Below are 111,019 nucleotides of genomic sequence, written 5' to 3'. Positions count from 1 at the left end.
GCCCGATGCTGCACCTGCTCGCGGCTGCGCCGCTCCAGCACCATCGACTCCACCCCCGCGGCCTGCAGGATGTTGGCCAGCACCAGACCCGCCGGGCCGGCGCCAAGGATGAGCACTGTGGAAGTTTGGTGGTTCGCACTATCGAGCACGTGCAGAATCTAGATCACCGCAACGCGATAACGGATGCAATCGCCCGAATGCGAGTTAGCGTGTCAATTGCTAGACGGGAGATTCAACGGTCGGCGCGAAGCCGAGGACTGTTCCATCGAGGCGGATCCGGACGATCCGGACCATCCACGCGCGTCTCCGCCCAGCAACGCACGTAAGCGCACGCTGACCATCGACGAAAACCGTGGGCACCAGCCAGTTTCCGATGCCCCGATGACACCGACCGCCGGTTGCCACGGGTTTTGTGGAGTTAATTCGATGGGCAACGTTGCGGGCGGGCTCCCGAGGATGCGAGTCGGGAGCCCTGTCCGTCACACCAACTCTTCGATGGTTCTAGCAAACTCCTGGGAACCATGACCGTCGGCCACTTGGCGGTCGATGAGGTTCTTGATGGGAGCGACGAAATCGACGGTGACGCCCGCGTCGCGAGTTGCTCGATTGATGGCGTCGAGGGCAGCCTTGTGGAAGGCGAGGGATTGGATGGGCTTGGTGTAGTCGCCACCATCGATGATCCGCCCGTAGGCGGGGAGCATCTGGGCCATGGCGGTCACCCACGGCACGGCCCGCTCGGCGAAGGCGCTGGCCGAGACGCCTACCGAACGCATCATGGCCGCGCCGTGCATGAAGCCGGTGAACATGGTGTACATGTTGGCGAGTAGCGCGAAGTCGTAGGCCGAGGCCAGTCCGGCGTTGTCGCCGAAATATTCTGCGGCAGCAAGCAATTCGAGGGCCTCACGGTGCTCGTCATAGACCTGCCGAGCGCCGCTGTACAGGATGGACGCACCGGGCCGCCCGATCATCGGCGGGACGGCCATGATGCCGCCGTCGAGGTAGTCGATGCCGTGCCGGGCCGCCCAGGTGGCGAGTTCGCGGGCCTCGTCGGGGGCGGTACTCGTCAGGTTGACGACCTGCCTGCCGGACAGTTCGCCGACGACCGGGTCGAGAACGGTGTGCACGGAGGTGTGGTCGAACAGGACGACGATGATCGGTCCGCCTGCCTGGACCGCGTCGACGACCGACAAAGCGCCGACGGCCCCGGCGGCGACGAGATCGGTGTCCTTGCCTGGGGTGCGATTCCACACCGTCGTCGGGTGGCCGCCCTTCAACAGGGTCGCGGCCAGCGCCTGGCCCATCGCTCCGAGGCCGAGGATGGTCACGGGGGTATTCGTGGTTTCCGCCATTGCGGGGTCAACTCCTTGGAAGTGAACGGGGTGGTCAGCGCGCTGAAAACAAGGTTGCTCTTTGCTCCCGAAAGCGACAAGTACCTACTATTTAGTCCAGTACTTACCAATAAGTGTGTGAACAGGTAGCGAGGTCGGGCGATGGGTGAAAAGAGATCCGGACCATATTTCTGCGGCATCGACGCGGCGATGGACGTGGTCGGCGGCAAGTGGAAGGCGCTGATCCTGTGGGAGCTGGAGGCGCACGGCATCCGCCGGTTCGGTGAGCTCCGCCGCGGCCTGCCGGGCGTCTCGGAGAAGATGCTGATCCAGCAGCTGCGCGAGCTGGAGGAAGACGGGATCGTGTCGCGCGAGGTCTATCGCGAGGTGCCGCCGCGCGTCGAATACCAGCTCACCGAGTTGGGCACCGCGCTCAATCGCGCGCTGGAGCCGCTCGGCGCCTGGGGTCGCGACCGGGTCGATCGGATCGGCGCGGACCGCGTCCACCCGATTACCGCGTAACGCCTATTCGCGACCTGGCGTGGGCTGATCGATTGGCGCAGAAGGCCTTCCGTCGACAGTGGTCGTCGGCGGCGTCGAGATGAAGGGCAACGTCCGCACCTGCTGGTTGGTCGCGGGCATCGGGGGTTCATTCGTAGGCATCAGGAACAGGGCGAGGATCACGAGCAGTAGGGCTGCCAACCCGCCGAGGATCGGTCGGCAGTAAACGCGCACATGCGAATGATCGGCGCCCGTGTTCGATCCGTTACCTGGAACCCCGAATACGACCGCGACCGACCAGGTGGCTCCGAGCCGCCATCACCGCGGCAGCGCGCACATCCAAACCACCTGGGGTCATCCCGCCGAGTCCGCCCATGACCCCACACATCCATCTGCGACCCGCATCACATCTGCCTATTGAATGTGCCCCCCGCTTGGTGCTAAACATTGTGGCACGCAACGCAATACACGTTGCATTATATGCAACGCGCGATGAATGGGAACCGAAAATCTGATGCTGCACCGTGAATTCCGGCCAGGCGGGGCCGTGCGACGCGCACTCACGCTCGGAGCCGCACTGTTCCTGCTCGCCGGGTGCGCGCCGGTGCAGTCCGGTCCGGCCGGATCGGGTGCCGATGAGAAGACCGGCACCGTCCGGGTCTGGCTGTTCGACGAGGCGACGCGCGCACCGAAGGAAGCGGTGATCAACGAGGCGATCGCGGAGTTCAAGGCGACCCGGCCGAATGTCGACGTCGACGTGCAGTGGGTGCCGGTCGCCGGACGAGCGGAGAAGTTCGCAGGCGCCTTCAACGATCCGGCCAGCGCCCCCGATCTCGCCGAGTTCGGCAACACCGACCTCGCGGGTTACGCCGTCACCGGCGCGTTCGCCGACCTGGGCGCCGACCTCACGTCCTGGCCGGAGGGCAAGGACATCGACCCGTCGGTCCTGGAGACCGCGAAGTCCGGCGGCAAGATCTACGGGCTGCCCTGGTACACGGGCATCCGCGCGCTGTACTACCGCACCGACGTCTTCACCGAACTCGGCCTGCGGCCGCCGACCACGCTGGCCGAACTCACCGACACCGCCCGCCGCATCCGCGCGAAAAAGCCCGATCTGTACGGGATTTCGGTCGGTGGCAAGTACACCTACGCGATGCTGCCGTACCTCTGGGCCCATGGCGGCGAGATAGCCGAAAACGACGGCACGATGTGGAACGCCACGGTCAACTCCGACCGGGCAAAGACGGGGATCACCCGCTACGCGGAGCTGATCCACGACGACATCTGCCCACCCGCGCAGTGCGCCGACTTCACCGGAACCCAGAGCGTGCAAGCCTTCGCGGGCGGCAAGGCCGCGATGACCATCGGTGGCGACTTCAGCCGCAAGGCCATGGATCAGGGTGCGTCCAAGGACAAATACGCGGTGATCCCGCTGCCCGGCACCGAAACAGGCTCGGTCGCACCGGCCTTCGCGGGCGGCAACCTGCTCGGCGTCTTCCGCGCCGGCCAGCATCGCAGCCTCGCCGTCGACTTCGTCGAATTGCTCGGCAGCGCAAAGTATCAGGAGAAGATGTACCAGGCGATGGGGAACCTGCCGACATTGACCAGCGTGCAGCACAAGCTCGCCGCGAACGACCCGTTCCTCGCCCCGTTCGTCCAATCACTGAAGGCCGGTACGAAGTTCGTGCCGAGCACACCGGCCTGGTCGAAGATCGACAGCCAGAACCTGCTGCCGACCGCGGTGCAGCAGATCGCCACCGGAGCCAAGGACCCCTCGGCGGCGTTGAACGCGGCGGCCGCCGCGATGAACAAGGCATTCAGGTAGGCGCACATGGCAATTCAAGAACTATCGAGAACAACTCCGCGCAGCTCGCCGAAGCCTCGTCGCCTCAGCCGGGACACGGTCACCGCGGGGCTCTACCTCGCGCCGGCGGGCATCCTGCTCGCCGCCGTGCTGATCTATCCGATCTATCAGATCGTAGTGATCTCGTTCTACGACTACGGCCAGGCCCAAGCCACCGGTGCCGCGCCGTTGGAGTTCATCGGCCTGGGCAACTACCGAGAACTACTGTCGGACAGCCAGTTCTGGATCGTGCTCGCCAACACCTTCGTGTTCGGCGCGGTCTGTGTGGTCGGCGGTCTGGTGGTCGGCACGGCGCTGGCGGTCCTCGCGACACGGGTCCGCGCGGCACCGCGGATGCTGCTGTTCCTCGCCGCGCTCGGCGCGTGGGCGACCCCCGCGATGGCCGGGTCGTACGTCTGGCTGTTCCTGTTCGACGCCGACTTCGGCATAGTCAACGAGGCGCTGTCCGGCCTCGGACTCCGTTCGATGGACGGGCACTCCTGGACCTTCGGCACGCTCAGCGCGTTCGGAGTGGTTGCCGCCGAGGTGATCTGGTGCTCGTTCCCATTCGTCATGGTGACCATGTATGCGGGCATCAAGGCGATCCCCGAGGAGGTGCTGGAGGCCGCGGCGCTGGACGGCGCGTCGACGTGGCGTTCGGCCCGCTCGGTGATCCTGCCGATGCTGCGTCCGCTGCTGCTGATCGCGACGATCCAGTCGATCATCTGGGACTTCAAGATATTCACCCAGATCTACGTGATGACCAATGGCGGCGGTGTCGCCGGGCGCAACCTGGTCCTCAATGTCTACGCCTACCAAAAGGCCTTCGCCGGGCAGGAATACGGGCTCGGCTCCGCGATCGGAGTCCTGATGACGCTGTTGCTGTTGTCGATCACCGGACTCTACGTCCGGTCCCAGCGCAGGAGCACGCCATGGCAGTGAAACCCTTGCTGCGCACCCCGCGTAAGCCCGGACGCCTTGTCGCCGAGGCGGTTACCGTGGTGATCGCCGGATTCGTCGCCTTCCCGCTCTACTGGATGGTGCTCTCGGCGCTCAAGCCGCCGGGCGAGATCCAGTCGGCCGACCCGAAACCGTGGACCTTGGCGCCAAGCCTGGACAGTTTCACCCGGGTCCTCTCGATGGACGGCTTCGGCCGGTTCTTCCTCAACAGCTTGCTCATCGCCGCTGTGGTCGTGGTTCTTTCGCTGTTGCTGTCGTTCCTGTCCGCCGTGGCACTCACCCGCTTCCGGTTCCGTGGTAGGACTGTGCTGCTGGTGATGATCCTGGTGGCGCAGATGGTTCCCGTTGAGGCGCTGACGATTCCGCTGTTCTTCCTGATGCGGTCGATCGGCGGCACAGTTCCGGCGTTGGGACTCAATGAGCTCGGCTCGATCATGCTGGTGGATCTGGTGTTCAGCTTGCCGCTGGCGATCTGGCTGCTGCGTGGGTTCGTCGCGGCGGTGCCGGTCGAGCTGGAGGAGGCGGCGAAACTCGATGGCGCGAGCCGTCTTCGGTTCGCCTGGCAGATCCTGCTGCCGCTGGTGGCGCCCGGGCTGGTGTCGGTCAGCGTGCTGTCGTTCATCCACGCGTGGAACGACTTCCTGTTCGCGAAGACGTTCATCATCTCCAAGACCGAGAATCAGACGCTGCCGCAGGCGATCCTGGTGTTCTTCAAACCGGAGGACACCGACTGGGGCGCGGTGATGGCGGCCTCGACCTTGATGACCATTCCGGCGCTCGTACTGTTCGTGCTCGTGCAGCGCAAGCTCGTCTCCGGCCTCGGCGGGGCGGTGAAAGGCTGACATGCCAGGTTTCGACACACTGCTCCCCCGACCTGTCTCGGTGACCCCACAGCCGGGCGTTTGCGCGTGGCCCGTGGAGGTCGACACACATATCGACCCGGACCTGCGGCCCGAGGGATACCGGCTGGAGATCACCCCCGCGGGTGTCACGCTCACGGCCGCGGATCAGGCCGGGCAGACCCATGCCCACCAGACGCTGCGCCAGCTCGCTGGACCGGATGCGTTCCGCGCCGCCGCGATTGGCACCCGGGAACTCACCATCCCGTGCGGCGTTGTCGAAGACCATCCACGATTCCATTGGCGCGGTTGCCTACTCGACGTGGCACGCAACTTCCGCACCAAGGCGGAGATACTGAGATTCATCGATCTCCTGTCAGCGCACAAACTCAACGTGCTGCACCTACACCTGACCGACGACCAGGGCTGGCGCATCGAGGTACCCGCCTTCCCGAAGCTGACCGAAATCTCCTCGTGGCGAACAGGATCGATGGTCGGCCGCCATGACGGCCCCGAACGCGACGGCCGCCCCCACGGCGGCTTCTACACCACCGACGACCTCCGCGAGATCGTCGCGTACGCGGCCGACCGATCCATCACCGTGGTGCCGGAGATCGATGTCCCCGGCCATGCCCGCGCCGCCATCGCCGCCTACCCCGAACTCGGCCCCGAACCCGAAAGCTCCTGGGAGGTATGGACTTCCTGGGGCATCAGCACCTCACTGCTCAACCCCACCGCGGACACGCTGAACTTCCTCCGCCAGGTCGTCGACCACGTGCTGACCATATTCCCGTCACCGGTCATCGGCATCGGCGGCGACGAAGTCCCTGGCGCGACACCAGCGCACGGCCGCCTAGTCGCCGACCTCGCAACATATCTGGCCACCCAGGGCCGCCGAGCCTTCGGCTGGGACGAGGTCCTCGACACCGGCGCCCTACCACCCATGGTGATCGGCGCATGGCGTGACGCGTCCGCAGCCACCCGCGCGGCAACGGCAGGCCACGACGTCGTGCTGTGCCCAGAGGATCACTTCTACTTGGACCACCGCCAATCCGACCACCCCGACGAACCGATCCCTGTCGGCTACCTACGCACCCTCGAAGACGTCTACCACTACCAGCCCACCCTCGACGACCCACACGTCATCGGCCTCCAAGCCCAATTGTGGAGCGAACACCTAGATTCCGTACGCCGAGTCGACTACGCCGCCTTCCCCCGCCTATGCGCGATCGCCGAACTCGCCTGGAGCCCACCGAATCACGACTACACCGAGTTCCTCCCCCGCCTACGCGACCACCACCTCCCCCGCCTAGCCGCACTAGGCGTCGAATACCGCCCACTGGACGGCCCCCACCCCTGGCAAACCCGCCCCGACGTCCCCGCAACCGCCCACCGCCCGAACCAACTGCCGGTGGGCTGATCTAGCAGTCCGCCAGCACGCGCTCCAGCGCCAGCCGACCCGCACGTCCCCAGGTCGGCTGGCCACCGGGCAGCCCCCGTTCCCACGCCTGGCCAATGCTGATGAGCGAAGCCGCGTGCAACACGGCCCACCCTCGCGCCCGCCGGACCATTGCCGCGTCCCCGATCTCATAGGTGTCGAGGAATCGCGCGGCACCGCCGGTGGGCAGCAGTAGCCACGCGGCGGCGAGATCGTTCGCCGGATCGCCCGCACAGAGCTCACCGAAGTCGATAACGCCCGCGATCGTCCCGCCCGAAACGACGACGTTCGCCGGATGTAGGTCACCATGCAACCACACCGGCGGCCCCGCCCATTCGGGAGCGGAAACGGCTGCCTCCCATACGTGTTGGACGTCGGCGACAATGCCGTCCGGGACAAAGGCTTGGAGCTTCGGACCGGCATCGTGCGCGAACGTCGCGAGCGCAACGCCGCGGCCCGGATTGACCGGAGCCTCGGCGGGCGCCTCCTGATGGAGCGCCCTGAGGAAGCCCGCCAAAGCATCGGCCGCGTGCTCGACGCGGCTGATCGTCGCGCGGTCGGCCGGCTCACCCGGAACCCAGCGCGCAATCGTCCACGGCCGCCGGAAAATTGCCGACGCTTCACCGAATCGAATGGGCGTCGGGACCGGGAGCGGAAGACGAGCGGCCAACCTGGGCAGCCACTGCCGCTCCTTGGCCAACAGTGCCGGGGCACGCGGGGTGCGCGGCATCCGGACCGCCAACTCCTCGCCGAGACGCCACATTTGATTGTCCCAACCGGCAGCAACGCGCTGCAGGCCCAGCCCGGAAAGGTCTGGGTGCTGCTCACTCAGGAGCGATCGCACCAAGGCTTCATCGATCTCGACATTGTCCACCTTCGCGACTCAATCCCCCGGCATCCAGCCGATGGACTGGGCCCACGCCTCCGCTCGCGCGGTGATCTCGATGATCAACGGGCCCTTGGCATCTGCGTAGGCGTTCATATCGAACCAGTCTCGCTGCGCGAGTTGCTGTTTCAACTGCCCGTAGGCCGCGCGGTCTCGCGCATCGTGCCGAAGCCAGTCGCGAAACAGTAGATGGCGGCGTTCCCATTCGCTGCCGACAGTGCAGATGTGTACGTGCACATCACGTTCCGGGGTTCGCACCATCCGATGCCCCGGCTCACGCACCCGAAGTCGATAGCCGGCAGCGAGCAGCGGTTCGAGGAAAGCGTCCTCATCCGCTACATCGGGCACACTAAGGTCGATATCGATGATCGGCTTGGCCGCAAGCCCCGGCACCGAGGTCGAGCCGATGTGGTCGATCCGGCGCGCGACAGTGCCGAGCGCGGCGGCGATCCGGCCGCGCTCCTCGGCGAAGCGGTCCGGCCAGGCGGGGCGGTAGTCGACGAGGCGGATCTCCCGCTTCTCGATGCCGCCGATCAGCTCCATTCGATCATGCATACCACCCATCCTCGCGCGTCGACCGTTCACCACGCCACTCGAACAGACTGCGACGACCGCTATCCGAAGATACTCTGCGGATAGCGGTCGAATTCGCATCGGCGTGGTAACCGTCTACCGATCACCGTGCCGATTCAGGAAATGACGCCGTCAGGCGTGTTTCACTAAGGGCACTGCTTCCAGGCGAAGTGATAGGTGGTGGTAATGCTTCCATCGGTGGAATCCATCGTGATGAAGCTGGTGGTCTTCTTCGGATCCGATGTGCCGGCGTCGACGCGAAGCTGAGTATTGATATTGAAATTACGGAATTCACCGCAGGGCTGGTAGACGATCGCGCCGACCTCGGTGGAGTCGGTATTCTGCCAGTCGTCACCGTACGGACCCTTGAGCGTGTGGTCGACGAAGTCGGTCGGCGAATTGCCCTGGAAGTAATACCTGGCCCGCTCCAGGGAGGTCGCGCCCTTCGCCAACGACGCGAAACCACGGTAATCCGCCGAGGCGATACCGTAAGTGAAGCCTTGCGGGACATGTACTTTCAGGTTGATCTGGCAGTTCATCCGGAAGTCGGTCGGGCCTGCGCCGATACCCACCTTCGCGGTGTACTGACTGTAGGTCACCGTGAAGGCCTCGTTGTCGGGCGAGACCGCGACGGCCGCGGTTCCGGCCGGGCAACCGGTGCCATTGACGGTCGCGACGTCGATGACAATCTTGTCCGGCGGAATGGGGCCGTTCCAATCGGGCAGCGCGGACGCCTGCGAGCCGGCCATCGGAATAGCAAGCGCGAATACGGCAGCGCCGAGAGTGACTGATTTCTTGTACATGGGATGCCTCACAATGGGCGGGGATCGGACAGATCTCACTGTAAGACGTCTATACCCACTCGAAGCTCCCCAACAGAAGTGGGGAAAACCCGGAAATTACTCGGCCCCTACATAATTGGCGGTCGGTTTCTCGGATACATACTTAACCGTTGAATGTTGGAGTTTTATAGTGTCTGTCCGATTCAGGGCCGGAGCAGGCGGAACGCGTCCATCCGCTGCCGATGGTACGCGAGGTCGCCCTCGTCGTGCTGCATGCCGCGGCCGACGGCGAGGCCGAAATACACTGCCTCCCTGCGCAATCGGTGCCGCATCAGCTGGGTGAGCGCAACATCGTCGAGATGCCCCGCCGTGCCGCCCGCAGCATGATAAACGTCGACGAACCGGCGCGCGCCGGCCAGATCACTCCCCAGTACATCGGCGAATTCCGATGCGGCGGAGGCCAGTTCGACCTCCGGCGGCCCCACCAGCGCCTCGTCCCAGTCGAACACCGCGACGACATGCCCGTCGCGAGCCAAGAGATTCCCCTCGTAATAGTCACCGTGCAGCGGTTGCACCCGAGCCGTCCTGCTGAACTCGGCAAGCCAACGATCCAATTCGGGATCGGGCAACTCAGCGGACGGCGCACCGTCGAGCCCGATCTCCAGGAACGACCGCTTGGGCCGCGGCGTCGGCCGATGGTCGGCGAGGGCACGGTGCAGGCGCGCCAGCAGCCCGGCCGCCTGCACCGGATCCTCGCTACTGGCCCACTGCCCTTCGATCAGCGGCCACACCGTAATCGGGCGCCCCGCCACCACCTCGACCATCGTCCCATTCGCGCGCGGCAACGGTGCCACCACCTCGGGCACAGTGCGAGCAGCCGCAACCGCAATACCGTTGCACCACTCGACCTCGACGGGATCGCGATCCACCGCCCCGATCCGCACCACGACCTCGCCGACGCGGTACGCAGCGGACTCCTCGCCGCCATACAACCGCACACCATCGCCCTTGTATCCCCACTCGGCCGCCACAGCGGCGCGAATATCCTCGGTCAGCGGGACGTCGACATAGATCACGCACCCACTTCTACCAGCGCGGCCATTCGGCACGCAGCAGGATTTCCCGGCTCCCCCGGCGCACCCCCCGACTCGGGGGCGCACCCGCACACGCTCCGCCGGTAGACAGTAACCAGGAGAAACCGCAGGCAGCGTCGCAGCAGCGGATTCCCGATCGCCCGCCGTCACGCGGCGGTCGCGTCCAACAGTGGGACAAGTCTGATGTCACAGATCGCACAACGAATGTCGCGAGCATGAACGCGTATGCGCCGATCCTCGTCCTCGGGGCGATCGCGCTCGGCTTCACCAGCCTGTCGGTCACGATGGCGTCGTTCATCGGCCCGAAGCGCTACAACCGAGCCAAGCTGGCCGCCTACGAATGCGGCATCGACCCGACCCCGCAGCCGCTCGGCGGTGGCCGCTTCCCGGTGAAGTACTACCTGATCGCGATGATGTTCATCATCTTCGACATCGAGATCGTGTTCCTGTATCCGTGGGCCGTCGGCTTCGACTCGTTCGGTCTCTTCGCCCTCGTCGAGATGTTCCTGTTCATGCTCACCGTCTTCGTCGCCTACGCCTATGTGTGGCGTCGCGGCGGCCTGAGCTGGGAGTGAGGGCCGGATGGGACTGGAGGAGAAGCTGCCGAGCGGTTTTCTGTTGAGCACGGTCGAGGATCTGGCCGGGTATCTCAGGAAGGGCTCGGTGTGGCCCGCGGCGTTCGGCCTCGCGTGCTGCGCCATCGAGATGATGTCCACCGCGTCCGGGCGCTTCGATATCGCCAGGTTCGGCATGGAGGCGTTCCGCGGCTCGCCACGGCAGGCGGATCTGATGATTGTCGCCGGTCGGGTCAGTCAGAAGATGGCACCGGTGTTGCGTCAGGTCTATGACCAGATGGCCGAGCCGAAATGGGTGCTGGCGATGGGGGTTTGCGCGTCGTCGGGTGGCATGTTCAACAACTACGCGATCGTGCAGGGCGTCGATCACATCGTCCCGGTCGACATCTATCTGCCGGGTTGTCCACCGCGCCCCGAGATGCTGCTGCACGCGATTCTGGCGCTGCACACAAAGATTCAGCAGATGCCGCTCGGCGTCAACCGGATCGAAGCGGTGCGGGCGGCGGAAATAGCCGCACTTGGCTCGAAACCGATACTCCCGCTGGGCCGTCCAGCACCGGAGGTGCTGCCACGATGACCGGCGAGCAAGGCGACGCTCCGAACACCGTGCGGCGGGGCATGTTCGGCGTCCACGGCAGCGGCGACACCTCAGGTTACGGAAGGCTCGTCCACCGGGCTCAGCCCACCCGAACAGCCCGCCCCTACGGCGGATACTTCGACGACATCCTCGACAGGATGCTGGCAGCACTGACTTTCGCGGGCATCCGCCGCTCCGAAGCTATCGAACGAGTCGTCGTATTCCGCGATGAGCTCACCGTGCATGTACACCGCGACCACCTCCGCGACGTCGCCCGAATCCTGCGCAACGACCCCGCCCTGCGTTTCGAGCTCTGCCTCGGCGTCAGCGGCGTGCACTACCCGCAGGACAGCGAGCTGCACGCCGTCTATCCCTTCCTATCGATCACCCACAGCCGCCGCCTCCGACTCGAGGTCAGCGCCCCCGACACTGACCCCCACCTCCCCTCGCTCTACGACCTGTACCCCACCAACGACTGGCACGAGCGCGAGACCTACGACTTCTTCGGCATCGTCTTCGACGGACACCCCTCGCTGACCCGCATCACCATGCCCGACGACTGGCACGGCCACCCGCAACGCAAGGACTACCCCTTCGGCGGCATCCCCGTCGAATACGACGGCGCACAGATCCCGCCACCCGACGAGCGCAGGGCGTACAGCTGATGACCACCCGTGAAAAGGTCTATGTGGCAGGCGGTCAGGACTGGGGGGAGATCGTCGACGCCGTCCAGCGCGCCGACGACGAACGCATCGTGGTCAATATGGGCCCGCAGCATCCATCCACGCACGGCGTGCTGCGCCTCATCCTGGAACTCGACGGCGAAACCGTCACCGAGGCGCGCTGCGGAATCGGCTACCTGCACACCGGCATCGAGAAGAGTCTCGAGTACCGCAACTGGATCCAAGGTGTCACCTTCGTGACCCGAATGGACTACCTCGCGCCATTCTTCAACGAGACCGCCTATTGCCTCGGCGTAGAACGCCTCCTCGACGTCACCGACCGGATTCCACAGCGCGCCACCGTCATCCGAGTCATGCTCATGGAACTGAACCGCATCTCCTCGCACCTGGTCGCACTGGCCACCGGCGGCATGGAACTCGGCGCGGTCAACGTGATGTTCTTCGGATTCCGTGAACGCGAACGAATTCTGGACACGTTCGAGGCGATCACCGGCCTCCGCATGAACCACGCCTACATCCGGCCCGGCGGGCTCGCCCAGGACCTCCCCGACGACGCCGTACCCCAGGTCCACGAACTCGTGCGCACCCTCCCGAAGGGACTCCGCGATCTCGAGCTGCTGCTCACCGAGAACCCGATCTGGAAGGCGCGCACCAAAGGTATCGGCTACCTCGACCTGAGCGCGTGCATGGCGCTCGGCATCACCGGCCCGATGCTGCGCGCTACCGGGCTGCCGCACGACCTACGCAAGTCCCAACCCTATTGCGGCTACGAAGATTACGAGTTCGCTGTCGCCACCGACACCGGCGCGGACTGTTATGGCCGCTATCTGATCCGAGTCGCCGAGATGCGCGAGTCGTTGAAGATCGTCGAGCAGTGTCTGGACGGATTGCGGCCAGGTCCGGTCATGATCGAGGACCGCAAACTGGCCTGGCCCGCCCAACTCGCCCTCGGCCCAGACGGATTGGGCACCTCGCCGGAGCACGTCCGCAAGATTATGGCCACCTCGATGGAGGGATTGATCCACCACTTCAAGTTGGTGACCGAGGGGCTTCATGTGCCGCCCGGCCAGGTGTATGTCTCGGTGGAATCGCCGCGCGGCGAGCTCGGCGTACACATGGTCAGCGACGGCGGCACCCGTCCGTTCCGGGTGCACTTCCGTGACCCGTCGTTCACCAATCTGCAAGCGGTGGCCGCGATGTGCGAGGGCGGCATGATCGCCGACGTCATCGCCTCGGTCGCCAGCATCGATCCCGTCATGGGCGGGGTAGACCGATGAGCAACGGCGCGCAACGCGTATTCATCCAGCTCGGCCCGCATCCGGACGAGGACGGTCAACTCGTCCGACCTGGTGCGCGACAGACCTATCCGGCCGAGATCCAGGCCACGCTCGAAGCCGACGCCGCCACCATCATCGGCCGCTACCCGGTGGCGCGATCAGCACTGCTCCCTCTACTGCATCTTGTTCAGGCCGAGGACGGTTACCTCACACCAGCTGGAATCGACTTCTGTGCAGCACAACTCGGCCTCACCGGCACCGAAGTCCTTGCCGTGGCGACCTTCTACTCGATGTACCGCCGAAACCCCACCGGTGACTACCACGTCGGTGTCTGTACCAACACGCTGTGCGCGGTCCTCGGCGGCGACGCAATATTCGCCGCACTCGAACAACACCTAGACGTGCACCACGGTGCCACGACCGCCGACGGCACCATCACCCTCGAACACATCGAATGTAACGCCGCGTGCGACTTCGCCCCTGTGCTGATGGTGAATTGGGAGTTCTTCGACAACCAAACACCGGACTCGGCATGTGCCATCGTCGACGCCCTGCGCGCGGGTGAGCAGGTCACGCCGACCCGTGGCGCGCCGCTGTGCACCTTCCGGCACACCGCGCGCATCCTGGCAGGGTTCCCCGACAAGCGAAGCGGGGCGAACGACACCGCCGTCGGTCATGCCGGCGTCGTCGGGCTCGAACTGGCCCGCCTCCAGATCATCGCCGAATTGTCTTCTGCTGAGGCCTTTTCCGTCGACCGAACCGACAGAGGCTGACATGCTCTTAACCCCCGTACTGAGTCGCTACTGGGACGAGCCACGCTCCTGGACCCTCGACACCTACCGACGGCATGCCGGTTACTCGGCCTTGAGGACAGCGCTGCGCATGTCCCCCGCCGAAATCATCGAACTGGTCACCGATTCCGGCCTGCGCGGCCGCGGCGGCGCGGGCTTCTCGACCGGCACGAAGTGGTCCTTCGTCCCCCACGATGACGGCAAGCCGCACTACTTGGTCGTCAATGCCGACGAGTCGGAACCGGGTACCTGCAAAGACATCCCGCTCATGCTGGCAACGCCGCACGCACTGATCGAGGGCGCGATCATCGCCGCGTACGCGATCGGAGCGAGTCACGCGTTCATTTATTTACGCGGCGAGGTGATTCCAGTGCTGCGCCGACTGCACGCCGCTGCGGCAGAGGCATACGCCGCCGGATACCTGGGACACAACATCCTCGGCTCCGGCTACAACCTCGAACTCATCGTGCACGCCGGTGCGGGCGCCTACATCTGCGGCGAAGAAACCGCACTGCTCGACTCGCTCGAAGGCCGCCGCGGCCAACCACGATTACGTCCGCCGTTCCCCGCCGTCGCCGGCCTCTACGCCTGCCCGACCGTGGTCAACAACGTCGAGACGATCGCCAGCGTGCCACCGATCATCGAACACGGCGTCGACTGGTTCCGCACCATGGGCAGCAAGAAGTCCCCCGGCTTCACCCTCTACTCGCTGACCGGGCACGTGACCCACCCCGGCCAATACGAGGCACCTCTCGGCGTCACCCTGCGCGAGTTGCTCGACTGCGCGGGCGGCATCCGCGCCGGGCATCACCTCAAGTTCTGGACACCCGGCGGCTCATCGACCCCCATCCTCACCGACGCCCACCTCGATGTCCCGCTCGACTACGAGGGCGTCGCCGCGGCCGGATCCATGTTGGGCACCAAGGCCTTACAGATATTCGACGACACCACCTGCGTCGTACGTGCCGTCCTACGCTGGACCGAGTTCTACGCCCACGAATCCTGCGGCAAATGCACCCCGTGCCGCGAGGGCACCTACTGGCTGGTGCGGGTCTTCGAACGACTGGAGGCAGGTCGCGGCACCGCGGCGGACCTGGCGAAGGTCCTCGACATCGCCGACAGCATGCTCGGCAAGTCGTTCTGCGCCCTCGGCGACGGCGCGGCCAGCCCGATCATCTCGTCACTACAGTACTTCCGCGACGAGTACATCGCTCACTTCGAGCGCGGTGGTTGTCCATTCGATCCGTACCAATCCACCGTCATGGCAACGCAATTCGTGGCACCACCGGTCGAGGTCTACGCGCGATGACCAGGACAGTCAACGAGACGACCAACCTGGTGTGGCTCACCATCGATGGCGTCGAACTCAATGTCCCGAAGGGCACCCTCGTCATCCGCGCAGCCGAGCTTGTCGGCGTGCAGATCCCCCGCTTCTGCGACCACCCACTGCTGGCCCCGGTCGGCGCCTGCCGCCAATGTTTGGTCGAGGTCGAGGGGCAGCGAAAGCCGATGGCGTCGTGCACCATCCCGGTCTCCGAGGGCATGGTGGTGCACACCCAGCTCACCTCACCCGCCGCCGACAAGGCACAGCACAGCGTGATGGAGCTGTTGCTGATCAATCATCCGCTGGACTGCCCGATCTGCGACAAGGGCGGCGAGTGCCCGCTACAGAATCAGGCAATGTCCAACGGGCGGGCCGAAACTCGGTTCGACGAGGGCAAGCGCACCTTCCCGAAGCCGATCAACCTGTCGGCCCAGGTGCTGCTGGATCGCGAACGCTGCGTGCTGTGCGCGCGGTGCACCAGGTTCTCGCAGCAGATCGCCGGTGACCCGTTCATCGAACTGCTGGAGCGTGGCGCGCTGCAACAGGTCGGTATTTACGCCAAAGAGCCCTTCGAGTCCTACTTTTCGGGCAATGCCGTGCAGATCTGCCCGGTCGGCGCACTCACCGGTGCGTCATATCGGTTCCGCGCCAGGCCTTTCGACCTGGTCTCCAGTCCGAGCGTGTGTGAGCACTGCGCGAGCGGATGTGCCCAGCGCACCGACCATCGCGGCGGCACCGTGCTGCGCCGGCTCGCGGGCGACGACCCGCACGTCAACGAGGAGTGGAACTGCGACAAGGGACGATGGGCCTTCAGCTATGCGACACAGTCGGATCGGATCACCACACCACTGGTCCGCGACGACAACGGGCAGCTGATACCCGCATCCTGGCCCGAGGCGCTCGCTACGGCGGCGGCCGGTCTGCTGGCGGCGCACGGCAACGCCGGCGTGCTCGTCGGCGGCCGCGCGACGATGGAGGACGCGTACGCCTACGCCAAGTTCGCGCGAATTGCGTTGGGCAGCAACGATATCGACTTCCGGATCCGTCCGCATTCGGCGGAGGAGGCCGAGTTCCTCGCGGCCCGCGTCGCCGGACGGTTCCTCGAAACCACCTATGACGACCTGGAACACGCCCCGGTCGTGCTGCTGGCCGGATTCGAGCCGGAGGAGGAATCGCCGATCGTCTATCTGAGGCTACGTAAGGCGGTGCGCAAGAATGGCCTCGCGGTCTACTCCATCGCCCCGTACACCACGAACGGCCTGACCAAGATGTCGGGTCGACTGCTGCAAACCGCTCCCGGTGGTGAGGCCACGGTGCTCGACAGCGTGCACGCACGGGACCTGCTGGCCCGGCCGGGGTCGGTCCTCATGGTCGGTGAGCGCCTCGCGATAGTGCCCGGTGCGTTGTCGGCGGCGGCACGGCTGGCCGATCGTACCGGTGCGCATCTCGCCTGGGTGCCGCGCAGGGCGGGCGAGCGGGGCGCGTTGGAAGCCGGGGCACTACCTGGTCTGTTGCCGGGCGGGCGGCCGGTCGCGGATGCGTGGGCGCGACGCCGGGTTTCGGTGGTCTGGGATGTGCCGGGTCTACCTGCGGTGCCGGGGCGTGACACCGACGGCATCCTGCACGCGGCGCTGGGAGCGCTGCTCATCGGCGGCGTCGAGCCGGACGATCTGCCCGATCCGGCCGCCGCGCTGGCCGCGATCGACCGGGCACCCTGCGTGGTGAGCCTCGAATTGCGGCACAGTGCCGTCACCGACCGGGCCGACGTCGTGTTCCCGGTCGCGGCGGTGGCGGGCAAGTCCGGCACGTTCCTCGATTGGGAGGGCCGTACGCGCAGCTTCGACGCAGCTCTCGGCAAGGCGGAGGCGATGCCCGACGCACGAGTGCTCGACGCCCTCGCGAACGCGATGAATCTCCCACTGGCCCTCCCGAATGCGGCGGCGATCCGGGACGAAATCGCCACCCTCGGTGGGTGGACCGGATACCGGGGCCAGGGACCGGAAGTCGCGGCGGCACCGCCGCATCGACCGATTCGCGGCACCGCAGTGCTGGCAAGCTGGCGGATGCTGCTCGATGACGGCCGGCTACAAGACGGCGAACCGCAGCTGGCCGCCACCGCTCGCACCCCGGTGGCGCGTCTATCGATGCGGACCGCCGCCGAAATCGGTGCTGCCGAGGGCGAACCGGTCACCGTATCGACGGACCGCGGCAGCATCACCCTCCCCCTCGTGGTCACCGACCTACCCGATCGTGTTGTCTGGCTGCCGCTGAACTCCCCCGGCTCGGCGGTGCACCGCAGCCTCGCCGCGACCGCGGGCAGCATCGTCCGGATCAATGTCGGTAGTGCCCAATGACCGATCTGAGCCTGTTCGGCCATGACCCGTGGTGGTTGGTTCTCGCCAAGTCGCTGGCCATCTTCGTGTTCCTGATGATGACTCTCGTCTTCGCGGTGCTGGCCGAGCGAAAGATCGTGGCGCGCATGGCGATGCGGGTCGGGCCGAATCGGGTGGGGCCGAAAGGCGCACTGCAAAGCGTCGCTGACGGCGTCAAGATGGCGCTGAAGGAAGACATCGTGCCCACCGGCGTCGACCGGCCGGTGTACGTCCTGGCGCCGATCCTTGCGGCGACGCCTGCGCTGATGGCGTTCGCGGTCATTCCGATGGGACCGGCGGTCTCGATCCTCGGTCATCGAACGGCACTGCAGCTCACCGACTTTCCGGTGGCGGTGCTGTATGTGCTCGCGTTGGCATCCATCGGCGTCTACGGAATCGTGCTGGCCGGGTGGGCGTCTCGCTCGACCTACCCGCTGCTCGGTGGGCTGCGCTCGACCGCGCAGGTGATCTCCTACGAGATCCCGATGGCACTGTCCTTCGCCGCCGTCTTCCTTGTCGCGGGCACGATGTCGACCTCGGGCATCGTCGCCGCGCAAGACGGGCACTGGTACATCTTCGTGCTGCTGCCGTCGTTCGTGATCTATCTGGTGTCGATGGTCGGCGAAACCAACCGTGCGCCTTTCGATTTGCCCGAGGCCGAGGGCGAGCTGGTCGGCGGATTCCACACCGAGTACTCGTCGTTGAAGTTCGCCATGTTCATGCTCGCCGAGTACGTCAACATGGTGACCGTCTCGGCGTTGGCGACCACCCTGTTCCTCGGCGGGTGGCACGCACCGTGGCCGTTGAGCATCTGGGCGGGCGCGAATTCCGGTTGGCTGCCGCTGCTCTGGTTCGTGGCGAAGGTCTGGGGCTTCCTGTTCGTCTTCATCTGGCTGCGTGGCACCTTGCCACGGCTGCGCTACGACCAGTTCATGAATCTGGGGTGGAAGATCCTGATACCGGCGTCGTTGGTGTGGGTGATGATCGTCGCCGCGGTCCGCGCGGCTCGCAACGCGGGGTACGGCATCGGGTGGATCGCGCTGGTGATCGGCGGGGCCGTCGTCGGCCTCGCACTGCTGGCTCTTCTCGTAAAGACACTGCGCCCCACCGAATCTCCGGAACCCGACGCCCCATTCGATCCGATGGCAGGCGGGTTCCCGGTCCCACCCCTGCCTTGGCAAAAGGAGCACAGCGATGCCTGAATTCCTCGGCCCCATCGCGGGTTTCGGCGTGACCTTCTCGACGATGTTCAAAAAGCCCAACACCGAGTACTACCCCGAGCAGAAGGCACCGACCGCACCCCGCTATCACGGACGACATCAGCTGAACCGTTACCCGGACGGGCTGGAGAAGTGCATCGGCTGCGAGCTGTGCGCGTGGGCCTGCCCCGCCGACGCCATCTACGTGGAGGGCGCGGACAACACCGACGACGAGCGCTACTCGCCGGGCGAACGCTACGGCAGCGTCTACCAGATCAACTACCTGCGCTGCATCGGCTGCGGGCTGTGCATCGAGGCCTGTCCGACCCGGGCGTTGACCATGACCAACGAGTACGAGATGGCCGACGACAATCGCGCCGACCTGACCTACGGCAAGGAGCGGCTGCTGGCACCGTTGGAGCCCGGCATGGTCGAGGCGCCGCATCCGATGGTTCCCGGCGCGACGGCCGTCGACTACTACTGCGGCACCATTCCTGTTGTCGCAGACGGTGAGTCCGATCGATGAAGGCCACCCTGTTGCTCGCCGAACCAGCCGTCCGCGCGTCCATGGGCGAGAGTGTGTTGTTCTGGGTTCTCGGCGCGTTGGCGGTGGTCTGCGCGCTGGGGGTGGTGTGCGCGAGCAGGGCGGTGTATTCGGCGATCTTTCTCGCGGCCTCGATGATCATCTTGGCGGTGTTCTATGTGGCGCAGGGTGCGGTATTCCTCGGTGTCGTCCAGGTGGTTGTCTACACCGGCGCGGTGATGATGCTGTTCCTGTTCGTGCTGATGCTCGTCGGCGTCGACTCGGCCGATTCGCTGGTCGAAACCCTTCGCGGACAGCGCATTGCCGCCGTCGCGGTCGCCGGTGGATTCGGGCTGCTGCTGATCGTCAGTATCGGACATGTGCGTTCGAGTCGGCCCGCCGACTATGAATCCGCCAGCAACGTAACCGGTTTGGCCCAGCTTCTGTTCGTCCGCTACGTCTGGGCGTTCGAGCTCACCAGCGCGTTGCTGATCACCGCGGCCCTCGGGGCAATGGTGCTGGCACACCGCGAACGCATCACCGCGCGCCGCGGTCAGCGCGAAATGTCCACCGACCGCGTACGCAGCGGTGATCGCATCACACCGCTGCCCAGCCCCGGTGTCTACGCGCGACACAACGCGGTGGACATGGGCGCTCGCCTACCCGACGGGACGGACTCGGAGCTGTCGGTCAGCCGGACGATGCGGCAGCGCACCGTAGCCGAGGCGGAGGCTTCGCGATGAACCCGGAGAACTACCTCTATCTGGCCGTGTTCCTGTTCACGATCGGCGCGGCAGGAGTGCTGTTGCGGCGCAACGCCATTGTCGTGTTCATGTGCATCGAGCTGATGCTCAACGCCGCCAACCTGGCGTTCGTGACATTCGCGCGAATGCACGCCGACCTCAACGGCCAGGTCTTCGCGTTCTTCACCATGGTGGTCGCCGCCGCGGAAGTCGTTGTGGGCCTGGCGATCATCATGACCATCTTCCGTGCCCGCCGCTCGGTCTCGGTGGACGACGCGAACCTGCTGCGGCACTGATGAGCTCGACGATTCCGGCACCGACCTTCGAGTACGCCCAGCTGTCCCCCATGCTGATCGTCTTCGGTGTCGCGATCCTCGGGGTGCTTGTCGAAACGTTCCTGCCACGCGGCAGCAGATACGTGAGCCAAGTCGTGCTCGGCCTCAGCGGACTGGTCGCGGCATTCGTCGCGGTCGTTGTGCTTGCCGGGCAATCGGATTCGCCCCACGGTGCGGTGGTGATGGGTTCGGTCATGGTCGACGGGCCGACGCTGTTCCTACAGGGGACGATCCTGGTGTTATCGATTCCGGCGGTCATGCTGATGGCCGAGCGCCGGGTCGATCCCGGCGGCGTCGCCTTCACTCCACAAGCCTCCGCTATCCCTGGCAGTGTGGCCGAGTTGGAAGCGACCAAGGCGGGCATGGTCACCACCGAAGTATTTCCGCTGGCCATGTTCGCCATCGGCGGGATGTTGCTATTCCCGTCTTCGAACGACCTGCTCACCATGTTCGTCGCACTCGAGGTGCTCTCACTACCGCTGTACGTACTGTGCGGGCTGGCCCGCCACCGACGCCTACTGTCACAAGAGGCCGCGCTGAAATACTTTCTGCTCGGCGCATTCTCATCCGCCTTCTTCCTATTCGGCGTCGCCCTGCTGTACGGCTACGCGGGCACAGTGGAACTGGCAGGCATCGCAAATGCGATCGCCACGCATCCCGACGACCGCGGCCTCGCCGTCATCGGCGCGGGCATGCTATCGATCGGACTGCTGTTCAAGGTCGGCGCGGTCCCGTTCCACTCCTGGATCCCGGACGTGTATCAAGGCGCGCCGACAGCGATCACCGCATTCATGGCGGCCGCGACAAAGGTGGCAGCGTTCGGCGCACTGTTGCGCGTCTTCACTGTCGGACTGCCTGGCCTACAAACGGATTGGCGCCCACTGCTCTGGGCAATCGCCATCCTCACCATGCTCGTCGGCGCACTCACCGCAGTCACCCAAACCGACATAAAACGCATGCTCGCCTACTCCTCGATCGCCCACGTCGGCTTCATCCTCATCGGCGTAATCGTCGCAACCCCCACCGGTTCCTCAGCCACCCTCTTCTACCTACTCACCTACGGCCTCAGCACAATCGGCACTTTCGCAATCGTCACGCTGGTCCGCGACCCCACCGGCGAAGTCACCGAAATCACCCGATGGGCAGGCCTGGGCAAACGCTCCCCCTTACTCGCCACCACCTTCGCCCTGTTCCTACTAGCCCTCGCCGGCATCCCCCTAACCAGCGGCTTCATCGGCAAATTCGCCATCTTCCTAGCCGCAATCCAAACCGGCGCCACCCCACTGGCCCTCGTCGGCATACTCAGCAGCGCAATAGCCGCCTACATCTACATCCGCATCATCATGATCATGTTCTTCGCCGACCCCCCACCAACCGCCCCCGAAGTCACCATCGCCCCATCCAGCGCATTAACCACCGCCGCAATAACATTCGGCGCCATCACCACAGTCGTCCTCGGCATCATCCCACAACCAGTCTTGAACCTGACCACCGAAGCCGCAACATTCCTACGCTGACTTCGTCTCCGCCAAGCCTTTCAGAGTCTGATGTCCTGGAGGAGCCCCCATCCGAATCTCAACCGGCACCACTGATCACGATCGGTATCGCGGGCATTATAGGTGGCGTAGCTCCCCCAGACTTCTGTACGTGTTATCTGATCGAAGTTTTCTACCAAATCTCTTTCGGTAAAATTCCACGCCCTTACACCACTTTCGGAATAGTGGCCAGTAAATCTTACAAATTGAGCATTCGACAGCACTCTTACCAAAGGGTCGAAGGTCAACACCACGTCGAATTCCGGCCACAGAGGAAAATTGTACGCGTAAGTCTGATGACCCGCGCCGGTCGGGGCACTCACGCAAACGTCGCTCAACATCGTTACGATCTCTCCCGCCGAACCACCCCGCCAAAGCTGGGTCGCGCTTTGAATGTTTTCGAGGCTGACCTCCATGTCGTCGATCGAACACCCTAGCTCAGCCAACGCAGCAGTCAGCAAAGCTTCAGGCGGGTCCATTGTCTTCAACAAATATAGTTGAAAATCTACTATTCCAAGACCATCCGAGGACACAGAAAATCCTTTCACCGTGAAATCAATACTCGCTTTTGAGGATCAGTTGGGAATTCTGGTGCCGAACTGTCGGGGCACCACCCTCGGCTTCTCGTGGATGTAGGAATATACGATATCCAGCGCACATTACCAGTCCGTCACCACGCTCGGACTCGAGCTTGTAGCAGCGATAACCCGTGTTCGAAGGTTCTCGCAGGCCACAGAATTTCGCCATTTCCTCGTTCAGCGCTGGCTCCGCGATATCTATGGTCAGCGGCTCATAATGCGGGACCAGTTTCATTCCGGCGACAGCCTCGAAGGTGACTTCGATGTAGTCCGGGGTGGAGTGTGGCGTACTGCGTAGGACGAGTTGCGAGTGGCCGATGTGGTATCGCACCACCACAAATCTGCGGTCGAAGGTGATGGGCAGACTCGCCGATGGCTGCGGTGAACCCTCATAGTTACTGGAAGGGGTTGTCAGCTCCATGCTCTCTCCGTCTTCGTCGCGAGCCGTTGGGTTCGTTGACGGGGCAGAATTAGCGCTCGTTGCGCTGATCTAGGGGGTGCCTGCTAGTAGATGGTGCAGCAGGATCATCTGTACGACGGCGAGGGGGGTGCTGTGGGCGTCGGGGGTGACTCGGCCGAGGCTGGGTGGGGGTGGGGTGGTTGGGTCGCCGAGGGATTGCCAGATCAATTTTTCTACGGCTGCACCGTCTTCGGTCGTTGCGTAGCCGTGGATGTGGACGCTGTCGACGGGTTTGCCGTCGGTGTCGCGGGCGAGCCGGAGGTGGATCGCGTGGGTCAGGTCGGGTTGCAGGATGGCGGTCAGGTCCGGTTGTTGGATTGTTGGGCGGAGTAGGAGTTCGGCGGACAAGTTGGGGCGGCCCTCGATGGTGGCGAAGCGGACGACGATGTCGGCGTGTGCGCGTTGTGGGCGGATGAATTCGGTGGATTCGGGTTCGCTGCGGGACAGTACGGAGAGGACTTGTTCGGCAGTGTAGCCACGAGTGGCGGTGTCGCGCTTGACCTTCCAGCCGCGGCGGATCTCCTCCGACGGGTCGAGGTAGACCGTCAGGTCGAAGCAGGCTCGGGCGAGGCTGTTGTGCATCGGCAGCAAGCCCTCGACGATCACGAACTCGTTGGGCTCAACGAGTTCCGGGCGGGTGAGTCTGCCGGTGTCGTGGTTGTACACGGGCTTGAGAATCGGCTGGCCCGTAGCGAGCAACTGCAGATGCTGGCCGAGGATGTCGATGTAGTGGCAGTCCGGGTGCAGCGGCGTGAACGGTTTGTCTTGCCGCTCAACGCGATCGAATCGGTGGTAGTCGTCGGTGGACAGCCATACGCAGCGGTGCGCGCCCAACGCCTCGACCAAACCCGCGGTCACCGTGGTCTTTCCCGCGGCACTGTCCCCGGCGATGGCCAGCATGATGGGTCGTCGCCGGGTGTTTCGGCTCGCGCGGAAGATCCGTAGCGTCTTGTCAGCCACGAGTCTTCGCCTGCTCGACCGGAATTCGGCAGCGGGCACTATGGGCGGGCATATCCATCCCGAACTCCTCATGGGTCATCCTCAATGCTAGGCGTCGACTGACCGGCCGGGTCACCCCGGAGCGGGGGGTTGACGAGGGGATGGACATGGCCGAAAACCGCCGTATCGTGGGGTTATGGTGACGTCCGCCACGGGGCCGGTACGAGTTGTCCTGGTCGACGACCATGAGATGGTGATCGAGGGCCTGAAGGCGATGCTCGCGTCGTTCCACCAGCGCGTCGTGGTCGTCGGGCAATCCGTCGGCGCGGAGGACGCGTTGCGGGTCATCACCGACCTCGAACCCGACATCGTCCTCTGCGATATCCGCATGCAAGGCATCAGCGGGCTGGATCTGTGCCGGTCGATGCGCGGGCTCGCCCCGGAACGCAAGGTGGTGCTGCTATCGGTCTACGACGACGAGCAGTATCTGTTCCAAGCGCTACGGGTCGGCGCCTCCGGCTACCTGCTGAAGAGCATCAGCAGCGACGAACTGGTGCGGCAGCTGGAACTCGTGCACGGCGGATCCACCGCGATCGACCCGGACATGGCCGTACGCGCGGTGGACACCGCGGCCCGCATGCAGCGCGACGAGTTCTGGCCGGGCGCACGGCAGGGCCTGACCCAGCGGGAGAGCGAGATCATGTCGTTCATGGTCACCGGTCTGTCCAATCGCGGCATCGCGACACGACTGATCATCAGCGACGAAACGGTCAAGAGCCACCTGCGATCGATCTACCGCAAGCTGGGCGTCAGCGACCGGACGACCGCGGTCGCGACTGCCCTCCGCGAGGGCATATTCCAGTGACGACACCGGGCCCGCAGCCCGAATTGTCCACGGCGAGTGCATCTTCGGTGCGCGGCCGCATCGATCCCGAACGAGAGACCCTCCTGGACATCGTGCAGGCGATGTCCAGCGGCCCGGCGATCGAGCCGCTGGCCGCCGCGGTCGCCCGGATGATCGTCGCGTCGACGGCGGCGGATGTTTGTCTCGTGCACGTCCTCGACGACTCGGACCGCTCCCTCACCCTGGCCGGTGCGACCCCGCCATTCGATCGCCACATCGGCCGGGTTCGGCTCGCACTCGGCTCCGGGATCACCGGCTGGGTGGCCAGCCGTCGCCAAGCGGCGGTGATCAGCGACAACAAGGAGGCCGATCCCCGGTACCAGCCGATCGCCGCACTGGGCGGCGCGACTTTTACCTCGATGGTGTCGATTCCGATGGAGACCGATCCCGGCGGACTGGTCGGCGTCCTCGATGTGCATACCGTCGAGCGACGCGAATTCAGCGGCCACGACATGGAATTGCTGCTACTGCTCGGCAGGCTGGTGGCAGGTGCGCTGCAGCAGGCCAGGCAGCATCGTCAGCTCGCGGCGCGGGAGCGGGCGCACGAGGACTTCGCGGAGCAGATGATCGCGGCGCAGGAGCTCGAACGCCGCCGACTGGCCAGCGATATTCACGACGGCATCTCGCAGCGGCTGGTCACCCTTGCCTATCGCCTGGACGCGGCAGCTCGTGCGGTCGTCGATGACCAGGTCGAGGCCGCCGAACAACTCGACAAGGCAAGGGAATTGGTGGATCTGACGCTGCAGGAGGCGCGGGCGGCGATCAGCGGGCTCCGGCCGCCGGTGCTGGACGACCTCGGCCTGGCCGGCGGACTCGCCAGCCTCGCCAGATCGATACCGCAGATCGATCTGGAACTCGAACTCGCCGACCACCGACTGCCCGAACACATCGAACTCGCGCTGTACCGCATCGCGCAGGAATGCCTGCAGAACGTTGTCAAACATGCCGAGGCCAGGGTTGCCACGCTCAGCTTCGCGGTGCACGCCGATACCGCCCGTCTCGAAATCGCAGACGACGGTATAGGTTTCGACACGTCCGAACGACCGTTGGGTGCCAATGAAATGGGCGGCTACGGCTTGCTGTCGATGGCCGAGCGCGCCGAGCTCGTCGGTGGCCGGTTGAGCATCCGATCACGCCCCGGTTCGGGGACGACGGTGACGGTCAAGATCCCCCTGGAGTCACCGAAACACCCTGCTGACGAGCAGGTCTGACGCCTCGATCGTGGTGAGCGCAGCCAACCCGACCTCGGCGTCCTCAGTGACCAGTCGGCGCGCGTGCCGCAGCCGTGCGCGTTCCACCGCGTTGCGGACACTGCGCGCATTGGCGAACCACGGCTGCCCGATCCGATGCCCCAGGTACTGACGCAATGCCACCCGCGCCTCGTCGGAGAACGCATAGCCGAGCTCACCGGTCATCAGGCAGGCGATCTCCTCCAACTCCCCCACCGTGTAATCCGGGAACGAAATGTGGTGGGCGATACGGCTTTGCATGCCGGGATTCGCGGAGAAGAACCCATCCATCTTGTCCGCGTAACCGGCCAGGATCACCACCAGGTCGTCGCGATTGTTCTCCATCACCTGCAGCAGGATCTCGATCGACTCGCCACCGTAGTCGCGCTCGTTCTCCGCTTTGTACAGGTAGTAGGCCTCATCGATGAACAGCACGCCACCCATCGCCCGCTTGATCACCTCCCTGGTCTTCGGCGCGGTGTGGCCGACGTACTCACCGACCAGGTCGTCGCGGGTGACGCTGACCAGGTGCCCGCGGCGCAGATAACCGAGCCGGTGCAGCAAGTCGGCCATCCGCAGCGCGACCGTCGTCTTGCCCGTGCCCGGGTTACCCGTGAAGCACATGTGCAGCGTGGGTTTCGGTGCGAGCACCCCGAACTGGGCGCGCATCCGATCGATCAGCAGCAGCGCGGCGATCTCGGCGATGCGGGTCTTCACCGGCGCCAATCCGACCAGCTGCGTGTCGAGTTCGCCGAGCACGTCGCCGATACCGGACTGCCGACGGGCCGCAGCGAGGTCGACCACGGCATCGGCAGGCAGGAAGTCGGGCGCGGGCTCATCCGGATCCGACTGTGGCCCAGCGGTATTGCCGGGCCAGGACCCGAACGGTGTCCGGGTTCCAGCAGGCACGTCCATCTCAGGTGCGCGCGTGTCGGCCGCCGACCGGCCGCTCGGTCACGTAGGCGAAGGTGCTGTAGGAGATCCGCCGGTCCGAACCCTCGGTCCGGTCCAGGCGGAAGCCTGGCTCGTCGGCGGGCCGCTGCACGATGAACGAGAACGCCGTCGTCTGCCTGCACGGCCGGGCATCGTAGGCGTTGAGCCGGACATACATTTCGGGATGTGTTGTCCGGCAGGCGTTCACCTCCAAGAGAACCCCGGCGGCATCGGCCAGATCGAACATCGGCAACCCCCACATCTCCCAGTAGATGTTGCGCGGGTGTGGGTCGTCGGTGAATTCCACCGACAGCGGCCACTTGTTGTCCAGCGCGTACTGGATCTGCGCGGTGATCTCCTCGTCGGTGAAGTCGGGCAGGTAGGAGAAGGTGCCCTGGGTGATGCGCATTGTCGCTGTCCTTCCGTCAGACCGTGGTCGGTGTCGCGACAACGTCTGGGGTGTCGGTGGATTCGTAGTTGAAGGTGATGTCGCCCCAGGTCGCCAGCGCCGCGTCCAGCGCGCGATTGCGCGATGCCGCCTTGCGCAGGATCTCGGGGCCCTCCTTGAAGTAGTCGCGACCCTCGTTGCGCGCCTTGACCATCGTCTCCAACGCGACCCGATTCGCTTCCGCGCCTGCGGCAATGCCCATTGGATGGCCGATCGTGCCGCCACCGAACTGGAGCACCACGTCCTCACCGAGGTAGTGCAGCAGCTGATGCATCTGGCCCGCATGGATGCCGCCCGACGCGACCGGCATGACACCGGGCATCGAGGCCCATTCCTGGTCGAAATACAGGCCTTTCGCCGGGTCGGCCTTGACGCTGTCCAGTCGCAGGGTGTCGTAGTAGCCCGCGATGACGTGCGGGTCGCCCTCCAACTTGCCGACGACCGTGCCGGCATGCACGTGGTCGACACCGGCCAGCCGCATCCATTTCGCGATGACCCGGAAGCTCACACCGTGCGACTTCTGCCGCGTGTAGGTGCCGTGACCGGCCCGGTGCAGGTGCAGCAGCACGCCGTTGGCGCGCGACCAGTTGGCCATCGACTGGATCGCGGTGTAGCCGACCGTCAGGTCGATCATCACCACGATGGAGCCGAGTTCCTTTGCCAGCGTGGCCCGTTCGTACATCTGCTCCATGGTGGCGGCGGTGACGTTGAGGTAGTGGCCTTTGATCTCGCCGGTCGCGGCCTGGGCGCGATTGACGGCTTCCATGCAGAACAGATACCGATCGCGCCAGCGCATGAACGGCTGAGAGTTGATGTTCTCGTCGTCCTTGGTGAAGTCGAGCCCGCCGCGCAGCGCCTCATAGACGACCCGCCCGTAATTGCGCGCGGACAGACCGAGTTTCGGCTTGGTGGTCGCGCCGAGCAGCGGACGGCCGAACTTGTTGAGGTGTTCGCGCTCCATCACCACCCCGTGTGCCGGGCCCTGGAACGTCTTCACGTAGTGGGTCGGGATGCGCATGTCCTCGAGCCGCAGCGCCTTGAGTGGCTTGAAGCCGAAGACGTTTCCGATGATCGAGCTGGTGAGGTTGGCGATGGAGCCTTCCTCGAACAAGTCGACGTCGTAGGCGATCAAGGCGATGAACTGCCCCGGCGCGTTCGGGACGGGCTGCACGCTGTAGCACTTGGCTTGGTAGTGCTCGAAACTGGTGAGCCGGTCGGTCCAGACCACCGTCCACGTCGCGGTGCTCGACTCCCCCGCGACCGCCGCCCCCGCCTCCTCCGGCGGCACCCCCGGTTGCGGGGTAATCCGGAAGGCGCACAAGATATCCGAGTCCTTGGGCTCGTAATCCGGCTGCCAGTAACCCATTTCGGCGTACGGGATAACCCCGGCGTTCCAGCGGTCTGTCATGGTTCGAATACTCCTCGCGGACAATGAACCTGTCCATGGAGAGTTTTCCGCGAACACTTCAGTGATTACTTCATCATTCGAGCCCTCACCCGTCCGGGTGATGTGTAATCGGCTGCGTGCTCGTAGATTCGAGTTCTGTCGAATCGATCGAGAGGACCTGCAGATGCACACATGCCGGGAAATCGCGACCCAATTGATGGCGCCCGGCAAGGGGATACTCGCCGCCGACGAAAGCATCGGCACCATGTCGACACGGCTGGAAAACGCCGGTGTCGAAGGGACAGCGGAGAATCGGCGCGTTTATCGCGAACTGTTGGCGACCACACCCGATCTCGCGGACGGCGTCTCCGGCATCATTCTGTGCGACGAAACGCTCAATCAGCATTGCGGCGGCGCCCCATTCGCGCAAGCACTGCACACTCTCGGCATCCTGCCGGGCATAAAGGTCGATACCGGCGCGAAAGCATGTCCCGGCCTGCCCGGGGAAACGGTGACCGAGGGCCTCGACGGACTTGCCGCCAGACTCACGCGCTACGCCGAACTCGGTGCGAGGTTCGCGAAGTGGCGTGCCGTCTACGCGATTACCGACAGCACGCCGACCGCCGGTGCCATCGCCGTCAACGCCTCCGCCCTCGCCCGCTACGCCGCCGCCTGCCAGGAAGCCGGGCTGGTGCCGATCGTCGAGCCGGAGGTGGTGATGACCGGCAACCACTCACAAATCCGGTGCGCGGAGGTCACCGCCGCCATCCACGCGGAGGTTCGCACGGCCCTCGAGCTGCTCAACGTCGACCTGGCAGGGATGGTGCTCAAGCCGAACATGATCGTCGAAGGCGCGGACAACCCCGATCGGACCGCTCCGGCCGACGTCGCCGCAGTGACCGGAAAGGTGTTGCAGGCGTGGCCCGACGACCTCGCGGGCATCGCCTTCCTCTCCGGCGGGCAGCCACCCGACCGCGCCACCGCGAATCTCGCGGCACTCCAACATCTGCGCACCCCATGGCCGTTGACCTTTTCGTTCGGCCGCGCCCTGGTCACGCCCGCACTCCTGGCCTGGCGCGGCGACACCACCAGATACGCCGCAGGCCAGACCGCACTCGCCGAGCGGGTGCGCGCCAACGCCGCGGCAGTGCGGCTGCGCACCGAACTCCAGCGCACCTGACCGATGACGACCAACGCTCGACTACGCGCGCTCATCGAACTGGATGCCGCAGGCTCGGTGCGCGGCGCGGCCCAGCGGTTGGTGGTCACCGAATCGGCGGTGTCCTCGGCGGTGAGCGCGCTGAGCGCCGAGGTCGGCACCGCGCTGGTCGATCGGCACGGCCGCGGGGTCCGGCTGACCCCGGCCGGGTTGACCTACGTCGATTTCGCGCGCCGCATTCTCGGATTGCACGACGAGGCGGTGCTCGCGGCGCGTGGGCGGGCCGATCCCGAGCAGGGTTCGATTCGGCTGGCGGCGGTGGTCACCGCGGGTGAGCTGTTGATACCCGCGCTGCTCGCGTCGTTTCGGGCGAAGCATCCCGGCGTGGTGCTGCGGCTCGAAGTCGCTCCTGGACGGCGCATTTGGCCGCTGTTGACGCAGCACGCGGTCGATCTCGTCGTCGCGGGGCGTCCGCCGGCCGACCTGCGGAACGCGTGGGTGCGGGCGGTTTCGATCAATACCCTGGTTGTCGTCGGGCCGCCGGATATCGCGGCGGAATTCGAGCTCGCGCGCACGACTTGGTTATTGCGTGAGGCGGGTTCCGGTACTCGGGAGACCACCACGACATTGTTGCGCGAACTCGAAGTGGCGCCACCACAATTGATGCTGGGGTCGCACGGGTCAGTTGTCGCCGCGGCCGTTGCCGGACTGGGCGTCACGCTTGTTTCTCGCCAATCTGTTCGGCGCGAATTGGATTCCGGCGCACTCGTCGAACTCGACGTGCCAGGTACCCCGCTGCACCGCCCATGGCATGTCGTCAGCCAAACGGCGGCAACGGCATCCACCGAACTTCTGGTCGAGCATCTGACCGAGCACCGCGAATTGGGTTGGCACCCCCCGGCCGCCACCCCGCAGGGGGATGGAATGGCGTGCGCGAAAGGGGATGCTCGACAGTTATGAAGACTCCGACAATGCGGCAACGAATTGCCTACAACCTCGGCCGCGAACTGCCCTCGTACCTACACGATTGGGTCTTGCACGACTTGACCGGACCGTACGCCATGGAACGGTATCTGGTCCGATTCATCGTGCCGTTCATTCCGCTGTACGGGTTCGTCCTGCTTTTCCCCGGTCCGATGCACATCAAGTGGCAGATGATCGTCATCATGGCCGTCCCGATGTTCGTCTTCACGGTGGCGCACAGCTACGTGTGGCGGCGGTTCCGGCTCACCCAGCACGGACTCGATCCGGGGATCGTCGACCGCGGCAAGAGCACCGCCTACGAGAAGGAGCGGTATCGGATGCGGTACGGGCACTAGCGATTTCGGAACTCTTCCAGGAGGTGCGAGCCATGCTCGCCGATCACACCACGCTCGTGCAGTTCCTCATCGAGGAGCGGCGGCGATATCCCAGCGCCAGCGGCGATTTGAACGCGCTGATCCTCGAGGTCGCGCTGGCCTGCAAGGCCATCGCGAATCGGGTCGCCAACGGCGCGCTTGCCGACGTGCTCGGTTCGGCCGATCGGACGAACGTGCAGGGTGAGGTCCAGCAGAAGCTCGACCTCGTCGCGAACGACTACTTCCTGCGCGCCACCGAGTGGAGCGGGCAGGTCGCGGGCATGGTGTCCGAGGAACTGGCGGAGCCGTACGTGCTGCCTGCCGGTTATCCACGGGGCAAGTATCTGTTGCTGTTCGACCCGCTGGACGGGTCCTCCAACATCGACGTGAATGTCTCTATCGGCAGCATCTTTTCGATCCTGCGCGCGCCCAATCCCGGGGTGGACGCGAGCACCGAGGACTTCCTCCAACCCGGCACCGCACAGGTGTGTGCCGGGTACGCGATCTACGGTCCGTCCACCATGCTGGTGCTGACCGTCGGCACGGGTGTGCACGCCTTCACGCTCGATCGCGGGCTCGGCGAGTTCATCCTCACCCGCCCGAAGGTCCAGATCCCGAACGCCGCTTCGGAATTCGCCATCAATGCGTCGAACCAGCGCTTCTGGGAACCGGCCGTCCAGCGCTACGTCAACGAATGCCTGGCGGGCAAGCCGGGTCCGCGCGGCAAAGACTTCAACATGCGGTGGATCGCGTCACTCGTCGCCGAGACACACCGAATCCTCACTCGCGGTGGCGTTTTCCTCTATCCCCGCGATTCGAAGGACCCGACGCGGCCAGGCCGGCTCCGGCTGCTCTACGAGGCGAACCCGATGTCGTTCCTGATCGAACAGGCCGACGGTGCGGCGAGCACCGGCCGCGAACGCGTGCTCGACGTGGTCCCGGACGGCCTGCACCAACGGATCCCGTTCATCTTCGGCGCAACCGAAGAGGTGGCGCGGATCGACCGATATCACCGCGAGCACAACGACAGTGCCTGCGCCTGGCCGCTGTACGGCAACCGCGGCCTGTTCCGAGCGACCGGTTGAGGCAGGTTTTCCGCCGATGTCACGCATGCATCCGATCGTCTCGGTGACCGGGTCCTCCGGTGCGGGCACCACCTCGGTGATGCACACCTTCGAACAGATCTTCCGGCGCGAACACGTGAACGTGGCTTTCGTCGAAGGCGACAGCTTCCATCGCTACGACCGAGTGTCCATGAAGGCCGCGATGGCCGAGGCGCAAGAGCGCGGCGACCACGCGTTCAGCCATTTCGGTCCTGCGGCAAACCTTTTCGAGGATCTCGAGGAGTTGTTCCGTCATTACGGCGAGACCGGGTCCGGCAAGATCCGCCGCTACCTGCACGACGCCGCAGAGGCGAAACCGTATGGGCAGCAACCGGGCACGTTCACCCCGTGGGAGGAACTACCCGCCGCTTCCGACATGCTGTTCTACGAGGGACTGCACGGCGCGATCGTCACCGAAGAGGTGGACGTCGCCAGGCACGCCGACCTGCGCATCGGGGTGGTCCCGGTGATCAACCTCGAATGGATCCAGAAACTGCACCGCGACAAGATGGTTCGCGGTTACACCTCCGAAGCGGTCACCGACACCATCCTGCGGCGGATGCCCGACTACCTGAACTACATGTGCAGGCAGTTTTCCTGCACGGACGTCAACTTCCAGCGAGTCCCCGTGGTCGACACCTCGAATCCTTTTATCGCCAGGACGATTCCGACGGCCGACGAGTCCTTCTTGATCATCAGATTCCGCGACCCGAACAACATCGACTTTTCCTACCTGCTCGGCATGCTGCACGACTCGTTCATGTCGCGCCCGAACACCATCGTCTGCCCCGGCGGCAAAATGGACCTCGCCATGCAGCTCATCTTCACCCCGATGATCCTGCGCCTGCTCGACCGCCGCCGCGCCGAACTCGCCGCGCGCTGACCCACCGCTAGCCACCAGGCGTAATACGCGCGTATTATGGCTGGTGTGGGTTTCGAGTGGCCTGATTGGGCGTTGGACATGCTCATCGGGATCTCTCCGAACGAGGTGATGCAGGTGCTGACCAAGCAGCGACGATGGCCACGGCGTGGCCGGGGCACTGCGGGCATGGAGATGCTGACGATCTGGGGCCGGACGGCCGCGGGCCGGCCGCTGATCGTCGGCCTGCGCCAGGCCGAACCCTGGCAATGGCAGATCGTCGCCGCCCGACCGATGAGCCCGGAGCAGGTAACCGAGTTCGAAAAGTGGGAACAGGAGAACCAGTGATGGGCGACAACAACTTCCCCGCCACCCCCCAGGGGGTGGACGAGTTGATGGACAGCCTCGTCTTCGACGACGCCCCGGTGCGCGAGGCCGACGTGCCCCCGCCGATGGCGCCCGGCGAGGACATCATGGTGGTGCGATCCCTGCGCATCCCCCTCGACATGGACCAATCCATCAAAGCCGAAGCCCAGGCCCGCGGCATAACCATGAGCGAACTCATCCGCGACTGGCTCGCCATCGAACTCGCAGCCCTAGCCGACGACCAACCCATCTCCCGCGCCGACGCCCTACGCGCCCTCGCCGGCGTCCGCCCCATCCACCACCGCGCCAGCTGACCCCCACCGCCCCCTGGCCCCTACCAGCAGAATCTGCACCCTAACTCGGGACCTGCACTGGCTTTAGGGCCCTATTCCGAGTGCGTGTCCCGAGTACGAGTGCGGATTTCCTCCCCCTGTTGTCCAAAGCGCTCGGGACGCATGAAAAAGGCGTGAGGGTTTCCGCAAGGGTGTGCCGACGGGGGCCGACGGTGACGCTGGGTGTGCGGTTGCCGCCTGGCGAGGCTTGATGGCTGCGCAATGACGTGCGTTCGACAGTGCTGAACTGGTGAAACGTTGGGTGAACTGTCGGTGAGTAAAACCTCGGCCGTGCGTGGTGATTCGCACGTCGACCGGCCGTGTGTTCGCCGGGGTCGGCATCGGCCATCGCGGCGTGAAAGTAGTCACGGCTAATTCCTAGCGAATTGCCTCTAATCTTCCTTCAACTGGTCGTACGACCAGTTTCTATTCCAGCTCCACACATCTGTGCTCAAAGCACCTCTCTTCCTAGGAACCAGCAAATGAGAAGCATCCTCCGTTCGTCGCGCACGATCGCGGCGATCATGGCAGCCGCGATTGTCGGATTAGGGCTCAATGCCGCGGTGGCCGTTGGGGATCCGGGGCCGGTCTCGGAAACGCACTCCGCCGACACCGTCGGGTACGGCCCGGTGCTGACCGATGAGGCCGCGGCCTTCGCCTACGGACTCGTCAATCCGGACGTCGCACCGCAGGGATCGAACAACTGGGCGTGCAAGCCCGACGACGCCCACCCGCGACCGGTCGTCCTGGTGCACGGGACCTGGGCCAGCGCTTTCGGCGCGTACTCCTACATGTCCCCGCAACTCGCCAAGGCGGGCTACTGCGTCTTCACCTTCAACTACGGCCGCGCCAACGTCGCAGGCGCGGGACTCAACCAGCCCACAATCGGCGCCACCGGCTACATCGAGGACTCCGCGAAACAACTCGCCGTCTTCGTCGATCGCGTGCTCGCCGCCACCGGCACGGGACAGGTCGACATGATCGGGCACTCACAGGGCGGCGTAGTGGCACGCCAGTACCTGAAGTTCGAGGGCGGCGCGAACGCCGACGAGCCCGCGGCGAACAAGGTGAAGAAGCTCATCACCTATGGCGCCACCAACCACGGCACCACGCTCAGCGGCCTCGGCAGTCTGCTCGGCGTCTTCAAAGACACGATGGGACTTGACCTTTCGACCCCGACCGAGGCGCTCATCGGCCACGCGGGCATCCAGCAGCTCATCGGATCGCCGGTGCTCACCAAGCTCAACGAGGGCGGCGACACGATGTCCGGCGTCGAGTACACCATCGTCGCCGGCCGCTACGACGAGGTGTCCAGCCCGTTCACCCGCACCTACCTCACCGCGGGCCCGGGCGCGACGGTCGACGACGTGCTCCTGCAGGACGGCTGCGTGCAGGACATCTCCGACCACAACTCGATGCTCTACTCCCCCCGCGCGGTCTCCCTCGCGCTGCGCGCGCTCAACCCGGCCACCCACCCCGCGCCGGTCTGCTCGATGAATCCGTGGCTGCTCTGAATAGTTGCCGCAGGCAACGCGGTTGAGCCAGTTTCTGATCTCGTCGGTCAGCGGAATCGGGGCGTCATAGTCATCAGATGTCCCGATTCCGCGACCAACCGGAAATCTTCACTAGGGTGGGGTGGCGCACCCGGGTCGTGGACGTCCTTACGGTGCAATGACATCCGGAGGGGTCCCGATGAATGTGCTGATTTTGGGCGGATACGGGGCGGTCGGCGGGCACGCGGTGCGACTGCTGCGGGCCGACGGGCTGTCGGCGCTGGCCGCTGGGCGGGACCCGGCGCGGGCGGATGTGGTGCTCGATCTAACCGATGTCGACAGTTTCGCGGCCGCGTTGGACGGTGTTGCCGCCGTGGTCAATTGCGCGGGTGCCGAGGATATCCGGCTGGCCGAGGTGTGTGCCGGGCGTGGGATTCCGTTCCTCGACATCTCCGCCACCAGTGCATACGTACGAAGCTTGGAGAGTGTCACCGGGCCGGTCGTGCTCGGCGTCGGGTTGGCACCCGGCCTGACCACGCTGCTCGCCGCGGACGCCTTGTCCAGCCACCGAAGCCCGGTCGACATCGTGATCGGACTCGGATCCGGCGAGCAGCACGGCGCCGCCGCGACCGCGTGGACCTACGGCCTGCTCGGAAAACACTTTCCCGATCCCGACGGCACCACCATCCGCAACTTCACCAGGCCGCAGCGATTCGACGTGCCGAAGGAGTCCGGATACAAACCGGCCTCAGCCCTGCGCGCCGATTTCGCCGACCAACACCGGCTCACTCGCGAATTCGGCGTCCCGGTCCGCAGTTATCTGCGTATGGACACGCGCCTCGCCACACTCGGACTCGGCATGCTCACCAGAGCACCCGCGCTCCAGTCGCTGGCACCGAAACGGATGCCGGGCAGCGATAAGTGGATGGTGCTCGCGCGCTCGTCGAACGGGACGTCACTCTGGGCCGCCGGTCGCGGTCAGTCGCTGGCGACCGCCGTCGTAGCCGCCGCGGCCGTGCGGGCGGCCGTACTACGCCAGCCCACCGCGCCGACGTGGATCCACGAAATCCTCAGAATCGACGACCTGCGGGACACCTTGCGCGACAACGAGATCACTCTCGGAGGCTGATCGGATGCCGTACCGGCCACCAACAGCCGGACCCACTGCGCCCGGACCTACCATCGCCATCTTCGTCGCCAGGCGACCGCGAGACCGGCCGCGGCGATGGATTGTGCACGCTCAGCGTGCATAGTCGGCCGCGCGATTTCGAAGCCACGAAGCTGGGTCGGCCACCCACACCTACCAAGCGACCGGCACCCACTCCGATCGATGTAAAACCACAAATGCGCTGATCAGCGGCGTGTCGGAGGGTCGACGCACGAGGCATCCTGCCAGGATGGGGCACGCAAAGGGGCAACGTTGTCTGACGCTCGTCGAGGAGAGGTATGTCGCGTCGCCGGCTTGTCGGCATCGTTGTTCCATTGTTGCTTCCCTTGATTCCCGTTGTGGCGCACGCTGAGACCGTGGCCGATTCCAGTAGATATGTGAATCCGTTCGTCGGGACGCAGGATGGTGGGCCCGATTTCGGGCACGGCGGCGGGGCGGGGATGACTTTCCCTGGCGCGGTGACGCCGTTCGGGATGATGCAGTGGAGCCCGGATACGGTGCGCACTGCGGGCGGTGGTTACAAGTACGAGGACAACCGGCTGTACGGGTTCTCGATGACGCACATCTCCGGCCCCGGTTGCACTGGCGCACAGGACTTTCCGGTGCTGCCGGTGTCCGGGATCATCGGCCGGTCACCGGCCGTCGACGGCGCTGGCTACCTGCAGACCTTCGATCACGCGAACGAGCAGGCCAACCCGGGCTACTACCGCGTCGCCACCGACTCCGGCGTGCAGACCGAGCTGACCGCGTCGACCAGGGCGGGCGTCGCCCGCTTCACCTTTCCGCAGGACAAGCCGGGCACGCTGCTCCTCGACGTCACCGGTTCGGTGAACGGGGTCGACGACGCCGAGATCACCATCGACGGCAACTCCGTGTCCGGCTGGGCGCTGACCGGCGGGTTCTGTGGCGCGCGCACCCGATATCGCGTCTACTTCCAGGCCACCTTCGACCGTCCGATCACGGCGTCGGGCACCTGGAAGGACAACGTCATCAAGCCGGGCTCGACCACCGCCCGTGGCGCTGCACCGACGCGCCGCACGAATTCCGGCGACATCGCGAGCAACGGCCTCGGCGCCGGCGCCTTCCTGCAATTCGACTCGGCGCAGCCGGTGCAGATGCGCACCGGCCTGTCCTACGTCAGCCTCGACGGCGCTCGCCGCAATCTCGCCGCCGAGATCGGCACGAAGGACTTCGACTCCGTCCGGGTGGACGCCCGCGACGCGTGGCGGCGCAGGTTCGATCAGGTCCAGGTGACCGGCGGTGATCCGGATCGGTTGCGCACCTTCTATTCCGCGCTTTACCACGTGTTCTTGCAGCCGTACATCTTCGACGACGTCGACGGCAACTACACCGGATTCGACGGCAAGACCCACCAGGTGCGGCCTGCGGCCCCCGGCCAACCCGCACACCACTACTACGCAACCTTCTCCGGCTGGGACATCTATCGGAGCGAGGCCCAGCTGCTCGCGTGGCTGGCACCCGATGTGGCCTCCGACATCGCCCAGTCGATGTACGACAACGCGCACGTCCTCGGCGACGTGTGGGACCGCTGGTCGCATCAGAACACCATCACCGGGGTGATGAACGGCGACCCGTACCACTCGGTCGTGGCCACCGCGTACGCGTTCGGGGCCGATGACTTCGACGCCGAGGACGCGCTCGACTCGATGGTCGCGGGCGCAGAACGCGTCGGCGAGAAGGCCGGTTACACCGAGCGGCCGAACAACGACGAATACCAGCGGCTCGGCTGGGTGCCCGGCCAGGTGTCCGACACGCTCGAGTACAACATCGCCGACTTCGGCATCTCCCAGCTGGCCGACCGGCTCGGCAACCGCGCGGTCAGTGACAAGTTCCTGCGCAGCGCACACGGCTGGCAGCACCTGTACAACCCGCTCACCGGCTGGCTGCAACCCCGCTCCGCCGAGGGCTTCTTCGGGCTGCTGTACGACCCGGCGGGCACCGACGGATACGTGGAAGGCAATGGCGCGCAATACCAGTGGATGACCTTCCAGGATGTCCGTGGCCTCTTCGACCTGATGGGCGGCCGGGCCAAGGCGGCCGGTCGGCTGGACACCTTCTTCACCCAGTTGAACGCGGGCCCGCACGCGCCGTTCGCCTATCTCGGCAACGAGCCGACGCTGCAAACTCCGTGGCTGTACGCGTGGGCGGGGCTGCCCTACCGCACGCAGGACGTGGTCCGCCGCGCCCGCACCGAGCTGTTCGGCCCGACACCGAACGGACTGGTCGGCAATGACGACCTCGGCACCATGTCGGCCTGGTACGTATGGGCCTCGCTCGGGCTCTACCCCGTAATCCCCGGCCGCGCTGAACTTTTCGTGCACACGCCGGCGTTCTCGAAGGTGGAGATCCGGCGCTCGTCCGGCGAGCAGTTCACCATCAGTGCCCCCGAGGTCGATGAGGCCGCACCGTACATTCGCACCTTGCAGGTGAACGGCGAGAACACCACCAAGGCGTGGTTGCCCGAATCCTTCGCCCTGTCGGGCGGTCGCCTCGACTTCACCTTGGGCACCGAACCCGGCGCGGAGTTCGGCACCGCCGAAGCCGACGCGCCGCCCTCCTTCGGCGTTCCTCGCTAGCGGTGATTGGTTCGATCATCGGATGTTAGGAGGTGTGCCAACTCCTGCGTAATGCGTTCTGCTGGGCGAAAACTGGCCCGTAGGTTGCCCGACGCGCCCACTATTGAAGAGGGCGCGGAGGACGAAGGTTTCGGTGGTTGATGAACTGAGCAAGATCGTCGGTGTCGTCGAGCGGATCGACTCGTTTCCCACGGTGGATGAATTGAGCGAGTTCGTCGACAAGTTGGCCGACGCGGTGCCGGATCGGCTGACGGTCGCCGAAATCGGCAGGTCACGCGGGGGTGATCCGATTCGCGAGGTGCGGGTCGGGTCGGGGGCACGGCAGGTGGTCGTGATCGGGAATCCGCATCCGAACGAGCCCATCGGGATGGCGACGATCCGGCACCTGCTGGGCAGGCTGACCGCCGACGACGCGCAAACCTTGGGCGCCACCTGGCATTTCGTGCTGTGTCTCGATCCGGACGGCACGCGGCTCAACGAAGGATGGTTCGCCGAGGCGCGGACCAGGACCGGCGTCGCGCGCGGTTTCTACCGTCCGCCCGCGGCCGAGCAGCCCGAGTGGTGTTTCCCGACCCGTTGGCGCGGAAACGATGTCGGCTCGCCACTGCCGGAAACTCGGGCCCTGATGGGCTTGATCGATCGGACCCATCCGGCGCTGATCGTGTCGCTGCACAACGCCGATTTCGGCGGCGGATTCTTCTACACCACCGGCGGCGATCGCGACTACTGGACCGGACTCACCGACCAGCTGACCGCCGCGGGCGTACCGATCTATGACGGCCAACCCGACGTGCCGGGCGCCAGCACCTGGGCGCCAGGGGTTTTCGAGCTTCCGACATTCCAGCGCATCGCCGAAACGTTGACCGCCGAGGGTGTCGAACCGCTGGCGATGATGTACGGCGCGGGCATCCGCGATTACGCGGCCGCCTACGGAACCGCCCTCCTGGTTTGCGAATTGCCGTTATGGGTCGACACACGCGTCACCGATGACACCCCGAGCGATCACTCCCTCGCGAGCATCCTGTGTTCTACCGCAACAGCTTACGAGGAAATCGCCGACATCGTCCTCGGCGTCCTCGACCGACTATCCGAACGACTGACCGGCCGAAGCCCCTTCGAACGCGCCCTGACCGACACCGTCCGAGCCCTGCGCGGAAACGCCACCGCCAGACGCTCCGCCACCGAATCCCGCACCGCAACCCGCGGCGAAATCTTCATCGAAAACTACGTCTGGGTCGGCGTAGCCCGCCTCCGCGCCGGCGGCATGCTCCTACGCCTACTGGACGAAGCGGCCCGTCACGACCTCACCGCCGAAATATCCACCGAGCGAACCCATTTCGCCGCCATCTTCGAAAAATGGTGCACCGACATAGAAACCAACGCCCCAGGCCACCCCATCCCGGTCCACCGCCTGGTAACCATCCAATCCTCCGCCATCTTCACCGCCGCCACCCGCCTCCACACCAACCTCCCCCTGTGACGCCTGCCGAATTCCATCATCCGACCGTGATCGGTGACGGAATCAGCCACGAACAGCTGGCTGGCTGGTAGCTAGATGTCCGGTCGGGTGAGCTGGGATCATGATTCTCGACTTCGATGACTTTTATACGACCTCGCCGGTGCCTTGGGATATCGGCGAGCCGCAACCTGCCGTTGTCGCGTTGGAGCGGGCGGGGCGGATGTCCGGCGCGGTGCTCGATGTTGGCTGCGGCCTTGGAGATAACGCGATCTACCTGGCTCAACGGGGCTATCGGGTGACCGCGATCGATGCCGCCGCGCCTGCTGTTGAGCTGGCGCGGCGGCGGGCGGCGGCGCGCGGGGTGGATGTTGAATTCGCTGTTGCCGATGCCACCAGGCTGGATGGGTACGGTGGGCGGTTCGACACCGTGCTGGACAGCGCGCTCTATCACTGTCTCACCGACGAGCAACGTGCACAGTACGTCGCGGCCCTGCATCGGGCCACGAAACCCGAGGCCTTGTTGAGCATGTTGTGCTTCTCCGACAAGACAATTGGCGGCCTACCCGCTCCACTTCCCGTGTCGCAGCAGAATATTCGCGACACCCTGACCGCCGGTGGGTGGGCCGTCACCGACCTGACCGAGGGTGAGCAGCTCGCGGCGGCCGAGTCGTGCCGCGAGTTCTTGGCGCAGTATCCGAATGTGGTGGCCGATGCCCAAGGACGAATCACGATGCCGGTCTGGGTGGTTCAGGCACGTCGGGTGTAAGCGCCCGTTGCGCGCCCCGGCCGAACAGTCGGGGCGCGCAACGAGGTCAGTAACCGAACTGCCGCAGGATCGGCCCGCAGACATGCCATTCGTCGCCACCGTCGTGCGCCTCGTGGGCGAGGTGCGCGACGTACCACATGACGATGTCGGCGCCATCGGTGTTCTCGCCGTTGACATGTCGCCAGATCTCGTCGTCGTTCGGGCCGCCGAGCGCGCCGCCGAGATCCTCGGGGCCGTGGTAGGCGGTGATCGCGACGTCGAGCCGGGAGAACCAGTCGCTGGCACCGTCGAACGGGCCCTTGTCGATCAGGAAACCGCGGCCCGTGCCCTTTTTGAGGACGGCCCAACGGTTGTCGCCGATGTGGATCGAGGACAGCTCGCTCGTCCGCGGGATCCAGCCGGGGCCGTAGCCCCAATCCTGGCTCGTCAGTGCGTGTTGCAGCGCGAGGTTGTTCGCGGCACCGTCGATGTCCCAGTCGAATCGCCAGTAGGTGTGGTGGCGATGGTTGGCCGGGTGTTGCAGGCCCGCGCTGTACAGCTGCGGCAGGATGATGCCGTCGCTGCGGAAGATCCACCGGTTGAGCAGGCGGTAGCGGCCGATGACGTGATAACTCTCGACCACGAGGAACCGGTAGTCCGGGTTGGTGCCCTCGTAGACCGCGACGGGCCGCTGCATGTTGCCGCTGCTGAGCTGGTCCTTGTATGGACCGCCCGCACCGCCGTCGTATTGCACCCGAATCATCGGCAGGCTGGCACGGTGTAGCACCTTGATGCCCTTGTAGTAGACATCGCGGAAGGCGATCGCTTCGCTCTTGCCGTCGAGCACCTCCCAGAGGAACTTCCAGACCGGAGCCTCCGGCGGCCAACTCACTGTTCCCGAGCTGCTCATGACCGTGCCTCCGGGATCAAACCGACCTCGGCGACATCTTCGGCACTCAGATCCACGATGGCGAATGCCGTCGGCACCCGCCGATCCGCAGGTCCGAACCGAAGGTCGACGAGCCGATGCCGGTACCGGGAGCTGTGGAAATTCACGTCCTCGACGATCAGCCCGGCGCCGGTGCCGACGTCGATGCCCTGCGCCGTGAGCCGACCGTCGCGGCGGACCAGTTCGATGGCGCGAGCCTCCTCGGCCGCGGACACGGCAGGCTGGGTCTGGGTCGTGTGCACTTCGACGAGCAAATGCGCGGCCACATCGACAATGGCCTCGACGACGATATCGTCGGAATAGTTGTAGAGGACGACCACCGGATACTCGGTGTCGCGATCCAGGAAACGTGTTCCAACGCTGAGGATTTCGTAGCGCTTACCATCGAGTAGGCGGTTGACGCCGGGCTGCGCCAGCGCGACATGCGGCGCGACGGACGCGGCTTCCTCAGCCGCCCTGAGGTCCCGCTCCCCCGAATCCACCGGCGTCGTCGGCACCGGCGGGAGGTACTCGCTCCAGTCGTGTGCGTCGGTGAATTTCGGATCGATGACGGGTCCGAGATCGGTGATTTCGGTTCGCAGGAATCCCGGCGGCGGGAGGGTGAATCTTTCGGCCATGAGCGCACTCCATGCTCTTGGTAACTGCTGCGCGGTATTCCGCACGCCCTCATCCTTCGACCGCCCGCCGCCCGGGTCGCGAGTACAGCTGTACTCCACTTGCGGCTCCCCACCATCTGGGGAGCACAGGTAGCCGAGCCCCCTGCCAGCGCATTCACGACTCGTTCACCTGCGCACCGCGCGCGGGCAAGGGCGCGGTCATAGCCTGCCGTCGTCCATGACAACGATCGACAAGCAGGGAAAGGTTTTCGAGTGCAGTCGAGAATCGCACGACTCGTCCTGACCGCTGTCGCCATGCTGATGGCAGTGAGCGTCCTCGGCGCGGGCACCGCCGCCGCCGCGCGCACCGACGGTATGCAGAGCTACAAAGGCATCGATCCGGAACAGTGGCTCCGGGATGTCGACACCGCGCTGGCCACCGCCTCCGCCGATTTGCGCAGCCGAGTCGCCGCAGGCGGCAAGCTGGCCATCGTCTTCGACATCGACGACACCACCCTCGCCACCGATTTCGCGATCGACCGCGACAACATTCCGGCGGTCGACGGTACGTTGAAACTGGCCAAGCAGGCCGATCAGAGTCACGTCGAGGTTTTCTACATCACCAACCGCAACTACACCGAGACCGGCAGGCCCTCCAAGACGCGAATCGCGTTGGAACGGGCTGGATTACCCGTGCACACCATCTACCATCGCACGCCCGACGACCCCCGCGGCAAGCAGGAGATGAAGACGGCCTACCGCGCCCAGATCGAGGACGACGGCTACACGATCATCCAGAACGTGGGCAACAACTGGACCGACCTCAACGGTGGTCACGCCGAACGCACCTACAAGCTCCCCGACTACGACGGCAAGCTCCAGTAACCGACGACCCGGGTGGGGATATCGCGCGCAGCGATGTCCCCACGCATCGGCGCACGAACGAGCCGCTGACGTGGCGATTCAACAGTCACGGTTTCGTAACGGCGCCGAGTGGGTACGCAGAGAGGTATGACATCGACGGATCACCGACCCACCCGGATCGCCGGCGTGGAGCCGGGGACCGCGGTGCTGGCATTCGCTACGTGCCTTGCCTTTTCGATCGGCATTGCCGCTCTGACGCAGTCTGCTACCACCACGGTCCTCGCGTTCGCCAGCATCGCGGCCGGGCTCGCACTTGTACTGACCATCTTGCCGCACAAGGCATAAACCCCTTCTCACCTCCGCCACCGCTGCGACACTGAGGTTTGATTCTCGGACCCGCGCTATTCGGAGGCAAACATGCTGTCCCTACAGGAGATCTCGGACCGCCTGGAGATCCAGGACCTGATGGTCCGGTATTCCCACGCGGTCGACACCGGCCAGTGGGACCAGTTGGACGACATCTTCACCGATGACGCGCACATCGACTACACCGCGATGGGCGGCTCGGCCGGCGACGTGGCGGCGACGAAGAAATTCCTCGCCGCCATGTTGCCGAATTTTCCGGCGTTCCAACACTTGATCAGCAATTCCTCGATCACCGTCGACGGCGACACCGCCACCGGACGGACCATGTGCCACAACCCGATGATGCTGTCCGGCGGTGATGGGCCGTCGAGCCTGATGCTGTGCGGGCTCTGGTACTTGGATACGTTTGCCCGCGTCGACGGGCAGTGGCGGATCGCGCGGCGGGTCGAGGAGAAGAGCTACATGTTCGTCGCGCAGGCGCTGCCCGGCACGAGCTGAATCGGCAGGTCAGCCGACGATCGGCAGCCCACGCTCGTCCGCGAGGCCGCTCAGCGCCTCCTGCATGACGCCGGTGACGTGCTCGTAGGCCGCCTCCAGATCCAGCTCCGGCCCGAGTTCGGCGCGCAGATCGATCGGCTCGAGGAACTCGACGGTGACCTTGCTCGGCAACGGAATGTGCCCGGCGAGATCGCCGATATTGAGTCCCCACGGCAGGGCGATCGAGATGGGAAATACCTTCAGCCGCAACATCTTATCCAGCCGCAGCAGCCGGGCCAGTCCGTCGCCGCGCGACAGCATCAGCGCGGTCTGCTGGGCGCCCATGTTCACCATCGGCACGATGGGAACGTTTTCGTCCCAGGCCAATCGGAGAAAACCGGTCCGGCCCGCGAAGTCGATCTCGTCTTCCTTCCAGGTCGGACGGTGCACCTCCCAGTCACCACCGGGATACACGAGCACCACCGCCCCGTCGCGAAGCACCTGCCGCGCGCTGTCCGGGTCCGCGCCGACCGTGCCGAAGCGGCGCAGCAACGTGCCGATGACCGGATAGGCCATCACCATGTCGTGCGCCAGCTGATAGAACGGGCGATGCGGACCGAACCGGCGCACGAAGGCCAACGTCGCCACCAGCACCTCCGGTGAGACGTTGCCCCCGGAATGATTGCCGACCAACAGGACCGGGCCCTCGGCCGGAATCCGGTCGAGACCACGGACCTCCGCGCGGAAGTACAGCCGCGCGAGCAACCAGCCGGGACCCACTGTGTCGATGATGAATTCGGGATCCCGCTCGGCCGGATCGGCCGCGGGGACCCGCGCGTTCACCTGCTTGGACACCCAGTCGGCCGCCTGGTCGATCCGGTCGGTCGGCAATCGAAACCAGTTCATGGACAACGCCTTCCGGTAGGACTGCTTACGACTCGATCGACAACAGCCGCCGGAAGAAGCCCCGATAGCCGCGCAGGGCCTGACGCAGTTCCTCGGTATCCCCGTCCTGGGCACCCGAGGTGTGCTCCTCGAGCACCCGCTTGCGCTCCGCGATGGCGGTGGTCAGTTTGTAGACGATGTCGGTAACGATCTGGTCGGCCTGGGTGACCGCGTCCCTGGGGTTGTCGACGAAGGTGCCCTGCACCTCACGCCACTGGGTGCGGAGTTGGTCGAGGTCGGTGTCGGCGAACAGGGGCGCGCCGACGTCGTCGAGCGAAGTCTGTTGCCGCTCAGCGCCATTGCCCGAGGTGGTCGACTGGTCCGGTGCCGCGACGGGCGTGACCTGATCCGCTTCGGGCTCGCCCGCGGCGGTGGTCGCCTGATCCGCTTCGCTGGTCGCGGTCGGTTGCGCGTCGTAATCGTAGTCAGCGGTGGTTGTTTCCGCGGGCTGCGCTTCGTAGTCCGCGGTGGTCGCCGAACCCTCACCCGCGTTCGCCGACGTCGCCCGCTCCGCGCCGTATTCCGTTGCGGTCGCGTGCTCGTCGCCGTATTCCGTGGTGCTCACGTGTTCCGGTTCGACATCCACGTCCGTGCTGGCATGCGCGGATTCGCCGTCGTCCGCCGTCGTGTGCTCGTCGGCGTGATCGGCGACTTCGGTCTCCGATTCGCTTGCAACGCGCCCGGTTTCGTCACGGTCGCCTTGCCAGGACTCAGAGCTAGCCTCATGCTCGCTCAGTGGAGCATCTTCGGTGGACTTATCGGAATGCACAGTGCGGTCGTACTCGGTGCTCATGACAGTGCTTTCTTGTCGTGCTCGGACTTGTTATCGGCTGTCTTCTTGTCGCCCGCACCATTGAGCAAGTCCTGGAACAGCTCTCGGTAGTGCACGATGGCGGTGCGCCGGTCCTCGGTGGACACCTCGGTGCCGGTCGCCCTGGTCGCGATCTCGTGGGCGGCGCGGTAGTGGCCGAGCGGCGCCGCGTGCTCCACGGACAGGTCGGCGACCTGCTGGTCGAAATTCTCGGTGGGATAACCGCGTTGGCCCATCACCGTCGTCAGCAACCGGTCGGCGGCCTGCAGTGCCTCGGCCGGGTCGTCGATGAACCGCTCCTGCACCTCGACCCACTCCGCGGTGTAGAGCTGCTTCTGCTCCGGTGTCAGCGCACGCAGTTCCAGCTCGGCGTGCCGCTTCTCCCGTTCGGCCAGTTCACGTTCGGCCGCCCGGCGGTCGTCGTGTTCCTCGACCGTCCGGTCGTACTCCGGGCCGAACGTGCTGCGCAGCCGCTGCCTGCGCACCATGGGCCATACCAATAAGGCCGCGACCAACGCCGCGACGACGACCAGAACGATCACGATGATCAACACTCCAGACGACACCTGTACCTCCTTGCCGAGCCTGTCGTATTCGGACAGGGAATGCCTCGCCGCCAAGGTTCCAAACTCTTGATCTCACCCAGATGTCACCAATTGAGATTCCGCCCCGCCCAAACGTTTCCGCGATTTGCCAGCAAACCCACCCACCACCAGCCACCCTGAACCTGACCGCGCAGCACCCGAGCGCCCAGTCGAATCCGACGCAACGGCCAACGGCGTAGACCCCCCGCCGCGCACCTCCTCGCCCCACACCCTGTCGCCGCGCACCTCCTCGCCCGCTGCGCACGAAATTGCCAGCAATTACATGCGCAGCAGCACAACTCATGCGCGGCGGCGCAACCCGAGCGCGGCGGCGCAACTCATGCGCGGCAGCATCGGCAGACCCTCGGGGCGCACGCCCGCGTCCTCTCACCGCACGCCCCTTCGCCCGCGCAAGTCCTCGCCCGCCGCGCACGAAATAGCCAGCAATTACATGCGCAGCGGCACAACTCGCGCGCGGCAGCACAACCCGAGCGCGGCAGCACAACCCGAGCGCGGCAGCATCGGCAGACCCTCGGGGCGCACGCCCGCGCCCCTCTCGCCGCACGCCTTTTCGCCCGCGCAAGTCATCGCCCGCCGCGCACGAAATAGCCAGCAATTGCGTGCGCAGCAGCATAACTCGCGCGCGGCCGGACATCTCACGCGCAGCGGATTGGCCGACCGCGCGGGGTTTAGGTCAGGCGGAGGGCCTCGACTGGGCAGCTGTCTACGACGAGTTGGAGAAGGTCGCGGTTGGTTTCGTCGATGGTGTCGGCGGGTGGCTCGACGATGCCGTCGTCGGCGACTCGGAAGAGGTTGGGGGCCAGTGCCTCGCACATGGCGTGGCCCTCGCAGCGGGTGCGGTCGGCGGTGATTCTCATACGGGAAGGCGTTTCACGTGGAGGGGTAGGCCGTCGGCGGGCATGGGGCCGGTGCCTGCAACGAGGGGGACCTGGTAGTCCGGGCGGACGGTCCAGCTGTATTGCAACAGCATTTGGTGCAGTACGGCTTTGACGGTCATGCCGCCGAAGTACAGGCCGATGCATTTGTGGGCGCCGCCGCCGAAGGGGGCCCAGGCGTGGCGGTGGGATTTGTCTTCGCGGCGGTCGGCGGCGAAGCGTTCCGGGTCGAAGACGTCGGGGTTGTGCCAATAGTCCTCGGTGCGCATCATCGGGTAGGCGCCGACCATGACGAGCGTGCCCTTCGGCAGGTAGTAGCCGAGAATGTCGGTGTCGCGGGTGGTTTCGCGAATCTGCTGCGCCACCGGCGAATACATGCGCAGCACCTCTTTGAAGGCCAGGTCGAGGCTGGGCAGCTGGTCGAGGTCGCCGTAGTCGAGGGCGGGCTTGCCGAGGGCGCGGGATTCCGCGCGCAGCCGGTCCTGCCACTCCGGGTGGCGGGCGAGTTCGTAGGCGAGCATGGACGCGGCGATGGTGCTGGTGTCGTGCGCGGCCATCATCACGAAGATCATGTGCTCGATCACCTCCTCGTCCGAGAAGGCATGTCCCTCATCGGTTTCGGCGCGGCAGAGCACACTGAACAGGTCGGCGCCGTCGCCCGCGCGCTTAGCGGGCAGTTCGCGGCGGAAGTAGTCGCCGAGGACGCGGCGCCCGCGAATGCCGCGCGACCACGCCCCACCGGGCACATTGCTGCGGATCAGCGCGGTCGCGCCGTGCACGGCGTCCTCGAAAGCCCGTGCCAGCACCACACTTTCGGGACCGAGCTCGGCGCCCGCGAACACCTCGGTGGCCTGCGCGAGCAGGATCTGCTTGATCGCGTCGAAGACCGGGAAGCGCTCGTTCGGCTGCCATCCGGCGATGCCCCTGGTGATGCGCGGGGTGGTCAGGTCCAAGTAGCCGACCAGGCGGGGTCGGGTGAAGGCCTGCTGCATGATCCGACGATGGAACATGTGCTCGTCGAAATCCCGGAGCAGCAACCCACCGCGAAAGAACGGCCCGATCACGAACTCCCAGCCGCGTTGCGCGGAGAAGACCTTGTCGCGATCCATCAGCACGGCCTCGATGGCAGCGGGACTGCTCACGCCGACCGTCCGGCGACCGAGCACGCCCATCCAGTTCACCGGGCCGTAGCGTTCAAAGCGCTTGCGCGCCAGTTCGATCGGATCGCTCAACGCGTGCAGCGTGTAACCGATGCCCGGAGCGCCGAAATCGCCGGGCACCGGCCGCAATCCGCTGCCCGGCGGTGGATCCGCGAGCGGCCGCGCCGCGGACGGGTACTGACCGGCGACGCGAGCACCCAACGTTTGCGCACGTTTCGCGACTTGCGCACGTAAGCGACGGACATCCCCGTGGACATCGGTGACTTTCGGGGGAACCAGAAGACTCATGACGGCCGTCCCTTCGCGACGCTGCGATCCCCTTGACCATAGCGGAAACAAACGTTTCCGTAAACATTTGTTTCCCGACTTCTCGTATGGAAGGCTTGCTCAGGTGACCCGAGCATTCAGCGGCACCTACCGCGGCACATCGACCGCCGAGCGCAAAGAGGATCGGCGCAGGCGGCTACTGGACACCGCCCTCGATATCGTCGGTACCCAGGGCCTGTCCGCGCTAACCGTGCGCGGCCTCTGCGAACAAGCCAAGGTCGGACCCCGCTTCTTCTACGAGGCGTTCCCCGATCTGGACGCGCTCGCCTCGGAGCTACTGCTGGAGATCCAGGACTCCGCCCTCGACACCGCGCGCGCGGCCGTCGCGGGCACCGACGGCGCACCCTCGGACAAGATCCGCGCCGGCGTCGCCGCCCTCATCATCGAACTCACCGACGACCCGCGCCGAGCCCAGGTCGTCTTCGCGCAGGCGTACGGCAGCGAGGTCCTGATGCGCAGCCGCTTCGACGGCATGCGCCGGGTCGCCGACGTCATCATCGAACAGACCCGCCTGGTGCTCGACCTCCCCGCCGGCCAGGACACCGCCGTCGCCGCGACCTCGCAGCTGATCACCGGCGGTGCCGCGGAACTGGTCCTGGTCTGGCTCGATGGCGGCCTGGACGTCGACCGTGACGGCCTGATCGATCTGCTCGCCGAGTTCACCATCTCGATGGTCGGCCGCCTCCCCGACGTGGCACAGCGCTTGTCGGCGGGTCCCGGGCGCTGACCCGGAACCCGTTGCGACACTGCGAATCTAGGAGCCGACCACCGCGCTCGGCGCGAAAAACGCGGCCAGCTCACGCAACACCTGCTCCGGCTGCTCCTCGGGAATGTAGTGACCACTCCCCTTGATCTCGACGACCCGGATATCGGTGCCCTTGTCCGACGACGTCTGTTCGCGCAGAGCCGGATACGACTCCTCACCCGCCAACGTCAGAATCGGCAGGGTCACCGGTTCATAGGTGGCGAGGTCCGCGATGTCCTGACGCATCGTCTGATACCAGCCATTGCCCGCACGGATCGCATCCGGGGAATCGTAGGCCTGCGCGTAGATGGCCCGCGCTTCCTCTTCGACGGAAGCCTGATCGACCAGCATGTGCCCGTACAACCAATCGATTACCAGCCGAAAGCGATCGGCCAGTAGCAGTTCCGGCAACTCACGCAGTTGATTCAGCGCGAACCACCAGGGATAGCCGCCGCGCCCGTGCTCGAGCGCGACCACCTGCTCGTCACTGCTGGGCAACATCGGAATCGCCTGCCAGGCCGCGTCGGGAACCCCCATATCGACGGTGACCAACCGCCGCACCGACTCCGGGAAGTTGGCGGCGAGGTGATAACCCAGCGAAGCGCCGATATCGTGCCCGACCACGAACGCCGACCGATGCCTGAGGTGCTGGATCAGTTCGTGAATATCGCGGGCCATGGTCTTCTTGTCGTAGCCGGACTCCGGCTTGGCCGAGCCACCCATACCACGCAGGTCGACGGCGGTCACCCGATAGTGAAGTGCCAACTCCGGCAATATCTTTCGGAACTGCCACCAAGTCTGCGGCCAGCCGCCGAGCAGGATCAGCGGCTCCCCCGCGCCGCCGGTGACGTGATGCAGTCGGGTGCCGTTGACGTCGGCGTAGGCACTGGTGAAGTCGCCGGCCAGCGAGGCGGCCAGCTCGGCATCGGTGGGGACGGTGCGTGTCACAGAACTATCCTTTTCTTTAACGATCAGTCCAAAAAATGGACATAGTAATGCCCGACAGTGACCCGAATGGGCGATGTGGTGCGGAACGACCGAATGGTCAGCCGAGCAGGGCCAGCGCCTGTTCGACGGTGTCATCGAGGAAACGCTGCCGAACGGGCGTCTTGCCGACCACCCGAATCCCTTGCAGCAGGGTCACGAGGAACCTGGCCAGCACGACCGGATCCCGCTCGACCGACAGTTCCCCTTCCGCGCGAGCCCGCAGCAACGCGCTCGTGAGCACCGTCTCCATGGTTTCCAGACTGGAGGTCACCAGACGGCGTGCGCCCTCGTCGGCGGGGAGTTCGACCGCAGTATTGGTCATCAGACAGCCTTTTCGCTGCTCATCGGCGAGCGAGCTCTCCGCATACCAGCGGACCATGGCGCGAACGGCATCGAGCGCGGACCCCGGCACGGACAGCTGCGCGAGCAACGACGCCCGAGTTTCGTCCACATAGCGTTCCACCGCTTTGAGATACAGCTCCCGCTTGCCGCCGAACGCACCGTAGATGCTGCCGCGCCCCAGCTTCAGGTGATCGACCAGATCCTGCATGGACGTGGCCTCGTAGCCCTGCCGCCAGAACAGCTCCATCGCCGTCCGCAGCGCGACGTCCGGATCGAATTCCTTCGTTCTGCCCACACTGGGAAGGTTACTTAATTTGGACCGATCATTCAAAAAAGCGTGCGCTGCTGGCTCAACGGGCAGGCGATCCTTTACGCTTGGCTCATGAACACGCGCATGCGATTTCTGCGCCCCGGGCCGTCAGTCGGCCGCGGGGTCTGCTGCGTGCGTCCGATCACGTAGTTCCTGTGGCCGTCGCCGGTTCGGGGGTTTCACCGAATCCGACCGGCTACCAAAGGAATTACTCATGCCTACCTATCTCACTCCGCTGGACCTGTCGCGCGCGCTGACCGTGCGCGACCTGAGCGATGCCACGCAGGGGCAGCACGCCATGCAGGCGCTGCTCGACGGAACCGTCGACGCACTCGTTCGCGCCTGGGCCTCGACGGCGCGCGTAGTGCGCAACTCGCCCCTCGTCGCCGTCGCCGACAACTACGACAAGCTCGGCTACGACCCGGCCGATGTCACCCGCGACGCGCGCTACACCCGGTACGTCAGCCCGACCACCATGTTGCGCAGCCACACCAGCGCCGACATCCCCGAAACCCTAGGGCATTACGCCGAAGTGACCGCCGACGTCGACGATCTCATCGTGGTGCCGGGCCTGGTCTACCGCAGGGACGTGGTCGATCGAATCCACGTGGGCGAACCACATCAGGTCGATCTCTGGCGGCTGCGGTCGCGCCCGGACACCGGCGACGATGACGTGCGGGACATGGTCGCCCACCTCGTCGAGGCCGTGCTCCCCGGTGCCGAATGGCGCACGACACCGGCCCGGCACCCGTACACCGCCCTCGGGCGGCAAGTCGACGTAAGGCTCGGCGACGACTGGCTCGAACTCGCCGAATGCGGCCTCATCGCCGAGCACGTCCTCGCGGGCGCCGGGCTTGATCCCGCGCACTGGTCCGGGACCGCACTCGGCATGGGCCTGGACCGAGCCCTGATGCTGCGCAAGGGAATTCCCGATATCCGCTACCTCCGCTCCGAGCACCCGCGCATCGCCGACCAGCTGCTGGATCTGTCGCCGTGGCGGCCGGTCTCCATGCTGCCGCCGATCCGCCGCGACCTGTCGGTGGTGATCGCCGACGACACCGACGACGAAACCCTCGGCGACACCGTACGAAAGGTGCTGCACGATCGGGTCGACGACATCGAGTCGGCGCTCGTCACGGCACGGACCCCATGGGCGGATCTCTCCCAAAAGGCAAGGGACCGACTCGGTATCGCGCCGGGCCAAACGAATGCCGTTGTGCGACTGATCTTGCGGCCCTTGACGCGCACCCTCACCGACGAGGAAGCAAACACACTCCGCAACCAGGTGTATCTCGCGATCCATATCGGCCCCCAGTTGGAGCTGGCATGAATGGCGACTGCCTAGCGAATTGATGCGTGGTATCCGCGTTCGACGGAGACCGGAACCCCGGCTGAGACAACGGGATTCCGGTCTCTGAAACTATGCCGCAGAGCCGAACCACCGGGTCAACGCCGCTTCCAACCCATCCTGACTCCCCGAGTCGGCGGCCCACGCCACGAACCCGTCGGGACGAACCAGCATCGCCGTCAGTTCACCAGGTTGCACCGTCTTGGCCGTGACCACCCGCACCCGCGACGACCACGGCGCCGCCACCACACGCAGTTCGGCCGAATCGGCCAGGTCGAAAAGCACCGCCCCGCCGTCGACGAAGTGCTTGCCGAGCCGCGTTCCGTCCGACAGCTCGAGATCCGGCACGGGCGCGCCGACCCGCTCGTGCCCGCCGCCGAGGTCGTAGCGGTGCAGCACGCCGGAGATCTTCCGGAACACGGCGGTCGCGGCCTCGCGGGTGGCCAGCAATTCGGTCATCACCGCGCGAAGTTCCCTGCTGCGCTTGTCGGTTCGCATCAGCGCGACCTGTGCCCGGGTCCAGTCCAGCACCCACGCGCCGATCGGATGCCGCTCGCTGGTGTAGGTGTCGAGCAGGTCCTGCTGCGCCCGGCCGTGCACTACTTCGGCGAGCTTCCAGCCGAGATTCACCGCGTCACCGACGCCGAGGTTGAGTCCCTGCCCGCCGAACGGCGAATGCACGTGTGCCGCATCGCCGGCCAGTAGTACCCGGTCCCTGCGGTATTCGGTGACCTGCCGGGTGTTGTCGGTGAACCGGGTAGCCGAGTGCACGGCGGTGATCTCAACGGGGACACCGGATACCGCGCGCAGACTCGCCTGCAGATCCGCGGCGGTGATCGGCGCATTGCGGTCGGCGGGCGGTCCGTCGAGCTCCACGGTGAGGATGCGGCCCATCGACGGGTTGTAGACGTACATGCCGGTGTCGGTCGATGTCCAACCGGGCGTGAGTCCTTCGGCCCCGGTCATCTCGACGATGGCTTGATGACCGGTCAGTTCCGGGTCGAGGCCGGGGAAGTCGAATCCGGACAACTTGCGCACGATGCTGCGCCCGCCGTCGCAGCCGACCAGCCAGCCCGCGCGAACGGTGTTGTCGCCGAGCCGGATTGTGACGCCGTCGCCGTCCTCGGTGAAGTCGGTGAGCTCGACGCCACGCCGCACAGTGACGCCCAACTCGGCCGCACGGCGCCCGAGGGTGGCCTCGATGTCCTGCTGCGGCACGAAGAAAACCTCGGCAGCCGGCCCCAGGTCGGCGAAGGCGGGATCGTCCAAGTCGACCACGCCGATGTCGAGCATGATGCCCGCGAAGTGCCCGACGAACGGCGGCTTCGGCCGCTCGGCAGCGGCCGGCTCGGCATCGGTCGGCTCAGCGTGCGTCATGGGCAATCCCATCCGCTCCCGGGCCCGCACCTGATCGGCCAGCAAGTCCGGCAGCAACCCGCGCCGGTAAAGAGCTTGCGCCGTCGGCACATTGATCCCGGCGGCCTTGAGCGTCGGATCGATCTCGTCGAGCCGCTCGACCACCAACACGTCCACCCCGGCGAGCCGCAATTCGCAGGCCAGCATCAGCCCGACAGGTCCGGCCCCGGCCACCACCACATCGCATGTCTCGTTCATGAATCCAACTGTGCCGCCCGCCGATTGCGGCACGCTTGCATCGCGCTTGCACCCGACGACGATGGGCGAGGCCGCGGCCTCGCCCATCGTCTGTGTCGACTATCGGTTCCGGTGGCTGCGTTCACCGCCGAGGCGCTTGGCCGCGGTCGGCTGTGCCGCCGCGCCCTTCTTGCCTGCCTCGCTGGCGCGCTTGGGGTCGTTGTCGAAGCTACCGCTACTCGCCTTGCCACCCAGGCTGGCGATCTTGCGCTGCTGCTCCGCGTCCATGGCGGCAAAGCCACGTCGGGCGGCCATGAATCCCTCCTTGCCTCGAGTAATTCTGTCGGCGACGGCAGGGTGCCGTCACTGACGGCCCTACCCGGGGATCCCGGCAGCAAACACCAGGGTGGTCAGGATCAGTGCTGCGGCACCAGTGCGGGCGCCGGTTCCGCGGCCCGGCGGCCGGAGAAGAAATACAACGCGACGAGCAGCACGCTGAACCACACATAGGTGTTGCCGACGATGTGTTGCCATGGCGTCCACTGGGTTTCGCGATGCTCGCCGTCGGGCAGCCAGTTCTGCGGACCGTACACGAAGACCGCCGTGATGACGGCGATGGTGATCCACCAGCCGATGGCCTGACGGCGCGGCAGCCTGGTCGCGTAGCCGATCGCGCCCGCCAGGGCCGGAGCGATCCACACCCAGTGGTGCGACCAGGAGATCGGCGAAAGCAGCAGCGTGAAGACCGCGTTGATGCCCAGCGCGAGCGGCGGGAAGTCGACCGCCCGCCGCATGGCCGCGACCACGAGCACCAGCAGCGCGGCGCCGAGGATCAGCCACAGGATGGTGGACGCAGGCTTGGGCACCTGCAACCGCGACAGCACCGCCTGGATCGACTGGTTCGTGTGGAACGCCGACCCGCTCAAGCCGGACACATTGCCCATGCCGCCGAACCAGTACTTCGTGGACTCGTGCGGCAGCACGGCGAAACCGAGCAGCGTCGCCGCCGCACCGGTCGCGGCGGCCGTCGCCGCCGACTTGTAGTCGCGGCGCACCAGGAAATACAGGACGAACGCCGCCGGGGTCAGCTTGATGGCCGCGGCGACGCCGATCAGCATGCCGCGCCGCCAGCGGGGTTTGATCGCGAGGCAGTCGGCGACGACCAACGCCATCAGCAGCAGATTCACCTGACCGAAGTCCAGCGTCGAGTGCACCGGCTCCAGCAGTAGGGCCAGCGGTGTCGCGCACGCGGTGGCAACCAGGACCAGCCTGCGCTGATCCTCGCCGGGCCACACCCGCCGGGCGACCAGGTACATGGTGAGCGCCAGCGCGGCCACCGAGGACACGAAGAAGGTGAACGCGGCCGCATGCCAGGGCAGCAGCGCGAACGGGCTCAGCGCCAGCGCGGCGAACGGCGGATAGATGAACGGCAGCCCCGCGCCGATGGTGGTCTGCGGCAGCTGTCCGTACATGTCGTGGCCGTGCCGTAGCGCGTCCACACCGAGGCGATACACCTGTAGGTCGATGAACCCACCGGTGATCTTGTGGAACGGCCAGGTCGGCAGCAGCAAACAGAACGCGGCGAACGCGATACAGAGGACCGGTGCCAGCCACCCAACGACGCCGAGTCGACGGTTCTTGGCTTCCGGCTCAACGCGGGTGGTCACACTACTCATCCGCGGCGACTATACCGACCTATGTCGTCCGGTACACCAGGTGGGAGGGGCATTCGGTGGCCTGCCGGGTGATCCTTCGCAAAACGGATGCCGCTACTGGCGGCAAACCCGGGCTGCGTGGTGGTAGGAATGGGCGAATGAGCGCTGACCTGGATCCGGAACTCATCGAGCTCGCCACCAAAGTGTTCGACTTCGCACGGCAAGGGGATGCCGCCTCGCTGGCCACCTATGTCGATGCCGGAGTGCCCGCCGATCTCACCAATGATTCGGGCGACACCCTGCTCATGCTGGCCGCCTACCACGGCCATGCCGAGGCCGTCGCGGCGCTGCTGGATCGCGACGCGGACCCGAACCGAGCCAATGACAAGGGCCAAACCCCGCTGGCCGGTGCGGTTTTCAAGGGCGAGAACGAGATCGCGCGACTCCTCATCGAGTCGGGGGCCGACCCCGACGGTGGCACCCCGTCCGCCCGCGAGGCCGCCGTCATGTTCGGCAAGGCCGACCTGCTGGAGCTGATGGCCGACTACTGAAGCGGCGCAGGAATTTCGCCGCTCGTCCGGTGGTTGCCGGAGAAAACGCAACCGCTGGAGGAAAAAACGTGTCCGAACCGAAGAGCTTCAACGAACAGGTGATCGACGAGTTCCGCGCCAACGCGGGCAAGGTCGGCGGCATGTTCGAGGGCGCGCCCATGGTGCTGATCACCACGACCGGCGCCAAATCCGGGCGAAGCATCACCAACCCGCTGGTCTACCTGCGCGACGGGGACCGGGTCGTGCTCATCGCCTCCAACGGCGGCAACGACAAGCACCCGGCCTGGTACCACAATCTCCGGGCGAACCCAGACCTCACCGTCGAGATCGGCACCGAGCGGTACGCGGCCAAGGCCGAAATCGTGTCGGGTACCGAACGCGACGCGCTCTACGCCGGGATGGTCGAGATCATGCCCGGTTTCGCCGAGTACGAAGCCAAGACCTCGCGGGTGATCCCGGTCTTTGCGGTGCACCGCGCCGCAGCCTGAGCGCTACCCGCGTTCGCGCACCGCGGTAACCGCCTTACGGGCGGCCACCAGGATGGGATCCCAGACCGGCGAGAACGGTGGCGCGTAGCCGAGGTCGAGGGCGGTCATCTGTTCGACCGTCATCCGCGCGGTGAGCGCGACGGCAGCGATGTCGACGCGCTTACCCGCGCCCTCGCGGCCCACGATCTGCACGCCGAGCAGGCGGCCGGTGCGGCGCTCGGCGAGCATCTTCACGGTCATCATCGCGGCATCGGGGTAATAGCCTGCACGGCTGGTGGATTCGATGGTGACGGCGACGAACTGCAGGCCCGCCGCGCGAGCGTCCTTCTCCCGCAAGCCGGTTCGCGCGACCTCGAGGTCACAGACCTTGCTGACCGCGGTGCCGACGACACCGGGGAAGGTCCCGTAGCCACCGCCGACACCGGCGCCGATGATCTGGCCGTGCTTGTTGGCGTGCGTGCCGAGGGCGATGTGGCGTTCCCGCTCGGACACCAGATCCAGCACCTCGACACAATCGCCACCCGCCCAGATGTTTTCGTGGCCGCGCACCCGCATGGCCAGGTCGGTGAGCAGTCCGCCGTACTCCCCCAGCGGCAGGCCCGCCGCCCGGGCCAGCTCGGTGTCCGGGCGCACGCCGATGCCGAGCACCACCACATCCGCGGGGTATTCGGCGCTGTCGGCGACCACCGCGCGGACGAGACCCTGTTCGTCGGTGCGGATCTCGGTCACCTCGGCATTGCCGACCACCTTGATACCCAAGCCGCACATGGCATCTCGCACCAGCGCGCCCATGTCCGGATCCATCGTCGACATCGGCTCCGGACCGCGGTGCACCATCGTCACGTCGTAGCCGCGCTGAATCAGCGCCTCCGCCATCTCGACACCGATGTAACCCGCGCCGACCACCACCGCCCGCTTGCCCTCGATGCGGTCGAGGGTCTCGATCAGCGCCTGCCCGTCGTCGAGGGTCTGCACGCCATGCACCCCCGGTGCGTCGATGCCCGGCAACGGCGGACGGATCGGACGCGCACCCGTGGCGATGACGAGTTTGTCGTAGTCCGTCCATGATTCGGCACCGGACTCGAGATCGCGAGCGCGCACCCGGCCACCCGCGACATCGATCTCGGTCACCTCGGTGCGCATGCGCAGATCGATGTCGCGGGATCGATGCTCCTCGGGCGTGCGAGCGATCAGCGCGTCCCGATCGAGCACATCGCCACCCACCCAGTACGGGATGCCACACGCGGAGAACGACGTGAACCGTCCCCGCTCGAAGACCACGATCTCCAGCTCACTCGCGCCCTTCAGCCTGCGTGCCTGCGAGGCCGCCGACATTCCGGCCGCGTCACCACCGATGACCACCAGTCGCTCCATACCGCCCACGCTACGGCCGTTCGGCCGTGGCCGGACGGAGGGGGTCGTCGCGATTTGCTGCGGTATTCCTGGTTGCCGTGCGGTTGACCCGGGTTTACTTCAGACTGATCTTCTGGCAAACGCAGTGTGAGGGCTGCGTTTACACCCGGGAGCTGTATATGAGTGATAACCCGTCCCCGTCCGACGATGAGCGTCGGCTCGCCGAACTCGGCTACAAACAAGAATTGGCCCGGTCCTGGTCCGGATTCTCGAACTTCGCCATCAGTTTCACCATCGTCTCCATCCTGACCGGCGGATTGGCCAGTTACGGAATCGGTTTGGCCAATGGCGGCCCGATCACTATGGCCTGGGGCTGGCCGCTCGTCTCGATCATGGTGCTGTTCATCGGCATGGCGATGGCGGAATTGGCGTCGGCCTATCCCACCTCCGGCGGCCTGTACTGGTGGGCGGCGCAGCTCGGCGGGCCGGTCTGGGGCTGGTTCACCGGGTGGTTCAACCTGATCGGCCAGATCGCGGTGACCGCGGCCATCGATTACGGGGCCGCGATCTTCACGACCGTGGTGCTGAATGTGATCGGCATCGATATCGGCACCGACCGGACCGCGATCTTCCTGGTTTTCGTGGTGATCCTGGTGCTGCACGCGGTGCTCAACGCGATCGGGCCGCATCTGTCCGCGGTGATCAACAATATTTCCGCGTGGTGGCACGTCGGTGGTGTGGCGATATTCGTGCTGGTGCTCGCGTTCGGCGCGAACCATCATCAGAGCGTCGAGTTCGTGTTCACCAAAACCGTCGACAACGCCGGCGTCGGGTTCGGCGGCGTGGCCTTCAGCTTCCTGCTCGGCCTGCTGCACGCGCAGTACACGTTCACCGGATACGACGCGTCCGCGCACATGTCCGAGGAAACCCACGACGCCTCGCGGATGGCGGCCAAAGGCATCATCAACACCATCGTGGTCTCGGCGATCGCCGGATATCTGCTCATCATGGCGGTGACCTTCGCGATCCCGAATCTCGACGACGCGCTGGATCCGACGAAGAACAGCGGCTATCCGGTGATCTACATCCTGGAGAATTCGCTCAATTCATTCTGGTCCGGGCTGCTGCTGATCATCGCCGCGATCGCGCAGCTGTTCTGCGGGTATGCCTCGGTCACCTCGGCCTCGCGGATGCTGTTCGCGTTCGCCAGGGACGGCGCGGTGCCGGGATCGGCGCTCTGGTCGAAACTTTCGGCCAAGCGGGTGCCGGTCAACGCGGTGCTGTTCATCTCGGTCTTCGCGTTCGTGCTGTTGATTCCGTCGATGCTGGTGCCCGCCGAGAACGCGCCGACCGCCTATGCGGCCGCGACCTCGGTGGCGACCATCGGTCTCTACATCGCCTACGGGATACCGATTCTGCTTCGACAGGTGCACGGGAACCGATTCCGTACCGGCCCTTGGCAACTCGGCCGCTGGTATCGGCCGATCGGTGTGGTCGCGCTGATCTGGATCGTGTTGATCAGCTTCCTGTTCATCCTGCCGACCGATGACCGCGGGTATCCGTGGAACGACGAGTTCACCTGGAACACGGTCAATTACGCGCCGATCGCGTTGGTCGGCGTGGTGGGTGCGATCGGCATCTGGTGGCTGGTTTCGGCTCGGAACTGGTTCACCGGACCGAAGCGCACGGTCGAGGAAGCGCCGGACGCCGGTGACGAGAAGGCGGTCAACGCCTGACTCGGATTTACCCCGAACGGCCCGCTCGCTGATGCCGAGCGGGCCGTTCTTTGTGCCGTCGAGCCGGTTTCCGCGATGTTACGTGTCGTCGCCGCATGCTCCCTGGTCGTTAACTCTTATCGGGCGAATTCCGGCGTTTCGACTTCGCGGTAGTTAAGTCGATCTACCATCCGACGTCACCTTTGTCCGGGTTCAAACGTAATCGCTTGTCCTGCAACACATTAATGCCATGCCGAGCAGGCAATCCGGTGAGTATTACGCAATCGTCGATTGTTCCAGACGTAACCAGTCGGAAATACCCGAGACGTCCACTTGACGAATACGAAATCGGGTGTCCAGCCCGAGGCGGAGGTTCCCGGGCATGGCCGCCCCTGTCGACATCCGTCACTTTCCGCAGAGGGAGAAGCCAATGTCCACACCGTTGCCGACCGCCGATGTCGACCAGGCGATCGAGGAGAACATCAAGAAGTCCCTGGAAGAGATCCCGCACCCGGCGCTGCCCAAGGGCACGAATATCTATGGCTCCACGAAGATTTTCCCCGACTACCAGGCTCAGGCGGGCGAAACGTATTTCACCCTGGTGCACGGCATCGCGCACGAGTCGTCGGTGAGCTTCGTCGCGATCCTGCAGGCGACCAGGGCGCTGCGGAAGGGCTTCGAGTCCGCCATCTACTTCTACGGTCCCGGCGCGGTGAATGCCATTGCCAACCGCGGCTTTCCGACCACCGGCGACAACGGCTTCCCCGGCGAACAGAACATCAACGACGCGCTCGGCACCTTTATCAAGGAGGGCGGGACGGTGTTCTGCTGCCGCTTCGGCCTCGCCCTGCACGGCGCCCGGGAAGAGGACCTGATCGCCGGGGTCATTCCGGCGCATCCGCTCGACGTGCAGGACGCGCTGATCCACTATGCCCGCAAGGGCGCGATCATCAATTCCACCTATCAGCTCTGAGGTGACGTGATGAATGGTCTGTCAACTCGAGTGGATATCGCGCTGCTCGGTATCCGAGTCGATGCCCCGGTACAGCGCCGTTCCGGTGCCGGGCCAAGCGACGACGGCCATGTGCTGATCGGCGGCGTCGGCGCCGCCATCCCGATCCGCTCCGACAGTCCGTACCTCGTCGAAGGCAATCGCCTGCTGCTCGACGGCACGGACGTGGGCCTGGAAATCGAACCCGTTCAGCGCCCCAAGTTTTACGACCTCAACACCGCAGATGGCGTGTCCTATGAGCAGATCGCGCGGCTGCACGGCTCGAATGTGCTGGCCACCACCGTGGTTCAGACCTGCATTCGGTACGGCGAGGACCAGCGATGCCGGTTCTGCTCGATCGAAGCGTCACTGGCGGCGGGCAGCACGATCGCGGTGAAGCGCCCGGATCAGCTGGCCGAGGTCGCCGAGGCGGCCGTGCGGCTCGACGGTGTGCGTCAGATGGTGATGACCACCGGCACTTCCGCGGCGAAGGATCGCGGTGCGCGACACCTGGCCCGGTGCGTTCGGGCGGTGAAAGCCGTTGTGCCGCAGCTGCCGATCCAGGTGCAGTGCGAGCCGCCGGGCGACCTCCAAACGCTGACGGAGTTGCACGAAGCGGGGGCCGACGCGATCGGCATCCACGTCGAGTCGCTCGACGACGAGGTCCGGCGGCGCTGGATGCCGGGCAAAGCGACTGTGCCGCTGGATGATTACCGTGCGGCGTGGGCGGAGGCCGTCCGGGTGTTCGGCCGCAACCAGGTCTCGACCTATCTGCTGGTCGGCCTCGGCGAGGACCCTGACGAATTGGTCGCCGGCGCAGCCGAACTCATCGACATGGGCGTGTACCCGTTCGTGGTGCCGTTCCGTCCGCTGCTCGGCACCCTCGCCGTCGACGTGGACGGTGCCACGGCTCCCCGGCCAGATGTTCTGGCGGACGTGACCGTCCGAGTCGCGAAGGAACTGCGGCGGGCCGGGATGCTCGGCACGGACCAGCGGGCAGGCTGCGCGGCCTGCGGAGCCTGCAGCGTATTGCAGAGCGCCGGAGGTTGATTCGATGACCCTCTCCGAAGCGGACTTCACGGTCCTCACCGGCCCCGCGCCGCGCAGGCCCACCGAACCGGACTTCCTGATTCAGCCTGCCGACGCGGCGCACCTCGCCGCATATCGAGCGCTGCGGCACGAATCGTTCGTCGCGGAGCAAGGCCTGTTCGCCCGCACCGATCTCGATGACATCGATGACGATCCGCGCACCAGGGTGCTGGTCGCACTCGACGCCGAAGGCGCTGTGCTCGGCGGTGTCCGACTCGCTCCCGCCACCGACCTCGATCTCGGCTGGTGGACCGGCAGCAGGCTGGTGGTGGACGGGCACAGGCGAACCCGCGGCGTCGGGCCAGCACTCGTGCGGGCGGCGGCCGCCGACGCCGAGTCGAACAATGTGCTGCGGTTCGAGGCCACGGTGCAGGCCAGGCACGAGCAGATGTTCGCGCGGCTCGGCTGGGTGCGGCTGGCCGATATCGAGGTCGCGCACAGCCCCCACGTACACATGCGCTGGCCGATCGATCGGATCGAGCGGCTGGCCCAAGCCACCAAGGCACTGCTCGCGTCCGCTCTGGCACCACTCCGCGGACTGCCGTCGAGTCTGGGCGGCAACGGATTTCGCGGCGACGATGGCGCGCCGGTGCCGGGCAGCGACCTCATCGCCGCTTGCGACGCCATCATTCCCTCGATGGTGGAACGCGATCCGGAGTGGGCCGGATGGTGTGCGGTGCTTGTCAATCTCAACGACCTATCCGCCATGGGAGCCGCGCCCGTCGGACTCCTCGACGCTGTCGGCGCACCCCATCGATCCATCCTGACCAGGGTGATCCGCGGCCTCGCGCGAGCGAGCGAGGCGTGGGGCGTGCCGGTGCTCGGCGGGCATACCCAACTCGGTGTGCCCGCGGCACTTTCGGTGACCGCGTTGGGTCGCACCACGCACCCGGTGCGCGGCGGTGGGGCACGGCTCGGCGACGAGTTACGGGTCACCGCCGACCTCGGCGGCGACTGGCGGCCCGGATATCAAGGACAGCAGTGGGATTCGACGTCCCGGCGCACCGGCGACGAACTGCGCCTACTGGCCGACTTCGTCGCACGGACACGCCCGAACGCGGCGAAGGACGTCAGCATGGCCGGACTGGCGGGCACCGCCGGCATGCTCGCCGAGGCAAGCGGACTCGGCGCCGAGATCGACATCGCCCGGATGCCCCGTCCCGCAGGCGCTTCGGTGGGCGAATGGCTCACCTGCTTTCCCGGGTTCGCCATGCTCACCGCCGACCGGCCCGGCGCGTCCGCCGGTTCGCCCGGACCCGCCGCGTCGGCCGTCTGCGGACGACTGACCTCGACGCCGGGCGTCGGCCTGCGCTGGCCCGACGGCGTCACGACACGTGCGGTGCACGGCACCGTCACCGGATTAGGAGAGTCATGAACGACGTCACGATCTCCGTGGCGGCTGCGGAATTCGGCCGCGACATGGAGGCGGGTTACCGCACCATCGCCGCTCTGATCGAGCAGGCGCGGGCACGGGACAGCCGACTACTGGTGCTGCCCGAGGCGTGTCTCGGCGGCTACCTGCCGAGCCTCGGCGGCGGCAACGAATCCGAGGAAGCCAAACAGCGCAGGCTGCGCAGCCTGCCACCCGCACTGGAGATCGACGGGCCCGAGGTGCGCCGCGTCATCGACATGGCAGGTGATCTCGTCATCACCTTCGGCTTCTGCGAGGCCGACGGTGCCACGCGCTACAACACAGCGGTGACGCTCAACGGTGACGGCGTACTCGGCACCTACCGCAAGGTGCACCAGCCGCTCGGCGAAAACCTGTGCTACTCAGCGGGATCGGAGTACCGCGCGTTCGATACGCCGATCGGGCGGATGGGCATGCAGATCTGCTACGACAAGGCCTTCCCCGAGGCGGCGCGACTGCTCGCGCTCGACGGCGCGGAGATCGTCACGTCGCTGTCGGCCTGGCCGTCGGCGCGCACCGCCACCGTGGCCAACCTCGACGACGACCGCTGGAAGCAGCGCTTCGACATCTACGATCGGGCCCGCGCCTTGGAGAACCAGCTCATCTGGGTGGCCTCCAACCAGGCAGGTACCTTCGGCTCGCTGCGCTTCGTGTGCAGCGCGAAGATCGTCGGGCCCGGCGGCGAAGTGCTGGCGACGACCGGCGCCGAGCCCGGACTCGCCACCGCGACAATCGATCTCGACGAGAAACTCGGTCTGGCCCGCAACAGCGGTATGTACAACCTGCGCGACCGCAGGCCCGACCTCTATCGCACGGTGGTCGCCGAATTCGGCGTCGTCGGCATGCCTTCGGCCCTGGAGGTGGTCGATGCCTGAGCGGACACATCACGACGTGGTCGTGATCGGCGCGGGCCAGGCCGGGTTGTCGGTGAGCAGGCACCTGGTGCAGCGGGGCATCGACCACGTGGTGCTCGAGCGCGACACCATCGCGCACGAATGGCGCGACAGTCGTTGGGACAGCTTCACTCTGGTGACGCCGAACTGGCAGTGCGTCTTACCCGGCTACCGCTACGAAGGTCCGGAGCCGGACGGCTTCATGAAGCGCGACGCGGTGTACGACTTCGTGCGCGGCTACGCGGCGACATTCGACGCGCCGGTGCGCGAGCACGTCGCGGTCACCGCGGTCACCCACTCCCCCTTCGACGGATTCGACATCGAAACTTCAGCGGGGTCACTGCACGCCGGACAGGTCGTGATCGCCGTTGGCGGATACCACATTCCGGCGATTCCCCGGCTCGCCGAGAAGCTGTCGTCTTCGATCCGCCAGCTGCATTCCTCCGAATATCGCAGCGCCACCGATCTTCCCGACGGCGCGGTGATGGTGGTCGGCACCGGGCAGTCCGGCGCGCAGATCGCCGAAGACCTGCACCTGGCGGGACGGAAGGTGCATCTCGTCGTCGGCAGCGCGCCGCGGGTGGCCCGGTTCTACCGAGGCCGGGATTGCGTTGCCTGGTTGCAGGATATGGGCCACTACGACATCCCCATCGAGGACCAGCCCGGCGGTATCGGCAAGCGCGAGAACACCAATCACTACGTGACCGGCCGCGACGGCGGACGCGACATCGACCTGCGGCAGTTCGCCGCGGACGGAATGTCGTTGTACGGCAGGCTGCTCGACGCGGCGGAGTCGACGATGCGGTTCGCACCGACCTTGGCGGCCTCGCTCGACGCGGCGGACGCGGTCGCGGAGAGCATCAAAGATTCGATCGACGCCTACATCGACCGTGAAGGTATCGACGCGCCACCGGAAGCCCGCTATCGACCGGTTTGGCGGCCCGAGTACGAGACCACCGAGATCGTCTCGGCCGCAGCGGGTATCACGTCGATCGTCTGGGCGGTCGGCTTCCGGACGGACTACCGCTGGCTGCGCGTCGGCGTGTTCGACGGCGAGGGACACCCCTGCCACAACCGCGGCGTGACCACGGCGACCGGCCTGTACTTCATCGGCCTGCCGTGGCAACACACCTGGGGTTCCGGCCGTTTCGCCGCGGTCGCCCGCGACGCCGCCTACCTCGCCGACCGCATCGGCGCGCTCACGCCGAGCTCGGTCCGGGCCTAGGCACCCGATGGGCACCACGCGAGTTGCCGCACTGGCCGGTCATTTCGGCCCCGACATCGCGCGTGCGCTCGACAAACTCGGCGGCATCATCGAGCGGCTGGCCGCCGAGCAGGTCGACCTGCTCGTGCTGCCGGACGCGACGCTGGGCGGCTATATCGGCGATCTGCGCAACCCGGTGGATATCCCGGTCGCCTTGGACCCGGACGGGCCGGAGATCCGGCTGCTGTGCGCGCTGGCGGGCCGGATGACCATCTGTGTCGGGTATGCCGAGCGCGCGGGCGAGCTGCGCTACAACGCGGCAACTTGCCTGACCGGCGACGGCGTGCTCGGCCATCACCGCAAGGTGCATCAGCCCGCGGGCGAACATCTGGCGTACGCGGCGGGCGACAGCTTCACCGCGTTCGATACGCCGGTCGGCCGGATCGGCATGCTCATCGACTACGACAAGACCTTCCCCGAATCGGCCCGCACTCTCGCCCTGGATGGCGCGCGCACCCTCGCGGTGCTGTCGGCCTGGCCTGCCAGCGTGACCGATCGGGCCTCGCGGATGCCGAACGATCGGCAGGCCAGGCTCTTCGACCTGTACGACATGGCGCGGGCGGCGGAGAACCAGGTGGTGCTGGCCTCGTCGAATCAGACCGGCGTCACCGGGTCGCTGCGGTTCCTCGGCCAGGCCAAGGTGGTCGGGCCCGGCGGCGACGTGCTGGCCAGGACGTGGTCGAAAGGTGGTCTGGCCGTGGCGGATATCGATATCGACCGCGAGGTGGACCGGGCCAGGCGGGTGCTGCGGCATCTGGAGGAACGCCGGGTGGGTACCTATCACAACCTGATCGACGAGAAGGGCGTCGGCTGATGCGGATCGCGCTGCTCACCTATTCCACGAAACCGCGTGGCGGCGTGGTGCATACGCTGCATCTGGCGGAGGCGCTGGCGGAGGCCGGAGCCGACGTGACGGTGTGGAGCCTGGCCCGCGACGGCGACCCGGGCTTCTTCCGGCCGGTGGCCGACGCGGTGCGGGTCGAGCTCGTTCCGTTCGCCGCGATCGATGGCGAATCTGTCGGGCAGCGGATTCTGCGGTCCATCGACACGCTACGTGCGGCCTTCGATGCGGCCGGGTACGACATCGTGCACGCGCAGGACTGCCTCAGCGCCAACGCCGCCGGGCGCTGCGTCCGCACGATCCACCACCTCGACGAGTTCACCACACCCGAGCTCGCGGCCTGCCATGAGCGGGCGATCGTCGAGCCTTACGCCAGGATCTGTGTCTCCGCGGCCGTCGCCGCCGAAGTCCGTTCGGGTTGGGGATTCGAGCCGACGGTGATCCCCAACGGTGTCGACTTCGAGCGATTCGCGGCGGCCGCCGCGGCGCCTCGGCAGGCTTGGCGGAACCGATTGGGCCGCTACGTGCTTGCCGTCGGCGGCATCGAGCCGCGCAAAGGCTCGATCGATCTGCTCGAAGCCTTCGCCGTGCTCGTGCGGGCCGAGCCGGATCTGCAGTTGGTCTTCGCGGGCGGCGAGACACTCTTCGACTACCACGACTACCGCGCTCGCTTCACAGCCCGCGCCGACGAGCTCGGTATCACGCCGGTGATCCTCGGCGCGGTGGCCGACGCGGACCTGCCCTCGTTGATGGCCGCGGCGTCGGCAGTGCCGTTCTTCTCACGCAAAGAAGGCTTCGGGCTGGCCGCGATGGAGGCGCTCGCCGCGGGCGTACCCGTTGTAGCGCGCGATCTTCCGGTCCTGCGGGAAGTCTTCGACGATGCCGTCGACTACGTGTCCACACCGGACCAGCTGGCCGCCGCGTTACGCGCGGCGCTGCCCGCGGATCCGGCCAGGCAGGCGCGTGGTCGCGCGGTGGCGGCCCGGTATCGCTGGGCCGACGCGGCCCGCGCCCACCTCGACTTCTATGCCGCACTGACCCGCGCCACGGTGTGATCTGTCCGAGAATTGGCAACTGGTTCGCGGTTTGTCGGTGCCGGTCGCTAGGTTCGTCATCATGGAAAGGATCGACCTGGAAGACAATCCGGCCATCGGCCGGATTATGTTTCCGGGAAACCCGTGGCCGGCCGGACATGCGATCGAGGAGTTCGCGTGGACCGGGCGGATCGACGAGAACGGCAATTTATGGTTCGACTTGCACCTGCGGTCGGCGATGTATGTTGCCGGTGGCGCACCGGAAAGTGCCGTGGCGGACGAGGCTTGGTCGTCGCCGGAGGTGTGGCAGAACTACGGGAGTTGCACGTTGTCGTCCACCTACTGGGGTGAGGACGACGGCACCGGATTTCTCGCCGCCACGCCCGGTGATCCATTTCATCTGAAAACGTTGACGCCACAACGATTGACGGCCGATCCGCTCCCGCTCATCGAACTCGATCAACTCGAATATCTCGCCTTCAACATCTACCTGCTCGGCCACGATTCGGTGGCCGACCAGGAGGTGTTTTTCACCCGCCGCCCGGACGGCAGGCACGATATCGCCTGGCACGGACGCATCGCCCTGACCTACGTCGGCGACGATGATTTTCGCCATCGATTCGAGGCCCGAATCGCCGCGGCCCTCGAATACATCCGGTACCCGGCCAGCCTTTCGCTCGAGGAAGCACACGACCATCTTCAGGCCGTGGTCGACGCGCCCGAGTTATTCGAGACCGGATTGGTCGACGGGCAACCCGCCTGGGTGCCGAAACAGTAGCGAACGGAAAGTGGTTGTCCCAGCCTATATTTCGGGCGACCGCGCTACCGTTGGATAGATGAATTACGAGTTCGTGGTGCTGCCGATGGGGGCCGTCGACTCACCCGCCGAGGTCCTGACCTACGTCCGGACCCAGCACGGACAACCCGTTGACGAGCAGTTGCGCCGCTTCGTCGTGGCCGGGCTGCAGCTGTGGAACAGCCGGGTTCCCGCGGCCTACCGGCATGCGTTACTCCATGTCGAGGCCGCGGGTAGTTCGGTCCGGGTAACGGCGGCCGATCGCGCGGATCGACGCAGGCACCGCGGGTCCGCGGTCGATAATGCGGCGACAGCCGTTCGCGGGCTGATCGAGGGGTTGATATCCGGTTTGGAATATCAGCTTTACGATGCCGTGAACAACACGCTGTGGCCGCCCAAGCGAGTCGAATAATCGTTTGTTATGCGGCCGAATGTCCCGGCAGCACACACGCGGTGTCCAGGCCGAGGACGCGATTGAGTCGGCCGAAGGCCAGCCACGAGCCGATGCTCATGCTGAGTTCCACGACTTCGACCTGCGAGTACTCGGCGAGCATGCGGGTCCAGAACTCGTCATCGATGCCGTGGTGGTCCAGGGCGTAGCGCTCGGCGTATTCGGCCGCGAGCCTGGTGCGTTCGTCGAACGCGTCGGTCAGCCGCCAGTCGGTGACGGCGTCGGCGAACTCCGGCTCCACCTTTTTGCCGTCGCGTTCGGTGCGCCAGTCCTGGCAGAAGATGCAGCCGTTGATTTGCGCGATGCGCAGCCGGGCGGCCTCGAATTCGCGCAGCCCGAGGGTGCTGTGCGAATACACCGACATCGAGAACTGCGCGGCCGCAACGCCGATGCCGGGCACCATTTCGCCCCAGACGTAACCGATCGGGTCCTTGCCCTCGGGGATATCGATGATCATGGGTGTTTCCTTCCGAGTTTGCCGACTGCCGGACGCAGTGGAATATCGAGTGCGTCATAGAGTCCGGGTTCGGCGGCGGCGAGCCAATCGATGGCGCTCACCAAACGGCCTACGGCAGTGGCGTTTCCGCCCGCGGCGCGGTTGCCGTTCTCGTCCGACGCCTCGATGGTGACCTCGATGCGCGGGCGGCCCTCGATGATCACCCGGTGCGCGCCGTCGCCGTCGGCGGGCGCGGGCCAGTCCGGCGCGCAGGACGCGTGAATGCGGGTGACGTGTTCGATGATGATGCGCGGCTCGCCCTCGACGATGCCCTGCACCTCGAACCGCACCGCACCTTGCGTGCCCGCAACGAACTCCCCCATCGACGGTGTGGTGATCGTGGTTTCGAGTTGCCTGCGTTCGAGGGTCTCGCGGATCTCGTCGATTTCGACGCCGAGCGCCCGCGCCATCAGTCGAATCTGGCCGCCCCACACCATGGTCGGCACCGTCGGCGCGAGCATGGGTGGTTGGTAGTCCATCGGCTGGCCCATGCCGACGAGGTAGCGGACCGAGTCCGGCTGGTCGTAGGTGGCGTAGTCGAAGATCTCCTGGCAGCGGATCACGTCGACGGTGCCGCCGAGGCCACTCAGCAACAGCGGCAGCACGTCGTTGCCCCAGCCGGGGTCGACGCCGGAGACGAACAGGGACCCGCCGCCCTCGGCGATCGCGGCCAGCACCGGATCGCGGATGTCCGCCGATGCGTTGCGTGGGTCGTAGAGCGCGTACAGCGCGGGCGTGACGACGATCGCGCCCGCGCGCAGGGCACGGACGATGTCGGCGAGTGCGTCGTCGGGGCGGATATCGCCGGAGGCCGCGTAGACGATCGCGCGCGGATGCGTCGCGAGCACCGCGTCGATGTCATCGGTGGCCGCGACGCCGACCTGATAGTCGAGACCGCTCAGCTCTCCCGCGTCGCGCCCGACCTTGTCCGGATTGTGCACGAGCACACTCGTGAGCCGCAGCGCCGGATGGGCTTCGACGGCTCGAATGGCCGCCCGGCCGACATTGCCGGTGCCCCACACCGTCGTGGAGATCATGCGGGGAGCGTAGCAAGCGCTTGGTCGGTTTCATGGAGTTATCGCAAAAGCTGGGGTCCGGTGGCATCCACGGGAGGTAGCGGGTACGCTAACCACATCTCGGGGCCCGCGTGATTGATCCGCGACCGAAATCCACTCCAGAATCCTCCCGAAGTTATCTGTAACCGTCGGTTACACATAAATCCCGCAGCCGCGATCGGTAGCCAGACGGTTACCAGTTTCGACGACCGTATCGCAGCTACCAGTGGGAGACTGGGTTCATGATTCCCACGGATCAGCTGACCGACCCTGCCGTGCGCGCCTTCGTGACCGCCGTCAACAGCAACGACCCCAGCGCGTTCCGCGGCACCCTCACCCCGGACGCCACGATGTCCGACGACGGCAGCGACGAGGACCTAGACCAGTGGGCCGAGAAGGAGATCTTCGCCGCCAACGGGCGTATGGAAGTCGAGAGCGAAGCCGACGACGGACACTCGCTGATCGCCAACTTCCACAACGACACCTGGGGCGATATGCGCACCAAGTGGCGCTTCACCGTCGACGGCGGCCAGGTCGCACGCTTCGACACCGGACAGGCTTGACCGGACCGCTCGTCACCGAAATCAACTGTTCCGCAACACATCACAGCCGCCAACCGAATGCCCGACTCGCCCGTGCAGCACCCTTCCCGCATGCGGGTTCCCCAGTCGAGGGTTCCAGTACCCGAAACCGATGCTCTCCGTGGCGAGAGCGAGTTAGGTTTAGGAGGCTCGGGGGCGAGCTACAGGTGGTGACATGCGCGACAGAGCGACTTTCAACTGCGAGGAGGGGTGGTGATGACAGATAATCCGACGGCACTCGGTTACCTGCGGCGCGATATCTCTGGTGCGCAGCAAACGTGGGACGAAACCCAGATCCGAAGCCTCGCAAAGCGACTCGGCTACGATCTGGTCAGGACAATCATTTTCGACACGGACACCGAGTATCGGTTGGAGCAACTGGCGACCGCGGTCCAACTCAACGAGGCCGAAGCGGTGATCACACCGTCGCTCGAGCACCTCGACGGCACTGTGGACCCGCTCGTCAAATCGTGCGACATCATCACCGTGCGACCCGAAAACACCTACGCGCGCTGGGCCTTTCCCAAAGCTCAGGCCGACGGGTAAGTCCCTACGCGCCGTCCGGCGGGTTCCCGAGTAGGAGATCCGCTGCGCGGAAAGCGACTTCGTTGCGCGTCAGGTCGTGGTGATCGGCAACGAGGAAGTGCTTGCCGACCGCCAGGCAGAAGGCGAGCAGGCTGCGTGCCTCGACCTCGACCGGATCCGAGTAGAGGCTGCCGAACAGTTCACGCGCGTAATCCATTCGATAGTTGTCGACGCGACGGAGTCGCTCGGCGACCGCGTCATCACGTCGAGCCCAGTCGCGAATCGCCAGGTCTATCGGCAACATTCGATCGTCGGAGAAGGTGAGCAGACCGGCGCGACGAATCTTCGTTCGCGCATCACCCCCCTCACGTTCGACCTGCGCACGTACCTCATCGGTAGCGCCCTGTTCCCAGGCGTCGAGCATCTCGTCGAGCAGTGCGTTCCGATCGGCGAAGTGCCCATAGAAGCCGCCCTTCGTGACACCGAGCGCCTGGGCCAGGCTCTCGATGCGGACGGCCTCCGGACCGCCGGTCGACAGCGCCAGCAAGCCCTGCTCGATCCAGCTGTCCCGTGGTGTGCGAGTGACGGCGACCATACCCCCAGTATCGCCGATGCTGTTGACACGCCCGCACCGCGCGTTACGATCGAACTATACGGCACCGTATATTTGAAAGCCGTTGGGAAGTAACCGAATTGCGTGGGCAACGCGGCCCACGCCACTGTCAGGAGCACGCCATGACCGTCGGTTTCGTAGCCTTTCACTACCCCCGGCCCAGCCATTTCGACGAGTTCGTCGGCCGCGTACGCAAAGTCCGCGACGTGCTGAGCTCGGCCCCCGGCTGCCTGTCCGTCGAATGCTGGATCAGCGCGGACGGCGAAGCTGTCGTCTCCACCGGCCAATGGGAATCCGACGAAGCCTTCGCGGCATCTTTCGCCGCCGTCGCTACCGCCGACGTAGACGTCACCTTCGATGAGCGCGAATGCCGCCCACGCCAGATCGTCAAGCTGAGTTCGGTCTAACCGAAGGAACTGCTCGGTATGCTCCATCCGAGCGCAGTTTCTGATCAATCGGCACAACCGGATCGAGGCCCAATCATGCGGCTCCCGAAAACTGCCCACACCAGCCGCCCCTGGCGCATTCACGAATTCACCCACGATTTCAAGCTCGAGGACGTCTGGGCGCTCCCGACCCCCGGCGGCCCCGACGACTTCCCTCGGCTCGTACAGCTCTTCGCATCGCACAATGACACGAGCCAGTTCCCAGCCGCCTACCGGATACTTTTCGCAATCCGCTGGAAGCTCGGGGCGCTGTTCGGCTGGGACAAGCCGGACACCGGCATCGCCACCCGCGTGCCATCACTGCGCGACCGGCTACCCGCCGATCTCCGCGACGCGCCACCCGGCCCGAACTTCCTGTCCGTGCCTTTCCATTCCGTCTTCCTGACCGACAACGAATGGGCGTCCGAGATCGCCAACAGCACCGTGCATGCCGTGATGCACATCGGCTGGGTCCCCGACGAAACCGGCGGCTACCGCGGCCAAATGGCCGTATTGGTCAAGCCGAACGGCCTGCTCGGCAAGCTCTACCTAGCCGCCATCCTGCCGTTCCGCTACCTCTTGGTCTACCCGGCCCTGCTGCGCACGATGGCACAGGCCTGGCAAGCCCAACCCGCCTAGCCTCGACAACTCGACCTTCGGCGGTTTGATCCGCCGCGCGCTTTGTCTGGCACCGATGCGCCAGCACGTCAATTCGGACAAAACAGCGATATCGCTACTGGCCGAACAATTTTTGGGGCGCGGGGCCGGGCACCGGGGAAGAACGCCGCCCACACGTTAAGGGGGCCGCCGGATCGGTGCGCCTTTCCCGGCTTCGGCAGGTACGGTATACCCCGCCGCAACAGCGCAAGGACGGCACGACGCATTCGGCGGAAAGGCGGGCATCGATGAACGAGCCCTATTCGTCATGGGCCGCTCGGAATTCGCCCGACGACCGGCCGCTTTCCGCCCGCTATCAGAGCGCGGAACCGATCGTTTTGCGTGGCAGCAAGGTCTATCCGATGTACACCGAGCAGGTCGGGCCCGAGCCGACCACGATCACGGTGACGCTGCTGTCCGCCGCGCCCCCGGCCGGGCTGCGCGGCCTCGGCATGGGCTTGTCGGTGGTCGACGGCTACCTCGGCCTGAACGGTCGCCGGCTGAACGGCGTCGACGTGTGGTCCGATGCGCTCGTCGGCGGCATCAGCTTCGACATCATCGGCACCGGCCCCGGCACCCTGGTGACGCTGACACCCGTCTGGGTCGACAGTTTCGGCGAGCAGAAGTCCTGGGTCGGCAATTACGGCATCGTCGTCGAGGGCACACCGGACGGCCGAACCGTGCTGTGGTGCAGCATCGGCGAGGGTCCGGCCAATTTCGCCAACCTCGTCGTCGAAGTGCATTCCACCCCGGCGAACCTACCGGCGGAACCACACCCCGCCCCGGACGCCCAGCACACCCATCCCCTGCGCTCGATGCCGAACCTGCCGACGAATCCGAGCGGCGCCTACCCGTCGACCACGCCGAACACCGCGCACCACCCGACCATGCAGTCGGCGCAGACCCATCCCGGCGGGCCGGGCCCGAACGCCGCGTATTCCGGTGCGCCGCAGCCCACGCCGAAACCACAATCGGTGCCGAACCCACAGTCCTCGGCGAATCCACAGTCCGCACCGAACTCACAGTCCGCACCGAACCCACAGTCCGCGCAGAGCGCACGGTCCGCAGCGAACCCACAGTCCACACCGAACTCACAGTCCGCGCAGAGCGCACGGTCCGCAGCGAACCCACAGTCCGCACCGAACCCACAGTCCGCGCCGAATCCACACGCAGCACCGAATCCACAGCCCGCACCGAACCCACAGTCCGCGCAGAGCGCACGGTCCGCAGCGAACCCACAGTCCACACCGAATCCACATGCAACGCCGAACCCCCAGTCGACAGCGAACCCACAGTCCGCGCAGAGCGCACGGTCCGCAGCGAGCCCGCAGCCTGCACCGAACCCACATGCAGCGCCAAGCCAACAGTCCGCAGCGAACCCACACGCAGCGCCAAACCCACAGCCCGCAGCGAACCCCGATGACGCAGCACAACCCACTCGGACACCGCACCTCGGCTCCGACGCCAAATACGGCCCCGGCGTTCAGTCCGCGCCCACCCGTCCCATGCAGGCGAGGCCACGCGCCGAGGAAGAGCCCGCGCAGGACACCAGCTATCGGACCGCCCTCTACGACCTCGGCGTCGCGATGTACGGCCGCGGCGAGGAAGACCAGGCGTGCGGACTGTGGGCACAGGCTGCCGACGCGGGTCACCCCGGCGCCGCCTACGACCTCGGCGTCGTCCGCTTCCGCCGCGGCGATCTGGCCGACGCCGAACGCTGGTGGCGTACCGCGGCCGATCGCCGCGAGCCGCGCGCGATGGCCGGCCTCGCCGAACTCCTTGACCGCCAAGGCAATTACGCCGAGGCCCGGGTCTGGCGCGCGTGCGCCGACGAGGAGCGCGTCACGAACGCCGATCAGTCGGTCGGCTGACCGCCGCGTAGTTCCGCGCGCGCGTCCATCAACGCGAAACCCAACAGGTTGAGTCCAGGCCACTGCGCGGGATCCTCGGCCTGCGGACTGTCCGCCGCCAGCCCGATCCCCCAGATCCGGTCCACCGGACTGGCTTCCACCAGCACCCGATCGCCGGTACCGAGCAGATATTCCATCAAGTCCGCGTGCTGCCCGAACTTCGCGACATTCCCGCGCACCACCACTTCGTACCGGTGCGCACCCCACAGCTTGCCGTCGAAGCCACGCACTTCCCGCCCGAGCCGCTTCGCGTCCTTCGGCGTCCGCGCCGCCAGCACCCGCTCGGCGTTCTCCGCATCCCCGAACAGCCGCGCCTTACCCCACATCATGTAGTGCTCGGCCGACGCGAACTCCACCCCGTCGACCACGAACGGCGCAGGCCACCACTGACTCAGGCAGCTGGCCCCGATTCGCCCACTCCGCTCCGGCTGATGCCCCCAGAACAGCAGATAGTCCACCTTCTCGCCCGCAGTTGTCACCCTGACCAGGTCGCCTACCGAACGCAGGTTCATGATCAAAGTGTGCCCTATGGTCCGCCGACCCTGCCTCCGAAATATCCGTGAGCGGCGTTGTGGGCGGCGGACATAGGGTTCGTGTGGTGAACAGACACATCCATTTCGAACGACTACACAACTTCCGCGATCTGGGCGGCTACCCGACCGAGGACGGACAGACGGTGCGATGGGGGCGGCTGTTTCGCTCCGACTCCCTGGGCAAACTGCGCGACGCGGATGTGGCGCGCTTCCTGGCCCTGGGCATCACGACCGTCATCGACCTGCGCTATCCCTGGGAGGTCGACGCGAAAGGCCGCGTCCCCCAGCACGAGTCGCTCGTCTACCACAACCTCAGCATCGAACATCGCCCCTACGATCAGGCGGCGCTCGGTCCGGAAATCGAGACCGGGCCCTTCCTCGCCGAACGGTTCATGGAGGTCGCCGCTGACGGCGTCGAGGAGATCCGCCAGGCCCTCGAGGTGATCGCCGAGGCCGACGGCCCCACGGTCTTCCACTGCGCGGCAGGCAAGGACCGGACCGGTCTGCTCGCCGCACTCGTCCTGAGCTTGCTCGGCGTCGCCGAGGAACAGATCATCGAGGACTTCGCGCTGACCGAGCTCGCCGCCGAGCGCCTCGTCGCGGACTGGCATGCCGCGTATCCCGACAAGGTGCTGACCTGGCCCGGGTACGGCCGGGCGCCCGCCGAGGTGATGCAGCTGTTCCTTGCGGCCTTGACGGCCGAACATGGCTCTGTGCGCGGATATACGACGAAACTGCTCGGCGCCGACGACGACTTGGTCGCCGCGCTGCGCCGGAATCTGCTCGAATCGGCATAGCCGAATAACCGGTCGCGGGGCGCGGGGGCGGTGCGATATCTTGCCGGGCATGGGCAGTTTGGAGATGAACGGAGCGTGCGCGGTCGGCGTGTACTTCATGCGGCTGCGCGCGGAGGCCTGGGCTCTGCCAGTGCACCGCGCTCCGGTGACCCGACAGTTCTGATCGGGAGCTGCGCCGACGGTCGATGACCGTCGGGTTTGTTGTGCCCTGGCATGGGTCCGGGCGAATCACTTTTTCTGATTCGACCACTCCGTTCGGAGGACACCCATGTCCCGCAATCGTTCGCTGCCGCGTGCCCGCGATACGCGTAAGCGCTTGTCCCAGAACTTTCTCACCGATGCCGGTGCCGCCCGGTTGATCGTGCGCTCGTCGGGCGTCACGGCCGCGGATCTCGTGCTCGAGATCGGTCCCGGTGACGGCATGCTGACAAGACAGCTACTCGACTCGGCAGGCCGGGTACGCGCCTACGAGAAAGACGCCCATTACGCCGACCGCCTGCGCAGGCGATATCTCGGCAATGACCGAATAAGGCTGTACCACAAGGATTTACGTGTGGTACGCGAACCGCAGGAGCCGTTCGCGGTGGTGGCCAACGTGCCGTTCGCCGTGACGACCGATCTGGTGCGCTGGTGCCTGGCCGCCCGGCACCTCACCTCGGCCACCCTGCTCACCCAATACGAGTTCGCCCGTAAGCATTCCGGCGACTACGGCCGGTGGACCAAGCTCACCGTCACCCATTGGCCCACCGTCGCAATGGAATTGGGAGCGCGCATCGGACGGCACAGCTTCCATCCCGTGCCGAGCGTCGATACCGCGATCCTGCACCTGCGCCGCCGACCTCGCCCACTGCTGCCCGGTTCAGCACTCGCCGACTACCGGCGGGTGGTCGAACTCGGCTTTGTGGGCGTCGGCGGCTCATTGGCGAGTTCGTTGCGCCGGCAGTTCCCGGCCCACACCGTGCGAGCGGCCTGCACCGCCGCGGAAATCGCACCGGACGAACCCGTCGGACTGGTCGACCCGAGCCGATGGCTGACCCTCTACAAGGCCTTGCGTACCGACGCCAACTCCCCCCGCTACACAAATGTATCGGATACATTCATGTATCAAACGAGGAAGGGAGCGCCGTGACCGGCAACTTCGGTGACTACCAGTACGAGATCTACTTCCAGGGCCTCGGCGGCGTCCAGCCGAACCTGCCGATGACCTTCGCCGACCTGGAGGCGAGGGCGCAGGCCGCGCTGCCACCGGGCATCTGGTCCTACGTGGCGGGCGGCGCGGGCGACGAGCTCACCCAGCGCACCAACGCCACGGCCTTCGAGAAACTGGGTCTCGTCCCCCGCATGCTGCGCGCCACCAAGGAACGCGACCTCACGGTCGATCTGTTCGGCATGCAGCTGCCGTCACCGATCTTCATGGCCCCGGTCGGCGTGATCGGACTCTGCGCGCAGGATGGTCACGGCGACCTCGCGACCGCCAAGGCCGCGGCGCGCACCGGCGTCCCGATGGTGGCGTCCACGCTGACGGTCGACCCGCTCGAGGACGTGGCCGCCGAATTCGGCGACACCCCCGGCATGTTCCAGCTCTACACGCCGACCGACCGCGACCTGGCGCAGAGCCTGGTCAGCCGCGCCGAGACCGCCGGGTTCAAAGCCATTGTGGTGACACTGGATACGTGGGTCCCCGGCTGGCGCCCGCGCGACCTGAGCACCTCGAACTTTCCGCAGCTGCGCGGTCACTGCCTGGCGAACTATTTCAGCGACCAGGTATTCCGCAAGATGCTCGCGAAGAGCCCGGAGGAGGACCCGAAAACGGCCATCCTGACCTGGATTTCGCAGTTCGGTAACCCGGTCACCTGGGACGACCTAGCCTGGCTTCGGTCGCTGACCGATCTTCCGTTGGTACTCAAGGGAATCTGCCACCCCGATGACGCCCGCCGCGCCAAAGACGCTGGGGCTGACGGCATCTACTGCTCCAATCACGGCGGCAGGCAGGCCAACGGCGGCATCCCCGCGATCGAGCACCTGCCCGACGTCGTCGCGGCGGCCGACGGCATTCCGGTGCTGTTCGACTCCGGAATCCGTTCCGGCGCAGACATTGTCAAGGCATTGGCACTCGGCGCGACCGCCGTCGGCATCGGTCGCCCGTACTGCTACGGCCTGGCATTGGGCGGCGTAGACGGCATCGTGCACGTGCTGCGCACGCTGCTCGCCGAAGCGGATCTACTGATGGCGGTGGACGGCTATCCGACGATCGCCGATCTGACCCCGGAAACGATCCGCCGGTCGAACTGACCCGTCAGCCGAGCTGGGCCCAGGCTCAGCTCGGCTGAATCAGCGTGCGCTTCAGGATCTTTCCGGTCGCATTGCGCGGCAACGCCTCCAGGAACGTCACGTCGCGCGGCACCGAGAACCGGCTGAGCCGATGGCGGATGTAGTTGCAGACCATGTCGCGATCGAGCCCGAACCCCTCCCGCGTCACCACGAACGCGGCCAGCCGCTGGCCGTACTCCTTGTCCGGCACACCCACCACCGCGACCTCGCTCACCTGCGGCAGGTGCGACAACGCCTCCTCGACCGGGCGCGGGAAGACGTTCTCGCCGCCGGAGATGATCATCTCGTCGTCCCGGCCCGCCACGAACAGCAGCCCGTCGGCGTCGAGATAGCCGAGATCGCCGGTGTCGAGCATGCCGCCCGACTCGGTGGGCGGCTTGGCGTCGGTGTAGCCGTCGAACAGCATGTGGTTCAGCACGAAGATGCGTCCGGTGACACCGCGCGGCACCGGACGCAGATCCTTGTCCAGCACAGCGAGTTTCGTGCCAAGCGGCGGGCGGCCCGCGGTGGTCGGTGCCGCGCGCAGGTCGGCCGGATCGGCGATGGTGGCCCAGGACACCTCGGTCGAGCCGTAGACGTTGTAGAGCACGTCGCCGAAGGTGTCCATGAACTTGAGCACCGTCGGACCGGCAAGGGGCGCACCACAACTCGCGACCACCCGCAGGCTCGACGTGTCGTAGCGATCCCGAATGTGCGCGGGCAGATCCAGGATTCGGTTCACCATCACCGGCACCACGATCAGCGAGGTGACGCTGTGCTCCTCGATCAGCCGCAGGCAGTCCTCGGCGTCGAACCGTTCCGGCAGTACGACACTCGCGCGGATCGGCGTGCTGATCTGCAACGCCGCCAAGCCCCAGGTGTGGAACAGCGGCGCGGGGATGAGCATGGTCTCGTCCATCCGCAACGGAATCCGCGACAGCAGCGCCGCGACGGTGCCAAATCCCTTGGGCTGCGGGCGTTGTGCGCTCTTGGGCGTGCCGCTGGTGCCGGAGGTGAGCACGATCAGCCGACCGGGATGCTGGGGCCGGGAGAACGTCGGCGCGTCGAGGGCGATCAGATCGTCGACGGTGTTGCGTTCGAAGATGGACTCGCGTCCCGTCGCGAAGCGCGGCACCTCGGACCCGACATACTTGGTCAGTGCGTCGTACTCGTCGTCGAGAAAGACGGCGGACAGCCCGTGCCGGTCGGCGACGTCCTCGATCTGCCGAGCCGACAGCCCGGTGTTCATCAGGACGGTGTCCACGCCGAGTTTGCCAGTGGCGACCATGCATTCGACCATCGCCACCCGATTGCGCGAAAGTAGCCCTACTTTGTCGCGCGCGCCGATACCCAGCAACGTCAACGCCGACGCGAGTTTGTGGGTGCGATCGTGCATTTGGCCGAAGGTGTAAGCAGACACGTCGTCCACCACGGCCAGGCGATTCGGCGAGTGCCCGGCGGCGGCCGCGTAACCACCGGCCAGGGTGAATCCCCACTTGGCCAGTCCGCCCATCTGCTTGAGCGCGCGGTCGGGTCGGAAGGTGCGCACGACACCGGTCGAGACCATCTGTTTCAGCGTATCGACCTGCTGTTTCGTTCCCGACTCCTCGCCGTTGATCAGTACCGAGGTCGGCGCGCCGGTGATGGCGTCGACGATCCGGTCCAGCCCGGCCATGGTCCAGTCGATCACGTCGGCGTTCTCCTGCTCGGCGATCCACGGATGGATCCGCGCCGCGCCGAAGTAGGTGATGGTGACCCGGGTCTGTTCCTGTTCGCCGCGTAGTCGGATCGCGGCGAAACTGCCCAGCCCAGGGCACTGTAGCTCGAAGGTTTCCAGCTCCTTGCCGACGACTAGCCGGAGTGCGGGCACGGTCAGCTCGGTGCTGCCATGCCGCGCCCGAATCAGGAGAACGGGGTGCGTGTCCGAGGTTTCCGCGCGATCACAGTCTCCGATTCCGAGGAACATCCGGGTGTAGGTCTGTGGGTCCATGAAAAAGTCCCACAATGCTTTGCGTGCGGCTGCGAACTCCGCATCGATCGTGATGACGTCCGTTACCAACTGCATGCATTTCTTCATGGGCCGACCGAGCGGTATGCGTCGGCATGGTTACGTAGTTGTACCCACCGGTAACAACTAGGTCAAGAGCTTCGCGCGTAGCCGATGATTTGCCACTGAATTGGTCGAACGCCCACTTTTGTGCGGGATGCGGGCAGCCGACAGCACTCTGCACAATTCGCACGAAAACGCCGCCGGGCCAGCCCCGATCGGGTATCGGATCGAGAAGACCACGCGCACAGCGTCGGTCAGTAGCCGGATCGTCCTGCGGGCCCGGTCGGGCCGATGAGTGACCTTGTGGCGAACGACAACACCCCCGTGTTGTCCAGAATATTGCGCACGCCAGAAGACTTTTTGGCGGAAGAGCCGGAACTGGGGCCGATCGGGCCGTGTGGGGCGGCAACAGGCGGATGGCCGACAGGATCGTACCGCCGATGCGCGCGGGCCGCGCGGCGAGCAGCCGCCGCCCATATCGGGCTTTCACCCAGCAACCGAAAGCGCCCTCCGGTCCGGTAGGGGAACCGAGGGCGCTTTCCGTTCGGTGGATCAGGCCGACAGCGGCGTGAAGTCGCGGCTGCCGATGTACCCCGGCCGCGGCGCGGGTGCCGCGAACGGTTCCACCAGGGTGTTTTCCACGCTGTTGAACACCAGGAAGATGTTCGAGCGCGGGAACGGGGTGATGTTGTTCGACGAGCCGTGCATCAGGTTCGAGTCGAACAGCAGCGCCGATCCGGCCCGGCCGGTGAACTGGCTGATGCCATAGGTATTCGCCAGCGTGGTGATGTCCTCCTGGGTCGGCACCCCGATTTCCTGCTCTTGCAACGACTCCCGATAGTGCTCGGCGGGCGTGCTGCCCAGACAGGGCACGAACGTCCGGTGCGAGCCGGGCATCACCATCAGGCTGCCATTGATCGGATAGTTGTCGGTCAGCGCGATGGACAGGCTGACCGCTCGCGGCGCGGGCATGCCGTCCTCGGCGTGCCAGGTCTCGAAGTCCGAGTGCCAGTAGAAGCCGGTGCCGCGGAATCCGGGCATGTAGTTCACCCGGCTCTGATGTAGGTAGACCTCGGAACCGAGGATCTGCCTGGCCAATCCGGCGACCCGGGTTTCCCTGGTCAGGTCGGCGATGGCCGCGCTGAGCCGATGTACCTCGAAGACCGACCGCACCCGCTTGGACGACTTCTCCACGATCACCCGCTCGTCGTCACGCAGCGACGGATCGCCTGCGAGACGGCCGATTTCGGCACTGAAGTCGGCCACCTCGGTGGGCGTGAGCAGTTCGTCGACGCTGGCGAAACCGTCGGTGTCGAAGCTCGCCAGCGCCGGGGTCTCGACCCGGCCCCACACCGTCGGATCCTTGCGATCCAGAGGTGTTCCGGGAGTGCTGAGCCGGGTCGGGTAACGATCGACCGGGCCGGTCTCGGGTCGAGTTTCTGTGTGCAGCAAAACCATTACTACCTCTATCCCCCGATCGTCGCGGCGACCAATGGGTACGCGCCGCTGCTGTCGTGGACCTCCTGCCCGGTGACCGGCGGATTGAACACGCACATCATCCGCATCTTGGTGCGGGCCTCTAGGCGGTGCCGTTCGTGTTCGTCCAACAAATACATCGAACCCGGCTCGAGCACATAGGTGACGTTGTTGTCGAGATCGGTGAGGCTGCCCGTTCCCTCGATCAGCCAGACCGCTTCTACATGATAGCGATAGTGGAATTCGTGCGTGGTGCCCGCGTCGATGGTCGTCTCGTGGAAGGAGAAGCCGACGCCGTCACCACCGAGGATGATGCGCTTGCTGCGCCAACCCTCCCCTGCCACATCGCGTTCGGTGCCGGTGATCTCTTCGGTGCTACGCACGATCATGCGATCGCCCCCATTCCACTGCAGACGGTGTCGATGGCGCCGGTAAGGATGCCGAGGCCGTGGTCGAGTTCCTGATCGGTAATTGTCAACGGCGGCAACAACTTCACCACCTCGTCGGTGGAACCGGAGGTCTCCACCAGCAGGCCGCGCTCGAAGGCGACCTGGCAGACCTTGCTCGCCTGCGAGGCGTCCTCGAACACCATGCCCTGCACCAGGCCGCGACCTCGGGTCGAGAGGCCGGGGATGTTCTCGGCGAGCCCGCCGAGCGTCTGCGCGACCCGGTCGCCCTTGGCCAGCGTCGAGGCCTGCAGCGCGCCGTCGGACCAGTAGTGCCGCAACGCGACATCCGCGGTGACGAACGCCGGGTTGTTGCCGCGGAAGGTGCCGTTGTGCTCACCCGGCGACCACTGGTCGAGCTCGGACTTGAACAGCACCAGCGCCATCGGCAGGCCGTAGCCGCCGATCGACTTGGACAGCGTGACGATGTCCGGGGTGATGCCGGCGAGCTCGAACGAGAAGAACGGGCCGGTGCGGCCGCAGCCCATCTGCACGTCGTCGACGATCAGCAGGATCTCGCGGGCCTCGCAGAGCCCCGCCAGATGCCGAAGCCATTCGGCGCGAGCGACATTGACGCCGCCCTCACCCTGCACCGTCTCGACGATCACCGCGGCGGGCCGGTCGAAGCCCGACGACGTGTCGTCCAAAACCTTTTCCATCCACTGGAAGTCGGCGGTGGTGCCGTCGAAGTAGCCGTCGTAGGGCATGTGCGCCGCGTGCACCAACGGCACACCCGCGCCGGCCCGCTTGGCGGCGTTGCCGGTGACCGACAGCGCGCCGAGCGTCATGCCGTGGAAGGCGTTGGTGAAGCTGACGATCGTCTCCCGCCCGGTGATCTTGCGGGCCAGCTTGAGCGCGGCCTCGACGGCGTTGGCGCCGGTCGGGCCGGGGAACTGCACCTTGTAGTCCAGGTTGCGCGGCGCGAAGATGGTGTCGCGCAACGTGACGAGCAGACTGCGCTTGGCCGAGGTCGACATGTCGAGCCCGTGCGTGATGCCGTCGCCCGCGATGTAGTCGAGCAGCGGCTGCTTGAGCACGTCGTTGTTGTGGCCGTAGTTCAGCGCGCCTGCGCCTGCGAAGAAATCGAGATAATCGTTGCCGTCCTCGTCACGTAGCCAGCTGCCCTTGGCTTTGGTGAACACGGTCGGCCAATTGCGGCAGTAGCCGCGGACATTGGATTCCAGACTTTCGAAAATGCTCGTATCGGCGGTGATCATCGGTGGTCCTCCTGCGTTGTGCGAGCGGTCGGTGCGATGAGATAGAGGTCTTCTGGTGCGTGGCTGTCCGGGAAGACGCCGGCGTCGAACAAGGGGCGCTTGCTGATTCGGGCGCCGCGGCGCCGCGCCACCGAGCTGAACAGGGCGATCGAGGCGGCGTTGTCCGGCGAGATCGTGGTCTCCAGCGTGGAAACGCCTTGGGCAGCAACATTGTTGAGCAATGCGTGCAGCAACTGTGCGCCGATTCCCTTACCCTTCTGTGCCCGGTCGACGGCTACCTGCCAGACGAAGACGGTGTCCGGCGCCTGCGGCCGGACGAAGCCGATCACGTAGCCGACCACGCGGCCCTGCACCTCGGCGACCACCGAGGTGGCCGCGAAGTCGCGACACCACAGCACGTAGGCGTAGCTCGAATTGGTGTCGAGCACGGCAGAGTCTTTCGCGATCTGCCACAGCCGGGCGCCGTCGCCGACGCGTGGCGCGCGCAGGACCACGGCGGGTCCTGGCCGATTGCGGATCTGGGTGGAGCCAAGTGCGGCTGCGGCCTGTTCGACGCGGATTCGTTCGATCTCCGCGGTGTTCAACGTTGGCAGTGGCATACAACTCCCTCGTCGGTAGTACTTATCCAGGCTTACGAACCAACGTTGAGGTGACCTGGTCGACTTCATTACGGTTGTGTTACGACTCGATTGCCTCGAGTCCGGGCAGGGTGACGACGAACCGGGCGCCGCCGCCCGGCCGATCGGCGCATTCGACCTGGCCACCGTGCTTGGCGACGGTCTCGGAGACCAGCGCGAGGCCGATGCCGGTCCCCGTCGCGGAACGCCGTCCGCTGCGTGCTGTCGCGAAACGTTCGAAGATACGAACCCGGTCCAGCGCGGGCACGCCGGGCCCCGCGTCGTCCACCACGATCACCGCATCGCCGCCCTGACGGTCTGCGGTCACCGCGACCACACCACCGCCGTGCAGATCGGCGTTGCGCAGCAGATTGCCCACCGCGCGTTCCAGCTCGAGCTTGCGGCCGCGCACCACCACGTCGTCGGCGATGGTCAGCAGTTCCGGCGCATACCGCCGCTCGGCGAGGGTGTGTGTCAGCAGATCGCGCACCGACAGCGGTTCCATATCGCCGCGATGCATGCCCGCCTCGACCCGCGCCAAGGCCAGCAGATCGTCGAGCAGCCGCCGCAGATGGTCCACCTCGACGGTGACCAGGCCGAGCGCGCGCTGGGACCGTTCCGGCAGATCCGCGCTGTGCCGATTGAGCACATCGACGCTGGCCATCAAAGTGGTTAGCGGCGTTCGCAATTCGTGACTGACATCACCGAACAGCCGGTGCTCCCGCTCGATCCGGCGCTGCAGCGAGTCGACCATGCTGTTGAACGACTCCACCGTGGTCGCCAAATCCTGGTCTTTGGTGGCGGACAGTCGCAAATCCAGGTCACCAGAGGCGATCTCGGCCGCGGTGCCGGCCAGCTGATGCAGCGGCTTCAGCACGCGCCTGCTCGCCCACCAGCCGACCGCGGCACCGATCAGCGTCACCACCACGGCACAGCCGATCAGCACATTGCGCAGCAGGTTCAGATTCGACTGCAAGTCGGTGCCGCCGGCCTGCGCGTGTTCCAGGTAGCTGCGGCTGATGGTGAACACCGACACGACGAGCACCAGCGACATGAGCGCGGCGATCGCCGCGAACATGGCGGTCACCCGGCCGCGCAGACTCCAGCGTTTCGGATCGAACCAGCGCTCAGCGCTGGACATCGAGGCGATAGCCGAGCCCGCGCACGGTTACCACGATGCGTGGATCGGACGGATCCCGTTCGATCTTGGTGCGCAGCCTGCGCATGTGCACGTCGACGATCCGCTCGTCACCGAAAAACCCTTGGTCCCACACACGTTCGAGCAACACGGTGCGGCTGAGCACCCGGCCCGGCGCCTCGGCCAGCTCACACAGCAGCCGGAACTCGGTGAGCGTCAGCCGGATCTCCTCGTCGCCGCGGCGGACCACGCCGCCGTCCTGCGCGAGCACCAGCGGGGTGTCCGGGTGCGCATCGAGCACCATCTCCTGCGGCGCGTCCCGCTCGACGGTCGACCGCGCGCGGCGGCGCACCGCACGCATCCGCGCGGTGATCTCCTTGATCTCGAACGGCTTCGTCACGAAGTCGTCGGCACCGGCTTCCAGCGCGGCCACCACATCGTGGGTATCGTCGCGGGCGCTCACCACAATGATCGGCACGTCGTGCTCGCGGCGGATCTCGCGGATGCAGTCGAAACCATCCATACCGCCGAGCATGAGATCGACGATCATCACATCGGGAACACCGTTGCTGCGCAGATGGGTGAGCGCGTCCTCGGCCTCTTCCGCCTCCTCGACGTCATAGCCTTCGTCTTCCATGGCGAGCCGCAGCGCACCACGTACCCGGTCGTCATCTTCAACGATCATCAGGTTCGCGCTCACGCCTCCACCTCGCTGACGCTCGGCTCCGGCGTGACCACGAAGGCGGCTCCGCCCTTTGTTCGCTCGCTGCGCTCGCTCAAATACCTATCCTTTGCAGACACGCGAAACACGCCGCCGGTACGGAACTTCGCATCCCCATACCGACGCGACATTCCGCTGTTCGAGCCACCTTGTTGCCGATCTTCCAAATACCCGGACCAACCGTTGGGTAAACGTCAACTGGACGCTCGATCAAGAGTCTGGCTCGTCACATCCACCCTTCACCCACTCGCACCGTTACGCAACCGTTACGTGACTCCCGACACATTGCAGCTACGTGCTGTTCATGCGCATTACCGCGAGGGTGTATCGCGACTCAGCGATCTTCGCGAGTCGGGCGTTCCAGCCGATTGAAATTGCTCGGTGTCCCGTCCGCGCGCCGATCCTGGTAGCGGAAATGCAGCTGCCGCTCGTCGAAGGCGGCGAACCATTCGTCCCAATGCACCGGCCGCAACACCGCACCCCCGTAGCCCGGAAAATCGAAGCGCAGCACCCGGAGTCGTCCGTCGTCTTCGCTGCCCGGCATGGTCGCGGGGCGGGCACCACGCCGCTCCGCCCACTGCCGGATGATGTCGTGATTCTGCGTGACGTGCGTGCGCTCCACATTCGTGGCGCGGGTGCGAGCCATCCACTCTGGTGACTGCATTTCTTGCGAGTATTTCGGCGACCTCGCGCTCCCCGATCCGGCGTACGGATTTCGGGTGCCTAGTCGGTGATCGTTCATCAACGAGCTCCTGAACCATCGGCATCGTATGTCCGGCTCTCATTCACGTACCCGACGTGAACTTCGTGCAAACCGGCTGCCGGTCACTCGACCGCCGATTCGGGCAAAAGCGTGCCGGAAAGTGCTGACCGGCAGCGCGTCTGTGAGGCGAGTCACCCGCAATCAAGTGGCGAACGCGGCCGATTCAGGTGGGCGTGGGTGGGTAAGTCCCCACCCGAGGAGGAATACCGATGACCAGTCCAATCTCTCCCGAACCGAGCCCGATCCCACCGCCGTATCCGAGCCCCGATCCGGTACCACCGGTGCCCGGTCCCGATCCGGCACCCGCGCCGCCGGACCCGATATCGCCGATTCCCGGTCCCGATCCGGCACCGGCCCCGCCGAACCCCGGCGGGCCGAGCCCGCTCCCACCTGTCCCGGAACCAGGCGGACCGTTCCCGCCCGCACAACCTGCACCACCAAATCCCCTGTGATTCAGATGATCCAGCCGCTGTGATTTCCGGCGATTCGGTTAGCTAGTCCCGTAATACCTGCTCGCGCAGCTGATTCAGGGTTCTCGACAGTATCCGCGAGACGTGCATCTGGGAGACACCCAGCACGTCCGCGATCTGGGTCTGCGTCTTGTTCTCGAAGAACCGCATGATCAGCACCTGACGCTCGCGCTCGGGCAGCGCTTCGATCAGTGGACGAACGGCGAGGTAGTCCTCCACCAGATGGTAGGAGGGCTCCTCTGCCCCAAGGCTTTCCAGCAGCGGCAGCGGCGCGTTCTCGATATCGTCGCCGGCCACCGCGTCGATGGACGAGGACTGATAGGCATTGCCCGCGATCAACGCCCGGGTGACCTCGACCAGGTCGATGTCCAATTCCGCGGCGATCTCGCGGGCGCGCGGCATCCGGCCGAGCCGCTGCGACAGCGCCTCCACCGTCACGCCGATGCTGAGCTGAATCTCCTTGGTGCGCCGCGGTACTCGCACCGACCAGGTGTTGTCCCGGAAGTGCCTGCGCACCTCGCCCATGATGGTCGGCACCGCGAACGCCAGGAACGACGAGCCGCGGGTGACGTCGAACCGGTCCGTGGCCTGCACCAGACCGAGCCGCGCGACCTGCAGCAGATCATCGAAATTCTCACCGCGCCCGGCGAATTTACGCGCGATGTGCTCGGCGAGCGGCAGACAGCGCCCGATCAGCTCCTCGCGCATCGGCTCGCGCCGCGGGTCGTCCTCGGTCAGCGCGGCGATCTTCTCGAAGAGTGGCTCGATATTGTCGTAGCTGTCGCCGCGTGATCTCGATTCACCCGCCATCCGAAGCCCCTCGTATCCAACTGAAGTCGACGACAGTCGGATACCCGGAAACGATCCCGTCGAACGGGGCCTGCGCGGCGGCGATCGAATGGGTCAGCGTTCGCACAATATGCCAGCCGAATCCGGCCTGCCCCACCACCGACTCCGAAGTGGCCACCGAGGCGACATGGACGAACATTTGGCTGGTGTCATAGGTGAATTCGCAATCGAGGCTGGAGCCGGGCACCGCGTCCAGGATCAGCGAGGTGGCCACCTCGTCCAGCGCGAGGCGAATGTCGGTGACCTCGTCGAGCGCGAAATCGGCGATGAGGGCGACGGTCTCGGCGAGCGCGCGCAGCATCGTCAACTGTTCCAGCTGCGCGGGGATCCGGACGCCGATTGTTGTTGTCTCCGTTGAGGATCGGGAAGTCCATTCCCCCATGCCCATCACCACCTTGCTCTCGCAGCCGACCCGGAGACGTCGTTACTCGTCGATCCGGGTTCTTCCGGGCCGCCCGCTGCCCAACACTGCGACAGGCCAGAACTCCGAGGTCGCAGCGCTCCTCATCCCTACCGTCGTACCCGCCGCGCTACAGCCGAAACGTGCGCGCGAGTTCAGCCCGCGTCGATCCGCTGGTGCGCGGTCAGCAGCAGGTGGTCGAATTGGGTGCGTAACCCCACGGTCGAGTCGGTCAGCGAGCTGAGATCGGCGACGAGGCGCGAGGCGAGGGTGCGCAGCTTGATGTTGGTCTCCTGCGAGCGCCAGCTGAGCACCCGAAACGCCTGTTCCGCGCTGACGCCGTAGACCAGCATCACCGCGCCCTTGGCCTGCTCGATCACCGCGCGGGAGGCCCACAGTTCGGGCAGCGCGTCGTCGAGGGCTTCCTGCCGGTGGTGTTCGAGGGCGTCGGTGACGTCGATGTAGTAGCCCGCGGTGCCCGCGACCTGTCCCTCGTGATCGAACAGGTGGTCGGCGACGACGACGACGTGGTGGATGCCGCCCTCGGTGTCGACGATCCGGTGCCTGCTGGAGAACGGCTCGCCCTCTTCGATGGACTTGGCCAGTGCGTTGGCCACCTGGGCGCGATCGTCGGGGTGCTTGTGGGTCAGCAGCAGATCGGTAGTCGGTGCGACGGTGCCCGGTGAATAGCCGTGCATCGTGGCGACCTCGTCCGACCATTCCCACCGCTGATCGGCGAACCAGAAACGAAAACTACCGACACTCTGCGGTGTCCCTAATCCGATCACCCGGTCCAGCGCGAGAGAATCCTCGGGCTGGACCGGCCCCATTTCAGTCACAGCGCAAGTATCCGTCGTTGACCAGCGCCGCGCAGCCAGATCAGAGCTCGCCACGCCGAAATCGGCGGGGCGGGTGAATCAGGGGCTCCTTACGCGTCCAGTGCCGCTTGCATCGACGGATAGTGGCTGAACAGGGGACGCACGCCGGCGACCTCGAGCGACCGCTCGATCGCCTGCCGACCGGCTACGATGCGCACATCGGTGCCATCGCCCGCGGCGCGTTGTTTGACCGTGCCGAGCGCGTTGGCCGTGCGGAGACTGAGGAATCTCGCCGCCCGCAGATCGATCACCACGGCATGGCAGTTCGAGCGGACCGCCCGTTCCACCGTGGCAAAGAATTGCGGACTCCCGGCCGCATCCAATTCGCCTTCGACACGGACCACCACGCATTGCTGGCGGTGGTCTACGTGTTGGGCCGAGGACGGGCCGGCGTGCGGCCCCGAGCCGTTCCGGTGCACACCTTCAGCGTGCTCGAACACAGCGGAACTAACGGACATACTGACCTCCCGTATAAGGGGGGAATTCCAGTCCTACGCGACAGGTCCGGCCGATGAGTTGGGAAGAAAGGCGAACAACTGCGCGCAATGCGCGAATAGGTTGTCGCTACGGTCCCATCAACCGGATTTCGGCGGGTGTGGTGCGCCATGCGTCGAACCGGGGTCGGCTGGTGTCTCAACCTCTCTACAGTGTTGCACGGTCCGTCGCCGATGTCACAGAGTCACGAACGACCCGCAGGTCTCCGGGCGCTGTGCGGCCGAACCGCCACCGGATTGCCGATCCCGCGATCGGGTACGCCTTATCAATGCAGCCCGATCCGATCACGACCATGGACCCCGACCCGCTGACCACCCCGGACTTGGAGCCGGGCGGTGGCGTACCGCCCGGCTCGACCCCGCCGGAGACCGCACAGACGTCCGGCCTGTCCGCGCCGGAACCGTCGACCAGCCACCATTTTCCCGGTACCGGCGTCGGCGCGATGATCGCGACGATGCTGTTCGTAGTCGTCTGCACCGCGGTCGCGGTCGGCGTCATCGTGTCGATGATCTGAGGCCCATCTCGTATCCCGAAGCGGCGTCCGGGGTTTCGTTCTCGCGCCCACGGGCATAACTGAGACATATCCGAATTCAACACATGTCACGCGATGCCTGGTCGCGGGCACCGCGCAGCGTCGCCATGTGCCCGTCACCCGTGGTGAGAACGGAGCACATCGTGAAGATTGCCATGGTTTCCGAACACGCCAGCCCGCTGACCGGGCGCGGCGCAACCACCGCGACCGGCCAGCACGTCCATGTCGCGGAATTGGCCGCCGCCTATGTGCGGCGCGGACACGACGTCACCGTGTACACCCGTCGTGACGATCCGAAACTGCCCGCCGAGATCGTCACCGACGCGGGCTACCGCGTGGTGCACGTGACCGCGGGCCCGGCCGAACCACTGCCGCGCGACCAAAGTCTGCCGCACCTAGGCGATTTCGGCACTTTCCTGCAGCGCCAGTGGGGCCTCGATACCCCCGACATCGTGCACGCGCACTTCTGGATGTCCGGCCTCGCAGCGGAATTGGCCGCACGCGCACACGGAATTCCGGTGGTGGTCACCTTCCACGCGCTCGGCACCGTGCGGCGCCGCCATCAGGGTCTGGCCGACACCAGCCCGCGCTCGCGGATCCGCTTCGAGCGGCTGATCGCCGGGCGCGCAGCACATATCGTGGCGACCAGCTCGGACGAGCTGATGGAGCTGACCAGGATGGGCGTCCCCCGGTTCCGCATCTCGATCGTGCCGAGCGGGGTCGACCTGTCCACCTTCACGCCGGAGGGCCCGGCCGCCGAGCGCAACCAACGACACCGTATGCACCGCGTGCTCTCAGTTGGAAGACTGGTGCCGCGCAAGGGATTCGACGTCGCGATCAAGGCACTGCAGGAACTGCCCGACACCGAACTGGTGATCGCGGGCGGGCCGGTCGGCGACGATATCGAGGACGACAGCGAAGGCAGGCGGCTGCGCAGGCTGGCGACGGAATACGGTGTGCAGGACCGGCTTCGGATGCTCGGCCACGTCAGTCGCGCCCAATTGCCGTGCTGGTATCGCTCGGCCGATGTGGTGCTCTGCACCCCGTGGTACGAGCCGTTCGGCATGGTGCCGCTGGAAGCGATGGCGTGCCGGAAACCGGTGGTGGCCACCGCGGTCGGCGGCATGCTCGACACCATCGTCGACGGCGTCACCGGCAGACTCGTCGCGCCGCCGGATTCACTCACCGTGGCCAGGGCGGTCCGCCAGCTGCTCGAAGACAAGACCCTGCGCGACACCTGGGGCGCGGCCGGATATCAACGCGCCGCGAGCCGCTACGCCTGGGATCAGGTCGCCCTCGACACGCTGACCGCCTATCACCGGGCCGCACCCGCGCACGCCGGGGAAGTCGTCTCGGCCCGCTGACCGTCACCGGTCGCCGGGCTCGCTCGGTCCGCGCCAATACCGCGGCGCGAACACTGCCGGGCACGAGCAGTCCCTGCCCGCTCGATCGCCTGGACGAGTCGTCCTCGGTCATCTCCCACTCGTCCTTCCGTTACCAGCCGTCACGCACGGGAACGTGTACCCGGTCACCCTGCGATTAACCAGCTATCCGCCGGGTACCACCGCAGTGCGCGCCCCGACGTAGGCGTCCAGTCCATCGACAACGGAGAGAGTTGAGCCTCATGCGGATCGCGGCGATCGGCGATGTCCACTTCGGCACCGACTCGGCCGGCCTGCTCCGGCCCGAGCTGCTCGAACTGCCAGGCCGGGCCGACGCACTGCTACTGGCCGGCGACCTGACCCACCACGGCACCCTCGACGAGGCCCGCGTGGTGGCGGCCGAATTCACCGATCTCGGCCTTCCCGTGGTCGCGGTGCTCGGCAACCACGATCACCACAGCGATGCCGAAGGCGATATCGCGGCCATGCTGTGCGACCACGGCATCACCGTCCTGGAGGGCACTGCGGTCACGCTCGACATCGACGGCCGGACGCTCGGCATCGCCGGAACCAAAGGCTTCGGCGGCGGTTACGAAGGTAAGTGCGCGGGCATCTTCGGCGAGCGGCTGATGCGCGAATTCGCCGGGCACACAGCGGATCTCGCGGACTCGCTCGGGTCGGCGCTGGCGGAGCTGTCCACCGATGTCACCCTCGCGCTCACCCACTACTCCCCCGTCACCGACACCCTGATCGGCGAGCCGCCGGAGCTGTATCCGTTCCTCGGGTCCTACCTGCTCGGCAAAGCGATCGACGAGTTCGGCGCCGATCTCGCGCTGCACGGCCACGCCCACGCGGGCAGCGAACTCGGGAAGACTCCGGGCGGCGTCCCGGTGCGCAATGTCGCCCAGCCGGTCATCCACGCGGCCTACCGGGTCTACGAATTGGTGCCTGCCGCTACCTGATCGGCCATCGATGGAGAGCGTGCGTTTCGGATTTCCCGACACGGGCACCCGTGCCCTATGGATGCGCCGACGACTGAAACGAAGAGATACCGGACCGCCGCGCACCGAGCGTTGCCTATCCGATGACCGGGCATGTGCTGGTGGCGCGGCTCGACAGCGCGGGTGATGTTCTCCTTGCCGGGCCTGCTGTGCGCGCTGTCGCACGCAGAGCGGATTCGGTCACCTTTCTCGCCGGTCCGCGCGGCAGTTCGGCCGCCGCGCTACTACCCGGCGTGGACCGGGTGCTGCAATTCGAGGCCGCTTGGCTGGAAGCCGATCCTCCGTCGCTGACCGACGCGGGAGTGCGCGCGCTGATCGAATGCGTACGGATGCTGGCGCCGGACGAGGCGCTCATCAGCACCTCGGCGCATCAGTCCCCGTTGCCGCTCGCGCTGCTGCTGCGGATGGCGGGCGTGCCGCGGATCAGTGCGATCACCACCGACGAGGCAGGCTCGCTGCTCGACGTCCGTCATCGCGTGAACGACGATATGCCGGAACAGATTCGGGCGTTGTCGTTGGCCGTCGCGGCGGGCTATCCGCCCGGCGGTCATCGACTGCGGGTGCGCGACGATCTGCCCGAGGTCGCCGAATTGACCGGTGGCCCAGGCTATGTCGTGCTGCATCCCGGCGCCACCGAGCCGGCCCGGCGGATGTCGGCGCCGCGCAGCAGGCAGGTGGCCGCGGCGCTGGCCGACGCGGGCCATCGGGTGGTGGTGACCGGCAGCGCGGCCGAGCGGGCGCTCACCGACACCGTCGCCGACGGGCACGCCCGCGATCTCGGCGGGGCCACCGATCTGGCCTGCTTCGCCGCCGTGCTGCGCGACGCCGACGCGGTGGTCGCGCCGAATACCGGTGCCGCCCCGTTGGCCGCCGCGGTCGCAACGCCGGTGGTGTCGCTGTTCGCACCGGTCGTGCCGGCCCGGCGCTGGGCACCCTACGGCGTGCCGACCATCGTGCTCGGCGATCAGACCGCGCCGTGCGGGCGATACGGCCTCGACGCCATTCCGGATGTCGCGATCGTCTCGGCCACCGAGCAGGTGCTGCGCGCCTCCGATTGATCTTCGGCTGGCCGGGTATGCGGTCGAATGCCCCCTCTTCGGGTGGTAGGACCAGAAAGGATCCCTATGCTTCCCGGACCGGACGAGACGACCACGGGACACAGCGGCGCCGAGCACCACGGCCGCCCCGATGACAACTTCCCGGATTACACCCGGACCTCGCGCGCGCACGTCGGAGAATCCATCGAGGACGCGCGCAACTGGCCTGGCATCTTTCTCGTGGCGATCGGTCTGGTCGGCTTCGGTCTGACGCTCACCGCGGCCGGATACGGCTTCGAAGGTTGGGCGATCATCGGTGCCATCGCGACCGTGGTGTGCATCGGCTTGGGCATTCTCCTGGTCGTTCTCGAGCATCGCCGCTTGAAGAACCAGGAAGGCTTGAAGCTCACCGATCAGGCAGGTCATTGAGATGACCCGATCTCGTCACCGGCCGGTGCTGCGCGCGCTGCTGATCGCCGGTGTACTCGCCGCGGCACCCTTGGTCGCCGCGTGTTCGGACAACAGCATGGGCCCGGCGACCCCGGCCACCGCGACGAACAGCACCATCGTCTTCTCGATGCCGTCGGCCTCGCCTGAGGTGCCCAACCCCGACGCTCAGATCTCCACCGCGGCGGCAAAACAGTTGTGCGACATGATGCGCCCGGATATCGACAAGTGGCGCACCGAAGGCGCGGCCGTCGGCCGAGTTTCCTTCAACGGGACCGTGCACGACTGGGCGGCCCGCAACGGTGGGCTCAACGGCACCGTGCTGAAGGATCGTGGCGTCGTCGACCAGATCACCACGCAGAACTGTCCCGACGTGCGCGAGCAGGCGCTCGGGGCGCTCGACACCGCTGACCTTGCCAGTGCCCTTGTCGGATTCGGAGGCTGATCATGATCAAGACCACTAAGTTCTTCGTGTTCGTGCTCATCGCGGCGTTTTTCGTCGGTGGCTGTGGTGACGAGCCGAAGAAGCTCGTCAACAAGGGCGGCAGCACGCCGTGCAGCGAGTTCACCGCGCAGGATGCCGACAAGCAGCGGATCACCGTCACCAAATTCCTCGAGCAGGAACGCAACAATGACTCGTCGGCCCCGGAGGGCCAAACTATCGATGCGGCCATCGCGTCGATCAAGCTGATGTGCGTGGCACAGGCCAACCCGGACACCCCGATCAACAAGGCCGACCTGACCGGCATCCTGGTCCCGAAGTAACCGAACGCATTCCGTCCCGAACGAGGCGAAGACATGACATCGCGTCACCACCAGAACGTCGTGGAACTCCTTGTTCTGCAACACAACCGGATGCGGGAACTACTCGACGACCTGCAGTCGACGGCGGGACCGGACCGCAGGGAGTCGTTCGAGGAGTTCGCGCGCTGGCTCGCCGTGCACGAGGCCACCGAGGCGGAATTGATGACGGGCACCGTCAACTCGCGGTGAGCAATCGCAACACCTGATCCACCGGCAGCGCCGGTGAGCGATGACCGCTGCGGCCGATCATCGTCTCACCGGCGAACAGCACGTTGACCACGGCTTCCTCCACGACCTGCACGACGGCGTCGTAGAACGGATTGAGCTGGCCCCACGGGATGAATGTCAGTTGCTCGTACGGGGTTTCGGCGTTCGGGAAGGTGCTGGTGAGTGCGCCCTCGTTGGCGGTGGAGAAGGCGAGGAAGATGTCGCCGGAGAAGTGGGAGCCGCTGGTTCCGGTGCGGGCCAGGCCGAGTGGCACCCGACGGGTCAGCGCGGTCAGCTGGCCGGGTAGCAGCGGCGCGTCGGTCGCGATGACGACGATGACCGAGCCGGAGCCCGACGGTGCGGTCAACTCCTCCAACGGATTGTCCTCGGCCAGCAGTGGACCGACGGGGACACCGCGGATCGTAAGTTCTTTACGGGAGCCGAAATTCGCCTGCACGAAGGCACCGACCGTGTAGGTGTCCTTGCCGTAACCGACTCGGCGCGAGGCGGTTCCGCTGCCGCCCTTGAAGCCGTAACAGTTCATGCCGGTGCCGCCGCCGACGCTGCCCTCGGCGATCGCGCCACCCGCCGCGGCGTCGATCGCGGCCACCGCGTCGGCCGAGGTGACGTGGGTGCCGTTGATGTCGTTGAGATAGCCGTCCCAGGTCTCGGCGACCACCGGAAGTGACCAGTCGTCGGGCAATTCGGGAAACGCGCCGATCAGCCAGTCGATGATGCCGCGATGGCAGGTGCCGACCGCGTGGGTGTTGGTGATGAGGATCGGCAGTGCCAGCGAACCCGTCTCGGTGAGCCAGGTGGTTCCGGTCATCTCACCGTTGCCGTTGAGCGAATACCAGCCTGCCGCACAGGGAGTGAACACTCGCTCGCGGCCGCGCGGCAGGATCGCCGTGACGCCGGTGCGCACGTCCTCGCCGCGGATGAGGGTGGTGTAGCCGACCTCGACACCAGGAACGTCGGTAATCGCGTTCAAATCTCCGGTGGCTCCAGGGAATTGCAGCCCATACTCCCTTGCGCGCACATTCATGGGATGATCTTAGGCAAGGAAACGTTCTCGCGCTCGGAAACTTCTGCGGTTCAGATACTGATTTTCGGGCGGCAACCGGCAGGTTTGCCGATCGGCGCACCGGCTATGCCGTGGTTATGACGTCACTATGGTTGAACGACGCAGAGGTTCCGGCACGTCTGCGATTAACGCCGGGATCGCGATTCGACACTGTCGTGATCGGCGGCGGTCTTACCGGATTGGTGACCGCGCTGTTGCTGGCCGAGAGTGGCGTCGAGGTGGCGGTGGTCGAGGGGCGACGGGTCGGCGCGGGTACCACCGGTGCCACCACCGGAAAGATCAGTCTGTTGCAGGGAACTCGGGCCCAGCAGATTCGTCGGCGGCATACCGCTGGGACGCTGCGTGACTATGTCGCGGCGAATCAGGACGGGCAGCAATGGTTGTTGCGGTTCTGTGAAGAGCACGGGGTGGGGGTTCAGCATGTCGCCGCGCTCACTTACGCGCAGTCCGAGGGCGAAATCGGCAAGGTGCGTGCCGAATTCGAGGCGACGCGGGAGGCGGGGTTGCCCACAGAGATGGTGGCGAAGTTGGATGTGCCGTTCCCGTCGTATGGCGCGGTGCGGCTGAACGATCAGGCTCAGGTCGATCCCATGGCTGTGCTGGCGGCTTTGGCCGCCGAGGTCGAATCGCATGCGGCGCCGGTCTATGAGTCGACCATGGTGCGCGGGGTGCGCGGTGGGTTGCACGGTGATCTCACTGTTGAGACCGACCATGGTGATCTCGGTGCCGGGACGGTTGTGTTGGCCACGGGCACACCGATACTCGATCGTGGTGGGTTCTTCGCCCGGCTCACGGCACAGCGCTCCTACCTTGCCGCCTTCCATTTGGACGAGCCGATTCCGCGCGACATGTACATCAGCGCGGGACAACCCACTCGCTCACTGCGTTACGCGCCGACACCGGACGGCGATGTGCTGCTGGTCGGCGGGAACGGTCACGTCGTCGGGCGCACCAGGTCGGAGCGACAGAAGGTCGACGAGATGCTGCACTGGACGCAAACCTGGTTCCCCACAGCGGAACCCATGCAGGAGTGGTCGGCTCAGGACTACACGCCGGTCGGCGAACTCCCCTATGTCGGCCCGTTGCTGCCCGGGCAGGACAACATTCTCGTCGGCACCGGATACGCGAAATGGGGCCTCACCAACGGTGTTGCCGCGGCCCTGGCGCTGGCCGGACGCATCACCGGTAAGCCACCGAGTTGGAGCGGCGCGCTGGCCAGTTGGCGGCCGGGCGAACTCAAGGCACTGCCGTCCGCCACTCTCTCGAACAGTGCTGTGGCACAGCAGCTCACGGCCGGATGGCTGCGGATGGCGACCCACACCTCCGACCAGGTGCCTACGGAGGGTTGCGGCACTGTCGAACGGCGCGGTATCCGGCCCACCGCTACCTGCACCGTCGACGGCACCACCACCGAACTGTCCGCCGTCTGCCCGCACCTCTACGGCATCGTCCGCTGGAACGACGCCGAACGCTCCTGGGACTGTCCGCTGCACGGTTCCCGCTTCGCGCCGGACGGGACGCTCCTCGAAGGTCCCGCCACCAAGCCACTCACCCCGCTGAGCGCGCCGCAGAACCTGCCGTAGGGGTCCTACGTCACCGGCTGCGCGCGAGCCAATATCTCGTCGACGGTCTGCTGAACCGTGAGATACGAAGTGTCCAGCCACAATCCGATGCGCGGCGTGCTCTGCCACAGCGCCGCATCCAGCTCCGCAACGCTGAACGCCCCATAGCCGGACTTCCCCCGCCCCGCCTCCCGCGCGGCGACAACCTCCGGCCGAGGCGCGAGCACCACCACGAACAGCGGCCGTGTCTCGATCTGATCGATCGTGTACTGCATCAACTCCCCCAGCACCGTGTCCTGCACGATCGCCGTAAACCCCTCCGCCGCATAAGCATCAGCAGCCTTGGCGGCCAGCCGATGCCGCAAACACAGCTGCCGCAGCGCCTCCTGCGACGGCTCCTGACTCATCTCCTCTCGCCCGCCGACCACAAACCGCCGAAACGCATCCCCATGCACATGCGCCGACCGCGGCAACCGCTCGGCCAGCGCCTGCGCCACCGTCGATTTCCCAGCCGCCTGAATGCCGGAGATGAGGTAGACCGAAGGTGTCATGGCGATCATGATTGCACTCGAGGCAACCGCGTGCCCGCCGACAGCCGAATCGGTCACCCCGCCACCGAATCCGCTGATCTGGCAAGGATGTCAACCAATTAGCGGACAGTTGGAGCGAAACCGCTCAGCGGGGCACGGCTGACCCTCTAGGTGCCTTCCCGCAACCAGGTGTCGGAGCAGCCGTCGGTACCGCTCCCGTAGGTTCTCGAGGTTGAGCTCGCGAGTCAACTCGACATACACCTCGCCCAAGCGGGAGGGGATGATCAGGTGCTCGAACTGGTCGAGCTCGGTATCGCAAAAACGTTGGAGCAGAACGAAGAACTGGCGCAGCTCCGCTTCTGTCATGGACATGCCGGCGCTGTCTGCCATGGCGAGAGTTCAGTTCTGTGCGAGCAGGCGCCGCGGGGTCAGATCATCGAGCGGTGGATTCCCTGTGGTTCACCGCCGAGTTGGGTCAGTGCCGACGAATGGAAGATCGAGCCGGGTACGTGGATGGCGTGGGACAGGCCCGCGTGGGCGTCTCGCCAGAATCGTTGCAGGGGTGTCTTCATTTGCAGCGCACCGCCGCCCGAGCGGGCGAAGATTTCGTCCACGGCGCGAACTACTCGCCAGGCGGCGGCGGTCTGGGTGCGGCGGCCGATCGCGCGCATCTCGAAGCTGACTTCCTTGCCTTGCTCTACCAAGTCCCAGAACCGGTCCACCGTTTCGAGAATCGCGGCCCGTGACGCCGCGATCTCGGCGGCCGCATCACCGATCGCGTACAGCACATACGGGTCTTCTTTGATCGGGATGCCGGTGATCGCTACCCGCGATTTCTGTGCCGCGATGTGACATGCCAACGCGCCCTCGGCAATTCCGATCAGCGACGAGGTGATGCCGAGCGGAAAGATGCACGAGAACGGGAAGTTGTAGAGCGTCTCGGTGCGCCCTGCGTCCTTCGGCGCGGTGCCATCGAACACCTTCGCCGCATCAATAGTCCGATACGCCGGCACGAACGCATCCTTGACAATCAGATCCTTGCTCCCGGTCCCCCGCAGACCGACAACGTCCCAACTTTCCTGATCGATCTCATAGTCACTCCGCGGCAACAACACATGCAACGTCTGCGGCGGCTTCAACCGCCTCCCCTGCTCGTCACCAACAGCAGCACCGATCATCACCCACTGACAATGATCGGTCCCGGTCGAGAACGACCACCGCCCATTGAGCAGATACCCACCATCCACCGGCGTCGTCACACCCATCGGCGCATAAGGCGACGCCATCCAAGTATCCGGATCCCGCCCCCACACCTCGTCCTGCGCCTTGGTGTCGAAAAACGCCAATTCCCAAGGATGTACGCCAACGATCCCGGTAACCCACCCCGCAGCCCCATCCATCGCACCGATCCCCATCGTGGTCTCCGCAAACTCCCGCGGATGCACCTCGAGCCCTCCATACCCCTTCGGCTGCAACATCCGAATCGCCCCGGTCTCCCGCAACCGAGCCGCCGACGTGTCGGCCAACCGCATCAACTTGTCGCCGTCGACCCCCGCCGCCCGAATCTCATCCGCATACTGCTCGATCCGATCGAGAACCTGCCCCATAACTCTCCCCGTCCGTACGGTCATGCCCTCAAACTAGAACACGTTCCAGCATGCCTGCGGCAAAATGACCACTCTTCGGGATCACACCGATATGGACGCCCTGTGCGATCCATCGCGGATATCGAGGGTGAGTTGGAGGGTGTCGAGGACACTTTCGGCGCTGATGCGGGAGGTTTCTCGTCCGTTCAGGCAGGCGAGGACGTGGTCGATCATCGCGGCGGTCAGGTTGGTGACGGTGCTGACCTGAGGGTGCAGGGTGGCGGCGTCGATCAGGTCGTGGTCGATCATCGCGGTGGCGGGCGGGTCGATGATGCGGACACCTTGCTCGGTGAACTCGGTGAGCGTGCTGCTGCCGGATTGCCAGTCCCAGCTGCCGAGTGAGAGGTGACCGTCGATGACCGCGCCTCGGGTCAAGCTTTTTCCGAGAATCCAGTACGTCCACGCCATCCCAACCGAGGAGGTGCCGTGATGCGCCGAGATGCGTTGCGGGCCACTCGAACCCAGGATGGCCACAAAGTCGCGATATGGCAACTGACCGAGCGTTCTGCGCGCATCACGCGCGTGCAACTCACTGCCGAATCGTTCACCGCGTATAGCCTGCCCTCGAAGACACCACTTCCGTCCGTGCAACCTGGAACGATCGTGTTCGACGCGGCGCCGGATCTAGCTGATGCTCGGGAAACTCTGCCAGAGCACAGTGACCTTTGGGATGCGCTGCGCGATGACTACTGGGCCGCTCTACTGTGTGCTACCGATCTGCCGGACCTGTGGGGGCGCGACAAGGAGTCGTGGTGACGATTCCCTGCACGCGCGGGATTACTGGCCCGGGTCGTTTGGGTGGGGTTGTAAGGGGGTGATGGTGAAGGTCATCCAGGGTCGGAGGGGGAGGGTGTCCAGGACGTTGGTGCGGAGGTCGGCTTCGTCTGTTCCGCGCCAGAGGCCGATGCTGCGGAGTTCGCCTACTGGGCGCCATAGGCGGCCGAGGTTGCCGGTGGCGGCTAGTTCTTTGGCGCGGACTGCTTCGGCGGCTCGGCGGGCGTCGACGTCGGCGGGGTCGGTGCCTTCGGGGATGGTGGTGGTGATTTCTACGAGGAATTCCTGCATGGCTTGCTCCGTTCGGTGGTGGTGACCGGCGCGGGCCGCGGGGGCGTTGGTGCGGCGCGCAGGAGAGCGGGTGAAGCTAATCGTGCGCTTGCGTCCGATGGGTCTGCAACATTCGGTTGTGGGCGAAGATTCCCCGGCTGCCGGGACGACGTACCGGGATTTGGTGGCTACGATCGAGCCAATATCGAAGTCCTGGCCTTCCGCAACGGCCGTTTGTCCGAATCTGATCAGGAGACCAGGTGACGTTCCGCAGTGTGGTCGGTGTGCAGCTGTTGATGAGCCGGGGCGAACGGGTGCTGCTGGCGCGCCGGCGGAATACGAGTTTCGGGGATGGGGAGTGGAATGCTCCCGGGGGCAGGCTGGATGACGGGGAGGATGTGCTCACCGCGGTTATTCGGGAGGCCGAGGAAGAGATCGGGGTGCGGGTCGAGCGGGATGACGTGCGGATGGTCGCGTCGATGCACATTCAGTCGCCGCCGGGGCAGGCGCTGATCGTGTTCATCTTTCACACGGATACCTGGTCCGGCGAACCGCAGAACCTCGAGCCGGACCGCTGTTCGGACCTGCGTTGGTTCGACTTCGACGACATCCCGGAGGAGACGATCCTCAGCACCCGCGCCGGTATCGACATGTTCCGGCGCAAGCAGCATTTCGGGCTGTACGGCTGGCCCGAGCACGCGTCGCTCGGCGCGCAGAACTGGTAGGTCAGAGCAGCGTTCCGCCGCTGGCATCGATATAGGAACCGGTGATCCAGCGGGAGTCTTCGGACGCGACGAAGGCCACGACATCGGCGATGTCGGAAACCTCGCCCACGCGGTTGAAAGCGGACCACTCCGACATTTGCGCGACGGTGGCCGGGTCGTCGAACACCGGATCGCCATTGTTGGTGACGCCCGGCGCGACCGTGTTGATGGTGATCCCACGGGGCGCGACGTGCAGCGCCAGTTGCAGCGTGATCTGCTCCATCGCGCCTTTGCTCATCGCGTAGCAGATTTGCGAGGGCAGCGACGTTCTGGTCATGCCGGAGGAGATGTTGATGATGCGGCCACCGGCGGGCATCGAGGTCAGCGCGCGCAGGGTCAGGTAGTACGGCGCCTTCGCGTTCACCGCGATGTGCCGGTCGAACATTTCCGGCGTGACGTCCTCGGGCATGGTGCCGGTGAATCCCGCGTGCGCCGCGTTGTTGACCAGGATGTCCAGGTTCGCGGTACCGGTACGAGTGAGCAGTTCCGGCTCCAGCTGCGCGAACAGTGCCGAGACCGCTTCTGGCGCACCGAGTTCGGCGTGCACCAGGAAGGCCTGACCGCCCGCCGCCTCGATCTGCCGGACGGTCTCCTTGCCCGCCTGCTCGTTGCTCGAGTAGTGCACCGCGACCAGTGCCCCCTCCCGCGCGAGGCGGCAGGCGATGCCGCGTCCGATGCCTCGGCTGGATCCGGTGACCAGGGCGACTTTGCCCCGCAGCTTGCCCATGACTTCCCCTCACACGTCTACGACTTCTTGTAGTAGATCATAGTGAGATACCCGAAAAGGACAATCCCGACGATCGGTGCCAAACGCCACAACCGAAAGGAGTTGCCCTGGACCGCCACCCACAGCATCTCCACACAACCCCCACGGCGCCCCCGCGACCGCGAACTATCGTGAGCCGTCATGATCAAGATCCGCCCGATCCCCGCAGCGCTCCTCTACATTCTGGGCTCGATCCTGCTCGGCCCCACCATCTTTCTGGCCGGCTACTTCATCACCCCCGCGAACGGCGACTTCTGCGACATAGGAGCCCACGGTTCCCGCGCACAACGCGACCGCGACTACGCCCTGATCGACACGATCCAAACCACCGGCGCGATTGTCATGCTCATGCTCGGCGCGCTCGCGCTCGCCTATCTGTGGCGCGACCTCCGAAGGATCGGCTGGCTCCCCACGGGTGTGCTCAGCGGCGGGATCTTGATCATGGCGTCCGGTTACCTGCTGATCCTGAGCGCCGCACTGTACGGAAACCCGAGCTGCTAGGCACGCCCCGTCCGCAAGGTGAGGTAGCTCGGCTGGTCGGGGTCGAGCACGATGGTCTGGCCGGTGATCGTGCGTTGCTTCCACGGCGGGATCAGGTGGCGCGGGAAGCTGGTGCGGCTCACTGCGATTCGCAGCCGGTGACCGGCGCGCAGCACAGCTTCGGTGGGGTTGATTTCGATATCGATGACGAACGGTTCGCCGGGGACCACCGGTAGCGCGGATTCGGCGGTGAGAGTGTGCAGCGGGAACAGCAGTTCGCCGTCGACGTATTCGCTGCCTGCGGTATCGATCGCTCGCAGGGTGGAGAGCAACGCGCCGCGGGTGATCGGCACGGAGGCTCCGTCGGGTTCGACATCACAGATGGTCACCGACCAGAACGCGTCTGTCCCTTCGGCTTCCACGTTCAGGTGCAGGTTCATCGGCCCGGACAGGACCGTGTCTTCCACGAACGGCTCGGTAGTGAAGGTGACCGCGCCAGCCTCGGCATGCCGGTCATCGGTGCCGAATCGGCTCCCGAAGAGCAGGGTTACGCCCATGCTCATGACCCCGGTGTTGTTGGACGCCATACGGATTCGTCCAGTAGGGAGGGGTAGTCGAGATTCGATCTCGGTCGGCTCGGCGGATAATCCGGCGTCCGTAGCGGCATGCTGTGCGGCGCCGGTAATTTCGGAGTTCAGATAGAGCCGTTGCACAGTGGCGGCCGGATCCGGAAACTCGTTGTGCCGCAACCACTGTCCGTCACCCTGCCTGCGGACGGTGATCGGCCCGTAGCGATCGATGCCGTTGTCGATCCCCTTGACCCACCGATCGAACCAGGCACATTGCAACTCATCGATCGCCTGCGGACTGTCCGCGGCACCGAGACCCGAGCCGACGGTCAGGTGGTAGGAATCATCGACCAGTACCTGTTTCACCCCGCCGGACAACGGAATTCGGTCGAACATGCGGAAGTTGGAGCGGTTGTAAACATCGTGCCAGCCGCCGTGAATCCAGGTGGGCGCGGTGATGTCCTCGAAGCGGGCCAGTTTGCTCGCCCACATCGGGTTGAGGAAGCTGTCGGGGTGCTGCTCGGTGAGCCCGATGTCGATCGCGTGCCGCACCCAGCCCGCCGGGTCGGCGATCCGATCGCGCAGGAACTGCTTGGTGATCCCGGCGCGCAGCAGACCGGGCACCGACGGCAGCCATTTGAAGCCGGTGACGGCGAGGATCCACAGCAGCATCCCTGGCGTCGGCACGCCACCGGTCAGTCCGAGTTCGCGCATCGGATCCTCGCCCGCCTCGATGGCGAACACGGCCCGCAGGCCCTCCGGCCGCAGACCGGCGGTGATCAGCGCGGAGATGGCACCGTAGGACACCCCGGTCACCGCGAAATCGCCATTGCACCAGGGCTGTTCGCGCACCCACGCGACGGCCTCCAGATAGTCCTGCTGCTCACGCGGCTGGAAGAAATCCCAACTCCCGGTGGAGGTTCCGGTACCGCGTACATCGATCATCAGCCCGACGTACCCGCGGCGCACCGCGGTGCGGTTGATCACGAACGGTTCCAGGATCCCACCGGCGGGCGTGTGCAGCACGTCGCGCGCGGTGAACCGCCGCCGATCCGAGGAGCCGACCCGCCCGGCCAACGCACGTAATGTGTTGTGCCAGCGCATGCCCTGCCGGTTGATCATCTTGTTGTATGGCGTGAAATTGATGATCGCGGGCAGCGGCTCACGCGCGGGCCCCGCTCCGTCGCCAGGTCGCAGGATATCGGCGGTGAGGATCACACCATCCGACATCGGAATGGGAACGGTGGTGGCGCCGAACAACTTCGAGTACCGGGCAGGCCCGATATCGAAACGATGATTCGGCGGCACCGTCGTCGCGGTAGTGGTCAGCGGCTGAGCCATAAGTGAGGTCCTCTCGGCGTCAGCGCACGGTGGTCGTCGTGGCCGGTTGATCGATATAGCGACTCATCGCCCAATTCAGGCCGCGCATGGCGAGGTTGTAGGACGGCGGAAAATACCGTTGCGCCCAGTGCCCGATGCGGATGTCGTTCGAGGTATAGACCAGATAGGTATTGCGCTCGACCCCGCGCACGATCGAGCGCGCCGCCGCCTCCGGCGTCACCGCCCGCTTCAGGAACAGCGCCATCGCACGCTGCACCACCTCGGCGTCGCGATCGATGCCTGCGATGTCCACCCGGTCGGCCATCGGCGTCGCCATCGCGCCGGGACAGACCAGGCTGACCCCGATCCGGTGCTGACGCAGATCGAACCGCAGCACCTCCGACACCCCGCGCAACCCGAATTTGCCCGCGCTGTAAGGCGCGTGCCACGGCAGCCCGAACAGCCCCGCGGCCGACGACACATTCACCAGATGCCCACCACGGCCCGCCGCGATCATCGGCGGCAGGAATTCCTCGATGATATGAATCGGCCCCATCAGATCGATATCGACGGTGCGCCGCCACTGCGCGTGGCTCAGCCGGTCGACGGTCCCCCAGGTCGCGATCCCAGCGATGTTCATGACGATGTCGACGCTGTCCACCTCGTCATGCGCCCTGGCGGCCAACGCAACCACTTGTTCGTGGTCGCTGACGTCCGCGGTCGCCGCGAGGTGCACGTTCGCCCCCGCCGTCCGCGCCAGCGTCGCGGTCTGCTGCAGACCCTCCGCGTCGATATCGGTCAGGATCAGCGAGGCGCCCTTGGCCGCGACCGCGAGGGCGGTGCTACGGCCGAGACCGCTGGCCGCCCCGGTGATCAAGCAGCTCTTGCCGCCGAACGTGGTCATAACTCACGACGATAGGCGGAAATGAACACTGTTGTCTACAGAACGCCGGATGCTGTCCCAGACGCAAAAAGGCTGGCGCTCAGGCGGGTTCATGCTCGAAAACGATGGTCGTCCAGCCGCCGAGATGGATCCGGTCACCGCTGCGCAGCGCGACCGGCACCTTCGCGGGAATGAGCTCGTCACTACCGTTGACGCTGGTGCCGTTGGTCGACCCGAGATCGGTGACGGTGAGTTCGGCACCGTCGAGGTGAATCATCGCATGCGCCCGGGACACACCCACATCGGCGGGTGCGATACCGAGATCGATATCCGGCGTCAGCCCCTGCGAGACACTGCGCTTGCCGATCAGAATATCGTTGCCATGCAGGGTGATTCGACGTTCGGGATAGAACGCGGGAAAGCCGACCTGATCGGCATCGGGGCCCTTGCGCGCGATGACCCGATCGTAGAACTCACGATCCGCGGTGATGGTGGCCACCCAGGCAGCCGAGGGGGCGGACACCGCCACCGAAGCCTCCGCGAGCAGCAGATCGGGCCGAACGGCTGGCGTTGGCAACGCCGAATCATGCCCGCACACTTCACAGAAACGCCCACTGCTCGGCGCACCACAGGACGGACACAGCGCAACCGGCTCCGCCGCAACGGCCGCAGGCGCCTCCCCGATCGGCGCTCCGCACACATCGCAATAGTCGGTCGCGCTCGACTGATGCCCCTCAGGACAGGTAACGGCCACTACCCCTCCTTCCGAACCCTGGCGGTCTTGGTCGAGCGAGCATCCAGGGCCATCTCGTCCGCGGCCGCGACGCTGGACCGCAACCGAACCGTCCCGTTGCGCTCATCGACCTCGACCACCCCGCGCAACAGCTTCGCCGTGCTCTCGTTCCCCGACTCCGCCGCGAGCTCCACCGCGCGCCGCAGTTTGGCCGTCGCGGTATCGGTATCGCCACTCTTGCGCGCCGCCAACCCTTCCTGCACCACCTGCGCCAGCTCCGCCTGACCGGTGTAATGCGCTACCCGCCTGCTGATTCGGGCCGACAGCTCACCGTCGGTGGTCCACACCGCCTTCACCAGCCCCTGCCCGAGCACCTCGTCGCCACTCACCACGCTCACCCGCGCGGCCAGCTTCTCCCGGCCAGGCGCGGCAGGTTCCACCTCCACCTGCACGTGATAGTCGCGGTCCTCGGCACCCCACGCGCCGAGCGGGTACTCCCCCACCTGCGCCGCGGTTTCGACCCGCCGCGCGGTGAGGTCCTCGATGGCCGGGGCGACCTGCTTGACGAACCGCACCTTCGCGCCCGCCGGCGTCCACACCCGCAGCGTCAGTTCCGGAATCGCCTTCGCCATCGAGCCCTGCATCATCGCGGCGAAGTCGGCGGCCAGCTTGGCCGGGTCCGCCACGATGTCGACGGTCCCGTGCAGCGCCGAGGCGATGGTGCGCAATTCGTCGACCCGCCAATCGGTTCCGACGCCGCGGCAGTCACAGGTGAACACGCCCTCGGACTGCTTGATCTCCGCGGCGAGCGCCGCGGGCTCCTCGTGCTCGTTCTTGCCGTCGGTGAGCAGGATGGCGTGCACCATCGCGCCGGGATGCTTCTTGGCCAGCTGCCTGGCCAGGCCGAGCCAAGTGCCCATCGCCGTGCCGCCGCCGGGCGTCAGCTTGTCGAGTGCGCGCCGCGCGGCCGCGCGGGAGTCCCGATTCACCGCCAGGGACGGCACATTCGCCGGAAAGGCCAACCGCGCCATCGCCGTTCCCTCGATGATCGCGAACTTGGTGCCGTCGGCCAGCACGTCGAGCGCGGCCAGCGCGGCCTGGCGCGCACCGGGAAACTTGCGACCGGTGGCCATCGAGCCGGAGCAGTCCAGGATGAGGATCTCCAGCCGTTCCTGCGGCGCGGCCGCCACCACCAGATCGGCCGCGGTCTCGACGGTGACCACCGCGTCGACCGTGCCGACGCCGTCGGCCAGATACTCGTTCTGATCGATGGCTACCGAAATGCCATTGCCTGCAACGGAACTCACTTGACTTCTCCTGGCTGTGGAACGGGAACGATCGCGACGGTGATGTTGTCGCTGCCGCCGCAGCGCAGCGCGAACTCGACGAGTTCGCGCGCGGCGACGGCGGGAGCGGTCGCGGTGGCCACCTCGGCGAGCGCGGTCGCGTCGGACAGGTAGTTCCAGAGACCGTCGCTGCACAGCAGCAGCACGCCGGGTCCCGTGGTGCGCAGCGTCCGAATGCAGCTGTCGGACCACGGTTTTGCCGGACCGTCCGCGCCGAGCCAGCGGATCAGGGTGTGCGCCCTCGGGTCGTTCATCGCGGCCTGCTCGTCCATCGCGCCCGCGTCGACCAGGGCCTGCGCCCAGGAGTCGTCCGAGGTCAGCCGCTGCGACGGCGGGTTGCCCGGCTCGTCGGGCGCGTCGGCATGCAGCCAATACGCCCTGCTGTCACCGACATTCGCGACGGTGATCTCGGTGCCGTCCGCGTCGGCGCGCACCACGGCCGACACATAGGTACACGACGGCGCGTGGCCGTCGGCCACCGCGATATCGCGGACCGCCTGCGCCGCCGCCGCGAGGCCCGCCATCGCCGCCTCGGCCGCGGGCAGTCCGTCGAGCAGCGCGGTGCGGCAGGCATCGACGCCTGTCCTGGCCGCGGTACCCGAGGCCACTTGCGGATCTTCCGAGGAGGACACCCCGTCTGCGACCACGAGCACTACCGTCCCCGGCGCCGCACCGGTGCCGTCCAGCACGGCCGCGGCGACCGCATCCTCGTTGCGCGCGTGCGAGATTCCGCGATCGGTCACCACCGCGACAGCACCGAGGTCCGCGTCGAACCGGTCCGGCGCCCCACGCAACTGCCCACAGTCGACGCAGTAACCGTCGCCGTCGTACTTCAGCCCACCGCACCCGTCACAGGCGCTGGGCGGCCCAGGTTCGTTGTTCGGCAACGCGATTCGCTTGCCGCCCAACTCCTGCCCGCAGTTCTCGCAGAAACGATCCTGCTGATGCACCTCGGCCGCGCAACCCGGACAATGCAAACCAACCCCCGTACTCATAACCTGGTCCTCGGCCGGACGATGTTCGCCTGCTCTACCAATGCGAATCGCTCCCACATGTCGTCGGTTTCCCGGGCCAGGTCCCGATAGCAACGCTCCAATCCGGTACGGACACCGTCTTGATCCAGCTTCGCGCCGAGCAGCGGATCGAGGGCATTCGAGACGCCGCCGGCCCGTAGCCAATCCAATGCGGCGGTCAGCACCCGCAAACGCACCTGTGCGCCACGGCGTTTGGAATCCAGCCGCAACCGAGCCACCCGCTCGCCCGCGTCGCGCACGATCAACTCGGTGAGCTCGGCCGGTGACCGTCCGTTCAACTTCGTCTCGACCGCCGCGATTCTGGCCTCGGTGAACAGCGAAGAACCGGCATCGACCTGATCGAGTACCGCCACCGCGCCATCACGATCGTCGGCCGAGGCACGCAGCCTGGCCAACCCGAACACCGCACTGAGATACGTGCGATCGGTCCGCCACACCGTCTCGTAATATTTTGCCGCACTGCGCTTTTCCTGCGAGGCATTGAACCCGCCGGAATCAGCGGTCGCGGCACCAGAAAGCTCGGCGACGGCAGCCAGCGCGAGTTTGGGCGCTCCTTCACCGGGCAGCGCCGCATACACCGCGTCGAATTCGCTGGTCGCCGCCGCGAAATCACCAGCAAGCAAACGACTTTCACCGCGATACCAGGCGAGCCGCCAATCGCCGGGCAGCGTCTCGGCGACCTCCGTCAGCCGCCGATCCGCCTCAGCGGTGTCGCCGACCTCCAGCGCGGCCCGAATGAGCCGCAACGGAATCTCGGTCGACGCGGCGCGCCCGGTGACGACCGAACGCAACCCGGCCTCGAACGCCTGCTCCAGCTCCGCCGGCGTGGTCCCGCTCGTCGTGGCGAGCAACGCGGCCGCACTGTCGGTCGGATCGACCAGCGGAACCGGCAGGGCGGCAATGATATTCGCCGCATCCAC

General features: G+C 66.0%; 122 protein-coding genes (2 of these 122 running past the window's edge). 68 read left to right on the top strand and 54 right to left on the bottom strand.

Going from position 1 to position 111,019, the window contains the following annotated elements:
- A protein-coding gene (locus ACIBK2_RS32975) for a 4-hydroxybenzoate 3-monooxygenase (RefSeq protein WP_396972970.1) crosses the window boundary here: on the bottom strand, positions 1–116 show its beginning. The gene continues 1,042 nt to the left of window position 1, outside the view; only the first 116 of its 1,158 coding nucleotides appear in the window; its start codon is at positions 114–116; the stop codon falls past the left edge of the window.
- A 363-nt stretch (positions 117–479) separates the two neighbouring features.
- Complete coding sequence (locus tag ACIBK2_RS32970) at positions 480–1,349, bottom strand: NAD(P)-dependent oxidoreductase (RefSeq protein WP_396972968.1); 870 nt, start codon at positions 1,347–1,349, stop codon at positions 480–482.
- Positions 1,350–1,490: 141 nt separating this feature from the next.
- On the opposite strand from ACIBK2_RS32970, the gene ACIBK2_RS32965 reads away from it, so the two are divergent.
- The 5 genes from ACIBK2_RS32965 to ACIBK2_RS32945 all read left to right on the top strand — a co-directional run bounded on the left by ACIBK2_RS32965 (position 1,491) and on the right by ACIBK2_RS32945 (position 6,891).
- The gene (locus ACIBK2_RS32965; RefSeq protein ID WP_396972967.1) at positions 1,491–1,850 is read left to right on the top strand and encodes a winged helix-turn-helix transcriptional regulator; all 360 of its coding nucleotides are present in this window, start codon (positions 1,491–1,493) and stop codon (positions 1,848–1,850) included.
- Positions 1,851–2,325: 475 nt separating this feature from the next.
- Entirely contained in the window at positions 2,326–3,654 is a 1,329-nt protein-coding gene (locus tag ACIBK2_RS32960) for an extracellular solute-binding protein (RefSeq protein ID WP_396972965.1), read from the top strand.
- 6 nt (positions 3,655–3,660) lie between these two features.
- Positions 3,661–4,614, top strand: a complete 954-nt coding sequence (locus ACIBK2_RS32955; protein ID WP_396972963.1) for a carbohydrate ABC transporter permease — start codon at positions 3,661–3,663, stop codon at positions 4,612–4,614.
- Positions 4,605–5,474, top strand: coding sequence for a carbohydrate ABC transporter permease (locus ACIBK2_RS32950; protein WP_396972962.1), 870 nt, complete (start codon positions 4,605–4,607; stop codon positions 5,472–5,474). The genes ACIBK2_RS32955 and ACIBK2_RS32950 overlap by 10 nt, the downstream gene beginning before the upstream one ends.
- A 73-nt stretch (positions 5,475–5,547) precedes the next feature.
- Positions 5,548–6,891 carry a beta-N-acetylhexosaminidase gene (locus ACIBK2_RS32945; protein WP_396972960.1) on the top strand — a complete coding sequence of 448 codons (1,344 nt, stop codon included), beginning with the start codon at positions 5,548–5,550 and terminating at the stop codon, positions 6,889–6,891.
- A gap of 1 nt (position 6,892) precedes the next feature.
- On the opposite strand, the gene ACIBK2_RS32940 is transcribed toward ACIBK2_RS32945, so the two are convergent.
- The 4 genes from ACIBK2_RS32940 to ACIBK2_RS32925 all read right to left on the bottom strand — a co-directional run bounded on the left by ACIBK2_RS32940 (position 6,893) and on the right by ACIBK2_RS32925 (position 10,226).
- Positions 6,893–7,783, bottom strand: coding sequence for an aminoglycoside phosphotransferase family protein (locus tag ACIBK2_RS32940; RefSeq protein ID WP_396972958.1), 891 nt, complete (start codon positions 7,781–7,783; stop codon positions 6,893–6,895).
- A 9-nt stretch (positions 7,784–7,792) separates the two neighbouring features.
- Complete coding sequence (locus ACIBK2_RS32935) at positions 7,793–8,350, bottom strand: GrpB family protein (RefSeq protein WP_396972956.1); 558 nt, start codon at positions 8,348–8,350, stop codon at positions 7,793–7,795.
- A gap of 164 nt (positions 8,351–8,514) precedes the next feature.
- Positions 8,515–9,171 (bottom strand): DUF4360 domain-containing protein, encoded by a 657-nt coding sequence (locus ACIBK2_RS32930; protein WP_396972954.1) that lies wholly within the window; start codon positions 9,169–9,171, stop codon positions 8,515–8,517.
- Positions 9,172–9,353: 182 nt separating this feature from the next.
- Entirely contained in the window at positions 9,354–10,226 is an 873-nt protein-coding gene (locus ACIBK2_RS32925; RefSeq protein ID WP_396972952.1) for a phosphotransferase enzyme family protein, read from the bottom strand.
- A gap of 233 nt (positions 10,227–10,459) precedes the next feature.
- On the opposite strand from ACIBK2_RS32925, the gene ACIBK2_RS32920 reads away from it, so the two are divergent.
- From ACIBK2_RS32920 to nuoN, 12 genes are read left to right on the top strand one after another with little or no spacing between them, the layout of a single operon-like run.
- Positions 10,460–10,819, top strand: coding sequence for an NADH-quinone oxidoreductase subunit A (locus ACIBK2_RS32920; RefSeq protein ID WP_396972950.1), 360 nt, complete (start codon positions 10,460–10,462; stop codon positions 10,817–10,819).
- A gap of 7 nt (positions 10,820–10,826) precedes the next feature.
- Positions 10,827–11,396, top strand: a complete 570-nt coding sequence (locus ACIBK2_RS32915; RefSeq protein ID WP_396972948.1) for a NuoB/complex I 20 kDa subunit family protein — start codon at positions 10,827–10,829, stop codon at positions 11,394–11,396.
- On the top strand, positions 11,393–12,061 hold the full coding sequence (locus ACIBK2_RS32910) for an NADH-quinone oxidoreductase subunit C (RefSeq protein ID WP_396972946.1): 669 nt from the start codon (positions 11,393–11,395) through the stop codon (positions 12,059–12,061). The genes ACIBK2_RS32915 and ACIBK2_RS32910 overlap by 4 nt, the downstream gene beginning before the upstream one ends.
- Positions 12,061–13,356, top strand: coding sequence for an NADH-quinone oxidoreductase subunit D (locus ACIBK2_RS32905; protein ID WP_396972944.1), 1,296 nt, complete (start codon positions 12,061–12,063; stop codon positions 13,354–13,356). The genes ACIBK2_RS32910 and ACIBK2_RS32905 overlap by 1 nt, the downstream gene beginning before the upstream one ends.
- Positions 13,353–14,129 carry an NADH-quinone oxidoreductase subunit NuoE gene (nuoE, locus tag ACIBK2_RS32900; RefSeq protein ID WP_396972943.1) on the top strand — a complete coding sequence of 259 codons (777 nt, stop codon included), beginning with the start codon at positions 13,353–13,355 and terminating at the stop codon, positions 14,127–14,129. The genes ACIBK2_RS32905 and nuoE overlap by 4 nt, the downstream gene beginning before the upstream one ends.
- Before the next feature lies 1 nt (position 14,130).
- Positions 14,131–15,456 carry an NADH-quinone oxidoreductase subunit NuoF gene (gene nuoF, locus ACIBK2_RS32895; protein WP_396972941.1) on the top strand — a complete coding sequence of 442 codons (1,326 nt, stop codon included), beginning with the start codon at positions 14,131–14,133 and terminating at the stop codon, positions 15,454–15,456.
- Positions 15,453–17,825, top strand: a complete 2,373-nt coding sequence (locus tag ACIBK2_RS32890; RefSeq protein ID WP_396972939.1) for an NADH-quinone oxidoreductase subunit G — start codon at positions 15,453–15,455, stop codon at positions 17,823–17,825. The genes nuoF and ACIBK2_RS32890 overlap by 4 nt, the downstream gene beginning before the upstream one ends.
- The gene (gene nuoH, locus ACIBK2_RS32885) at positions 17,822–19,045 is read left to right on the top strand and encodes an NADH-quinone oxidoreductase subunit NuoH (protein ID WP_396972937.1); all 1,224 of its coding nucleotides are present in this window, start codon (positions 17,822–17,824) and stop codon (positions 19,043–19,045) included. Before ACIBK2_RS32890 ends, nuoH begins: the two co-directional genes overlap by 4 nt.
- Positions 19,038–19,568 carry an NADH-quinone oxidoreductase subunit NuoI gene (gene nuoI, locus ACIBK2_RS32880; RefSeq protein ID WP_396972935.1) on the top strand — a complete coding sequence of 177 codons (531 nt, stop codon included), beginning with the start codon at positions 19,038–19,040 and terminating at the stop codon, positions 19,566–19,568. Before nuoH ends, nuoI begins: the two co-directional genes overlap by 8 nt.
- A complete protein-coding gene (locus ACIBK2_RS32875; RefSeq protein WP_396972933.1) occupies positions 19,565–20,308 on the top strand; it encodes an NADH-quinone oxidoreductase subunit J in 744 nt (247 codons plus the stop codon). Before nuoI ends, ACIBK2_RS32875 begins: the two co-directional genes overlap by 4 nt.
- Complete coding sequence (nuoK, locus tag ACIBK2_RS32870; RefSeq protein WP_379283579.1) at positions 20,305–20,604, top strand: NADH-quinone oxidoreductase subunit NuoK; 300 nt, start codon at positions 20,305–20,307, stop codon at positions 20,602–20,604. Before ACIBK2_RS32875 ends, nuoK begins: the two co-directional genes overlap by 4 nt.
- Positions 20,604–22,160, top strand: coding sequence for an NADH-quinone oxidoreductase subunit NuoN (nuoN, locus tag ACIBK2_RS32865; protein WP_396972931.1), 1,557 nt, complete (start codon positions 20,604–20,606; stop codon positions 22,158–22,160). Before nuoK ends, nuoN begins: the two co-directional genes overlap by 1 nt.
- Before the next feature lie 20 nt (positions 22,161–22,180).
- Here the strand turns inward: nuoN and ACIBK2_RS32860 are convergent, their stop codons facing one another.
- From ACIBK2_RS32860 to ACIBK2_RS32850, 3 genes are all read right to left on the bottom strand, one after another.
- Positions 22,181–22,711: a hypothetical protein gene (locus ACIBK2_RS32860; protein WP_396972929.1), complete on the bottom strand. Its 531-nt coding sequence runs from the start codon at positions 22,709–22,711 to the stop codon at positions 22,181–22,183.
- A 22-nt stretch (positions 22,712–22,733) separates the two neighbouring features.
- Positions 22,734–23,177: a hypothetical protein gene (locus ACIBK2_RS32855; protein ID WP_396972927.1), complete on the bottom strand. Its 444-nt coding sequence runs from the start codon at positions 23,175–23,177 to the stop codon at positions 22,734–22,736.
- Between the two features lie 69 nt (positions 23,178–23,246).
- On the bottom strand, positions 23,247–24,176 hold the full coding sequence (locus ACIBK2_RS32850) for a phosphoribulokinase (protein ID WP_396972925.1): 930 nt from the start codon (positions 24,174–24,176) through the stop codon (positions 23,247–23,249).
- A 175-nt stretch (positions 24,177–24,351) separates the two neighbouring features.
- Between ACIBK2_RS32850 and ACIBK2_RS32845 the strand changes: the two genes are divergently transcribed.
- On the top strand, positions 24,352–25,020 hold the full coding sequence (locus ACIBK2_RS32845) for a response regulator (protein ID WP_396972923.1): 669 nt from the start codon (positions 24,352–24,354) through the stop codon (positions 25,018–25,020).
- Between the two features lie 101 nt (positions 25,021–25,121).
- Positions 25,122–26,270, top strand: coding sequence for a GAF domain-containing protein (locus tag ACIBK2_RS32840; RefSeq protein ID WP_396973072.1), 1,149 nt, complete (start codon positions 25,122–25,124; stop codon positions 26,268–26,270).
- Here ACIBK2_RS32840 and cbbX read toward each other — a convergent pair.
- Genes cbbX through ACIBK2_RS32825 form a run of 3 tightly spaced genes read right to left on the bottom strand, consistent with a single transcriptional unit; the run spans position 26,238 to position 29,077 of the window.
- On the bottom strand, positions 26,238–27,197 hold the full coding sequence (cbbX, locus tag ACIBK2_RS32835; protein ID WP_396972921.1) for a CbbX protein: 960 nt from the start codon (positions 27,195–27,197) through the stop codon (positions 26,238–26,240). The two genes, ACIBK2_RS32840 and cbbX, sit on opposite strands and share 33 nt — an antisense overlap.
- A 7-nt stretch (positions 27,198–27,204) precedes the next feature.
- Entirely contained in the window at positions 27,205–27,630 is a 426-nt protein-coding gene (locus tag ACIBK2_RS32830; RefSeq protein WP_396972919.1) for a ribulose bisphosphate carboxylase small subunit, read from the bottom strand.
- A gap of 16 nt (positions 27,631–27,646) precedes the next feature.
- Positions 27,647–29,077: a form I ribulose bisphosphate carboxylase large subunit gene (locus ACIBK2_RS32825; RefSeq protein ID WP_396972917.1), complete on the bottom strand. Its 1,431-nt coding sequence runs from the start codon at positions 29,075–29,077 to the stop codon at positions 27,647–27,649.
- 163 nt (positions 29,078–29,240) lie between these two features.
- Here ACIBK2_RS32825 and ACIBK2_RS32820 point away from each other — a divergent pair, with 163 nt between their 5' ends.
- The 12 genes from ACIBK2_RS32820 (at position 29,241) to ACIBK2_RS32765 (ending at position 41,695) form a co-directional block, all read left to right on the top strand.
- Positions 29,241–30,236, top strand: coding sequence for a class I fructose-bisphosphate aldolase (locus ACIBK2_RS32820; RefSeq protein WP_396972915.1), 996 nt, complete (start codon positions 29,241–29,243; stop codon positions 30,234–30,236).
- A 3-nt stretch (positions 30,237–30,239) separates the two neighbouring features.
- Complete coding sequence (locus ACIBK2_RS32815) at positions 30,240–31,175, top strand: LysR family transcriptional regulator (protein WP_396972913.1); 936 nt, start codon at positions 30,240–30,242, stop codon at positions 31,173–31,175.
- 11 nt (positions 31,176–31,186) lie between these two features.
- Positions 31,187–31,534 carry a DUF5313 family protein gene (locus ACIBK2_RS32810; RefSeq protein ID WP_396972911.1) on the top strand — a complete coding sequence of 116 codons (348 nt, stop codon included), beginning with the start codon at positions 31,187–31,189 and terminating at the stop codon, positions 31,532–31,534.
- Between the two features lie 32 nt (positions 31,535–31,566).
- Entirely contained in the window at positions 31,567–32,637 is a 1,071-nt protein-coding gene (locus tag ACIBK2_RS32805; RefSeq protein WP_396972910.1) for a class 1 fructose-bisphosphatase, read from the top strand.
- 16 nt (positions 32,638–32,653) lie between these two features.
- Positions 32,654–33,538 (top strand): phosphoribulokinase, encoded by an 885-nt coding sequence (locus tag ACIBK2_RS32800; RefSeq protein ID WP_396972908.1) that lies wholly within the window; start codon positions 32,654–32,656, stop codon positions 33,536–33,538.
- Positions 33,539–33,583: 45 nt separating this feature from the next.
- Positions 33,584–33,862 (top strand): hypothetical protein, encoded by a 279-nt coding sequence (locus ACIBK2_RS32795; RefSeq protein WP_357389697.1) that lies wholly within the window; start codon positions 33,584–33,586, stop codon positions 33,860–33,862.
- Positions 33,862–34,194 (top strand): hypothetical protein, encoded by a 333-nt coding sequence (locus tag ACIBK2_RS32790; protein ID WP_396972907.1) that lies wholly within the window; start codon positions 33,862–33,864, stop codon positions 34,192–34,194. The genes ACIBK2_RS32795 and ACIBK2_RS32790 overlap by 1 nt, the downstream gene beginning before the upstream one ends.
- 500 nt (positions 34,195–34,694) lie before the next feature.
- On the top strand, positions 34,695–35,726 hold the full coding sequence (locus ACIBK2_RS32785; RefSeq protein ID WP_396972905.1) for an esterase/lipase family protein: 1,032 nt from the start codon (positions 34,695–34,697) through the stop codon (positions 35,724–35,726).
- Between the two features lie 178 nt (positions 35,727–35,904).
- The gene (locus ACIBK2_RS32780; protein ID WP_396972903.1) at positions 35,905–36,834 is read left to right on the top strand and encodes an NAD-dependent epimerase/dehydratase family protein; all 930 of its coding nucleotides are present in this window, start codon (positions 35,905–35,907) and stop codon (positions 36,832–36,834) included.
- A 317-nt stretch (positions 36,835–37,151) separates the two neighbouring features.
- Complete coding sequence (locus ACIBK2_RS32775) at positions 37,152–39,470, top strand: GH92 family glycosyl hydrolase (protein ID WP_396972901.1); 2,319 nt, start codon at positions 37,152–37,154, stop codon at positions 39,468–39,470.
- 133 nt (positions 39,471–39,603) lie between these two features.
- Positions 39,604–40,950 (top strand): M14 family zinc carboxypeptidase, encoded by a 1,347-nt coding sequence (locus ACIBK2_RS32770; protein WP_396972899.1) that lies wholly within the window; start codon positions 39,604–39,606, stop codon positions 40,948–40,950.
- A 100-nt stretch (positions 40,951–41,050) separates the two neighbouring features.
- Positions 41,051–41,695: a class I SAM-dependent methyltransferase gene (locus ACIBK2_RS32765; RefSeq protein ID WP_396972897.1), complete on the top strand. Its 645-nt coding sequence runs from the start codon at positions 41,051–41,053 to the stop codon at positions 41,693–41,695.
- Between the two features lie 46 nt (positions 41,696–41,741).
- On the opposite strand, the gene ACIBK2_RS32760 is transcribed toward ACIBK2_RS32765, so the two are convergent.
- Positions 41,742–42,584 carry a hypothetical protein gene (locus ACIBK2_RS32760; RefSeq protein WP_396972895.1) on the bottom strand — a complete coding sequence of 281 codons (843 nt, stop codon included), beginning with the start codon at positions 42,582–42,584 and terminating at the stop codon, positions 41,742–41,744.
- Positions 42,581–43,240: a hypothetical protein gene (locus ACIBK2_RS32755; protein WP_396972893.1), complete on the bottom strand. Its 660-nt coding sequence runs from the start codon at positions 43,238–43,240 to the stop codon at positions 42,581–42,583. Before ACIBK2_RS32755 ends, ACIBK2_RS32760 begins: the two co-directional genes overlap by 4 nt.
- Before the next feature lie 252 nt (positions 43,241–43,492).
- On the opposite strand from ACIBK2_RS32755, the gene ACIBK2_RS32750 reads away from it, so the two are divergent.
- From ACIBK2_RS32750 to ACIBK2_RS32740, 3 genes are all read left to right on the top strand, one after another.
- A complete protein-coding gene (locus ACIBK2_RS32750) occupies positions 43,493–44,104 on the top strand; it encodes an HAD family acid phosphatase (protein ID WP_396972891.1) in 612 nt (203 codons plus the stop codon).
- A 126-nt stretch (positions 44,105–44,230) separates the two neighbouring features.
- Positions 44,231–44,428, top strand: coding sequence for a hypothetical protein (locus ACIBK2_RS32745; protein WP_396972889.1), 198 nt, complete (start codon positions 44,231–44,233; stop codon positions 44,426–44,428).
- 72 nt (positions 44,429–44,500) lie between these two features.
- The gene (locus tag ACIBK2_RS32740) at positions 44,501–44,947 is read left to right on the top strand and encodes a nuclear transport factor 2 family protein (RefSeq protein ID WP_357389677.1); all 447 of its coding nucleotides are present in this window, start codon (positions 44,501–44,503) and stop codon (positions 44,945–44,947) included.
- A 9-nt stretch (positions 44,948–44,956) separates the two neighbouring features.
- Here the strand turns inward: ACIBK2_RS32740 and ACIBK2_RS32735 are convergent, their stop codons facing one another.
- From ACIBK2_RS32735 to ACIBK2_RS32715, 5 genes are all read right to left on the bottom strand, one after another.
- Positions 44,957–45,832 (bottom strand): lysophospholipid acyltransferase family protein, encoded by an 876-nt coding sequence (locus tag ACIBK2_RS32735; RefSeq protein WP_396972887.1) that lies wholly within the window; start codon positions 45,830–45,832, stop codon positions 44,957–44,959.
- Between the two features lie 25 nt (positions 45,833–45,857).
- Positions 45,858–46,664: a hypothetical protein gene (locus tag ACIBK2_RS32730; RefSeq protein ID WP_396972885.1), complete on the bottom strand. Its 807-nt coding sequence runs from the start codon at positions 46,662–46,664 to the stop codon at positions 45,858–45,860.
- Positions 46,661–47,248 carry a hypothetical protein gene (locus ACIBK2_RS32725; RefSeq protein ID WP_396972883.1) on the bottom strand — a complete coding sequence of 196 codons (588 nt, stop codon included), beginning with the start codon at positions 47,246–47,248 and terminating at the stop codon, positions 46,661–46,663. The genes ACIBK2_RS32730 and ACIBK2_RS32725 overlap by 4 nt, the downstream gene beginning before the upstream one ends.
- A gap of 707 nt (positions 47,249–47,955) precedes the next feature.
- Positions 47,956–48,144: a ferredoxin gene (locus tag ACIBK2_RS32720; protein WP_396972881.1), complete on the bottom strand. Its 189-nt coding sequence runs from the start codon at positions 48,142–48,144 to the stop codon at positions 47,956–47,958.
- A complete protein-coding gene (locus ACIBK2_RS32715; RefSeq protein WP_396972879.1) occupies positions 48,141–49,610 on the bottom strand; it encodes a cytochrome P450 in 1,470 nt (489 codons plus the stop codon). Before ACIBK2_RS32715 ends, ACIBK2_RS32720 begins: the two co-directional genes overlap by 4 nt.
- Positions 49,611–49,713: 103 nt before the next feature.
- Between ACIBK2_RS32715 and ACIBK2_RS32710 the strand changes: the two genes are divergently transcribed.
- Positions 49,714–50,376, top strand: a complete 663-nt coding sequence (locus ACIBK2_RS32710; protein ID WP_357389665.1) for a TetR family transcriptional regulator — start codon at positions 49,714–49,716, stop codon at positions 50,374–50,376.
- A 27-nt stretch (positions 50,377–50,403) separates the two neighbouring features.
- Here the strand turns inward: ACIBK2_RS32710 and ACIBK2_RS32705 are convergent, their stop codons facing one another.
- Entirely contained in the window at positions 50,404–51,342 is a 939-nt protein-coding gene (locus ACIBK2_RS32705; protein WP_396972877.1) for an alpha/beta fold hydrolase, read from the bottom strand.
- 97 nt (positions 51,343–51,439) lie between these two features.
- Positions 51,440–52,018: a TetR/AcrR family transcriptional regulator gene (locus ACIBK2_RS32700; protein ID WP_396972875.1), complete on the bottom strand. Its 579-nt coding sequence runs from the start codon at positions 52,016–52,018 to the stop codon at positions 51,440–51,442.
- Positions 52,019–52,247: 229 nt separating this feature from the next.
- Between ACIBK2_RS32700 and ACIBK2_RS32695 the strand changes: the two genes are divergently transcribed.
- Positions 52,248–53,363, top strand: coding sequence for a hypothetical protein (locus tag ACIBK2_RS32695; RefSeq protein WP_396972873.1), 1,116 nt, complete (start codon positions 52,248–52,250; stop codon positions 53,361–53,363).
- Positions 53,364–53,453: 90 nt separating this feature from the next.
- Here ACIBK2_RS32695 and ACIBK2_RS32690 read toward each other — a convergent pair whose 3' ends face one another.
- The 3 genes from ACIBK2_RS32690 to ACIBK2_RS32680 all read right to left on the bottom strand — a co-directional run bounded on the left by ACIBK2_RS32690 (position 53,454) and on the right by ACIBK2_RS32680 (position 56,650).
- Complete coding sequence (locus tag ACIBK2_RS32690; RefSeq protein WP_396972871.1) at positions 53,454–54,995, bottom strand: FAD-dependent oxidoreductase; 1,542 nt, start codon at positions 54,993–54,995, stop codon at positions 53,454–53,456.
- 99 nt (positions 54,996–55,094) lie between these two features.
- On the bottom strand, positions 55,095–55,289 hold the full coding sequence (locus tag ACIBK2_RS32685) for a general stress protein (protein WP_396972869.1): 195 nt from the start codon (positions 55,287–55,289) through the stop codon (positions 55,095–55,097).
- A 101-nt stretch (positions 55,290–55,390) separates the two neighbouring features.
- Positions 55,391–56,650: a glycosyltransferase 87 family protein gene (locus ACIBK2_RS32680; RefSeq protein WP_396972867.1), complete on the bottom strand. Its 1,260-nt coding sequence runs from the start codon at positions 56,648–56,650 to the stop codon at positions 55,391–55,393.
- A 137-nt stretch (positions 56,651–56,787) separates the two neighbouring features.
- Between ACIBK2_RS32680 and ACIBK2_RS32675 the strand changes: the two genes are divergently transcribed.
- Together ACIBK2_RS32675 and ACIBK2_RS32670 are read left to right on the top strand one after the other, a co-directional pair.
- Positions 56,788–57,180 (top strand): ankyrin repeat domain-containing protein, encoded by a 393-nt coding sequence (locus tag ACIBK2_RS32675; RefSeq protein ID WP_396972866.1) that lies wholly within the window; start codon positions 56,788–56,790, stop codon positions 57,178–57,180.
- A gap of 68 nt (positions 57,181–57,248) precedes the next feature.
- Positions 57,249–57,668: a nitroreductase family deazaflavin-dependent oxidoreductase gene (locus ACIBK2_RS32670; RefSeq protein WP_396972864.1), complete on the top strand. Its 420-nt coding sequence runs from the start codon at positions 57,249–57,251 to the stop codon at positions 57,666–57,668.
- Positions 57,669–57,671: 3 nt separating this feature from the next.
- On the opposite strand, the gene ACIBK2_RS32665 is transcribed toward ACIBK2_RS32670, so the two are convergent.
- Positions 57,672–59,042, bottom strand: coding sequence for an FAD-dependent oxidoreductase (locus ACIBK2_RS32665; protein WP_396972862.1), 1,371 nt, complete (start codon positions 59,040–59,042; stop codon positions 57,672–57,674).
- Positions 59,043–59,200: 158 nt separating this feature from the next.
- Between ACIBK2_RS32665 and ACIBK2_RS32660 the strand changes: the two genes are divergently transcribed.
- The 10 genes from ACIBK2_RS32660 to ACIBK2_RS32615 all read left to right on the top strand — a co-directional run bounded on the left by ACIBK2_RS32660 (position 59,201) and on the right by ACIBK2_RS32615 (position 69,467).
- Positions 59,201–60,757 carry an amino acid permease gene (locus ACIBK2_RS32660; protein ID WP_396972860.1) on the top strand — a complete coding sequence of 519 codons (1,557 nt, stop codon included), beginning with the start codon at positions 59,201–59,203 and terminating at the stop codon, positions 60,755–60,757.
- A 409-nt stretch (positions 60,758–61,166) separates the two neighbouring features.
- Positions 61,167–61,709, top strand: a complete 543-nt coding sequence (locus ACIBK2_RS32655) for an MSMEG_0572/Sll0783 family nitrogen starvation response protein (RefSeq protein ID WP_396972858.1) — start codon at positions 61,167–61,169, stop codon at positions 61,707–61,709.
- Positions 61,710–61,718: 9 nt separating this feature from the next.
- Positions 61,719–62,777 (top strand): MSMEG_0568 family radical SAM protein, encoded by a 1,059-nt coding sequence (locus tag ACIBK2_RS32650; protein WP_396972856.1) that lies wholly within the window; start codon positions 61,719–61,721, stop codon positions 62,775–62,777.
- A 4-nt stretch (positions 62,778–62,781) separates the two neighbouring features.
- Positions 62,782–64,191, top strand: coding sequence for an MSMEG_0567/sll0787 family protein (locus ACIBK2_RS32645; protein ID WP_396972854.1), 1,410 nt, complete (start codon positions 62,782–62,784; stop codon positions 64,189–64,191).
- Positions 64,188–65,102, top strand: a complete 915-nt coding sequence (locus ACIBK2_RS32640) for a carbon-nitrogen hydrolase family protein (RefSeq protein ID WP_396972852.1) — start codon at positions 64,188–64,190, stop codon at positions 65,100–65,102. The genes ACIBK2_RS32645 and ACIBK2_RS32640 overlap by 4 nt, the downstream gene beginning before the upstream one ends.
- Positions 65,095–66,345 (top strand): MSMEG_0569 family flavin-dependent oxidoreductase, encoded by a 1,251-nt coding sequence (locus tag ACIBK2_RS32635; protein ID WP_396972850.1) that lies wholly within the window; start codon positions 65,095–65,097, stop codon positions 66,343–66,345. The genes ACIBK2_RS32640 and ACIBK2_RS32635 overlap by 8 nt, the downstream gene beginning before the upstream one ends.
- Before the next feature lie 7 nt (positions 66,346–66,352).
- Positions 66,353–67,198 (top strand): carbon-nitrogen hydrolase family protein, encoded by an 846-nt coding sequence (locus tag ACIBK2_RS32630; protein WP_396972848.1) that lies wholly within the window; start codon positions 66,353–66,355, stop codon positions 67,196–67,198.
- Positions 67,198–68,280: an MSMEG_0565 family glycosyltransferase gene (locus tag ACIBK2_RS32625; RefSeq protein WP_396972846.1), complete on the top strand. Its 1,083-nt coding sequence runs from the start codon at positions 67,198–67,200 to the stop codon at positions 68,278–68,280. Before ACIBK2_RS32630 ends, ACIBK2_RS32625 begins: the two co-directional genes overlap by 1 nt.
- Before the next feature lie 61 nt (positions 68,281–68,341).
- The gene (locus ACIBK2_RS32620; protein WP_396972845.1) at positions 68,342–69,037 is read left to right on the top strand and encodes a hypothetical protein; all 696 of its coding nucleotides are present in this window, start codon (positions 68,342–68,344) and stop codon (positions 69,035–69,037) included.
- Between the two features lie 58 nt (positions 69,038–69,095).
- Positions 69,096–69,467 (top strand): hypothetical protein, encoded by a 372-nt coding sequence (locus ACIBK2_RS32615; protein ID WP_396972843.1) that lies wholly within the window; start codon positions 69,096–69,098, stop codon positions 69,465–69,467.
- A 7-nt stretch (positions 69,468–69,474) separates the two neighbouring features.
- Here ACIBK2_RS32615 and ACIBK2_RS32610 read toward each other — a convergent pair whose 3' ends face one another.
- Both ACIBK2_RS32610 and ACIBK2_RS32605 read right to left on the bottom strand, forming a co-directional pair.
- Positions 69,475–69,963: a carboxymuconolactone decarboxylase family protein gene (locus ACIBK2_RS32610; RefSeq protein WP_396972842.1), complete on the bottom strand. Its 489-nt coding sequence runs from the start codon at positions 69,961–69,963 to the stop codon at positions 69,475–69,477.
- The gene (locus tag ACIBK2_RS32605; RefSeq protein WP_396972840.1) at positions 69,960–71,039 is read right to left on the bottom strand and encodes a dihydrodipicolinate reductase; all 1,080 of its coding nucleotides are present in this window, start codon (positions 71,037–71,039) and stop codon (positions 69,960–69,962) included. Before ACIBK2_RS32605 ends, ACIBK2_RS32610 begins: the two co-directional genes overlap by 4 nt.
- A gap of 260 nt (positions 71,040–71,299) precedes the next feature.
- Between ACIBK2_RS32605 and ACIBK2_RS32600 the strand changes: the two genes are divergently transcribed.
- Positions 71,300–71,620 carry a nuclear transport factor 2 family protein gene (locus tag ACIBK2_RS32600; protein WP_396972838.1) on the top strand — a complete coding sequence of 107 codons (321 nt, stop codon included), beginning with the start codon at positions 71,300–71,302 and terminating at the stop codon, positions 71,618–71,620.
- 234 nt (positions 71,621–71,854) lie between these two features.
- Positions 71,855–72,184 carry a hypothetical protein gene (locus ACIBK2_RS32595; protein ID WP_396972837.1) on the top strand — a complete coding sequence of 110 codons (330 nt, stop codon included), beginning with the start codon at positions 71,855–71,857 and terminating at the stop codon, positions 72,182–72,184.
- A 4-nt stretch (positions 72,185–72,188) separates the two neighbouring features.
- On the opposite strand, the gene ACIBK2_RS32590 is transcribed toward ACIBK2_RS32595, so the two are convergent.
- On the bottom strand, positions 72,189–72,758 hold the full coding sequence (locus ACIBK2_RS32590; protein ID WP_396972835.1) for a TetR/AcrR family transcriptional regulator: 570 nt from the start codon (positions 72,756–72,758) through the stop codon (positions 72,189–72,191).
- Between the two features lie 140 nt (positions 72,759–72,898).
- On the opposite strand from ACIBK2_RS32590, the gene ACIBK2_RS32585 reads away from it, so the two are divergent.
- The 3 genes from ACIBK2_RS32585 to ACIBK2_RS32575 all read left to right on the top strand — a co-directional run bounded on the left by ACIBK2_RS32585 (position 72,899) and on the right by ACIBK2_RS32575 (position 75,729).
- Positions 72,899–73,183 (top strand): antibiotic biosynthesis monooxygenase family protein, encoded by a 285-nt coding sequence (locus ACIBK2_RS32585; protein ID WP_396972833.1) that lies wholly within the window; start codon positions 72,899–72,901, stop codon positions 73,181–73,183.
- 75 nt (positions 73,184–73,258) lie between these two features.
- A complete protein-coding gene (locus ACIBK2_RS32580; RefSeq protein WP_396972831.1) occupies positions 73,259–73,840 on the top strand; it encodes a DUF2867 domain-containing protein in 582 nt (193 codons plus the stop codon).
- A gap of 266 nt (positions 73,841–74,106) precedes the next feature.
- Positions 74,107–75,729 carry a hypothetical protein gene (locus tag ACIBK2_RS32575; protein ID WP_396972829.1) on the top strand — a complete coding sequence of 541 codons (1,623 nt, stop codon included), beginning with the start codon at positions 74,107–74,109 and terminating at the stop codon, positions 75,727–75,729.
- On the opposite strand, the gene ACIBK2_RS32570 is transcribed toward ACIBK2_RS32575, so the two are convergent.
- Entirely contained in the window at positions 75,714–76,280 is a 567-nt protein-coding gene (locus tag ACIBK2_RS32570) for an NADAR family protein (RefSeq protein WP_396972827.1), read from the bottom strand. The genes ACIBK2_RS32575 and ACIBK2_RS32570 overlap by 16 nt on opposite strands.
- A gap of 86 nt (positions 76,281–76,366) precedes the next feature.
- Between ACIBK2_RS32570 and ACIBK2_RS32565 the strand changes: the two genes are divergently transcribed.
- The 3 genes from ACIBK2_RS32565 to ACIBK2_RS32555 all read left to right on the top strand — a co-directional run bounded on the left by ACIBK2_RS32565 (position 76,367) and on the right by ACIBK2_RS32555 (position 79,390).
- Positions 76,367–77,098, top strand: coding sequence for a tyrosine-protein phosphatase (locus ACIBK2_RS32565; RefSeq protein WP_396972825.1), 732 nt, complete (start codon positions 76,367–76,369; stop codon positions 77,096–77,098).
- A 268-nt stretch (positions 77,099–77,366) separates the two neighbouring features.
- Positions 77,367–78,227, top strand: a complete 861-nt coding sequence (erm, locus tag ACIBK2_RS32560) for a 23S ribosomal RNA methyltransferase Erm (protein ID WP_396972823.1) — start codon at positions 77,367–77,369, stop codon at positions 78,225–78,227.
- Positions 78,224–79,390 carry a lactate 2-monooxygenase gene (locus tag ACIBK2_RS32555; RefSeq protein ID WP_396972821.1) on the top strand — a complete coding sequence of 389 codons (1,167 nt, stop codon included), beginning with the start codon at positions 78,224–78,226 and terminating at the stop codon, positions 79,388–79,390. The genes erm and ACIBK2_RS32555 overlap by 4 nt, the downstream gene beginning before the upstream one ends.
- Before the next feature lie 25 nt (positions 79,391–79,415).
- Here ACIBK2_RS32555 and ACIBK2_RS32550 read toward each other — a convergent pair whose 3' ends face one another.
- From ACIBK2_RS32550 to ACIBK2_RS32495, 12 genes are all read right to left on the bottom strand, one after another.
- Complete coding sequence (locus tag ACIBK2_RS32550) at positions 79,416–81,467, bottom strand: AMP-binding protein (RefSeq protein ID WP_396973070.1); 2,052 nt, start codon at positions 81,465–81,467, stop codon at positions 79,416–79,418.
- A gap of 543 nt (positions 81,468–82,010) precedes the next feature.
- Complete coding sequence (gene thpD / locus ACIBK2_RS32545; RefSeq protein ID WP_396972819.1) at positions 82,011–82,916, bottom strand: ectoine hydroxylase; 906 nt, start codon at positions 82,914–82,916, stop codon at positions 82,011–82,013.
- Between the two features lie 8 nt (positions 82,917–82,924).
- Positions 82,925–83,323: an ectoine synthase gene (locus ACIBK2_RS32540; protein WP_150404705.1), complete on the bottom strand. Its 399-nt coding sequence runs from the start codon at positions 83,321–83,323 to the stop codon at positions 82,925–82,927.
- Positions 83,320–84,597, bottom strand: coding sequence for a diaminobutyrate--2-oxoglutarate transaminase (gene ectB, locus ACIBK2_RS32535; RefSeq protein WP_396972817.1), 1,278 nt, complete (start codon positions 84,595–84,597; stop codon positions 83,320–83,322). Before ectB ends, ACIBK2_RS32540 begins: the two co-directional genes overlap by 4 nt.
- Entirely contained in the window at positions 84,594–85,196 is a 603-nt protein-coding gene (gene ectA, locus ACIBK2_RS32530) for a diaminobutyrate acetyltransferase (RefSeq protein WP_396972815.1), read from the bottom strand. Before ectA ends, ectB begins: the two co-directional genes overlap by 4 nt.
- A gap of 79 nt (positions 85,197–85,275) precedes the next feature.
- Positions 85,276–86,355: an ATP-binding protein gene (locus tag ACIBK2_RS32525; protein ID WP_396972814.1), complete on the bottom strand. Its 1,080-nt coding sequence runs from the start codon at positions 86,353–86,355 to the stop codon at positions 85,276–85,278.
- Positions 86,342–87,052, bottom strand: a complete 711-nt coding sequence (locus ACIBK2_RS32520) for a response regulator transcription factor (protein WP_396972813.1) — start codon at positions 87,050–87,052, stop codon at positions 86,342–86,344. The genes ACIBK2_RS32525 and ACIBK2_RS32520 overlap by 14 nt, the downstream gene beginning before the upstream one ends.
- Before the next feature lie 355 nt (positions 87,053–87,407).
- Positions 87,408–87,737, bottom strand: a complete 330-nt coding sequence (locus ACIBK2_RS32515) for a hypothetical protein (protein ID WP_396972811.1) — start codon at positions 87,735–87,737, stop codon at positions 87,408–87,410.
- 593 nt (positions 87,738–88,330) lie between these two features.
- Complete coding sequence (locus ACIBK2_RS32510; protein ID WP_396972809.1) at positions 88,331–89,116, bottom strand: RNA polymerase sigma factor SigF; 786 nt, start codon at positions 89,114–89,116, stop codon at positions 88,331–88,333.
- Complete coding sequence (locus ACIBK2_RS32505) at positions 89,106–89,537, bottom strand: anti-sigma factor (RefSeq protein ID WP_396972807.1); 432 nt, start codon at positions 89,535–89,537, stop codon at positions 89,106–89,108. Before ACIBK2_RS32505 ends, ACIBK2_RS32510 begins: the two co-directional genes overlap by 11 nt.
- 173 nt (positions 89,538–89,710) lie before the next feature.
- Positions 89,711–90,385, bottom strand: coding sequence for a PAS and ANTAR domain-containing protein (locus ACIBK2_RS32500; RefSeq protein ID WP_396973068.1), 675 nt, complete (start codon positions 90,383–90,385; stop codon positions 89,711–89,713).
- Between the two features lie 98 nt (positions 90,386–90,483).
- Positions 90,484–90,891, bottom strand: coding sequence for an STAS domain-containing protein (locus ACIBK2_RS32495; RefSeq protein WP_396972806.1), 408 nt, complete (start codon positions 90,889–90,891; stop codon positions 90,484–90,486).
- Between the two features lie 305 nt (positions 90,892–91,196).
- Here ACIBK2_RS32495 and ACIBK2_RS32490 point away from each other — a divergent pair, with 305 nt between their 5' ends.
- The 8 genes from ACIBK2_RS32490 (at position 91,197) to ACIBK2_RS32455 (ending at position 96,320) form a co-directional block, all read left to right on the top strand.
- Positions 91,197–91,442, top strand: a complete 246-nt coding sequence (locus tag ACIBK2_RS32490) for a DUF6480 family protein (protein ID WP_396972804.1) — start codon at positions 91,197–91,199, stop codon at positions 91,440–91,442.
- 161 nt (positions 91,443–91,603) lie between these two features.
- Complete coding sequence (locus tag ACIBK2_RS32485) at positions 91,604–92,824, top strand: glycosyltransferase (protein WP_396972802.1); 1,221 nt, start codon at positions 91,604–91,606, stop codon at positions 92,822–92,824.
- Between the two features lie 260 nt (positions 92,825–93,084).
- Positions 93,085–93,804 (top strand): metallophosphoesterase, encoded by a 720-nt coding sequence (locus tag ACIBK2_RS32480; protein ID WP_396972800.1) that lies wholly within the window; start codon positions 93,085–93,087, stop codon positions 93,802–93,804.
- Between the two features lie 122 nt (positions 93,805–93,926).
- On the top strand, positions 93,927–94,901 hold the full coding sequence (locus ACIBK2_RS32475) for a glycosyltransferase family 9 protein (RefSeq protein WP_396972798.1): 975 nt from the start codon (positions 93,927–93,929) through the stop codon (positions 94,899–94,901).
- Positions 94,902–94,967: 66 nt separating this feature from the next.
- Positions 94,968–95,309: a hypothetical protein gene (locus ACIBK2_RS32470; protein ID WP_396972796.1), complete on the top strand. Its 342-nt coding sequence runs from the start codon at positions 94,968–94,970 to the stop codon at positions 95,307–95,309.
- Position 95,310: 1 nt separating this feature from the next.
- A complete protein-coding gene (locus tag ACIBK2_RS32465; protein WP_396972794.1) occupies positions 95,311–95,772 on the top strand; it encodes a hypothetical protein in 462 nt (153 codons plus the stop codon).
- Between the two features lie 2 nt (positions 95,773–95,774).
- Positions 95,775–96,092 carry a hypothetical protein gene (locus ACIBK2_RS32460; protein ID WP_396972792.1) on the top strand — a complete coding sequence of 106 codons (318 nt, stop codon included), beginning with the start codon at positions 95,775–95,777 and terminating at the stop codon, positions 96,090–96,092.
- 33 nt (positions 96,093–96,125) lie between these two features.
- Positions 96,126–96,320, top strand: a complete 195-nt coding sequence (locus ACIBK2_RS32455) for a hypothetical protein (RefSeq protein ID WP_357389595.1) — start codon at positions 96,126–96,128, stop codon at positions 96,318–96,320.
- On the opposite strand, the gene ACIBK2_RS32450 is transcribed toward ACIBK2_RS32455, so the two are convergent.
- Positions 96,307–97,383 carry a P1 family peptidase gene (locus ACIBK2_RS32450; protein WP_396972790.1) on the bottom strand — a complete coding sequence of 359 codons (1,077 nt, stop codon included), beginning with the start codon at positions 97,381–97,383 and terminating at the stop codon, positions 96,307–96,309. The two genes, ACIBK2_RS32455 and ACIBK2_RS32450, sit on opposite strands and share 14 nt — an antisense overlap.
- Before the next feature lie 116 nt (positions 97,384–97,499).
- Between ACIBK2_RS32450 and ACIBK2_RS32445 the strand changes: the two genes are divergently transcribed.
- Entirely contained in the window at positions 97,500–99,005 is a 1,506-nt protein-coding gene (locus ACIBK2_RS32445) for an FAD-dependent oxidoreductase (RefSeq protein WP_396972789.1), read from the top strand.
- Between the two features lie 5 nt (positions 99,006–99,010).
- Here the strand turns inward: ACIBK2_RS32445 and ACIBK2_RS32440 are convergent, their stop codons facing one another.
- The 4 genes from ACIBK2_RS32440 to ACIBK2_RS32425 all read right to left on the bottom strand — a co-directional run bounded on the left by ACIBK2_RS32440 (position 99,011) and on the right by ACIBK2_RS32425 (position 101,535).
- Positions 99,011–99,535, bottom strand: a complete 525-nt coding sequence (locus ACIBK2_RS32440; protein WP_396972786.1) for an AAA family ATPase — start codon at positions 99,533–99,535, stop codon at positions 99,011–99,013.
- Positions 99,536–99,625: 90 nt separating this feature from the next.
- The gene (locus ACIBK2_RS32435; protein WP_396972784.1) at positions 99,626–99,904 is read right to left on the bottom strand and encodes a hypothetical protein; all 279 of its coding nucleotides are present in this window, start codon (positions 99,902–99,904) and stop codon (positions 99,626–99,628) included.
- 38 nt (positions 99,905–99,942) lie between these two features.
- Positions 99,943–101,121 carry a hydroxylase gene (locus ACIBK2_RS32430; RefSeq protein WP_396973066.1) on the bottom strand — a complete coding sequence of 393 codons (1,179 nt, stop codon included), beginning with the start codon at positions 101,119–101,121 and terminating at the stop codon, positions 99,943–99,945.
- Between the two features lie 81 nt (positions 101,122–101,202).
- Positions 101,203–101,535 carry a hypothetical protein gene (locus ACIBK2_RS32425; RefSeq protein ID WP_396972782.1) on the bottom strand — a complete coding sequence of 111 codons (333 nt, stop codon included), beginning with the start codon at positions 101,533–101,535 and terminating at the stop codon, positions 101,203–101,205.
- A 51-nt stretch (positions 101,536–101,586) separates the two neighbouring features.
- Between ACIBK2_RS32425 and ACIBK2_RS32420 the strand changes: the two genes are divergently transcribed.
- Entirely contained in the window at positions 101,587–101,916 is a 330-nt protein-coding gene (locus ACIBK2_RS32420; protein ID WP_396972780.1) for a hypothetical protein, read from the top strand.
- 21 nt (positions 101,917–101,937) lie between these two features.
- Here the strand turns inward: ACIBK2_RS32420 and ACIBK2_RS32415 are convergent, their stop codons facing one another.
- Positions 101,938–102,225, bottom strand: a complete 288-nt coding sequence (locus tag ACIBK2_RS32415; protein ID WP_396972778.1) for a muconolactone Delta-isomerase family protein — start codon at positions 102,223–102,225, stop codon at positions 101,938–101,940.
- Positions 102,226–102,464: 239 nt separating this feature from the next.
- Between ACIBK2_RS32415 and ACIBK2_RS32410 the strand changes: the two genes are divergently transcribed.
- Positions 102,465–102,929 (top strand): NUDIX domain-containing protein, encoded by a 465-nt coding sequence (locus ACIBK2_RS32410; protein WP_396972776.1) that lies wholly within the window; start codon positions 102,465–102,467, stop codon positions 102,927–102,929.
- 1 nt (position 102,930) lies between these two features.
- On the opposite strand, the gene ACIBK2_RS32405 is transcribed toward ACIBK2_RS32410, so the two are convergent.
- Positions 102,931–103,695, bottom strand: a complete 765-nt coding sequence (locus tag ACIBK2_RS32405) for an SDR family NAD(P)-dependent oxidoreductase (protein ID WP_396972774.1) — start codon at positions 103,693–103,695, stop codon at positions 102,931–102,933.
- Positions 103,696–103,875: 180 nt separating this feature from the next.
- Between ACIBK2_RS32405 and ACIBK2_RS32400 the strand changes: the two genes are divergently transcribed.
- Positions 103,876–104,235 carry a hypothetical protein gene (locus ACIBK2_RS32400; protein WP_396972772.1) on the top strand — a complete coding sequence of 120 codons (360 nt, stop codon included), beginning with the start codon at positions 103,876–103,878 and terminating at the stop codon, positions 104,233–104,235.
- Here the strand turns inward: ACIBK2_RS32400 and ACIBK2_RS32395 are convergent.
- The 6 genes from ACIBK2_RS32395 to ACIBK2_RS32370 all read right to left on the bottom strand — a co-directional run.
- Entirely contained in the window at positions 104,232–106,124 is a 1,893-nt protein-coding gene (locus tag ACIBK2_RS32395; protein WP_396972770.1) for a CocE/NonD family hydrolase, read from the bottom strand. The two genes, ACIBK2_RS32400 and ACIBK2_RS32395, sit on opposite strands and share 4 nt — an antisense overlap.
- A 19-nt stretch (positions 106,125–106,143) precedes the next feature.
- On the bottom strand, positions 106,144–107,007 hold the full coding sequence (locus ACIBK2_RS32390) for an SDR family oxidoreductase (RefSeq protein WP_396972769.1): 864 nt from the start codon (positions 107,005–107,007) through the stop codon (positions 106,144–106,146).
- A 79-nt stretch (positions 107,008–107,086) separates the two neighbouring features.
- The gene (locus ACIBK2_RS32385) at positions 107,087–107,563 is read right to left on the bottom strand and encodes an FHA domain-containing protein (protein WP_396972767.1); all 477 of its coding nucleotides are present in this window, start codon (positions 107,561–107,563) and stop codon (positions 107,087–107,089) included.
- A gap of 176 nt (positions 107,564–107,739) precedes the next feature.
- Positions 107,740–109,026, bottom strand: coding sequence for a VWA domain-containing protein (locus ACIBK2_RS32380; protein WP_396972766.1), 1,287 nt, complete (start codon positions 109,024–109,026; stop codon positions 107,740–107,742).
- Positions 109,023–110,060 carry a protein phosphatase 2C domain-containing protein gene (locus ACIBK2_RS32375; protein WP_396972764.1) on the bottom strand — a complete coding sequence of 346 codons (1,038 nt, stop codon included), beginning with the start codon at positions 110,058–110,060 and terminating at the stop codon, positions 109,023–109,025. The genes ACIBK2_RS32380 and ACIBK2_RS32375 overlap by 4 nt, the downstream gene beginning before the upstream one ends.
- Positions 110,057–111,019: the end of a tetratricopeptide repeat protein gene (locus ACIBK2_RS32370; RefSeq protein ID WP_396972762.1), read on the bottom strand. 1,446 nt of this gene lie beyond the right edge of the window; only the last 963 of its 2,409 coding nucleotides appear in the window; its start codon lies off the right edge, out of view; its stop codon occupies positions 110,057–110,059. The genes ACIBK2_RS32375 and ACIBK2_RS32370 overlap by 4 nt, the downstream gene beginning before the upstream one ends.

The sequence above is a fragment of the Nocardia sp. NPDC050175 genome (genome assembly GCF_044459885.1).
Classification (GTDB): domain Bacteria; phylum Actinomycetota; class Actinomycetes; order Mycobacteriales; family Mycobacteriaceae; genus Nocardia.
Note: the sequence above shows the minus strand (reverse complement) of the source record. Positions and strands in the feature narration are given on the sequence as shown.

Coding starts and splice junctions, on each gene's coding strand:
- ACIBK2_RS32595 (WP_396972837.1), top strand. CDS start 71,855: ATGACAGATAATCCGACGGCACTCGGTTACCTGCGGCGCGATATCTCT.
- ACIBK2_RS32840 (WP_396973072.1), top strand. CDS start 25,122: ATGTCCAGCGGCCCGGCGATCGAGCCGCTGGCCGCCGCGGTCGCCCGG.
- ACIBK2_RS32635 (WP_396972850.1), top strand. CDS start 65,095: ATGCCTGAGCGGACACATCACGACGTGGTCGTGATCGGCGCGGGCCAG.
- ACIBK2_RS32540 (WP_150404705.1), bottom strand. CDS start 83,323: ATGATCGTGCGTAGCACCGAAGAGATCACCGGCACCGAACGCGATGTG.
- ectB (WP_396972817.1), bottom strand. CDS start 84,597: ATGATCACCGCCGATACGAGCATTTTCGAAAGTCTGGAATCCAATGTC.
- ACIBK2_RS32930 (WP_396972954.1), bottom strand. CDS start 9,171: ATGTACAAGAAATCAGTCACTCTCGGCGCTGCCGTATTCGCGCTTGCT.
- nuoH (WP_396972937.1), top strand. CDS start 17,822: ATGACCGATCTGAGCCTGTTCGGCCATGACCCGTGGTGGTTGGTTCTC.
- ACIBK2_RS32910 (WP_396972946.1), top strand. CDS start 11,393: ATGACCGGCGAGCAAGGCGACGCTCCGAACACCGTGCGGCGGGGCATG.
- ACIBK2_RS32405 (WP_396972774.1), bottom strand. CDS start 103,695: ATGGGCAAGCTGCGGGGCAAAGTCGCCCTGGTCACCGGATCCAGCCGA.
- ACIBK2_RS32465 (WP_396972794.1), top strand. CDS start 95,311: ATGACCCGATCTCGTCACCGGCCGGTGCTGCGCGCGCTGCTGATCGCC.
- ACIBK2_RS32855 (WP_396972927.1), bottom strand. CDS start 23,177: ATGGAGCTGACAACCCCTTCCAGTAACTATGAGGGTTCACCGCAGCCA.
- ACIBK2_RS32490 (WP_396972804.1), top strand. CDS start 91,197: ATGCAGCCCGATCCGATCACGACCATGGACCCCGACCCGCTGACCACC.
- nuoK (WP_379283579.1), top strand. CDS start 20,305: ATGAACCCGGAGAACTACCTCTATCTGGCCGTGTTCCTGTTCACGATC.
- erm (WP_396972823.1), top strand. CDS start 77,367: ATGTCCCGCAATCGTTCGCTGCCGCGTGCCCGCGATACGCGTAAGCGC.
- nuoE (WP_396972943.1), top strand. CDS start 13,353: ATGAGCAACGGCGCGCAACGCGTATTCATCCAGCTCGGCCCGCATCCG.
- ACIBK2_RS32960 (WP_396972965.1), top strand. CDS start 2,326: ATGGGAACCGAAAATCTGATGCTGCACCGTGAATTCCGGCCAGGCGGG.
- ACIBK2_RS32515 (WP_396972811.1), bottom strand. CDS start 87,737: ATGCAGTCACCAGAGTGGATGGCTCGCACCCGCGCCACGAATGTGGAG.
- ACIBK2_RS32735 (WP_396972887.1), bottom strand. CDS start 45,832: ATGAACTGGTTTCGATTGCCGACCGACCGGATCGACCAGGCGGCCGAC.
- ACIBK2_RS32730 (WP_396972885.1), bottom strand. CDS start 46,664: ATGAGCACCGAGTACGACCGCACTGTGCATTCCGATAAGTCCACCGAA.
- ACIBK2_RS32695 (WP_396972873.1), top strand. CDS start 52,248: ATGCCTACCTATCTCACTCCGCTGGACCTGTCGCGCGCGCTGACCGTG.
- ACIBK2_RS32950 (WP_396972962.1), top strand. CDS start 4,605: ATGGCAGTGAAACCCTTGCTGCGCACCCCGCGTAAGCCCGGACGCCTT.
- ACIBK2_RS32525 (WP_396972814.1), bottom strand. CDS start 86,355: ATGTCCAGCGCTGAGCGCTGGTTCGATCCGAAACGCTGGAGTCTGCGC.
- ACIBK2_RS32820 (WP_396972915.1), top strand. CDS start 29,241: ATGCACACATGCCGGGAAATCGCGACCCAATTGATGGCGCCCGGCAAG.
- ACIBK2_RS32935 (WP_396972956.1), bottom strand. CDS start 8,350: ATGCATGATCGAATGGAGCTGATCGGCGGCATCGAGAAGCGGGAGATC.
- ACIBK2_RS32600 (WP_396972838.1), top strand. CDS start 71,300: ATGATTCCCACGGATCAGCTGACCGACCCTGCCGTGCGCGCCTTCGTG.
- ACIBK2_RS32395 (WP_396972770.1), bottom strand. CDS start 106,124: ATGGCTCAGCCGCTGACCACTACCGCGACGACGGTGCCGCCGAATCAT.
- ACIBK2_RS32755 (WP_396972893.1), bottom strand. CDS start 43,240: ATGGCCGAAAGATTCACCCTCCCGCCGCCGGGATTCCTGCGAACCGAA.
- ACIBK2_RS32480 (WP_396972800.1), top strand. CDS start 93,085: ATGCGGATCGCGGCGATCGGCGATGTCCACTTCGGCACCGACTCGGCC.
- ACIBK2_RS32500 (WP_396973068.1), bottom strand. CDS start 90,385: ATGGGGCCGGTCCAGCCCGAGGATTCTCTCGCGCTGGACCGGGTGATC.
- ACIBK2_RS32665 (WP_396972862.1), bottom strand. CDS start 59,042: ATGGAGCGACTGGTGGTCATCGGTGGTGACGCGGCCGGAATGTCGGCG.
- ACIBK2_RS32640 (WP_396972852.1), top strand. CDS start 64,188: ATGAACGACGTCACGATCTCCGTGGCGGCTGCGGAATTCGGCCGCGAC.
- ACIBK2_RS32625 (WP_396972846.1), top strand. CDS start 67,198: ATGCGGATCGCGCTGCTCACCTATTCCACGAAACCGCGTGGCGGCGTG.
- ACIBK2_RS32450 (WP_396972790.1), bottom strand. CDS start 97,383: ATGAATGTGCGCGCAAGGGAGTATGGGCTGCAATTCCCTGGAGCCACC.
- ACIBK2_RS32720 (WP_396972881.1), bottom strand. CDS start 48,144: ATGAGAATCACCGCCGACCGCACCCGCTGCGAGGGCCACGCCATGTGC.
- ACIBK2_RS32430 (WP_396973066.1), bottom strand. CDS start 101,121: ATGGGGCAGGTTCTCGATCGGATCGAGCAGTATGCGGATGAGATTCGG.
- ACIBK2_RS32575 (WP_396972829.1), top strand. CDS start 74,107: ATGAACGAGCCCTATTCGTCATGGGCCGCTCGGAATTCGCCCGACGAC.
- ACIBK2_RS32400 (WP_396972772.1), top strand. CDS start 103,876: ATGATCAAGATCCGCCCGATCCCCGCAGCGCTCCTCTACATTCTGGGC.
- ACIBK2_RS32775 (WP_396972901.1), top strand. CDS start 37,152: ATGTCGCGTCGCCGGCTTGTCGGCATCGTTGTTCCATTGTTGCTTCCC.
- ACIBK2_RS32675 (WP_396972866.1), top strand. CDS start 56,788: ATGAGCGCTGACCTGGATCCGGAACTCATCGAGCTCGCCACCAAAGTG.
- ACIBK2_RS32495 (WP_396972806.1), bottom strand. CDS start 90,891: ATGTCCGTTAGTTCCGCTGTGTTCGAGCACGCTGAAGGTGTGCACCGG.
- ACIBK2_RS32390 (WP_396972769.1), bottom strand. CDS start 107,007: ATGACCACGTTCGGCGGCAAGAGCTGCTTGATCACCGGGGCGGCCAGC.
- ACIBK2_RS32415 (WP_396972778.1), bottom strand. CDS start 102,225: ATGCAGGAATTCCTCGTAGAAATCACCACCACCATCCCCGAAGGCACC.
- ACIBK2_RS32690 (WP_396972871.1), bottom strand. CDS start 54,995: ATGAACGAGACATGCGATGTGGTGGTGGCCGGGGCCGGACCTGTCGGG.
- nuoF (WP_396972941.1), top strand. CDS start 14,131: ATGCTCTTAACCCCCGTACTGAGTCGCTACTGGGACGAGCCACGCTCC.
- ACIBK2_RS32650 (WP_396972856.1), top strand. CDS start 61,719: ATGAATGGTCTGTCAACTCGAGTGGATATCGCGCTGCTCGGTATCCGA.
- nuoI (WP_396972935.1), top strand. CDS start 19,038: ATGCCTGAATTCCTCGGCCCCATCGCGGGTTTCGGCGTGACCTTCTCG.
- ACIBK2_RS32505 (WP_396972807.1), bottom strand. CDS start 89,537: ATGGGGGAATGGACTTCCCGATCCTCAACGGAGACAACAACAATCGGC.
- ACIBK2_RS32620 (WP_396972845.1), top strand. CDS start 68,342: ATGGAAAGGATCGACCTGGAAGACAATCCGGCCATCGGCCGGATTATG.
- ACIBK2_RS32955 (WP_396972963.1), top strand. CDS start 3,661: ATGGCAATTCAAGAACTATCGAGAACAACTCCGCGCAGCTCGCCGAAG.
- ACIBK2_RS32785 (WP_396972905.1), top strand. CDS start 34,695: ATGAGAAGCATCCTCCGTTCGTCGCGCACGATCGCGGCGATCATGGCA.
- ACIBK2_RS32610 (WP_396972842.1), bottom strand. CDS start 69,963: ATGATCATCGATATCCCCGAGGGCAAGGACCCGATCGGTTACGTCTGG.
- ACIBK2_RS32830 (WP_396972919.1), bottom strand. CDS start 27,630: ATGCGCATCACCCAGGGCACCTTCTCCTACCTGCCCGACTTCACCGAC.
- ACIBK2_RS32645 (WP_396972854.1), top strand. CDS start 62,782: ATGACCCTCTCCGAAGCGGACTTCACGGTCCTCACCGGCCCCGCGCCG.
- ACIBK2_RS32745 (WP_396972889.1), top strand. CDS start 44,231: ATGACATCGACGGATCACCGACCCACCCGGATCGCCGGCGTGGAGCCG.
- ACIBK2_RS32965 (WP_396972967.1), top strand. CDS start 1,491: ATGGGTGAAAAGAGATCCGGACCATATTTCTGCGGCATCGACGCGGCG.
- ACIBK2_RS32435 (WP_396972784.1), bottom strand. CDS start 99,904: ATGGCAGACAGCGCCGGCATGTCCATGACAGAAGCGGAGCTGCGCCAG.
- ACIBK2_RS32805 (WP_396972910.1), top strand. CDS start 31,567: ATGCTCGCCGATCACACCACGCTCGTGCAGTTCCTCATCGAGGAGCGG.
- ACIBK2_RS32510 (WP_396972809.1), bottom strand. CDS start 89,116: ATGGCGGGTGAATCGAGATCACGCGGCGACAGCTACGACAATATCGAG.
- ACIBK2_RS32970 (WP_396972968.1), bottom strand. CDS start 1,349: ATGGCGGAAACCACGAATACCCCCGTGACCATCCTCGGCCTCGGAGCG.
- ACIBK2_RS32740 (WP_357389677.1), top strand. CDS start 44,501: ATGCTGTCCCTACAGGAGATCTCGGACCGCCTGGAGATCCAGGACCTG.
- ACIBK2_RS32790 (WP_396972907.1), top strand. CDS start 33,862: ATGGGCGACAACAACTTCCCCGCCACCCCCCAGGGGGTGGACGAGTTG.
- ACIBK2_RS32905 (WP_396972944.1), top strand. CDS start 12,061: ATGACCACCCGTGAAAAGGTCTATGTGGCAGGCGGTCAGGACTGGGGG.
- ACIBK2_RS32455 (WP_357389595.1), top strand. CDS start 96,126: ATGACATCGCGTCACCACCAGAACGTCGTGGAACTCCTTGTTCTGCAA.
- ACIBK2_RS32440 (WP_396972786.1), bottom strand. CDS start 99,535: ATGACACCTTCGGTCTACCTCATCTCCGGCATTCAGGCGGCTGGGAAA.
- ACIBK2_RS32760 (WP_396972895.1), bottom strand. CDS start 42,584: ATGAGCAGCTCGGGAACAGTGAGTTGGCCGCCGGAGGCTCCGGTCTGG.
- ACIBK2_RS32825 (WP_396972917.1), bottom strand. CDS start 29,077: ATGACAGACCGCTGGAACGCCGGGGTTATCCCGTACGCCGAAATGGGT.
- ACIBK2_RS32780 (WP_396972903.1), top strand. CDS start 35,905: ATGAATGTGCTGATTTTGGGCGGATACGGGGCGGTCGGCGGGCACGCG.
- ACIBK2_RS32585 (WP_396972833.1), top strand. CDS start 72,899: ATGACCGTCGGTTTCGTAGCCTTTCACTACCCCCGGCCCAGCCATTTC.
- ACIBK2_RS32915 (WP_396972948.1), top strand. CDS start 10,827: ATGGGACTGGAGGAGAAGCTGCCGAGCGGTTTTCTGTTGAGCACGGTC.
- ACIBK2_RS32655 (WP_396972858.1), top strand. CDS start 61,167: ATGTCCACACCGTTGCCGACCGCCGATGTCGACCAGGCGATCGAGGAG.
- ACIBK2_RS32715 (WP_396972879.1), bottom strand. CDS start 49,610: ATGAGTCTTCTGGTTCCCCCGAAAGTCACCGATGTCCACGGGGATGTC.
- ACIBK2_RS32815 (WP_396972913.1), top strand. CDS start 30,240: ATGACGACCAACGCTCGACTACGCGCGCTCATCGAACTGGATGCCGCA.
- ACIBK2_RS32570 (WP_396972827.1), bottom strand. CDS start 76,280: ATGAACCTGCGTTCGGTAGGCGACCTGGTCAGGGTGACAACTGCGGGC.
- ACIBK2_RS32630 (WP_396972848.1), top strand. CDS start 66,353: ATGGGCACCACGCGAGTTGCCGCACTGGCCGGTCATTTCGGCCCCGAC.
- ACIBK2_RS32375 (WP_396972764.1), bottom strand. CDS start 110,060: ATGAGTACGGGGGTTGGTTTGCATTGTCCGGGTTGCGCGGCCGAGGTG.
- ACIBK2_RS32890 (WP_396972939.1), top strand. CDS start 15,453: ATGACCAGGACAGTCAACGAGACGACCAACCTGGTGTGGCTCACCATC.
- ACIBK2_RS32660 (WP_396972860.1), top strand. CDS start 59,201: ATGAGTGATAACCCGTCCCCGTCCGACGATGAGCGTCGGCTCGCCGAA.
- ACIBK2_RS32605 (WP_396972840.1), bottom strand. CDS start 71,039: ATGATCTCCACGACGGTGTGGGGCACCGGCAATGTCGGCCGGGCGGCC.
- ACIBK2_RS32680 (WP_396972867.1), bottom strand. CDS start 56,650: ATGAGTAGTGTGACCACCCGCGTTGAGCCGGAAGCCAAGAACCGTCGA.
- ectA (WP_396972815.1), bottom strand. CDS start 85,196: ATGCCACTGCCAACGTTGAACACCGCGGAGATCGAACGAATCCGCGTC.
- ACIBK2_RS32615 (WP_396972843.1), top strand. CDS start 69,096: ATGAATTACGAGTTCGTGGTGCTGCCGATGGGGGCCGTCGACTCACCC.
- ACIBK2_RS32685 (WP_396972869.1), bottom strand. CDS start 55,289: ATGGCCGCCCGACGTGGCTTTGCCGCCATGGACGCGGAGCAGCAGCGC.
- ACIBK2_RS32445 (WP_396972789.1), top strand. CDS start 97,500: ATGACGTCACTATGGTTGAACGACGCAGAGGTTCCGGCACGTCTGCGA.
- ACIBK2_RS32920 (WP_396972950.1), top strand. CDS start 10,460: ATGAACGCGTATGCGCCGATCCTCGTCCTCGGGGCGATCGCGCTCGGC.
- ACIBK2_RS32845 (WP_396972923.1), top strand. CDS start 24,352: ATGGTGACGTCCGCCACGGGGCCGGTACGAGTTGTCCTGGTCGACGAC.
- thpD (WP_396972819.1), bottom strand. CDS start 82,916: ATGGTTTTGCTGCACACAGAAACTCGACCCGAGACCGGCCCGGTCGAT.
- ACIBK2_RS32875 (WP_396972933.1), top strand. CDS start 19,565: ATGAAGGCCACCCTGTTGCTCGCCGAACCAGCCGTCCGCGCGTCCATG.
- ACIBK2_RS32460 (WP_396972792.1), top strand. CDS start 95,775: ATGATCAAGACCACTAAGTTCTTCGTGTTCGTGCTCATCGCGGCGTTT.
- ACIBK2_RS32470 (WP_396972796.1), top strand. CDS start 94,968: ATGCTTCCCGGACCGGACGAGACGACCACGGGACACAGCGGCGCCGAG.
- ACIBK2_RS32765 (WP_396972897.1), top strand. CDS start 41,051: ATGATTCTCGACTTCGATGACTTTTATACGACCTCGCCGGTGCCTTGG.
- ACIBK2_RS32580 (WP_396972831.1), top strand. CDS start 73,259: ATGCGGCTCCCGAAAACTGCCCACACCAGCCGCCCCTGGCGCATTCAC.
- nuoN (WP_396972931.1), top strand. CDS start 20,604: ATGAGCTCGACGATTCCGGCACCGACCTTCGAGTACGCCCAGCTGTCC.
- ACIBK2_RS32590 (WP_396972835.1), bottom strand. CDS start 72,758: ATGGTCGCCGTCACTCGCACACCACGGGACAGCTGGATCGAGCAGGGC.
- ACIBK2_RS32475 (WP_396972798.1), top strand. CDS start 93,927: ATGACCGGGCATGTGCTGGTGGCGCGGCTCGACAGCGCGGGTGATGTT.
- ACIBK2_RS32810 (WP_396972911.1), top strand. CDS start 31,187: ATGCGGCAACGAATTGCCTACAACCTCGGCCGCGAACTGCCCTCGTAC.
- ACIBK2_RS32800 (WP_396972908.1), top strand. CDS start 32,654: ATGTCACGCATGCATCCGATCGTCTCGGTGACCGGGTCCTCCGGTGCG.